Below are 111499 nucleotides of genomic sequence, written 5' to 3' on the forward strand. Positions count from 1 at the left end.
CCAAGGAAGAGGGCGGCCGTCATACGCCGTTCTTCACGAACTACCGTCCGCAGTTCTACTTCCGTACGACGGACGTGACGGGCGTGGTGACGCTTCCCGAGGGCACCGAGATGGTGATGCCGGGCGACAACATCGCCATGGAAGTTCAGCTGATCGTTCCGATCGCCATGGAAGAGAAGCTCCGCTTCGCTATCCGTGAAGGTGGCCGCACCGTCGGCGCCGGCGTCGTCGCAGCGGTTATGGATTAATTTTGAAGAGGGGCAGGGCCGGCTCCACCGGCCCGTCCTTCCTCGTTGAACGGGGCAACCCATGAACGGTCAGAATATTCGCATTCGCCTTAAGGCGTTCGACCATCGGATCCTCGACGCATCGACACGCGAAATCGTGTCGACCGCGAAGCGGACCGGCGCCCAGGTGCGCGGGCCCATCCCGCTGCCGACGCGCATTGAGCGCTTTACGGTTCTTCGCTCGCCTCACATCGACAAGAAGTCGCGTGAGCAGTTCGAGATGCGCACTCACAAGCGCGTTCTCGATATCGTGGACCCCACTCCCCAAACCGTGGACGCGCTGATGAAGCTCGACCTCGCCGCGGGCGTGGACGTGGAAATCAAGCTCTAAGCCCCGCGGTTTTGAGCAAACGGTAGACACGTCGAGAGGATAGGCACATGCGCTCAGGCGTCATTGCACAGAAACTCGGGATGACCCGCATCTTCACGGATGCCGGTGAACATGTCCCGGTCACGGTTCTTAAGGTCGACCAGTGCCAGGTGGTCGCCCATCGGACCAAGGAAAAGAATGGCTACACCGCGCTGCAGGTCGGCGTCGGCAAGGCCAAGGTCAAGAACGTTTCGAAGGCCGAGCGCGGGCGTTTCGCCGTCGCCAAGGTCGAGCCGAAGCAGAAGCTCGCGGAATTCCGCGTCTCCGAGGATGCTGTCATCCCCGTGGGCGCCGAGATTACCGCGGACCACTTCGTCGCCGGTCAGTTCGTCGATGTGACGGGCACCACGACGGGTAAGGGCTTCGCCGGCGGTATGAAGCGCTGGAACTTCGGCGGTCTGCGCGCCTCGCACGGCGTGTCGGTCTCACACCGCTCCATCGGTTCGACCGGTGGCCGCCAGGATCCGGGCAAGACCTTCAAGAACAAGAAGATGCCGGGTCACCTCGGTGTCGAGCGCGTCACCACGCAGAACCTGCGTGTTGTCTCGACCGACGTCGAGCGCGGTCTGATCCTCGTCGAAGGCGCCGTCCCCGGCGTTGCCGGCGGCTGGATCTACGTCCGTGACGCGGTGAAGCGGAAGCTGCCGAAGGATGTGCCGATGCCCGGCAAGTTCCGCTCGGCCGCCAACGATGCTGCGCCGGCTGCTGCCGCCCAAGCTTCTGAGGAGAATGCGTGATGAAGCTCGATGTCACCACGCTCGAGGGCAAGAAGTCCGGTTCGGTTGAGCTCGACGAGGCCATTTTCGGTCTCGAGCCCCGCGCCGACCTGCTCGCCCGTTGCGTCCGTTGGCAGCTCGCCAAGCGTCAGGCTGGCACGCATGCCGTGAAGAACCGTTCGGCGATCGATCGCACGACCAAAAAGGTCTACAAGCAGAAGGGCACCGGCGGCGCTCGCCACGGCGCTGCGAGCGCTCCCCAGTTCCGGGGCGGTGGTCGCGCGTTCGGCCCGGTTGTTCGCAGCCACGCTCACGATCTTCCCAAGAAGGTCCGTGCGCTCGCTCTGAAGCACGCGCTTTCGACCAAGGCCAAGGGCGCTTCGCTCATCGTCGTCGACGATGTGAAGCTCTCCGAGCCAAAGACGAAGGCTCTCGTCGAGCATTTCGGCAAGCTGGGTCTGGGCAACGCCCTGATCATCGGCGGCGCCGAGATCGAGACGAATTTCGAGCGCGCCGCTCGCAACATTCCGAACATCGACGTCCTGCCGGTGCAGGGCATCAACGTCTATGACATTCTCCGTCGCGAGAAGCTCGTTCTCACGAAGGCGGCTGTCGATGCGCTGGAGGCGCGCTTCAAATGAGCCTGGACCCGCGCCATTACGATGTGATCGTAAGCCCGGTCATCACCGAGAAGGCTACGACCCTGTCCGAACACAACAAGGTCGTCTTCAAGGTGTCGCCGGATGCGACGAAGCCGCAGATCAAGGAAGCGGTGGAGAAGCTGTTCGATGTCAAGGTGAAGAGCGTCAACACGCTCGTCACCAAAGGCAAAGTGAAGATGTTCCGCGGCACCCGTGGCCAGCGGTCGGACGTGAAGAAGGCGGTCGTGACCCTCGAAGAGGGCCAGACCATCGACGTCACGACGGGCCTCTGATCGATTGAGAGAGTGATCCGATGGCATTGAAGACATTCAAACCGATCACCCCCGGCCTGCGCCAGCTGGTGATCGTCGACCGCAGCGAGCTCTACAAGGGCAAGCCGGTCAAGTCGCTGACCGAGGGCAAGAAGTCCTCGGGCGGCCGTAACAACCTGGGTCGCGTCACCGTCCGCTTCCGTGGCGGTGGTCATAAGCGCACCCTGCGCCTGGTCGACTTCAAGCGTCGTGGCCGTATGGGCGATGTGGCGACCGTGGAGCGGATCGAGTACGATCCGAACCGCACCGCCTTCATCGCGCTGATCCGCTACGCCGATGGCGCGCTCTCCTACATCCTGGCCCCGCAGCGTCTGGCTGTCGGCGATCAGGTGTCGGCCGGCGAGCAGGTCGACATCAAGCCCGGCAACGCGATGCCCATCGGCAACATGCCGGTCGGCACCATCATCCACAATGTGGAGCTGAAGATCGGCCGTGGCGGCGCTATCGCCCGCTCCGCCGGTACCTACGCCCAGATCGTGGGCCGCGACCAGGGTTACGTGACGGTTCGTCTGAACTCCGGCGAGCAGCGTCTGGTCCATGGCCAGTGCTTCGCCACAGTCGGCGCCGTGTCGAACCCGGACCACATGAACATTTCGATCGGTAAGGCCGGTCGTAATCGCTGGCTCGGCAAGCGTCCGCATAACCGCGGCGTCACCATGAACCCGATCGACCACCCGCACGGTGGTGGTGAGGGTCGTACTTCGGGCGGCCGCCATCCGGTGACCCCGTGGGGTATTCCGACCAAGGGCAAGAAAACCCGTTCGAACAAGCGGACCGACAAGTTCATCGTGTCGAGCCGCCACGCACGGAAGAAGAAGGGCTAAGAGGCACGTCATGGCACGTTCGCTTTGGAAGGGTCCGTTCGTCGACGGCTACCTCCTCAAGAAGGCCGAGGCTGCCCGTGGGTCGGGCCGCGCAGAGGTCATCAAGATCTGGAGCCGCCGCTCCACGATCCTCCCGCAGTTCGTGGGCCTCACGTTTGGGGTCTACAACGGTCAGAAGCACATTCCCGTCTACGTGAGCGAGGAAATGGTGGGTCACAAGTTCGGCGAGTTCTCGCCGACCCGCACCTTCCACGGCCACGCGGCGGACAAGAAGGCGAAGAGGAAGTAAGATGGGTAAGGCCGCTACTCCTCGCGCGCTGGGTGACAACGAGGCGAAAGCCGTTGCCCGCATGCTGCGCGTCAGTCCCCAGAAGCTCAATCTCGTCGCGGGCTTGATCCGCGGCAAGAAGGTTTCGACCGCTCTGGCCGATCTGGAATTCTCGCGCAAGCGCATTGCGGTCGATGTCCGCAAGTGCCTGCAGAGCGCCATCGCCAACGCCGAGAACAACCACAATCTCGATGTGGACGATCTCGTCGTCAGCCAGGCTTTCGTCGGCAAGGCGCTGGTTATGAAGCGCTTCCACGCCCGCGCTCGCGGCCGTGGCGCCCGCATCATGAAGCCCTTCTCGAACCTCACGATCGTGGTTCGCGAAGTCGCCGCCGAACAGGCATAAAGGAGAACCAGATGGGTCAGAAAATTAACCCGATCGGTCTTCGGCTCGGCATCAACCGGACCTGGGACTCGCGCTGGTTCGCCGGCAAGGGCGAGTACGCCAAGCTGATGCATGAGGACATGGCGATCCGCGAAGCTCTTATGAAGATGCTGAAGCAGGCCGCCGTTTCGAAGATCGTGATCGAGCGTCCGCACAAGAAGTGCCGCGTCACCATTCACTCGGGTCGTCCGGGCGTGGTCATCGGCAAGAAGGGCGCGGACATCGAGAAGCTGCGTAAGCTCGTCTCGAAGATGACCGACGCGGATGTCGCGATCAACATCGTCGAAGTCCGCAAGCCGGAAGTCGACGCGACGCTGGTGGCCGACTCGATCGCCCAGCAGCTCGAGCGCCGTGTCGCTTTCCGCCGCGCCATGAAGCGCGCCGTTCAGTCGGCGATGCGTCTGGGCGCCGAAGGCATCCGCATCAACTGCTCCGGCCGTCTCGGCGGGGCTGAGATCGCGCGCCTGGAATGGTATCGTGAAGGTCGCGTTCCGCTGCACACGCTGCGTGCGGATGTCGATTACGGCACAGCGACCGCTTTCACCACCTATGGCACTTGCGGCATCAAGGTCTGGATCTTCAAGGGCGAAATCCTTGAGCACGACCCGATGGCGCAGGACAAGCGCATGAACGACGAGGGAGGCCGCTCGGGTGGCCGCCGCGAGCAAGCGGCGTAACCGAGGGGTCAGGAGAGGTTTGCCATGTTGCAACCGAAGAAAACAAAGTTCCGTAAGCAGTTCAAAGGCCGGATTTCCGGTACTGCGAAGGGCGGCACGGACCTCAACTTCGGCCAGTTCGGCCTGAAGGCGATGGAACCCGAGCGTGTCAATGCTCGTCAGATCGAGGCGGCTCGTCGTGCGATCACCCGCGCCATGAAGCGCGCTGGTCGTGTGTGGATCCGTATTTTCCCGGACGTGCCGGTGTCGTCGAAGCCGACCGAAGTGCGTATGGGTAAGGGTAAAGGCGCTCCCGAATTCTGGGCAGCCCGCGTCAAGCCGGGCCGCATCATGTTCGAGATCGACGGCGTGCCGGAGGATATCGCTCGCGAGGCTCTCCGCCTCGGCGCCGCGAAGCTTCCGATCAAGACGCGCTTCATCCAGCGCATTGCCGAGTGAGGAGGGGATTATGAAGTCTAAACAGAGATTCTCCGACCTCAAGGCGATGTCGAACGATCAGCTGCAGGACGAGTTGCTGAAGCTCAAGAAGGAGCAGTTCAACCTTCGCTTCCAGCGCGCGACCAACCAGCTCGAGAACACCGGACGTGTCCGTGAGGTCCGCAAGGATGTCGCCCGCGTCAAGACGCTGCAGCGCCAGAAGTCGGCGACGGCGAAGGCTTAAAGGGGATCAAAATGCCGAAGCGCGTTTTGCAAGGCGTCGTTATCAGCGATAAGCAGGATAAGACGGTCGTTGTGAAGGTGGAGCGCCGTTTCACGCACCCGGTCATGAAGAAGACCGTGCGTCGGACGAAGCACTACCACGCTCATGACGAGAATAACACGGCGAAGGTCGGCGATACGGTCTCCATCGAGGAGTCCAAGCCGATCTCCAAACTCAAGACCTGGGTGCTCGTCAACCAAGCGAAGGCCTAAAAGGTTTCCGCTAGGGCTTGTCTCTCGAGGGTGGCTCGTGTATACGGCCGCCCTCTCGACAATTATGAAGGGCAGGGGACATCAGATCCCCGTCAGGCGTAGTCCGGGAAGGCAATCCTGCCTTGGTCCGGAAACCTGTCTGAAACAAAGGAAAGGATCAAAGCCATGATCCAGATGCAGACGAATCTAGACGTTGCCGACAATTCCGGCGCGCGTCGCGTGATGTGCATCAAGGTTCTCGGTGGTTCGAAGCGCAAGTACGCTTCTGTCGGCGATATCATCGTCGTTTCCGTCAAAGAAGCCATTCCGCGTGGCCGCGTGAAGAAGGGCGACGTCATGAAGGCGGTCGTCGTTCGCACCGCCAAGGACATCCGTCGCGTCGACGGCTCCGTGATTCGCTTCGACCGCAACGCTGCCGTTCTGATCAACAATCAGAAGGAGCCGGTGGGCACCCGTATTTTCGGGCCCGTTCCGCGCGAGCTGCGTGCCAAGAACCACATGAAGATTATTTCCCTGGCGCCGGAGGTGCTCTAATGGCCGCTAAGATCAAGAAGGGCGACAAGGTCGTCGTTCTGACCGGTCGCGATAAGGGCAAGACCGGCGAAGTCGTTCAGGTTCTGCCGAAGGAAGAGCGTGCGCTCGTCCGTGGCGTGAACCTCGTCAAGCGTCACCAGCGGCAGACTGCCGCCCAGGAAGGCGGGATCATCTCGAAAGAGGCTCCGATCCACCTGTCGAACCTGGCTTATTCGGACCCCAAGGACGGCAAGCCGACCCGGGTTGGTTTCAAGGTTCTCGACGACGGCCGCAAGGTCCGCGTCGCCAAGCGTTCTGGGGAGCTGATCGATGGCTAAGGTGGACGTTTACACCCCGCGCCTGAAGAAGCACTACGAGGAAGTGGTGCGTCCGGCGCTCATCAAGGAATTCGGCTACAAGAACCCCATGGAAGTTCCGACGATCACCAAGATCGTCCTGAACATGGGCGTTGGCGAGTCGACTGCGGATTCGAAGAAGGCGAACGTCGCCGCTTCGGAGCTCGCGCTCATCGCCGGCCAAAAGCCGGTGATCACGAAGGCCCGTAAGGCTATTTCGCAGTTCAAGGTTCGCGAAGGCATGCCGATCGGCGCCAAGGTCACGCTGCGCAAGGCTCGCATGTACGAGTTCATCGACCGCCTCGTGACCATCGCTCTGCCCCGCGTCCGCGACTTCCGCGGCCTGAACCCCAAGTCGTTCGACGGCCGTGGCAACTATGCCCTCGGTATCAAGGAGCACCTGGTGTTCCCTGAGATCAGCTACGACAAGGTCGAGCAGGTGTGGGGCATGGACGTGGTTGTCGCCACTACGGCGAAAACCGACGACGAAGCCCGTGCGCTCCTGCGTCACTTCAACTTCCCGTTCCGGCAGTGAGGACAGACGTCCTCATACGCGGACACTGGAGAAAATCGAATGGCTAAGAAAAGCTCTATTGAGAAGAACAATCGCCGTCGCAAGCTCGTGAAGAAGTTCTCGGGCAAGCGTGAGCGGCTTCTGGCTGTCGCCAACGACGAGTCGAAGTCCATGGAGGAGCGCTTCGCTGCGCGCCTCAAGCTGGCTGAACTGCCGCGCAATGCGAATCCGACCCGGATCCGCAACCGTTGCGAGGTCACGGGCCGTCCGCGCGCTTACTACCGTAAGCTCGGCATGTCCCGCATCGCGCTCCGTGAATTGGGCTCCAAGGGCCTGATCCCCGGCCTCGTGAAGTCCAGCTGGTAAGGGAGGGCTCCGTATGATCAACGATCCGTTGGGCGATATGCTCACCCGTATCCGTAACGCGCAGATGCGCCGTCGCGGAACTGTCACGACCCCTGGTTCGAAGCTTCGTGCTCGTGTCCTCGACGTTCTGAAGTCCGAGGGTTACATCCGCGATTACTCGCAGACCGAGTTCGGCAATGGCCGCACCGAGTTCTCGATCGAACTCAAGTACTACGACAACCAGCCTGTGATCCGCACCATCGAGCGCGTGTCCAAGCCCGGCCGTCGTGTGTACACGTCCGTTGACACCATGCCGCGCGTGGCCGACGGCCTTGGCATCACCATCATCTCGACCCCTCAGGGCGTGATGGCCGATCACGAGGCCCGTGAGAAGAACGTCGGCGGCGAAGTGCTCTGCAAGGTCTTCTAAGACCGGTAGCAGCACAGAACCACGGGAGATTGAGAATGTCTCGAGTAGGCAAAAAGCCGGTTCCGGTTCCGTCGGGTGTGACGGCGACTGTCGACGGCCAGACGGTGAAGGTTAAGGGTACGAAGGGCGAGCTCTCGTTCGTCGTTCCCGAGGAAGTGAAGGTTGTTCTTGAGAATGGCGCCGTGTCGGTGAATCCGCGCGACACCTCCAAGACGGCCCGTGCGAAGTGGGGCATGTCCCGCGCTCAGGTGGCGAACCTGGTCGAGGGCGTCTCCAAGGGCTTCGAGAAGCGTCTTGAGATCAACGGCGTCGGCTACAAGGCCGCTGTCGCTGGCAAGGTGCTGAAGCTCTCGCTGGGCTACAGCCACGATATCGACTACGAAATCCCGGCGGGTGTCACGATTGCGACGCCGAAGCCGACGGAAGTCGTGGTTTCCGGTATCGACAAGCAAAAGGTCGGACAGACCGCCGCCGAGATCCGCGAGTATCGCGGTCCGGAGCCCTACAAGGGCAAGGGCGTCAAGTATTCCGACGAATTCATCTTCCGCAAGGAAGGCAAGAAGAAGTAAGGACGACGCATCATGGCTGATAAGAAAGGCGCTGAAGATCGCCGCAAGGCTCGTGTGCGCCGTGCGATCAAGCAAGCAGCGAACGGACGCCCGCGGTTGTCGGTTTTCCGTTCTTCCAAGCAGATCTACGCCCAGGTCATCGACGACGTGCGCGGTCATACCGTCGCTTCGGCATCGACCCTCGAAAAGGATCTCAAAGGCAAGCTCAAGACCGGCGCGACCGTTGACGCGGCCAAGGCGGTTGGAAAGCTCGTCGCCGAGCGCGCGGCGAAGGCCGGCGTGAAGCAGGTCGTTTTCGATCGTTCCGGTTACCTGTTCCACGGTCGCGTGAAGGCTCTGGCCGACGCGGCTCGTGAGGGCGGTCTCGATTTCTAAACGGCGGGTATAGAAAACCCCTGAAGCGAGCGGGCCCGCCGCCCGCGCAAGTGAGAGGTCTCATGGCAAGAGAACCAAGAGAACGCGCTGATCGCGAAGAACGCGACAGCGAATTCGTCGATCGGTTGGTCCACATCAACCGCGTCGCGAAGGTCGTGAAGGGTGGTCGTCGCTTCGGCTTCGCCGCTCTCGTCGTCGTCGGCGACCAGAAGGGTCGCGTCGGCTTCGGTCACGGCAAGGCCCGCGAAGTTCCGGAAGCGATCCGCAAGGCGACCGATGCCGCCAAGCGCTCGATGATCCGCGTCGCGCTCCGCGAAGGCCGCACCCTGCACCATGACGTCCACGGTCGTCACGGCGCCGGCAAGGTCATCCTTCGCGCTGCCCCGCAGGGTACCGGCATCATCGCCGGCGGCCCGATGCGCGCCGTCTTCGAAACGGTCGGCATGCAGGACGTCGTCGCCAAGTCGCTCGGCTCGTCGAACCCGTACAACCTCGTCCGCGCGACTTTCGACGCGCTCAAGAACGAGGATAGCCCGCGTTCGGTCGCCGCTCGTCGCGGCCTGAAGGTTTCGGCCCTGCAGTCCCGTCGTCGTGACGCGGGCGAAGGCGAAGCCGCTGGCTCTGAAGCGTAAGGGAGGCTGTCATCATGGCAAAGAAGCCTGCCGCCGCTTCGGCGCAAACAGTCACCGTTGAGCAGATCGGCTCGCCGATCCGCCGCGAGGGTAAGCAGCGCCAGACGCTGATCGGCCTCAAGCTCAACAAGCTCCATCGGACCTCGACCCTTGTCGATACGCCCTCCGTGCGTGGGATGATCGAGAAGGTCAAGCACCTCGTGCGCGTTGTCGACGGGCAGTGAGGAGAGCGTCATGAAACTGAATGAAATTCGTGACAACGAAGGCGCCTCGAAGAACCGCATGCGTGTCGGCCGTGGTATCGGCTCCGGCAAGGGCAAGACCGGTGGTCGTGGCGTGAAGGGTCAGACGTCCCGTACGGGCGTCGCCATCAAGGGCTTCGAAGGCGGTCAGATGCCGTTGCATCGTCGCCTGCCGAAGCGCGGCTTCAACAAGCCGAACGCGATCGATCTGAATGAGGTCAATGTCGGCCGCATTCAGCAGGCCATCGAGGCCGGCAAGCTCGACAAGGCTGCTCCCGTGACCATCGAGTCACTGGTGGCTGCCGGTGTCGTGTCCAAGCCGCGCGACGGAGTGAAGATCCTGGGCGTCGGCGAGCTCAAGGCGAAGCTTGCTTTCCAGGTTGCCGGTGCGTCCAAGTCGGCCGTCCAGGCGATCGAGAAGGCTGGTGGTTCGGTGACCCTTCTGGGCGCCGTTGCGCAGGCGTGATCCAGCGCCCACATTAAGCAAGATCCAAGCGGCGGCCCGCGTATGATCGCGCGGCCGCCGTTTGCGTGTGCATCACGCAGAAATGACATTTTCCGCAGGAACCTTCGGGTTCGTGCTGGGGACATGCGGTAAAAGATTTTTTGGGCTCCGGTCGATTCTGCGATCGAACCGCGCTCCAAGAGATATCGGGGACGAGACGATGGCTTCAGCAGCCGAGCAACTGGCGGCAAACATCAACTTCGGCGCTCTCGCCAAAGCCGAGGAGTTGAAGAAGCGCATTTGGTTTACCCTTGGCGCTCTCCTCGTTTACCGGCTGGGCACCTATATCCCGCTGCCGGGCATCAATCCCGAAGCGCTGCGCCAGAGCTTCCAGAACGCCAGCGGCGGCGTGCTCGGCCTGTTCAACATGTTCTCGGGCGGCGCGGTTGAGCGCATGGCGATCTTCGCCCTCAACATCATGCCCTACATCTCGGCATCGATCATCGTGCAGCTGCTGACTTCGGTACTGCCGACCCTCGAAGCCTTGAAGAAGGAAGGCGAGGCGGGCCGCAAGATCCTCAACCAGTACACCCGCTATCTCACCGTTCTCCTCGCGCTGTTCCAATCCTGGGGCATTGCGGTCGGTCTGCAGAGTTCCGGCGGCATCGTCGCCAATCCCGGGCCGTTCTTCCTGATTTCGACGGTCATCACCCTGACCGGCGGCACCATGTTCCTGATGTGGCTCGGCGAGCAGATCACCTCGCGCGGCATTGGTAACGGCACGTCGCTCATCATCTTCGCCGGCATTGTCGCGAACCTCCCCCATGCGATTGCGGGCACGCTGGAGCTTGGCCGCCAGGGGGCGATCTCCACCGGCCTGATCCTCGGCGTCATCGTGATGGCGGTGGCCATCATCTATTTCGTGGTGTTCATGGAGCGCGCCCAGCGCCGCCTGCTCATCAACTATCCGAAGCGCCAGGTCGGCAACCGCATGTACGAGGGGCAGACCTCGTTCCTGCCGCTCAAGCTCAATACCTCGGGCGTCATTCCGCCGATCTTCGCATCCTCGTTGCTGCTTCTGCCTGCGACCATCGCGAGCTTCCAGACAGCCTCGGACGGCACGGGCATCATCTCGATGCTGACGACCTATCTCGGTCATGGACGTCCGGCCTATATGGTCTTCTACGCGGCCCTGATCATCTTCTTCGCGTTCTTCTACACGGCCATCGTGTTCAATCCGCAGGAGACCGCCGACAATCTCAAGAAGCAGGGCGGCTTCATTCCGGGCATTCGCCCAGGTGAGCGCACGGCGGATTACATCGATACGGTCCTGACCCGCATCACTGTGCTCGGCGCGGCCTATCTCGTCATCATCTGCCTCATTCCGGAACTTCTCGTTTCGTATGCGGCGCTGCCCTTCTACTTTGGCGGCACTTCTCTTCTGATTGTGGTTTCCGTTACGATGGACACCGTGGCGCAAGTTCACGGACATCTGCTGGCCCACCAGTATGAGGGGCTCGTGAAGAAGGCGAAGCTCAAGGGAAGCCGCCGCCGCTAATCTTTCCCCCGCGGTTCTCTCCGCGGGTGGCTATTCTCGACGAAGCAGGGGGGCTCGATGAGAATCATACTGTTGGGACCGCCGGGCGCCGGAAAAGGCACCCAGGCCGCGCGGCTGGTTGAGCGTCTGGGCATTCCCCAGCTCTCGACCGGCGACATGCTTCGCGCTGCTGTCGCTGCCGGCACGCCGGTCGGTCTCAAGGCCAAGGCGATCATGGACCGGGGCGACCTGGTTTCGGATGAAGTCGTGCTTGGCATCGTCGCGGATCGCATCGAGGAAGCCGACGCCCAGAAGGGCTTCATCCTCGACGGGTTCCCGCGCACGGTCGCGCAGGCCGAAGGGCTCGACAAGATGCTCGCCGGCAAGGGCCTGAAGCTCGACGCCGTGATCGAGTTCAAGGTCGATCACGAGGCTCTCGTGGACCGCATCGTCAAGCGCGCGAAGGAAACCGAGGCCCGTGGCGAGGCCGTCCGCAAGGACGACAACCCGGACGTCTTCAAGACCCGCCTCGAGGCCTACAAGGCCCAGACCGCGCCGCTCTCGAGCTATTACGCGTCCAAGGGCGACCTGAAGACCGTTGACGGCATGAAGGCCATCGACGAGGTGACGGAAGCGATCAAGGGCATCCTGGGGCGCTGATCTGCGAATTGGTTTGGCGGAAACGTTATCCGTCAAACTGTCTGTCGTGTTCCGTGGGTATGTCCAGGGCTTCGTGTAAGGTGACTGGAAGCGGTCCGTTCGGGTCTAGCTCTGACACTAAGCGCTTGACGCCCCGGTGTTCATCCGTTAAGGAACCCGCTCTCGCACAGGAACACGCGACGGGAGGGCTCCGTGAGGGGCCGCTCCCGATTGTTGTGTTTTCAATAATCCCGCGCAAGGGCCGGCCTCCACCGGACGCGCGATAACCCTCATCGGGGCTTTAAATCCCGATCACATGGAGACGGCAATGGCCCGTATTGCAGGCGTTAATATTCCGACCAACAAGCGCGTCGTCATCGCGCTTCAGTACATCCACGGCATTGGCCCCAAGAAGGCCCAGGAAATCATCGAGAAGGTGAACATTCCGGCCGAGCGTCGTGTGAATCAGCTCACCGACGCGGAAGTGCTGCAGATCCGTGAGACCATCGACCGCGACTATATGGTGGAAGGTGATCTGCGCCGCGACGTTTCCATGAACATCAAGCGTCTCATGGACCTCGCTGCTTACCGTGGTCTTCGCCATCGCCGCAGCCTGCCGGTTCGCGGTCAGCGCACGCACACCAATGCGCGCACCCGCAAGGGCAAGTCAAAGCCGATCGCCGGCAAGAAGAAGTGACCGTAGGGCGGGTTTCCCGCCCAAGGTCATCCCCGGCCTGACCCGGGGATCTCACGCCGCGTATGGCGCAGTTTGAATACGATGGCCGGGACGAGCCCGGCCATGACGACTAAGTGAAACTCCCGAGCGCCTGGCATGACGGGCGCGTTTGAAGGACTAGAAGAATGGCTAAAGAAGCTACTCGCGTCCGCCGCCGCGAACGCAAGAACATCGTGTCGGGCGTCGCTCACGTGAACGCCTCGTTCAACAACACGATGATCACCATCACCGACGCCCAGGGCAACACGATCTCTTGGTCGTCCGCCGGCGCGATGGGCTTCAAGGGTTCGCGCAAGTCGACCCCGTATGCGGCTCAGGTCGCGGCTGAAGACGCCGCCCGCAAGGCTGCCGAGCACGGCATGCGCACCCTCGAGGTCGAGGTGTCCGGTCCGGGTTCGGGCCGTGAGTCGGCTCTCCGCGCGCTTCAGGCGGCCGGTTTCACCGTCACCTCGATCCGTGACGTGACGCCGATCCCGCACAACGGCTGTCGCCCGCGCAAGCGCCGCCGCGTCTAAGATCGTCCGGCGCGCGGGTTCGCCCCGCGTGCTTTCCGGTTTGCAGGGTGGGGCGCACCCACCTTCATTCCGTACCTCAAGAGGTGTGGCTGTGATCCAAAAGAACTGGCAAGAGCTGATTAAGCCGAACAAGCTCGAAGTGTCTCCGGGAGACGATCCGAAGCGCGTCGCGACGGTCGTTGCCGAGCCGCTTGAGCGCGGTTTCGGTACGACGCTCGGCAATGCGCTGCGCCGCGTCCTCCTGTCTTCGCTGCAGGGCGCTGCCGTGACGTCGATCCATATCGACGGCGTGCTGCATGAATTCTCGTCGATCCCGGGCGTCCGCGAGGACGTGACGGACATCGTCCTCAACGTGAAGACTATCGCCATCAAGATGCAGGGCGAGGGCCCGAAGCGCATGACGCTTCGCAAGACCGGCCCCGGCGCTGTCACCGCTGGCGACATCAACACCATTGGCGACGTTCAGATCCTGAACCCCGATCTCGTGCTCTGCACCCTCGACGAGGGCGCGGAAATCCGCATGGAGTTCACGGTCAACACCGGCAAGGGCTACGTGCCGTCCGAGCGCAACCGCGCTGAGGATGCGCCCATCGGCCTCATCCCGGTCGACTCGCTCTACAGCCCGGTCAAGAAGGTGTCTTACCGCATCGAGAACACCCGCGAGGGCCAGATTCTCGATTACGACAAGCTCACCATGACCGTGGAGACCAACGGTTCCGTGACCCCGGAAGATGCAGTGGCCTATGCCGCCCGCATCCTTCAGGATCAGCTCCAGGTCTTCGTGAACTTCGAAGAGCCCCGCAAGGAAGAGACCGCTGCCGCTGCTCCGCAGCTGCCGTTCAACCCCGCGCTGCTCAAGAAGGTGGACGAGCTCGAGCTGTCGGTCCGCTCGGCGAACTGCCTCAAGAACGACAACATCGTCTATATCGGCGACCTCATCCAGAAGTCCGAGGCGGAAATGCTCCGCACCCCGAACTTCGGCCGCAAGTCGCTGAACGAGATCAAGGAAGTGCTCGCTTCCATGGGCCTGCACCTCGGCATGGAAGTGCCGGGCTGGCCGCCGGAGAACATCGAAGAGCTCGCAAAGCGCTTCGAGGAGCACTACTAAGACCCATTCCCGCCGCAGCCTTCCGGGCGCGGCGGGAGTTTCATTCGACCGGTTCGCCGCCTTTCGGCGAGCTTGAGTAAGAAGGACGGCCGTCCCTTGGCACGGCGGCCGCAAAATCAAGGAGAGAGCCATGCGTCACGGTTTTCGTGGTCGTCGTTTCAACCGTTCGTCCGAGCATCGCAAGGCGATGTTCGCCAACATGTCCGCCGCGCTGATCAAGCACGAGCAGATCGTCACCACGCTCCCGAAGGCGAAGGATCTTCGCCCGGTCGTCGAGAAGCTGGTCACGCTCGCCAAGCGCGGTGACCTCAACTCCCGCCGTCTGGCCATGGCGCAGCTCCGCGACGCCGCGATGGTCAAGAAGCTCTTCGACGTGCTCGGCCCGCGCTACAAGGAGCGTTCCGGTGGCTACACCCGCGTCCTGAAGGCCGGCTTCCGCTTCGGCGACAACGCCGCGATGGCCGTGATCGAGTTCGTGGACCGCGACGTCGATGCGCGCGGCCAGGATTCGGGCCCGACCCAGAAGGAAGAGATCATCGAAGCTGCTGAGTAAGCGGTTTTCGAGACGAAGCTTCATCAAGGGCGGCCTTCAGGCCGCCCTTTTTGTTTGCCTCGATAGTGAAATGCAGGCTGCCACAAGCCGCCTTTGCCTTTGAATACGGCCCGTTTTATCCAAGACCGCAAAATGGATATGGATTCGTGATGTTCGGTAAGTTCTCTCGCGCGCCCTTGACCGCTCTTGTCATTGCCGTTGCAACCATCACCTCGGTCGACGCGCAAACCCGCGCCGTCCCGGAAACCAAGGCCCAGGTTCAGCTTTCCTTCGCGCCCATCGTGAAGGAGAGCGCGCCTGCGGTGGTGAACGTTTATGCGACGCGTAACGAGCGGCGGCAGCAGAACGCCTACATGGAAGAGTTCTTCCGGCGCTACTTCGGCGACGGGGGCGGGCAGGGCGTGCCGCCGGGGCGTCAGCAAAGCTCCCTCGGTTCCGGCGTCATCGTCGATCAGGGTGGCCTTGTGGTGACGAACAACCACGTCATCGAGAACATGACGGACGTGAAGGTCGCGTTGGCCGACAAGCGGGAATTCGAGGCCGAAATCGTGCTGCGCGACTCGCGCACGGATCTCGCCGTGCTCAAGCTCAAGAACGCCTCGAACCTGCAGGTGTTGCCACTCGGCGATTCCGATGCGCTGGAGGTCGGCGACCTCGTGCTCGCCATTGGCAATCCCTTCGGCGTGGGGCAGACGGTGACGCAAGGCATCGTCTCCGCGCTCGCGCGCACGCAGGTCGGCGTGTCCGACTACCAGTTCTTTATCCAGACCGATGCCGCCATCAATCCGGGCAATTCCGGCGGTGCGCTGGTGGACATGAAGGGCCGCCTGATCGGCATCAACACGGCGATCTTCTCCCGCTCCGGCGGCAGCATCGGCATCGGTTTCGCCATCCCCTCGCGCATGGTGAAGGCGGTGGTGGATTCAGCGCGCGGCGGCTCGCGGGTCGTGAAGCGTCCGTGGCTCGGGGCGCAGCTTCAGGCCGTGGACGGAGAAATCGGCACGAGCCTCGGGCTCGACCGGCCGACCGGCGTTCTGGTGTCTTCCGTCTATGAGAAGAGCCCTGCCTCCGAGGCCGGGATCAAGCGGGGCGATGTCATCACCGCCGTCGACGGGCAGCCCGTCGATAGCCCGGACGCCTTCGGCTATCGCTTCACGTTGAAGGGTCTCGACGGCCAGACGCCGATCACGCTGCTGCGCGGCGGCAAGGAGACGATTGTTCATGTCAAGCTGATCCCGCCGCCGGAGACGCGCCCGCGCAATCCGCTGCAAGTCCGCACGCGCTCTCCCTTTACCGGCGCGACGCTGGTGAACTTGTCCCCCGCCGTTGCCGACGAGTTGCAGATTGACGTTTCGCAGGAGGGCGTCGTCGTGGCAGATTTGGAGGAGACGGGCGTGGCGGCTCGCGTCGGGTTCCAGAAGGGGGACCTCATCCTCGCGATCAACGATCAGAAGATCGTCGAGACCAAGGATATCGAGCGGCTGCTGCAGCGAGGAGAACGCTATTGGGAGATCACGATCAACCGGCGCGGGCGGGTCTTCACGACCATGCTCGGGGGCTAAACGGCTGGGCGATCTCGCACAGCCTTTCCCCGGGGGAGGTTGAGATCGTCTATGGCTGGCTGTCCGAGGAGAGCTACTGGGCGAAGGGCCTGCCGCGCGCGGTCTTCGACAAGGCCATCGCCAATTCGTGGCTCTTCGCCATGCGTGATGAAGAGGGGCGCCTTTGCGGCTTTGCCCGCCTCATCACCGACAAGGCGACCTTCGCGTACCTTTGCGATGTCTTCGTCAGCGCCGATGTGCGCGGGCAAGGGGCGGGTCAGTTCCTGATCCGCTTCATCATCGATCATCCGGACTTGCAGAACCTTCGGCGGACGGTGTTGGCGACCCGCGATGCGCATGAATTTTACGCGCGCTTCGGCTTCACGTCTTTGACGAACCCGCAGATTTTCATGCAGCGTCACGATCCGGACGTTTATGCACGGTTGAACGCGGTATCATGAGCGATCTTTTCTCTTCCGCCGGTCTCGACAAGGGAGCGCCGCGTCCGCTGGCGGACCGCATGCGTCCGCAGAAACTGTCGGACGTCGTGGGGCAGGATCATCTTGTCGGGACGGATGGAATCCTGACCCGTCTAATCGCCTCAGGCTCTCTCGGCTCGTTGGTTTTCTGGGGGCCGCCCGGAACCGGCAAGACGACGGTCGCGCGCCTGCTCGCCCATGAGACGGATCTCTATTTCGAGCAGATCTCCGCGATTTTTTCCGGTGTCGCTGACCTCAAGAAAGTCTTCGAGGCCGCGCGCTTTCGCCGCTCAACAGGGCAGGGCACGCTGCTCTTCGTGGACGAGATCCATCGCTTCAACCGCGCGCAGCTCGATGCGTTCCTGCCCGTTATGGAAGACGGCACCATCACGCTGGTCGGCGCGACGACGGAAAATCCGTCCTTCGAATTGAATGCGGCGCTGCTTTCCCGCGCGCGCGTTCTGATCTTCAAGTCGCTCGACGAGGACGCCATCGGCAAGATCCTTCGCCATGCGGAGGATATCACCGGTCAGTCGCTACCGCTTGACGATGAAGCGCGCGAGTCGCTGGTCCGCATGGCCGATGGGGATGGGCGCGCCGCGCTCACGCTCGCGGAAGAGCTCTGGCGCTCCGCCAAGCCCGGCGAAGTCTTCGATGCCGCGCAGTTGCAGGAGATCATCCAGCGCCGCGCGCCGATCTACGACAAGGGGCAGGAGGGGCACTACAACCTCATCTCCGCCCTGCACAAGACCGTGCGCGGGTCCGACCCGAATGCGGCGCTCTATTACCTCGCGCGGATGCTCGATGCGGGCGAGGACCGGTTGTTCATTGCACGCCGCCTCGTGCGCATGGCGGTGGAGGATATTGGTCTTGCCGATCCGCAGGCGCTCGTCGTTGCCAACGCAGCGAAGGATGCTTTCGAGTTTCTCGGCTCGCCCGAGGGCGAACTCGCGCTCGCGCAGGCGGCGGTCTATCTCGCGACGGCGCCGAAGTCGAACGCGGTTTACACTGCCTATAAAGCCGCCATGCAGACGGCCAAGGAGCATGGCTCCCTCATGCCGCCGATGACCATTCTCAACGCACCGACGAAGCTGATGAAGAACATCGGCTACGGCGCGACCTATCGTTACGACCACGACGAACCGGATGCGTTTTCGGGGCAGGATTACTGGCCGGAGAAGCTCGGACGCCAGACCTTCTACGAGCCGGTGGACCGGGGCTTCGAGCGCGACGTGAAGAAGCGCCTGGAATGGTGGGAGAAGCTTCGCCGCGAACGGCGCGGTTGAGCTCGGGCCGAAGCTCATTGTTGGAGCTATAAAGTTTCACTATAGCTTCCCTGCAGAGGGAGCATGCCAATGAGGTTGTTGTCGAAAAGCTGCGCGGTCATTGCCGCCATCGGTCTGTTCATCGCCGCGAGCAGCGAAGGGCAGGCTCAGGGAGCGCAACCCAAAGCCGCAGGGGCGGAGCCGTGGGCGAAGCTCGTCGATGGGCTGGAGAGCCAGCACCCGGCTGAATATTACATCCGCGCCAAGAGCCTGTTTCAGGCCGGGCGGAAGGACGATGCCGTGTTCCTGTTCTATCTCGGGCAGTTGAGATACCGGCTCTATCTCATCGCCAATCCCAATTTGCCGAAAGATCGCGACTCCGCGTTGTTTTCGTCTTTGTCCGAGACAGTCGGGCGTCCGATCAACGAATACGCCTTCGGCGACATCCCGGCTCTCGCGCGCACCATCCAGGCGGTCCTCGCATTCGATGAGGCCCGGCCCGACCCGTTCACGGCGCAGTCCGCCACACCCAAGCAGAGGCAGGATACTCGTACGGGGCTCTCGGAGATGCGCAGCACCCTCCTGGCCCAGGCTGATGCGATCCGCGCCCAGCGTACGAAGAACGGGCTTCCAAACCGCGACTGAACCATTATGGCTGGGACAAGTCCGGTCCGGCCGGCTGGTAAAAGGCAGGGTGCCGTCAGGATGCAGAACTTTCTCATCGTCTTCATCGGGGCCGGAATCGGCGGCGCGTTGCGCCATGCGGTCAATGTCGGCTGCGCGCGCTATTGCGGCATCGCGTTTCCGTGGGGGACGCTGGCCGTCAACGTCGTCGGCTCCTTCGTCATGGGCACTATCGTCGGGTGGCTGGCCTTCAAGGCCGGAGAGGGATGGAGCCAGCACTTAAGGCTTTTCCTGACTACCGGTATCCTCGGCGGCTTCACCACCTTTTCGGCCTTTTCGCTGGATGCGGTGCTCATCTGGGAACGCGGGGAGGCGGGGCTTGCGGCGGTCTATGTGCTCGGCTCCGTCGTGCTTTCCCTCGCCGGATTGGTGACCGGGCTCGGCCTCGTTCGCACACTCGCCGCATAGAGCTTCATTGCCGCCCGCGCGGCTCTCTGTTACCGACATTTCCATGAGACAGAACGGTTCAGGAAAAAACGGATCTCGGGGCGGACGCGCCTCCGCGCGGCAGGGGTTCCGGTCGAAGGAAGACAGGCCCGAGCGGAAGAAGGCGCCTGCAAAGCCGCGCGCCGCCAAGGAAAGCTTTGCCAAGGGCTCCCCTACCAAGGGTTCCCCGGCCCCGGGGGCTCCCAAGGGCTCCCTCCCCAAGAGTTCCGCCCCTGCGCGGCCCGCGACCTTGCGCGACAGGCCGCGCACGGAGGTCGCGCCGAAGCCGACGCGTGCCCAGGTCAAGGCTGAGGCGCAGGAGACGCTGGCGACCGGCGTACAGACCCTCGTGGTCGTGTCGGACGAGGCGGATATGCGGGTCGACCGCTTCCTCGTCGCGCGCTTTCCGCAGCTTGCCTTCACTCATATCCAGCGCATCGTCCGCAAGGGTGAATTGCGGATCGACGGCAAACGCGCCAAGCCCAACGATCGGCTTCAGCCTGGCCAGAAGGTTCGCGTTCCGCCGTTGAAACTGGAACCGGCGAAGCTCGTCGCGCGCTCGACGGTCAAGGACCAGAGCGACCGGGAGTTTCTCAAGTCCATCACGCTCTATGAGGACAAGGACGTTCTCGTCATCAACAAGCCGATGGGGCTTGCGGTGCAGGGCGGCTCGGGCACCACGCGCCATGTGGACGGACTGCTTGAGTGCATGCGCGATGCGGAAGGGCAGAAGCCGCGCCTCGTGCACCGGCTCGACAAGGACACGGCGGGCTGCCTCGTCATCGCCAAGACGCGCTTTGCCGCGTCTACGCTCGCCAAGTCCTTCCGCTCGCGCACGACGCGCAAGATCTATTGGGCGCTCGTCGCCGGCGTGCCGCGCGTGCGGCAGGGGCGCATCTCGACCTATCTCGCCAAGGAAGAAGGCGGGGAGGGCGATTCCCGCATGAAGGTGGCGCGCCACGGGGATGAGGGGGCAAGCCACGCGCTGACCTACTACGCCATCGTCGACACGGCGGCGCACAAGCTCGCCTGGCTGTCGCTGAAGCCGGTGACCGGGCGCACGCACCAACTGCGCGCCCACACAGCGCATATCGGCCACCCTATCGTCGGCGATCCGAAATATTTCGACATCGAGAATTGGGAACTGCCCGGCGGCATCCAGAACAAGCTGCACCTTCTGGCGCGCCGCATCGTGATCGCACATCCGCGCACGGGCAAGCCCATCGACATCACCGCACCGCTGCCGCCGCACATGCAGCAGAGCTTCAATCTGCTCGGCTTCGACGCCTCGCAATACGACCCGATCATCGACTCGCCCGAAGATTGACCCATGCTCAAGATCGAACCCGTCACGCTCGCCAATGATCGCCTGATCCTGAAACCCATGACGCTGGCGGACGTCCCCGCCCTCGCAGAGGCGGTGCAGGACGGGTCGTTGTGGGAGAAGAAGACCACCATCACGCCGCCGCCGGGAGGCATGGAGGCGTTCGTGATGAAGGCGCTCGACCTGCAGACGGCAGGTAGCGCACTTCCCTTCGTGATCGTGGCGCGTGAGGCGGACAAGGTCGTCGGCTCCACGCGCTACATGAATATCGACGCGGTGAACCATCGCGTTGAAATCGGCACGACCTGGGTCTCGAAATCCTGGCAGCGCAGCTTCGTCAACACGAACGCGAAGTACCTGCTGCTGCGCCACGCCTTCGAAGTTCTCGGCTGCAATGTGGTGGAACTGCGCACGCACCGCCTCAACGATCAATCACGCGCCGCCATAGAACGCCTTGGCGCGAAGCTCGATGGCATCCTGCGCTCCCACATGATCATGCCCGACGGGCACATTCGCGACACGGCGGTCTACAGCATTCTCAAAGAGGAGTGGCCCGAGGTGAAGGCGGGGCTTGAGGCGCGGTTGGCGGCCTATGCTGCGGCTGCTCGATGAAGCTCGTTCTCTTCGATCTCGACGGCACGCTGGTCGATAGCCAGAACATCATCGTCGCGTCGCAGCACGCCGCTTTCACGGCTTTCGGCATCGCGCCTCCGAGCCGCGACCGAGCCTTGTCCGTCGTCGGCCTGTCCCTGCCGAAGCTTTTTGAGACTCTGGCAGGCCCCGATGCGCCGATTGACGGATTGGTCGCGGCCTACAAGGACGCTTTCGGAGTCTTGCGGGCGGATCCCACCAACAGCGAACCGTTGTTCCCCGGCGTTGAGGAGACCCTTGAAGCCTTGCAGGTGCGGGATGACGTGCTCCTCGGCATCGCCACCGGCAAGAGTCGCCGCGGCGTGGCGTATTTCCTCGAGCGGCATGGCTGGGAGCGCACGTTCTCGACCATCCAGACCGCCGATGACGCGCCTTCGAAGCCACATCCGGCGATGATCCATCAGGCAATGGCGGAGGTCGGCATCGAGGCGGCGGATACGACGATGATCGGGGATTCCAGCTTCGACATGGCGATGGCCTGCGCGGCGGGCGTCCATTCCATTGGCGTCTCCTGGGGCTTCCAGCCCGTCTCGGCTTTGCAGGAGGCCGGCGCGGGCATGATCGTCGATTCTTATGCGGAGCTGAGGCCCGCCCTGAACAAAATTCTCGGGTTCCCCTCGCATCTCGCGACAGAGCGCCTATCTGCGACCCCATGAACGATACACAAGACTGGTTTCCCTCGGCGCAGGAGCCGAACCCCATGCGCGCCGCCCAGACGGGTATGAAGCCGAGCTTGCCCAAGCGCTTCTACAAGCAGGCGGACGTGACGGAGAAGGACGGCGCTTTTCTCCTGACGCTGGATGGCCGCACCGCCCGCACGCCCGGCCGGCAGCCGCTCGCCGTGCCCGCGCGACCGCTGGCCGAGGCCCTGGCCCGGGAATGGGCCGGGCAGGGGGATGAGATCGATCCCGGCACGATGCCGCTCACGCGGATCGTCAATTCCGCCATCGACGGTGTCGCCGCACGGCAGGCCGAGGTTGTGGACGACCTCGTTCGCTATGCCGGTTCAGATCTCATCTGCTACAGGGCGGGCGATCCGGAGCGCCTCGCGGAGGCGCAGGCCGAAGCCTGGGACCCCATTCTGGCCTGGGTCCAGAGCACCCACGGTGCCCGGTTCGCCCTCTCGCAAGGCGTGACGCACGTCACACAATCTGACGAAACGCTTCAGGCGATCCGCGCCGCTGTGGAAGAGATCACATCACCCTTCGCCATCGCGGCCCTGCACGTCATGACGACGCTGTCAGGCTCTGTTCTGATTACGCTGGCCCACGCCGCGGGCGAGATCGATGCCGGGAAGGCCTGGGAGGCCGCCCATGTGGACGAGCGCTTTCAGGAGCGCATCTGGGGTGAGGATTACGAGGCGATGGAACGGCGCAAGCTGCGCGAGGCGGATTTCAGGGCTGCCTCGCAGGTCTATCACCTGGCGCGATAGAGAGCCGTCTGCGCGGAAAGGCGGGCTGCCCTGCTATAGTGGGATTTCTGAGGGCGATTGTGTGTGTTAAGCCGGGGCACATTCGTCCCGTGGTGCTGGAAAATCCTCATGAAAGATATTCTCGAACGTCTTGAAGAGCGTCGGGCTCAGGCCCGGCTTGGCGGAGGCGAGAAGCGCATCGCGGCGCAGCACGGGCGCGGCAAGCTCACGGCCCGCGAGCGGCTGGAGTTGCTGCTCGACCAGAATTCGTTCGAGGAATTCGACATGTTCGTCGAGCACCGCTCGACGGATTTCGGCATGGAGAAGTCCAAGATCCCCGGCGACGGCGTGGTCACCGGCTGGGGCACCATCAACGGCCGCACGGTGTTTGTCTTCGCCAAGGACTTCACGGTCTTCGGCGGCTCGCTCTCCGAGGCTCACGCGCAGAAAATCATCAAGATCCAGGACATGGCGCTGAAGATGCGCGCTCCCATCATCGGTCTGTTCGATGCGGGTGGCGCGCGCATTCAGGAAGGCGTGGCCGCGCTCGGCGGCTATGGCGAAGTGTTCAAGCGCAATGTCATCGCCTCCGGCGTCATTCCGCAGATCTCGGTCATCATGGGACCGTGCGCGGGCGGCGACGTTTATTCGCCCGCGATGACCGATTTCATCTTCATGGTGCGCGACCGTTCCTACATGTTCGTCACCGGTCCCGAGGTGGTGAAGACAGTCACCAACGAGACCGTGACCTCGGAAGAGCTCGGCGGCGCGAAGGTCCACACCACCAAGTCCTCCGTAGCGGACGGCGCGTATGACAACGATGTCGAGGCGCTGCTCCAGATCCGCCGCCTCATGGACTTCCTCCCGTCGAACAATCTCGACGGCGTGCCGGAAATCCCGAGCTTCGACGATCCGAACCGGGTCGACGAGAGCCTCGACACGTTGGTCCCGGACAATCCCAACAAGCCCTACGACATGAAGGAGCTGATCCTGAAGGTCGTGGACGAGGGGGATTTCTTCGAGATCCAGGAAGCCTTCGCCAGGAACATCATCACCGGCTTTGCCCGCATCGAGGGCCGCAGCGTCGGCATCGTGGCGAACCAGCCGATGGTGCTGGCGGGCGTGCTCGACTCGGACGCCTCCCGCAAGGCGGCGCGCTTCATCCGCTTCTGCGACGCCTTCAACATTCCCGTCGTCACCTTCGAGGACGTGCCGGGCTTCCTGCCGGGAACGTCGCAGGAATATGGCGGCCTCATCAAGCATGGCGCGAAGCTGCTCTTCGCCTATTCGGAAGCCACCGTGCCGCTGGTGACCGTCATCACCCGCAAGGCCTTCGGCGGCGCTTACGACGTGATGGCCTCAAAGCATGTCGGCGGCGATGTGAACTACGCCTGGCCCACCGCGCAGATCGCGGTGATGGGCGCGAAGGGCGCGGTGGAGATCATCTTCCGGCAGGACATGGACGATCCGGACAAGATCGCCGCCCGCACCAAGGAATACGAAGACCGCTTCATGTCGCCGTTCGTGGCGGCCGAGCGCGGCTATATTGACGAAGTCATCATGCCGCATTCGACCCGGAGGCGCATCGCGCGGGCCTTGGCGATGCTGCGCGCCAAGGACGTCGAGCGGCCGTGGAAGAAGCACGACAATATTCCGTTGTAGGAGGGAGCTTGAACCTAGGGTCTTTAATGCGCTCGGGCTTGCCCTGCTCAGTGGCAGGCGCCCTTCTCATTGCCCTGGGCTCCTTAGGCGCTGTCGACGCTGAAACGATCTCGATTGATGGAGGGGACTATAATTTTGAGAGACTCTCTATAGAAGAGGTCGCTCATAGGATCCCCTCCTTCAATCGAGACATGGAGACCCGGAAGATTCCGGGCCGGATCGTGCAGTGCATTTCCGGACTGGATCTCCCGGTCGGCACGGGCAATCACAGCGTCGGTTCCTATTGCCTCCTGCAGACAGAAAAAGGACTGTTTCCCGTTCAGGTCTGTAGTGACGACTTAGTAGGGCATTTCGCGCTTGAGGCCGTCGATTTGATTGCGGCGAGCACGACAAACCTGGCCAGTTTCATCCGTAAAAACTGCTACGGAGGATGAGTTACGTTCTGGCGATCCACGTAGCTGCGAGCGTGACATCCTGCTGTGAAAGTCCATGGCCTGTAGGCAGGCTTATATGCTCAACCTCAGCCTTGGACGTCGATAGGGATGTAGCCAGCCGCGCCGCATTCTCCGCCGGAATGATCGGGTCCATTGAGCCAGACAGGATCAGTATGCGCTTGCCTGTCAGGTCGAAGGCCGGAGCCTCCTTCAGCGGCACCATCGCGCGCAGCAGCACCGCGCCTGCCAGTGCCTCCGGGCGCAGCATCAGCATGGCGGCGGCGATGTTCGCGCCGTTGGAGAAGCCGAGGGCGATAGGCGCTTCGATGCCGTAGGCCTCCCGGGCCTCAGTGACGAAGTCCGCGAGTTCATGCGCGCGCTGCTTCACGTCCGCTTCGTCGAAAACGCCTTCCGCCAGCCTGCGGAAGAAGCGCGGCATGCCGTTCTCCAGCACCTTGCCGCGCGGCGAGAGCAGGGCGGCTCCTGGCGCGACGGTCTGGCCGAGGGGAATGAGGTCGTTCTCATCCCCGCCCGTGCCGTGCAGCAGCAGAAGCGGCGCGCGGCCCGGCGCTGAGGCGGGGATGAAACGGTGCGTGTAGGACAAGGTTGCCATAGCGGATAACTCTCAAGCCAATGCGGGCAGAACAGGTTCGATCTCGCGCCGACGCGGTTCGAGGAACGAGGGAAGTTTGAGGGCGGTGCCGAGCGCCTCTTCGCTTTCGTCAATCGCGAAGCCCGGAATGTCGGTGGCGATCTCGAACAGAACGCCGCCGGGTTCGCGGAAATAGACGGAGCGGAAGTAGTTACGGTCCCGCTGCTCGGTGGTAGCGATGCCGTGCCTCTCGGCAAGCTTCTTCACCATCGCCGCCTCCGCCGCGTCATCGGCTGCGCGGAAGGCGATGTGATGGATCGAGCCGCCGCCGAGCCGTCCCGGCAGGAAGCCGCCCGCTTCGCGCAGGTCCACCGTTCCGCCCGTCGACGCATCGGTCTGGTAGCGGACGAGGGAGCCTTCGCGGGCGATCTCCCTGAAGCCTAAGACGTCCGTGAGGATCGCACCCGTCGGGCCCGCCTCAGGCACGAGAAGGGTGACGCCAAAGAAGCCGCGGATCGCGTGCTCAGCCGGAACTTCGCCCGCCTCCCAGGAGGCCGGCTCGCCCTCGATGCCCGGAATGCCGACAAGGGCGAGGCTCGTGCCGTCCGGATCCTTGAAGGTCAGGACGCTCTGGCCGAAACGCTTTTCGGGCGTGCCATGCTCGATACCCTTTTCGAGGAGACGATGCGCCCAGTAGCCGATGGAGGCTTCCGGCACGCGGAAGGCGGTTTCCTGTGTCGAGCCGATGCCCGCGCGTCCCGGCGCCACATGCTCCCAAGGGAAGAAGGTCAGGATGGTGCCCGGCGCGCCGGAACGGTCGCCGTAATAGAAATGATAGGTCGTCGGATCGTCGAAGTTGACGGTCTTCTTGACGAGCCGCAGGCCGAGCGTCTGCGTGTAGAACGCGATGTTGCGGCGCGCGGGGCCGGCGATGCCCGTGATGTGGTGGATTCCGTTGGTCGCCATGACCTGTTCTCCCTTTGTGTAAGCCATTGTCTGGCAGATAAGCGCAGGGCGGGCGAGACGTAGGCTGGAAAGGGTGTGTTTGCGCGAACGCAAGGTGTCTCGCGATGGTCGCCGCTAAAGCTTGCCGATATGCGGAAAGGTTTCGGCAACCAAAGACACTCAACATTGCTTAACCTGAACGGCGATTCAGAATTTGCCATTAACTTTTTGGGCTCCTCCCGCGTGTGAAGGTTTCTCCCACGCAAGAGAAAGACCGGGCTTTTGAAAAAGGCCGGGGAGGGCTGGGTTAAATGATCAGGCAAGAGCTTCGGGACTTCGTTGAAGACGTGACCGGACAGGGCTTCATCTCGCCGGATCATGTGCAGTCTCTGCGGACCTGCGTGCTCGGAAGCGGCGTTGCGAGCCGCCGCGAGATCGAGGCTCTTCTTCTGCTGCACCGCACCATCGAAGCCCATGAAAGCTGGTGCGAGACGCTGAGCGCGCTCGTCGTCGATTTCGTGGTCTGGCGCTCCGGCGCCAAGGGCGTGGTGACGAATGAGGATGCCATGTGGCTGACCACCACCCTCGAAGTCAGCGGCCATTCCCCCGTGGCCATGATCATCGCCTACGGCATTCTCGACCAGGCGAGCCATGTGGACGCGGCCCTGCTCGACTTCATCATGCGGGGGCGTCAGCAGGCGCGGGCGCAGAGCCTTGCCGCATGAGCGGGCCTGTTAAGCGAATTGCCTAGGGGGTTTTGCTTCCCGAACGTGCCGAGGTGAAGTAACGAAGAGGGACTTCATTTCGACCTGTCGCGTTCGAGGGCTCATGTTCGAGAAGATTTTGATCGCCAATCGAGGCGAGATCGCGTGCCGCGTCATCAAGACCGCGCGGCTGATGGGTATCAAGACGGTCGCCGTTTATTCCGATGCGGACCGCGATGCGCTCCATGTGGCGATGGCGGACGAGGCCGTGCATATCGGCCCGGCACCCGCCGCCGAGTCCTATCTGATCATCGACAAGATCATCGACGCCTGCAAGAAAACCGGCGCTCAGGCGGTGCATCCGGGTTACGGCTTCCTCTCCGAGCGTGAGGCTTTTCCGAAGGCGCTGGCCGCGGCGGGGATCGTCTTCATCGGTCCCAATCCCGGCGCGATTGCCGCGATGGGCGACAAGATCGAGTCCAAGAAGGCGGCAGCCGCCGCCAAGGTCTCGACGGTGCCGGGGTATCTCGGCGTGATCGAAGGGCCGGAGCAGGCCGTCATCATCGCCAACGAGATCGGCTATCCGGTGATGATCAAGGCTTCCGCCGGAGGTGGCGGCAAGGGCATGCGCATCGCTTATTCCGCCGATGAGGTCGCGGAAGGTTTCGCCCGCGCAAAGTCGGAGGCGGCGTCCTCCTTCGGAGACGACCGCGTCTTCATCGAGAAGTTCATCACCGATCCGCGCCACATCGAGATTCAGGTGCTCGGCGACAAGCACGGCAACGTGATCTATCTCGGCGAGCGCGAATGCTCGATCCAGCGCCGCAACCAAAAGGTCATCGAGGAAGCGCCGTCACCGCTGCTCGACGAGGCGACCCGCAAGCTCATGGGCGAGCAGGCCGTCGCGCTGGCGAAGGCTGTGGGCTACGACAGCGCCGGCACGGTGGAGTTCGTGGCGGGACAGGACAAGTCCTTCTACTTCCTCGAAATGAATACCCGCTTGCAGGTGGAGCATCCGGTGACGGAGATGATCACCGGCATCGACCTCGTGGAGCAGATGATCCGCGTCGCGGCGGGCGAGAAGCTCAAGCTCACTCAGGCCGACGTGAAGCTCAACGGCTGGGCGGTGGAAAGCCGCATCTACGCCGAAGACCCGGTGCGCAACTTCCTGCCCTCGACCGGCCGCCTCGTCACCTACCGCCCGCCGGAGGAGGACGAGAGCGACGGCGTCACCGTGCGCAATGACACGGGTGTCTATGAAGGCGGCGAGATCTCGATCTACTACGATCCGATGATCGCCAAGCTCGTGACCCATGCGCCGACCCGCCAGGAGGCCATCGAGGCGCAGGCGACGGCGCTCGATGCCTTCGCCATCGACGGCATCCGCCACAACATTCCCTTCCTCTCCGCGCTGATGCAGCACCGCCGCTGGCAGGGCGGCAAGCTCTCCACCGGCTTCATCGCCGAGGAATTTCCGGAGGGCTTCAAGATCCCCGCACCGACGGGCGAGATCGCGCGCCGCATGGTCGCCGTCGCGGCGGCCATCGACCACCTGCAGAACGAGCGCAAGCGCCACATCTCGGGCCAGATGCGCCCGATTTCCTCCGTGCAGTTCGACCGCAACCGCGTCGTGATGCTCGGCAAGGAGCGCTACGAGGTGCTGGTGGAGGACGTGGAAGGCGGCATCGCCATCGTGATCGATGGGGAGGCCTGGCCGATCATCTCCGGCTGGCATCCGGGCGAACCGGTCTGGACCGGGGCCGTGGGTGGGCAGGACGTCGCGATGCAGGTGCGTCCGCTTCTCAACGGCTTCACGCTGGCCCATGCGGGCACGTCCGCCGAGGTGCGGGTCTATACCCGCCGCGAGGCGGATCTCGCCGCCCTGATGCCGGAGAAGGTCGTCGCCGATACCGGCAAGGTGCTGCTCTGCCCGATGCCCGGCCTCGTGAAGGCGATCAATGTCAAGCAGGGGCAGGAGATCAAGGCGGGCGAGCCGCTCTGCATGGTCGAGGCCATGAAGATGGAGAACGTGCTGCGCGCCGAGCGCGACGGTGTCGTTTCCAAGATCCTCGCCAAGGAGGGCGACAGCCTCGCCGTCGATGCGGTGATCATGGAATTCGCTTAAAAGTCCGATGCCGCTCTACTTCGCCTACGGCTCCAACATGGATGTTGCCGCGATGGCCCAGCGCTGCCCGGCCTCGAAGGTCATCGGCACCGCGCGGCTGATGCGGCATCGATTCTTCATCTCCACTGACGGCTACGCATCCGTCATGCGCGATCCGAGCCGAACGGTGTGGGGGCTCCGGTGGGATCTCGCACTCGCCGATGTGCGCGCGCTCGACCGCTACGAGGATCTCGCCAGCGGGCTCTACAGCAAGATCGAGCAGCCGGTGGTGAGCGAACGCGGCGCGCGGCGGGCGATCATCTATATCGGCCGAAGCGTGAAACCGGGGACGCCGAAGCCTGGTTACATGGAAGGCGTCATGGCGGCGGCGCGGGAGGTGGGACTGCCGGAGGATTACCTGCGCAGCCTCGAACCGTGGCTCCCCAAAACGCCCTCCAGCGCGCCTGCCAAGCAGGAGCAGCCTCGGATTCGCCCGCTTTGGAGCGCTCCCTCAAGCTCGGTTGGAAAGCCGAAGGGATCCTGAGCATGACCCGCACTGTCCGTGCTGTCGTTCATGGCCGCGTTCAGGGTGTGGGATACCGCGCCTGGACGCACCATCAGGCCGAATTGAGAGGTCTCAAGGGCTGGGTACGCAACCGCCGCGACGGAACGGTGGAGGCAGTCTTCTCCGGCCCTGACGATGTGGTGGGCGCGATGCTCGAAGTCTGCCGCGAGGGGCCGCGCAGCTCGGCGGTCGAGCATGTCGAAACTGGCCCTGCTGAGACTGACGGCTTGTCTGACGCGTTCGAGGTGCGCGCAACCGTCTGACGCGATTGAGGGCCTTCCCAAAACCCGGCATGATGCACGGCGACTCAACTGGAGGCGCTTGTGCTGGGTTTCTCGCTCGTCGATTGGGCGGCAGTTATCTTCTTTCTTCTGGCGTGGTTCGGCTATTACGTCGCCGTGGAGATGACGCACGCGGGCAGGCGCAGCCTGAACCGCACCATGGACCGCTATCGCTATGAGTGGATGGAGCAGCTGGTTGTTCGCGAGAACCGCATCGTGGACACCACGATCATGGCGTCGCTCATGAACGGCACGGCGTTCTTTGCCTCGACCTCGCTCATCGCGGTGGGTGGCGCGCTGACGTTGCTGCGTTCCGCCGATTCCGTTCTGCCGATCTTTTCCGATCTGCCCTTCGGCGAGCCGCCGACGCGATTGATGTGGGAGATCAAGGTGATCGGGCTCACCATCATCTTCGTCTATGCGTTCTTCAAGTTCGCCTGGGCCTATCGCCTGTTCAACTACATGGCGATCATCGTCGGCGCGGTGCCGGTGCTGAAACAGGACAACAAGGAGAAGGCGCTTGTCGTCGCACGGCAGGCGGCAGCCATGAATGCGGTCGCGGGCAAGCATTTCAACCGTGGACAGCGTGCTTTCTTCTTCTCACTCGCCTATCTCGGCTGGTTCCTGAGCGTCTATGTGTTCGTGGTGGGGACGGCGGCGGTTCTCTTTGTCATGTGGCGGCGGCAATTCGCCTCCGAGGCGCGCGCCGCCGCTTTGGGAGCGGACTGATGGCGAGCGTCGAGGAACTGGAAGAAACCATGCTGGCGCTGGTGACAAAGCGCGGCGCAGGCAAAAACGTCGATCCGACCGAAGTGGCGCGCGCCCTCGGCGGCGATCATCCCGATGGCTGGGGCCCGTTGATGCAGCCCCTGCGGCAGGCGGCGATCCGCCTGATGAAGCAGGGCAAGATCGTCATTTTGCGAAAAGGCCGCCCCGTCGATCCGGACAATTTCAAGGGGATCTACCGGCTTGCCCTGCCGGATGCCTCTCACGGTGCAGGAAATAGCTCCGAGGAGTGACCGGCGAGGCGATAGGCGATGAGCCCCGCCCATTCTTTCGCCGTCACATCAAGGCGGCGCAGACCGTCCGACACGAAAGCGAAGGGCTTGTTCACGCCGGAATCCGCGCTGGTGCGGTAATCGACGGAGTAGGGTGTTACTACAAAGCCAGTTTGACGGAACACGCCGACCGCGCGCGGCATGTGCCACGCGGAGGTCACGAGCAGCCAACGCTCTCCGGGCTTCTGCTCGACGAGCCGGCGCGAGAACACGGCGTTCTCCACTGTCGTCCGTGACTGGTCTTCCACGATGAGACGCCTGCCGTCGATGCCGACACGCTTGAAGAATTCGGCGATGATCGGAGCCTCCGCCGCGCCGTCTCCAAACACGGTGCCGCCGCCGCCAGAGATGAGAATGCGCGTATTCGGATAGCGCTTCGCGAGTTCGATCGTCTCGAGCACGCGCTCAGCGGATTCATTCGCGACGATCTGCCCGCGCGAGGACGATTCACGCGCTTCGACAGCGCCGCCAAGGAGAATGATGCCATCAACCGGCTTGCCGTCATCCTTGAAAGGAGGAAAGCGTTCTTCCAGCGGGAGAATGATGTAGTTGGCGACAGGCAAAAGCCCGAGTGCCAGCGTCGCGACGGTCGCGGCGAGAGCAAGAGCCAGTCCCGTTCTCCGCAGGCGCGTTGCCACAGTGAGAACGAGCCCCAGCAGAATAAGGCTGACGAGCAGGTTTGAGGGCGTGGTGAAGAACCACGCGATCTTGGAGGCGTAGTAGAACATCGGCCGATTATCCCTTCGGGCTTTTTATTACCTCATCCTTCGAGACGCCGCTTCAGCGGCTCCTCAGAATGAGGGTGGAGGCTTGGTTTCAGCCTTTTGATTCAGCCTCGTAGCGCGCCTTGGTTTCCGCGTTCGGCGGATAAAGGCCGGGGAGGGGGACGCCCTTTTCGATCTCGCGCATGATCCACAATTCGAGCCTCTCCTGCTCGACGCCCGCCTTTGCGACTTCTTCGACAAGAGCCGACGGGATCAACACCGCGCCGTCGCCATCCGCCACGATCACGTCATTAGGATAAACCGCGACACCGCCGCAGCCGATTGGCTCCTGCCAGCCGACGAAAGTGAGGCCCGCGACGGAAGCCGGAGCGGCGACCCCGGAGCACCAGACCGGCAGGCCAGTGCCCTCGACGCCTGCGCCGTCGCGCATCACGCCGTCGGTGACGAGGGCCGCTACGCCGCGCTTTTGCATGCGCGCGGCGAGAATGTCTCCGAAGATGCCGGCATCTGTCACACCCATCGAGTCGACCACCGCGATGCAGCCTTCCGGCATGTCCTCGATGGCCGCCCGCGTGGAGCGGGGAGACGACCACGATTCAGGCGTCGCCAGATCCTCGCGCGCGGGCACGAAGCGCAGTGTGAAAGCCCGCCCGACGATGCGCTCATTCGCATTGAAGCGGGGTATCGGCCCCTTCATCCAGCAACGCCGGATGCCTTTCTTCAAAAGGACGGTGGTGAGCGTCGCGGTCGAAATCGCCCGCAGGGCATCGGCGAGGGCTTTGTCGAGGGTCATTGGCATACTCCTGATGAGCGGAGGGCGCGCGACCTATCGTAGGCGCACTTCCCATCCGCGATCAATGATAGAGGCGGACACCCTCATGCCGTCTTCTCGAACAGCTCCCGCCCGATCAGCATGCGCCGGATCTCGCTCGTTCCCGCGCCGATCTCGTAGAGCTTCGCATCGCGCAGGAGACGCCCGGTCGGGTAGTCGTTGATGTAGCCGTTGCCCCCGAGAAGCTGGATCGCGTCGAGCGCGCATTGCGTCGCCTTCTCGGCGGCGTAGAGGATCGCGCCCGCCGCATCCTCGCGGGTCGTCTCGTGGCGGTCGCAGGATCTTGCAACGGCGTAGACATAGGCTCTGCACGCATTCATCGTCACGTACATGTCCGCGACCTTGCCCTGTACGAGCTGGAACTGGCCGATGGGCTGGCCGAACTGCTTGCGCTCGTGGACGTAAGGCAGAACGATGTCCATGCAGGCCTGCATGATGCCGAGCGGGCCGGCTGCGAGCACCGCGCGCTCGTAGTCGAGGCCGGACATCAGCACGTTCACGCCCTTGCCGACATGGCCGAGCACGTTGTCCTCCGGCACCTCGCAATCCTCAAACACGAGTTCGCACGTATCGGAGCCGCGCATGCCGAGCTTGTCGAGCTTCTGGTGTGTCGAGAATCCCTTGAAGCCTTTCTCGATGATGAAGGCTGTCATGCCGCGCGCGCCTGCCTCGGGGTCGGTCTTGGCGTAGACGACCAGCGTTTCGGCGATGGGGCCGTTGGTGATCCACATCTTGTTGCCGTTCAGCACATAGCGGTCGCCGCGCTTTTCGGCGCGGGTGCGCATGGAAACCACGTCGGAGCCCGAGCCCGGTTCGGACATGGCAAGCGCGCCGACATGCTCGCCGGAAATGAGCTTCGGCAAGTAGCGGCGCTTCTGCGCCTCATTACCGTTGCGACGGATCTGGTTGACGCACAGGTTGGAGTGCGCGCCGTAGGACAGGCCCACGGAAGCCGAGGCGCGGGAGATTTCCTCCATCGCGATGACGTGTTCGAGATAACCGAGCCCCGCGCCGCCGAACTCTTCCTCGACGGTGATGCCGTGAAGCCCGATCTCGCCCATTTGCGGCCACAGATCGCGCGGGAACTGATTGGTGCGGTCGATCTCTTCCGCGCGGGGCGCGATCTTCTCTTTCGCGAAATCACTCACGACCTCACGAATGGCGTCGGCGGTTTCGCCAAGGTCGAAATTCAGCTGGTGAGCACTGTTCCGGGTCATCGTTCCTCCAACCCCGCTCGTCGATCCCCAAGGCGGACAACCGCGGCGGGCGCTTGTTCTTTGCGAGAAAACATTTTGGTCAGCAGAACTGCCATTTTCAAGCAGGGAAAGGACGAAAAGGCGGACGACCTCTTGGTGCAGGCAACAAAAAAGCTCCCTCCTTGCGGGGAGGGAGCTTCGGAAAGCGTTTCAGTTCAGGCGCTTGCCGGATTATTCGTCCTCGGACGAGGCCGTCATCGTGCCGGTGTCGATGGGGCGGCAGATGCCGAGGGGATTGAGGCGGCGATGGTCGCGCGGGTCGCAGGCGCTGGCGACGAACATGTTCCACTGGTTCTCGGTGCCGTAGAACGTGTTGCGGTCCACATTACCCGCGACGCCGGGCACGCGGCCCGTGGTCGTGAACTGCCAGAAGGTCCAGCGGCGGTTGGCATAGCGCTCGTGCGGCTCGGCGGCCGTGCTGCGGATCCAGAACGGATAGTCGTTGAGCTCGCCTTCCAGAATTTCCTTATGGAAGGTGATGTCCGTGTAGATGATCGGACGCTTGCCTGTGTGGGCTTCCATCTCGCGCAGGAGCACGTTGATCATGGACAGCGCCTGCTCGCGCGGAACCTTCTTCGGGCAATTGACGGACTCGCCGTTCCATTCCACGTCGAGAACCGGGGGCAGGGCCTCCGGATCCTGCGGAACGTTGCGCTTGAACCAGGCGGCCTGCTCCTGGGCGGGGCGGCACCAGTAGACGAAGTGATACGCGCCGCGCTGTACGCCGGCACGCTTGGCGCCCCACCAGTTCTCAAGGAACTTTTCGTCCAGATGGTCGCCGCCTTCGGTGGCCTTGATGAAGGCGAATTTCGTGCCTGCGCTACGGAGCGCGGCCCAATCGACCTTGCCTTGCCATTTGGAAATATCGACGCCGTGGATCGGCAGCGCATGGGCGGTCGCCACGCCCGCATGGGGACGCGCATCGCCCTTGGTGGGGTAGCGGCTCGAAGGGCTCACCGCGCAGGAGGCCAGCCCGAAAGCAAGGGTGGCGACGGCCCCGAAGCGGGCCCAGTTCAGGAAGCGCGGAAGCGGAGTGGGCTTCGAGCGGCGGGTGGTGCGGCGGCGAGTTGTCATCGTCGGAACCGTAATACGCAGAACTACTATTGCACCACCGATGCCCTAATGTCGTTAACAGAGTGTTGAGACCTTCGTTGCAGCCGGAAGATTCGGGAAAACGAGGTTAAAGCCGGAACCAGAAGGTCGCGATGCCGAGGAAGGCGAAGAAGCCGACAATGTCGGTGATGCTGGTGACGAACGGGCCAGAGGACACCGCCGGATCAACACCGAGCTTGTTGAGGGCGAGCGGCACCAGAATCCCGCCAAGCGCCGCGAACAATAATACGGTCACCAGCGCCATGCCGATGACGAGGCCGAGTTGCGCCATCTGGAACCACGCGGCGGCGATGACCCCCATGATGACGGCGAAAGCGAGCCCGTTGAGAATGCCCACCATCGCCTCGCGCCGGATGATGCGCCAGGCGTTGGCCCGCCCGAGTTCGCGGGTGGCGAGGGCGCGCACGGCGACCGTCATCGTCTGCGTGCCCGCATTGCCGCCCATCGAGGCAACGATCGGCATCAGGATCGCGAGCGCCACCATGTGCTCGAGCGAGGTTTCGAAAAGGCGGATCACGTTGGCCGCGATGAGAGCCGTGCACATGTTGGCGAAGAGCCAGGGAAACCGGCTTCTTTGCGTGTAGAGAACGGTATCCGACAGTTCTTCTTCGGAGTTCACGCCGCCGAGCGCCTTGATATCGGCATCGGCTTCCTCTTCGAGGACGTCGACGATGTCATCGACCATGATGGCGCCGACGAGGCGATTCTCTTCATCGACGACGGCGGCTGAGACGAGGTTGTAGCGCTCGAACATGCGCGCCACTTCCTCCTGATGCTCGGTCGCCTCCACGCGATCCGGCTCATCGTCCATGATTTCCTGGATCGTCACTGGCCGCTTGCTGCGCAGCAGGCGGTCGAGCGCGACCGCACCGAGAAGGTGACCGGACGGGTCGATGACGAAGATCTCGTAGAACGTGTCCGGAAGGTCGGTCGTCTCTCGCATGAAGTCGATGGTCTGGCCGACGGTCCAGAACGGCGGCACGGCGATGAACTCCGTCTGCATGCGCCTGCCGGCGCTGTCCTCCGGATAATCGAGGGTGCGCTGAAGGGCGACGCGCTCCATCGCCGGGAGCTGTTCGAGGACCTCCGCTTTGTCCTCTTCGTCAAGACTTTCGAGAATGACGACCGCGTCGTCGGAGTCGAGGGCACGCATGCCCTCCACGACGGTCTGCGTTTCCAGTTCTTCGAGAATTTCCTCGCGGACCGAGTCGTCGACCTCGGTCAGGGCCGTGAAGTCGAAGGCCGATCCCAGAAGCTCGATGACGCGGGGGCGATCTTCCGGCTCCAGCGCTTCGATGAGGTCGCCGAGGTCCGATTCGTGAAAATCCTCGACGAGCTTGCGCAGGCCCTCGGAATCGCTGGCCTCGATGGCCTGCGTGACGGCGGCGACGAAGGCCGGATTGAGCTCGCCTTCCTCGTCCCTGAAGATCGGGGCCTCAGCCTCCGCGCCGTGAGGCGGCGTGGCGAGCGGCGTCTGATCTTCGACGTCCTGCATGGGCCAAATCCTCTAGAGCATGATCCGGAGCGCGGCATCCGGCTTTCCGGAACGATCATGCGGCGTCAGAAGGCGAGGGCGCGACCATGCTTCCACGAGACATGATCCGCCCCTCAAGGTGAGTCTCTTTTAGGCGCGCCCGGCGGCAGGGACAATGCGATAAATGAGGAGTGTTGCGGCATGGTTTCTGACGGATCAGCCGAGAAACCAGAGCAACAAAAAAGGCCCCCGAAGGGGCCTTCTTGTAACGCCTGAAGGCGTTGCTGACGTTTGGTGCGGTCGAGAGGACTCGAACCTCCACGGGTCTCCCCGCTACCACCTCAAGGTAGTGCGTCTACCAATTCCGCCACGACCGCGAAACGTCTGCTCGTCAGGTGTTTCTCCTGAGGAGGCGGAGGCTTTAGCAGATGGTTTGTGGCATCACAAGCCTCTCTGTTCCCGATATTGAAAATTATCGGCCACTCTCGCGGGATAAAAAATAATTCCCATATATCGCAACGGTTTATTGAATCGCTTGAGAACGGGAAACGCAATAAGATGACTTTCGACAGAAGGCGCGTGCGGCTGATAAATGCCGTATTTCCTGCCGACGGGACCATGTTTGAGTCCCGTTTCTTCCTCCAGCCCTATGGTGAAGCCCGGTGATCGAGCGCGATACATTGGAGAGCATCTTCTTTCCCCAGACCGGCGCTGCGCCGGTGGAGTGGATGGTCACGGAAGGACTGACCAATTACGACAAGGCCGTCGCCTTCATGGAGAGCCGAGCCGCCGCCATCGCCGATGGGACCGCGCCGGAATTGGTCTGGCTGGTCGAGCATCCGCCGCTCTACACGGCCGGCACCTCGGCCCAGCCCGCCGACCTGATCGAGCCGGAGCGTTTCCCGGTCCACGAGACGGGCCGGGGAGGGCAATATACCTATCACGGTCCCGGCCAGCGGGTGGCTTATGTCATGCTTGATCTCAAGCGCAGGCAGCCGGACCTGCGCCGTTATGTGGCCGCCCTCGAGGCCTGGCTGATCGGAACGCTCGATTCGTTCAACATTCGCGGCGAGCGCCGGGAGGACCGCGTGGGCGTGTGGGTCCGCAGGCCCGACAAGGGAGAGCGTGCGGAGGACAAGATCGCCGCCATCGGCATTCGCGTCCGCCGCTGGGTGACCTTCCACGGAATCAGTCTCAACGTGGAGCCCGACCTCTCTCACTTCTCGGGCATCGTTCCCTGTGGAGTCACTCAACACGGCGTCACGAGCCTCGTCGATCTCGGCATTCCGGTGACCATGCCTGAAGTCGATGCGGTGATGCGGGGCCGCTTCGAGGCGATTTTCGGCGCGACGATTCAGGTCGATGGGGAAAAGCAGGCGTCGGTGGACGCCTTGGCAGGGCACAACTGAGGGGCGAGACTTCTCCTGAAGGTGAGTTCGTGCTCTATGCTCACCTAGAGACTGCGCATGATCCGGGCGAACAACCGGTTTCCACTTGTTCTGATCATGCTCTAGACAACTGAACAACGCAGGTCCTGAAATGCAACGCGCTCTTCTCGCTTCCCTTATCGCCTTGTCCGTTTCGGCTTGCGGTTCCTATCCGTCGATCGAGGAACAGATCCAGATCGTCGATTCGCCCGCAGACGTTCGCGTCTGCAAAAACCTCGGCGAAGTGAGCCCTGTCGTGCCGACGGGGCCGGATTTCGATGAAGCGCTCTGGCAGATGAAGCACAACACCATCGGCCTCGGCGGAACGCACGTTTACGTGCAGCAGGTTTCGCAGGACTGGTCGGCGGTGCGCGGCATCGCTTACTATTGCAGCCCCGGCCCGGCTGCCGACCAAAGGCTCGTCCGCGCCAAGGGCTGACCCTGCCAAGGGCAGCAACGGAGCCGCCAAGAGCTCGTATCGTCTCGATAACAAGAGGAACGCCCGAGTGCCCGTGATTGCCACATCCGTCGATCTGAAATCGGAGGCGGGGGAGGTCAACCGGGCCTCCTGGGCCGCCCTGGCGCAGGAGCTTCGCGAGAAGCGTGCGGAAGTCGCCGCGGGCGGACCAGCAAAGGCGCGGGAGCGGCATCTGGCGCGCGGCAAGCTTCTGCCGCGTGAGCGCGTGATGCGATTGCTCGATCCCGGTGCGCCTTTCCTGGAACTGGGGTCACTCGCCGCGCACGGCATGTATGACGATGCGATTCACGGGGCCGGGTTGATTACCGGCATCGGACGTGTCGAAGGCCGCGAAGTGATGATCGTCTGCAACGATTCGACGATCAAGGGCGGCACCTATTATCCGATGACGGTGAAGAAGCATCTTCGCGCGCAGGAAGTGGCGCGCGAAAATCGCCTGCCGTGCATCTATCTCGTCGATTCAGGCGGCGCAAACCTGCCGCATCAGACGGAGGTGTTCCCGGACAAGGAGCACTTCGGGCGCATCTTCTACAATCAGGCGACCCTGTCCTCCCTCGGCATTCCGCAGATCGCCTGCGTCATGGGTTCCTGCACCGCTGGCGGCGCGTATGTTCCGGCCATGTCGGACGAGACTATCATCGTGCGCCGGCAGGGCACCATCTTCCTCGGTGGCCCGCCGCTGGTGAAGGCCGCGACCGGCGAGGTCGTTTCGGCGGAGGATCTCGGCGGCGCCGATGTCCATGCGCGCCAGTCGGGCGTGGCGGACCATTACGCGACGGACGATCATCACGCCTTGTCCATCGTCCGCCGCATCGTCGGCACGCTGAACACGCGCAAGACGGTCGATCTCGACATCGCGGAACCGGTCGAGCCGAAATACGCCATCGAGGAACTCGATGCCATCGTGCCCACCGATCTCAAGAAGCAGTACGACATTCGCGAAGTGATCGCGCGGCTTGTCGATGGCTCCGAGTTCGACGAGTTCAAGCGCCTCTATGGCACGACTCTCGTTACCGGCTTCGCGCGCATCTGGGGCATGCCGGTCGGCATCATCGCCAATAACGGCATCCTGTTTTCGGAGAGCGCGCAGAAGGGTGCGCACTTCATCGAGTTGTGCTGCCAGCGGCGCATTCCGCTGCTCTTTCTGCAGAACATCTCGGGCTTCATGGTCGGCCGCCAATACGAGGCGGGCGGCATCGCGAAAGATGGCGCGAAGCTCGTGACCGCCGTCGCCTGCGCGCAGGTGCCGAAGATCACGCTGCTCGTCGGCGGTTCTTTTGGGGCGGGCAATTACGGCATGTGCGGCCGCGCCTATTCCCCGCGTTTCCTCTTCACCTGGCCGAACTCGCGCATCTCCGTCATGGGCGGCGAGCAGGCGGCGAGCGTGCTCGCCACCGTGCGGCGCGACAACATCGAGGCCGAGGGCAAGAGCTGGAGCGCGGAAGAGGAGGAGGCCTTCAAGGCCCCCATCCGCGCGAACTACGAGGAAGAGGGCAGCCCTTACTACGCCACTGCGCGGCTATGGGACGATGGCATCATCCTCCCCTCCGAAACCCGCCGCGTTCTGGCGCTCGCCTTCTCGGCGGCTCTGAACGCTCCGGTGCCCGAGACGAAGTTCGGCGTGTTCAGGATGTAAGCCTAGGGCGTAGGCTTCTTGCGTGCGGTCTTGTCGGTACGAGCCGCCTTCTGCGGTTCCGTGTTTTCCTTCTGCGCCTTTGCCTGCAATGCCATGCCTTCGGCGATGGCTTTTTCAACTTCCGCGTCGATTCGTTGCTGTTGCTCTTCCTCGATGTGATCCTGCACTTGCTCGACGAGGCCAACCGCATGTCCGGACAGGCCGGTGGGATCGAAGCTCGAAGCCGTGTTGAGGATGAACGACGTTGCCCGGTGCCTCACCCGCGTGTTTTGCGCGTCGGTGATGGCCGAGAGCACGCCCGAGCCTATGCCGTTCGGATTGGAGGGCGTAGCGATGCCCTCAGGCGCGCCGGCAAGAATGGCGTCCGGGCTGGGAGACGACGTTGCTGCAAGGGCCGCAATAGCGCCCGCGCTGGCGGGCATGACGACGGGCGTGAGCGCGCCTGAACCGCCTGCGCCGGAAAGGGCGCCCATCTGATTGCAGGCCCCCAGGAGTGGGAGTGTCGCGAGAGCGAAGCCAAAGGCAAACGGGCGCTGAAAGAGCATGGACTGTTCCCCGGAAAAGGGATTCTTACCGCCAGTCCTGCATGCTTGAGTTCCTGCGAACACAGGGGGCTATGGAATTTTTGGCATCCGGTTGGCTCTCGAAAATGTTGCTGGCCCGCAACACCTCGAAAGCTTCCTCACTTTGGCGATTTTGCTCCCAAGGCCCGCCCCGATCCCGCCATAAACCGGGAGCACCTCATTACGAGGCTTAAAGTGCTTCAAGTCCAACGCTTTACGGCGATGTTCGGTAAGTGGCGCATGGGTTTCGCGCCTTTTTAACCGTACCGACAGGCCGTTGCGTCAGGGGCTTGGCACTGGCAGATCACGATGGTTCCGTAACCTTTGTCTGCAACAAGGGCCGGAAGGGGAAGAGACGTTCATGGGTGCGCGCCGCATCGATATGCCGAGGCAGCAAAGCCGTCATATGACGGCTGCGCCTGCGCGCGCGCCGCAATGCTCTTTTCCGTGCGCTATGAAGGCAGATGACGGAGCCGGCATCCATGCGCGCGGCTAGTCTCGTCGTCTTTGCCCTTGGCCTGTCGCTGCCGGCCCTGAATGCCGCCCTCGCGCTCGATGCCGCGCCGCGTCCGCAACCGCTTGCACCCACCACGAAATACAGCTCGGCGGGGCAGGCCCTGCGCGATGGCGTTCGTGACTATTACGCCGGCAACAAGCGCGTTGCCGCGCAGGCGCTGGAATATGCGGCAGGGCAGGGTCACACGCTGGCGCTCTGGAAGCTCGGACGCATGTATGCGGATGGCGACGGCGTTCAGCATGACGACCTGAAGGCCTTCGAGTATTTCTCCAAGCTCGCCGACCAGAACGCCGACGAGAGCCCGGATTCGCCGAACGCATCCGTTGTCGCCAGCGCCTTCGTCGCCATCGGCACCTACTTCCTCGACGGCATCAAGGACACCTACGTGACGCCCAACCCCGGGCGCGCGCTGGAGATGTTCCATTACGCGGCGTCGTATTTCAGCGATCCGAACGCGCAGTACAATCTCGCCCGCCTCTATCTCGACGGCACGGGCGTGGAGAAGGATGAGCGCCTTGCCGCCCGGTGGTTCAACCTCGCGGCGGAAAAGGGGCACCACGCTTCGCAGGCTCTGCTCGGGCACCTTCTCATCAACGGCCAGGGCGTTCCGCGCCAGCGTGCGCGCGGCCTGATGTGGCTGACGCTGGCACGTGAATCCTCCGACCCGGTCAAGGAAGCCTGGATTTCGGAGCTTTACGAGAAAGCCTTCGCGGCGACCGGCGAGAGCGACCGCAAGTTCGCGCTGGCGCTGCTCGAGCAATATTTGCAGAGCAGGCGCTGAGCCTCCGGCTGGTCGGTTTAGTCGAGATCGAGATCCACCATCACCGGCACATGGTCCGACGGCTTGTCCCAGCCGCGCGTTTCCTTGAGGATCGCGGTGCTGCGCAGGCGGTCCGTCGCCTGGCTTGAAAGCAGCAGATGGTCGATGCGGATGCCGTTGTTTTTCTGAAACGCCCCGGCCTGATAATCCCAGAACGTGTAGAGGCCCGCCTGATCGCTACAGGCGCGCAGCGCATCGGTGAAGCCGAGGTTGAGAAGCGCGCGGAACTTCGCGCGGCTCTCGGGCTGGAACAAAGCGTCGCCGGTCCAGGCCGCCGGGTCCGCCGCATCCTTCGGTTCGGGAATCACATTGTAGTCGCCGCACAGGACGAGCGGCTCTTCCAACGGCAAAAGATTGTGGGCGTGCCGGATCAAGCGGTCCATCCATCCAAGCTTGTAGTCGAACTTGGGTGAGGCGGTGGGATTGCCGTTCGGCAGGTAGATCGAGGCGACACGCACGACACCGGCCTTGGTGGAGACGATCCCTTCCAGATACCGCGCCTGCTCGTCCGTGTCGTCGCCGGGCAGGCCGCGCCGCACGTCCTCCAGTGGGCGCTTGGAGAGAATGGCGACGCCGTTGTAGGCCTTTTGCCCCAGCGTCGTCACGTTGTAGCCAAGTGCCTCGATCTCAAGGCGCGGAAACGCCTCGTCCATGCACTTCAACTCCTGCAGGCACAGAACGTCGGGATCGGCGCTTTTGACGAATTGGGCCAAGTGATCGAGGCGCTGCTTGATCGAGTTGACGTTCCAGGTGGCGATCCGCATCGCTCGGCTCCCGCTTGATATCTGCTCCGTTCATCGGATGTCTCTCGGCGGCTGGCAAGAGGTTAGGACTTGGACGCGGGGCTGGGTCCCGGATTGGCTTTCGGCGCAGCGCCGGTTAACCGGGGATCATCGCGATAGGAACTCCGGTATGGCCTGTCGCTTTCTTCGTTGAGAAGGGCCTGTCAGATGAAGGGCATCGAGATCCACGGCTACGCCATCGTGTCGGATGACGACCGCATTGCGGATGAATCCGGAGCCATGCCGGATTTGCTGCGCAACGATGCGGACTGGGCCTATTTCCAGGCCGAACTCGACCTCGCCGCGCTGGTCGTGCTCGGGCGTCTCGGGCATGAGGCGAACGCCAATCCAAAGAAACGGGCACGGCTTGTACTGTCCTCGTCCGTACCGCGTCTTGAGCGCCGCGAGGATGGCTGGTGGTGGAACCCGGCGACTGTCTCTTGGGAGGATGCCGTCCGCACGGTGCTTCCCGAAGGCGGGCGGATCGCCGTGCCCGGCGGGCGGCGCGTGTTCGATCTCTTTCTCGGCATAGGCTACGACGCATTCCACCTCACCCGCGCGGAAGGCGTGCACATTCCGCGCGGCGTGGCGCTGTTCTCGGCCTGCGACGAGGGCGAGACCGCCGAGGAGGTTCTGACGAAAAGCGGCCTCACAATTGGGCCGCGTCAGGTCATCGACAGAAATGGGCCCGTGAGCCTGACCATCTGGCGACGTAGCGCGGCGGCTCCTTAAGAGCCGTCGCACCAACTCGGAGCGGCTCAGGCGGGGACGCGCTTGAGGAACGGGTAATCCGTGTAGCCCTCCGCACCGCCGCCATAGAAAGTGGCCCGGTTGGGCTCGTTCAGCGGAGCATCGAGCCAGAGGCGCTCGGCGAGGTCGGGGTTTGAGATATAAAGACGCCCGAACGCCACGAGATCGGCGTGGCCGCTCGCCACGGCGTCGATAGCCGTTTGGCGGTCGTAGCCGTTATTCGCGATGTAGGCGCCCCGGAATGTCTTGCGCAAACTGGCATAATCCACGGCCACCGCATCGCGTGCGCCGCCTGTCGCGCCTTCGATCAAATGGATGAAGCCGATGCCGAGGGCGTCGAGCTTTTTGACGACGTGACTGAACAGGGCCTGCGGATCTGAATCGCTCGCATCGTTCACAGCGGCAGGAGAGAGGCGGATGCCGACGCGGCTCTTGTCCCAGACCTTGAGGACCGCTTCCACGGCCTCGACCGTCAAACGGGTCCTGTTGTCGATAGAGCCGCCATAGGCGTCCGTGCGCTTGTTCGAGCCGTCCTTCATGAACTGGTCGAGAAGGTAGCCGTTCGCGCCGTGGATCTCGACGCCGTCGAAGCCGGCATCCTTGGCATTGCGCGCGGCGGTTTCGTAATCGCGCAGGATCTGCTTGATGTCGTCGAGTTCGAGGGCGCGGGGTTCGGAGACGTCCGCGAAGCCGCTCTCCAGAAATGTCTTGGTGTTGGCGCGAATGGCGGAAGGGGCGACCGGAGCCGCGCCGTTCTCCTGCAGCGAGACATGGGAAACACGACCCACATGCCAGAGCTGGATGAAGATGCGTCCGCCGGCCTTATGCACGGCCTCCGTCACCTTGCGCCAGCCTTCCACCTGTGCCGGTGAATAGATGCCGGGCGTATGAATGTACCCCTGGCCCTGGCGCGAGATCTGCGAGCCTTCGGAAATCAGGAGACCGGCGCTGGCACGCTGCGCGTAATATTCGGCGTGCAGCTCATAGGGCGCATCGGTGCCGGGCTTGGCCCTGTTGCGGGTCAGCGGGGCCATGACAAGCCGGTTCGGCAGGGTAAGGTCGCCAAGCTGGTAGGGCTGGAAGAGGGGGGCTGCATTCTCGCTCATGGGATTTCCCGGGTCTTGAAGTGAATTAAGAATTATCACCTACGCCATCAGTAGATAAGGGCTCCTCCGCTTCGCGCAACCGAATGCCTGCCATGCAAATTTAGCGCCACGCTCGAACCGTCCTGGACGGGAGGGGTTGTCCTCCCCGGGTGGGAAAAGCCCATAACCTCTGAAGGGAAGTACAATGGCTCAGCAGAAAGACGATCCACGCAACCCGAAGAAACCCGAGCAGCGCCAGGATATGCCGCAACGCCAAGGCGAATCTCGCCCGGGCGAGCAGCGTGAGCCCGGCAAGCCCATGCAGGAGCCACGGCATAAAGGGTAAGCACAATAATGGCGGGGCCTCATGGCCCCGTCGTTCTGTCGTCGCCTGCCTAGGCAGGCCTGAGGCTTGACGTTATACAGGTGCTTCATAATGAGGGCCGAAAAGGCCATCGGGGGCGTCTGTGACGATTTTTGTTTCGAAGAAGCCGTTGGCGCTTCTCCTTTCCGCAAGCTTTCTTCTCGCTGGTTGCGGCGGTCGTGAGGCGAGGCCGGTCCAGTCCACGAACGTTGGCGACGTGTCTCTCGATTGCCCCGCAATCGCGCGTGAATTTCAGGCCAATGAACGCCAGATCGTAGCGACCATTCAGGAGAAGGATAACGCAAACGCCAAGAATGCTATCCTTGGTGTTGCAGGGGCTGTGGTCTTCTTTCCCGCGTTGTTCTTCATAGATCCGAAGTCGCCGGAGCGTGTGGAGATTGAAGCTCTGCGCAACAGAAACGGTGTTCTTGAGGACATCGCGCGCGCGAAGCGCTGCCCGCGCCCGCAAACACAAATCGCTGAGGTTTATCGCCGGCTCGACAACATGCCGGCCAAGCCAGAACAGTAGCGATGATGCGTGACATGCGGCCCGCTATAGGCCGCATGTCTTTCTGCCTGCTTCAGGAGGCCGACACCCGGTCGAGTTGCTCGATGTCGCCAGCGGCGAGATTCAGGCGTGTCGCGGCGATCAAGTCTTCGATCTGCGTCAGGCTTGTCGCGCTGGCGATGGGTGCGGTGATGCTGGGGCGAGCCATGAGCCAGGCCAGCGCGATGCGAGCCGGGTTTGCATTGTGGCGAGCGGCAACATCATCGAGCGCCGCAAGAATGCTGAGGCCACGTTCGTTGAGATACTTCGTCATCCGGTCGCCACGCGCGGCGCTTTTGCCGAAGTCCTTTTCGGAGCGATACTTGCCGGTGAGAAAGCCGCTCGCGAGCCCATAATACGGGATCACGCCCACGTTGTTGTCCAGGCAGAGCCGTTCAAGGTCGCTCTCGAACTCGGCACGGTCGTAGAGGTTGTAGAGCGGCTGCAGGCTCTCGTAGCGGGGCAGCCCCGCTTTGGCGCTGATGTCCAGAGCTTCCTTGAGGCGGGCCCCCGTGAAGTTCGACGCGCCGATCGCGCGCACCTTGCCCTCGCGGATCAGCTCCGCATAAGCACTCAGGGTCTCTTCCTGCGGCGTGTCCGGATCGTCCCGGTGCGACTGGTAGAGGTCGATATAATCCGTTTGCAGGCGCTTGAGGGAATCCTCGACCGCAGCGCGGATATAGGCCTTCGACAGGCCCTTCTTGCCGGGGCCCATCTCCGAGCCGACCTTGGTTGCAACGATGACCTTATCCCGGTTGCCGCGCGCCTTCATCCATTTGCCGATGATCGTCTCCGACTCGCCCCCTTTGTTGCCGGGAACCCAGGTCGAATAGACATCGGCGGTATCGACGAAATTCAGGTCTGCACTGAGAAGCGCATCGAGCAGCTTGAAGGACGTTGCTTCATCCGCGCTCCATCCAAAAACGTTGGCTCCCAGGCAGAAGGGCGGGACAGAAAGGCTCGAGCGGCCGAGTTGGCGACGTTGAGGCATGAGAATCTCCGTAGCGGTCAAGGGTATCTGTAGCAGATCCGGCATTCTGCGAGAGAGGTGTCATTCCCGCAGATGGGTCCCTATCTTCTCAGTTGCCGTTTTCGTCATGCTGTGAGTCTCGCAATGCTGCCGCTATCCGTTCTCGACTTGTCTTTCGTCACTTCCGGTTCGACGCCTGCGGCGGCCCTTGCCAATACACTCGATCTCTCCCGTCACGCGGATGCGCTGGGCTTCACCCGCTACTGGGTCGCCGAGCATCACAACCTGCCATCCATCGCCAGCAGCGCGCCCGAGATCATGATCGGGCAGATCGCAGCGGTGACGAAGGATATTCGCGTGGGCTCTGGCGGCGTCATGCTGCCGAACCATGCTCCGCTGATGGTGGCCGAGCGCTTCAAGACATTGGAGGCGCTTTTTCCCGGTCGTATCGACCTCGGCCTCGGACGCGCGCCGGGAACGGACCCGGTCACCACTTATGCCTTGCGCCAGCGGCAGGAGGAGCAGGGACACGACGATTTTCTGGAGCGCTTGCAGGAGCTGCTGCTGTGGGAGACGCGCGAATTTCCCGAGACGCATCCGTTCCGCCGCGTGGAGGTGATGCCCTCGGGCGTGCCGCTGCCGCCGATCTGGCTTCTGGGGTCGAGCGATTACAGCGCGCATCTCTCCGCCCGCCTCGGCATGGGCTTTGCTTTCGCTCACCACTTCGCGAACCATGACGCGGCCGATGCCATGCTGAGCTACCGCAGCGGCTTCACACCCTCGCGCTGGCGCGAGAAGCCTCATGCGATTCTCGGTGTCGCCGCGATCTGCGCCGACACCGACGAGGAGGCGGAGCGCATCGCTTCCGGGGCCGACCTGAATTTCGTGCGCCGGATGCGCGGCGAGTTCGGGCCGTTGCCGAGCCCGGAGGAGGCGCTCACCTATCCCTATACGCCCGCCGAGCGGGAGACGATCCGCCGTAACCGCGCGCGGCTCTTCGTCGGCGCGCCCGACACCGTGATGCCACGATTGCTGGCGCTTGCCGAGGCCACGAAAGCGGATGAGCTGATGGTTACATCAGCGATTCACGATCACGAGGCGCGCAAGCGCTCCTATGAATTGCTGGCGAAGGCGTTTGGCATTCCCGCGCGGTCGTAATATGCGCTTGTCACAACCCCAGCGCATTGTTCCAACAAGGTGACGAGACATGGCCAAAGCGATCCATTCCATGATCCGCGTGCTCAACGAAGCGCGCTCCGTCGAATTCTACGAGAAGGCTTTTGGGCTGAAGGTCGCGGACCGCTTTGCCTTCGAGGGCTTCACGCTGGTTTATCTGCGCAACGCCGAGGCCGATTTCGAGCTTGAACTCACCATCAATCATGATCGCACCGAGCCTTATGCTCTCGGCGACGGCTATGGCCACCTTGCCTTTGCCGTCGGCGATCTCGATGCTGAACATGCGCGTTTTACGACGCTCGGATTGGCGCCGACGCCCCTGAAGGATTTCGCCCATAACGGGCAGCCCCTCGCGCGGTTCTTCTTCGTGCAGGACCCGGATGGCTACAAGATCGAGGTTCTGCAAAGCCGCGGACGCTACAAGTAGCCGGAGGAAGCCGATGGCTGTGCGCCAGATCGTTCGCTATCCCGATCCACGCTTGCGCCAGAAGGCAGAGGCGGTGGGGGCGATTGATGACGAGATACACGCACTTGCACGCGATCTCGCGGATACGATGGCCGCAGCGCCCGGCATCGGCATCACCGGGCCGCATGTGGGCGTGTTGAAGCGCCTCGTAGCGATCAAGCTTGAGCACAACCATCCCTTGCTCGTCTATGTGGACCCGGTGGTGGTGTGGTCTTCGCCTGAGGTCGCGAAGCACGCGGAAGGCAGCGTTTCCATGCCTGGCGTGACGGACGAGATCGAGCGCCCGGCGCGCGTGCGCGTCCGCTATCGCGGGCTCGATGGGGCTGAGCGGGAAGAGGAGGCCGAAGGGCTTCTCGCCGTCTGCCTCCAGCACGAGATCGACCAACTCGACGGCATCTTCTGGATCGACCGCCTTTCGCGCCTGAAGCGCGAGCGCGTCATCAAGAAATTCGAGAAGCTTCAGCGCGCCCGATGAAAATCAGCGCTGTTGTGCCGAGGCGCGCCAGAGATCGATGCCGCCCTCGGTGGCGTGATGTTCGATCTCGGCCAGTTCCTCGGCGGTGAAATCGGGGCGCTCGAGCGCGGCAAGGGAATCGTCGAGCTGTTCAACCGTCCGCGCGCCGATCAGGGCAGAGGTCACCTTCGGATCCCGCAACACCCACGCAATCGCCATCTGCGCCAGCGATTGGCCGCGCCGCCCGGCGATGTGGTGCAGCGCCTTGATGCGCTCGATGTTCTGAGGGGTGAGGAACCGCTCGGAGAGCGAGCCGCCCTTCGAGGCGCGCGAGCCTTCCGGAATGCCCTCGATGTACTTCATCGTCAGCATGCCCTGCGCCAGAGGTGAGAAGGCGATGCAGCCGATGCCGAGATCGTCGAGCGTGTCGAGCAAACCGTCCTCGATCCAGCGGTTGAGCATGGAGTAGGAGGGCTGGTGGATCAGGCAGGGCGTGCCGAGATCCTTCAGAATCTTCGCAGCCTTGCGCGTCATCTCCGGCGAGTAGGAGGAGATGCCGACATAAAGCGCCTTGCCCTGCCGCACGGCGGTGTCGAGCGCGCCCATCGTCTCTTCAAGGGGCGTATCGGGGTCGGGACGGTGCGAATAGAAAATGTCGACATAATCGAGCCCCATCCGCGTGAGGCTCTGGTCGAGGCTTGCGAGCAGGGACTTGCGGGAACCCCATTCGCCATAAGGGCCGGGCCACATGTGATAGCCCGCCTTGGTCGAGATAATCATTTCATCGCGATAGCGCTTGAAGTCGCTCGCGAGCACGCGGCCGAAATTCTCTTCCGCCGAGCCGGGCACGGGGCCGTAATTGTTGGCGAGATCGAAATGGGTGACGCCCCGGTCGAAGGCGCGCTTCAGGATGGCGCGGCCTGTCTCGAACACGTCGACGCTGCCGAAGTTCTGCCAGAGGCCGAGGGAAATCACCGGCAGCTTGAGGCCGCTGCGGCCAGAGCGGCGATAGGTCATGCCCGCATAGCGGTCGTCGGCGGCGATATAGGACATCTCGTGGCGTCTCCGGATGGGATCGGTATCAGGTACGCAGGAGATATGGGGCAGGACAAGCCCTCCAGAATTGAGGGTGTCCCCCTCAAATACGCATCACCCCTTTTGTCTCTGCTGGAGAAAATCATGCAGGGATTTGCCGACATGCTCGATATGGGTTTTCAAGAGGGCACAGGCGGCGGTGATCTTGCCCTCGGCACAGAGCTTCACGAGCTCGGCATGCTCCTCCTCCGCCCGTTCCATGCCGCCGGTCAGTGAAAGCTGGATACGCGTATGCCGGTCGCATTCCTGCAGGAGATTGGCGACGATGGTGAGCGAGCGGGGCTGCCCCGCGTGGCGGTAGAGCAGCATGTGGAATTCGGTGTTCAGCTCGCCCCAGCGGCCCACATGGTCGGCGCGCAGCTCCGCGCTGTATTCCTCCAGAATGCCGTTGAGCCGCGCATAATCCTCGCTCGTGAGGTGCGGGGCCGATTTCCTGAGGAGGCGTGGTTCGAGAAGAGCGCGCAGCTCAAACAGTTCCTCGACCTCGGCCGTGGAGAGCTCGGAGACGATGGCCCCCTTGTGCGGCTCGATCTTTACGAGCCCTTCGGCCTCCAACTGCATCAGTGCCTCGCGGACGGGAATGCGGCTGACGCCGAATTCTTCGGCCAGCGCATCCTGGCGAAGCTGGAAACCCGCCGCGAATGCCCCGTTGAGGATCTGCTGCCGCAAGGCATCGGCTACCGCCGCCGAGATGGTGCGGTGCTTGATGGTCTTCATGGCGGGGCGGGCGGGCAAAGTCTTGGTCAGGTCCATTTTTCCGTCAGGTTCAAGGCACGGCTGAGGCCAGGGTTGCCCGGCCGCCGGGCTTTATGTGGCCGGTTGTCCCTCCATAACACGCTTCTTTGTTCATGGATTGACATTGCAGATTTTATACAATCTACAATAACCGAGAGACAACGGCAAACCGGCACTCAAATCGGCACGAAGGAGAAGCTTTCATGGCACCGGCAATCGGATGGGAAGGGGTCTTCCCGGCGGTCACCACGCAGTTCAAACCCAATTTCGACCTCGATATCGACGCGACCCGCGTCGTGATCGAAGGGCTGATCCGGGATGGCGTTTCCGGCCTCGTGATCTGCGGCACGGTGGGTGAGAACTGCTCGCTTACCCGCGCCGAAAAGGTGGCGATCATGGAAGCGGCGAAGGACGTGGCGCGGGGCCGGGTGCCGGTGGTCGCGGGCATCGCGGAGTTCACCACGGCTTTTGCCTGCGACGTCGCCAAGGACGCCGCGCGGGTCGGGATCGATGGCATCATGGTCATGCCGGCACTCGTCTATTCCTCGAAGCCCCATGAGACCGCAGCGCACTTCCGGGGCGTCGCGAAGGCGACCGATCTGCCGGTCATGGTCTACAACAATCCGCCCGTCTACAAGAACGACGTGACCCCGGAGATCCTGGCTTCGCTCGCGGATTGCGATACGGTGGTCTGCTTCAAGGATTCTTCCGGAGACACCCGCCGCTTCACCGATGTGAAGAACATGGTGGGCGACCGTTTCGTGCTGTTCGCCGGTCTCGACGACGTGGTCGTGGAGAGCGTGATGCTCGGGGCCGCCGGCTGGATCTCCGGCATGTCCAACGCCTTCCCCCGCGAGGGCGAGACGCTGTTCCGCCTCGCGAAGGCGGGTCGGTTCGCCGAGGCGCGCAAGCTCTATGAATGGTTCATGCCGCTTCTGCACCTCGATGCCCGCCCCGATCTCGTCCAGTGCATCAAGCTCTGCGAGAAGATCATGGGTCGTGGAACTGACCTGACACGCCCGCCGCGTCTGGCGCTTGAGGCGCATGAGCGCGCCTATGTGGAAAAGATCATGGCGGAAGCGCTGAAGAGCCGTCCGGTTCTTCCCGATGTCGGCCTCAAGAGCGCGGCCTGATTTCTCTGACGAAGGCGGTGCTTGCACAAAGCGCCGCCTTCCTTTCTTCTGAACCTCATCGACAACGAGAATCCCGGGCGAAGACATGGCGCGCCATACGTTTTTCTGCATCGACGGCCACACCTGCGGCAATCCCGTGCGGGTTGTCGGCGGCGGCAGCATTCCGCAGCTCAAGGGCGAGACGATGTTCGAGCGCCGCCAGCACTTCCTGGCGGAATACGACTGGATCCGCACCGGCCTGATGTTCGAGCCGCGCGGGCACGACATGATGTCCGGCTCCATTCTCTACCCGCCGACGCGGCCTGATTGCGATGTGGGCATTCTCTTCATCGAAACCTCCGGCTGCCTGCCCATGTGCGGGCACGGCACCATCGGCACGGTGACCATCGCGCTCGAAAACGGCCTCATCCATCCCAAGACCCCGGGCGTGCTCAAACTGGATACACCTGCAGGTCTCGTCGAGGCTCGCTACGAGCAGAACGGGCCGTTCATCGAAAGAGTGCGCATCACCAACATTCCCTCGTTCCTCTATGGCACCGGATACGATGTCGACGTGGAGGGGCTTGGTGCGTTGAAGGTGGATGTCGCCTATGGCGGCAATTTCTACGCCATCGTGGAGCCGCAGGAGCTCTATTCCGATCTCGCGGACGTGAACCCGTCCGACATCCTGCGCTGGAGCCCCAAGCTTCGCGAGGCTTTCAACGCGCGCCACAAAATCGCGCATCCTGAAAACCCGGCCATCAACAAGCTCACCCATGTGCTGTGGACCGGCAAAGCGCAGACCGAGGGTGGCACCGCGCGCAATGCGGTGTTCTATGGCGACAAGGCTATCGACCGTTCGCCCTGCGGCACCGGCACGTCCGCGCGCATGGCGCATCTCGCGGCCAAGGGCAAGCTCAAGGAGGGCGACGAGTTCGTCCACGAGAGCATCATCGGCTCGAAATTCGTCGGACGCATCGAAGGGCGAGCCAAGGTGGGGGATCGCGATGCGATCATCCCCTCCATCGAGGGCTGGGCGCGGGTAACCGGATTCAACACCATCTTCATCGACGACCGCGATCCTTTCGCGCTCGGATTCCAGGTGGTCGACAAGGCTTCCTGAGCCGAAGGGAAAGCGTGCCATGCGGATTGCGATTGTCGGAGCGGGCATCGTCGGCGTGAACGTGGCTCACGCCCTTCTCGACGAGGGTCATCACGTCATTCTCGTGGATGCGCTGGGGCGCGATACGAGCCCTTCCAACGGCAATGCGGGATGGATCGCCCACACGGACATCATGCCGCTTGCCTCGCCGAAGGTGTGGCGCAATCTGCCGCGCTGGCTCATGGATCCGCTCGGGCCGCTCACTGTCAGGCCCGCCTACATTCCACAGCTTACGCCGTGGCTCATCCGCTTCTTCCTCTCCGCGACGCCGGGACGGATCGAGGCCAGCATCGGGGCGATCCGCGCCATCAACGCGGAGGCCTTGCCCGCATGGCAGCGGCGGCTCGAGGCGCTGAATCTCAAGCATCACCTGCATGAGCGCGGCATTCTCTCGGTCTGGAAAAGCCGCAGCGCCTTCGAGGCGGCGAAAGGCATGCTCGCGCGACAACGTGCTTTCGGCATCGCGGTGGAAACGCTCGATCCATCCGACGTGAAGAAGCTCGAACCCGCTTTGCAGAACGTCGCCGCCGCCGTTCTCTTTCCCGAGGCGTGCCACGTCTCAGATCCGGCAACCGTCGCGTCCGATCTGTTGCAGATCGCGATCCGGCGCGGCGCGGAGCATGTGGCGGAAGAGGCCATTGCGATTGAGACGAGCGGAGAGGCTGTCCGCGTGAGGACCGGCAATCCGTCGCGGCTGATCGAGGCGGATCGCGTGGTTCTCGCGGCGGGAGCCTGGTCACGGACGCTTGTCAAGCAACTGGGCGACACGATCCCGCTCGATACCGAGCGCGGTTACAATTCCACTTTCGCGCCGGGAACGCTCGGCCTTAACCGGCCTGTCGCCTATGAAGGCGAAGGGTTTGTTACGACGCCGCTCGATAGCGGGGACCGGGTCGGCGGCGCTGTCGAGTTCGCCGGGCTTGAAGCCGCGCCCAACCATCGGCGCACGGAGGCGATGGTGGAGCGGTTGAAGCGCTACCTGCCGCATCTCGATTCAACCCTGCCGGCCAAGCGCTGGATGGGATTCCGTCCGTCAATCCCGGATTCGCTGCCGGTCATCGGCACGGCGACGCGGGACAAGCGGATCGTCTATGCCTTCGGCCACGGCCATTACGGGCTGACACAATCGGCCATAACGGGAGATCTCGTCGCGGCCATCGTCGTCGGTCGGGATGGCGCTATCGACGCCAGGCCCTATTCGCCGCAACGTTTCGCGTGATCCAGAAGGGCTTTCGGCCGGCCTTCAACTGAAGGAACTCTTTGAGATTCTGACCGGTACGCCCTGCGAAATGGAATTGCTCACCGTTGATGATGCTTGCGCCCTCTGAAGGAGACCATCAAGGTCGGCGCTTTCGTCTATGGATTCAATGGCGACCTGAACAGCGGCGGAGGTTGCAAGAAGTGGATTGCCATCGAATGTCACCGTCACATCGACAGCGACTGACGCAAGCCGAATGCCCATTTCATAGGCCACATAGTAGAGGTCGTTGCAGAAACATCCGCCTATAGCCAATCCAAGCAGCTGTCCGCCGTTGAAGCCGAGCCCTCGACCGCCAGCCTTGCCCTCTGGACGGTCAACGGTAATGGAGTGGGAGCCTGCCCAACCGATGGAGGCTTCCGTCTCTGGAATGCCACGCAACTTAACTGTCATCGTCGTCATGCGGCACCTCTCAAAGCGGTGGCTTGTCCCTCATATTTTCTGAACTGCGGTTTCCATGCAACCGCCTTCCTGGACCAAGGCGATCACGCGAAAGCCTGCGCCGCGAGCGCGCCGACGAGGGCGGCGCTCAGCAGGGTGGCGTCGTGTATTCCCAGTAACCAGCGTGAGGGGCGTCCGTCCTTGTGAACCCACAAGGTCGTGCCCAGGGTTGCCAGCGACCAGCCGATGCCGAGAAGGATCGCGGAGGCGGAAAAGCCCGCGACCTTGCTCGACAGGGCGAAAATCACCACGGCGACGGCGAGAAGCAGCATGCCGACAGTGACAATGGCGACCGGCTTCACCACGCTGCGCAAGGCGAACAGCACGAGGGATGGCGCATACATCGCCATGACATGCCACGCGATGGTGCCGGAAACCGCGTCGGAGAGGCCGCAGCCGACCATCGCGATGGGCGTCGCGCCCATGAGGCCGGTCATCAGGAACCACGCCACCGCGCCGATGATGGTGGGAAGGACGATGGCGCGCCAGCCTTCCACGCCCTTCGCCTCTTCCGTTGCCTCGCGGATGCGCCGATAGGGCAGGGCGGCGGTGGCGATGAGCGACCCCACATGAGCAAGGGCGGCGGCGGCGGCAAGGCCGACGAATTCACGCGGAGCGGCAAGCGTCTCCGCTGTGGCTCCGAGCGTCGGCGCGATGAGCCCCGCAACGGACGCCGCGCCGAACACGATGAGGATCGCGCTCGTTCCCTTGCCGCCGACCGGCACCGCTGCGTGACGATAGAACAGGCTGAAGCCGCTCGCGATGCCGAGCCAGAACGCGCCCAGCACCAGCGCGCCGAAATGGAAGGTCACGAGGGCAAAGACCAGCACCATGCCGCCGGCCGCCCCAAGGCTCGCGCCGAGTGAAAAGGCCGCGCGCCTGCCGAAGGAATCGAGAAGCAGCGAGGCGGGCAGGCTCGCCAAAGCCGCGCCCGCGTAGAACGCCGCATAGGGCAGCGTCGCGAGGCTGTTCGTGGGCGCAAGCGCTAGCCCGGCGAGGGGCAAAATCCCGAGGGTGAAGATCTGGGAGAGGATTGAGAGCGCAAAGGCGGTGGCGAGAAGGGGGACGCCGCCCTGAATGTCGGCGTTTTCTCCAAGCGCACCCGGCTCGCAGACGCATTCGATCTGCCCGGCGCGGGGGATGGAGGTGGAACTGCTCATTGTCTGGGATCGTTCGGTTTGATGTCGTCGTCCGAGAGCACGCGCAGGGCCGCGCCCTCTACGTCGTCATACTGGCCGCTCTTCAACGACCACATGAAGGCCGCAAGCCCCGTGAGACCGAGAAGAAGCGCCATCGGGACGAGATAGAGCAACACATCCATGAGATCATGCTCCTTGCAGAACGAGCTCGGGCGCGGCTTCTGCGCGCGCGGGCAGGGTGCTCTTGTTGCTGCGCGCGCGCAAGGCGTTGAGGGTCACGATGGTCGAGGAGCCCGACATGGCGAGCGCGGCGACGAGGGGCGTGACATAGCCTAGAAAGGCGAGCGGCACGGCGATGAGGTTGTAGACGAGCGCGATCATCAGGTTCTGCCGCATGAGGCGATGCGCCTTTTGCGCGATGTCCACGGTGGCGAGAACCGGCGCGAGATGGTCGCCGAGGAACACCGCGTCGGCCTGGGCCTGGGTGAGGTCGGCGGCGGAAATCGGGGAAAGCGAAACGTGAGCTGCCGCAAGCGCGGGTGCATCGTTGAGCCCGTCGCCGACCATCAGAACCTTGCGGCCCTCACTCTTCAACTCTTCAAGCGCGGCGATCTTGTCGGCTGGCTTCGCGCCGCCGCGCCAAACGGAGATGCCGAGGGCCTCAGCAATCGGAGCGACCGCTTCCGGCCTGTCGCCGGAGAGGATGCGGCAATCGAGGCCCTTCGCGCACAGGTCCGCGATGACGGATGCCGCATCCGGCCGCAGCGCCTGACGGACAAGCAGGATGGCCCGCTTCTCACCCCAGGCGAAGGCGATGAGAGAGCAATCGGGATGGCGGGCCGCGCTCTCCCGTGCCTCGTTTTCGAGGCCGCAGAAGGCGGGCGAGCCGAGCCGCATCTCGACACCGTCCACGACGGCGCGGACGCCCTGTCCCGGCTCTTCGACCACGCCTTCATAGGCGCGGCGATCGCCATCAGCCCGCGCCACCGCCGCCGCGAGGGGGTGGTGGCTCGAAAGTGCGATCCGTGCCGCTGCTTCGAGAATGTAGGGCGCGATGCCGGCGCCGTTGACCACCTGCATGTCGGGCAAGGTCAGGGTGCCGGTCTTGTCGAAGACGACGGTGTCGACGGCGGCGAGCCGCTCCAAAGCATCGCCCGCGTTGAGGAACACGCCCGCGCGAAACAGCGCGCCGGAGGCCACGACCTGAACCACTGGCACGGCGAGCGCCAGCGCGCAGGGGCAGGTGATGATGAGAACGGCGACGGCGGTGAGAATGGCGTCATGCACGCTTGCGCCGGTGGCGATCCATGTCAGCGCCGTGAGCGCCGCCGCCGTGTGCACCACGGGAGCATAGGCACGGGCCACGCGGTCAGCGAGCTGCACGTAGCGCGACTTTGCGGCGGCGGCGTTTTCGAGAAGCCGCTCCACCTCATCGAGCAGGGTGCCCTTACCCGCTGCGGTCACGCGCAAGGTCAGCGTGCCGTTGTAATTCAGGCTGCCCGCGTAGACCTGATCGCCCGCCCGCGTGGGGCGGTGGGCGGTTTCGCCCGTCACGAGGCTCTCGTCGATCTCGGAGGAGCCGGAGATGACGATGCCATCCACGGCGACGCGTTCGCCAGGGCGCACGAGCACCCGGTCGTCAGGTCGCAGGGCGGCGGTGGGAATGAGGACGATCTCGCCGGTGGAATCGATGCGGTGCGCGACTTCGGCTCTGAGCGAAGCGAGATTGCCTGCCACCGCGCGGGTCTTGCGGCGCATGGCCTGATCGAGATAGCGCCCGCACAAAAGGAAGAAGAGCAGCATCACCACCGAGTCGAAATAGGTGTGCTCGGCGTGGTTCAGGGTCTCGACGACCGACATGGTGAGCGCGAGCAGAATGCCGATGACGATCGGCACGTCCATGTTGGTGCGCTTGTTGCGCAGGGCCTTCATGGCGCTCTGGAAGAAAGGCTGGCCCGCATAGGCCACGGCGGGCAGGGCGATGAGGGCGGCGAGCCAGTGGAAGAAGTCGCGGGTTTCCGGCGTGATGTCCGTCACGTTGCCGGACCAGACGGAGACCGCGAGCAGCATGATGTTCATGGAGGCAAAGCCTGCCACCGCAAGGCATTTCAGAAGCCATTGCGCGCGGCGCGCCTCTTCCTCCTCCACCAGGCGGGATTGGAAAGGGTGGGCCCGGTAGCCGAGCCGCCGCAATTCCTCCACCACGGCGCTGGGCGCGACTTCGCCCTCCTTCCATTCCACCGCGAGACGATGGTTGGTGTAGTTCAGCCGCGCATCCACGATGCCGGGCAGGCGCAGGACGCCGCTTTCGATCTCGTCGATGCAGGCGGCGCAGTCGATCCCCTCGACGGCAAGGTCGAGATGGGCCGTGCCGTTGTCTTCGTGCTTGACGAAAATGGAGAGATCGAGGGTCTCGGCCATCGAAAGGGGCTCCTAGATCGTGACGCGGCTCTTGGAGCGGAAGACAGTTTCGTCCTTGCGCTTGAGATCGAGCACGATGTCCCATTGGCCGTGGGGAACGGGCATCGTGGCCTCGAACACGCCGGGGGCTGTTTCCGTGGGTTTGAGGATGACGTCCCGCCGCTGGTCGGTGGGATGGGACAGCCGCACCTGGACATCGAGCCCGGTCAATGCGCGGCTCTCGGCATCACGCGCATTCACGGTGACACGGGTAGCCTCGCCCTCGGGGCGGAGATTAGCCTCGACCTTCCAATGCAGGGCGTCCTGCGCCTCGGCGATCGCCACGTCTTTCTTGAAGGTCAGGCCCGCCTTGTAGGAGCTTTCCGTCTCCACGCCGCCGAAGGTGGAGGTCGCGACACGCACCATCACCGCATTCATGGCGAAGACCGTGCCGAAGAACGCGAACAGGCAGGCAAGGACCATGCGGCCGGTGAGGGGGCGCGGTGCGCGTTTGGGGGCGAGGGTTGTCGGCATCGCAGTGTCCTCAATCATGGCGCCTTGAAATGGTCGCTCGCGTGAGCGGTTTCGCCGCTCGAGAGATCCGTCAGAGTGAACGTCAGTGTGGTCGAAGGTTCAAGGGTGTTGTCGCTCGCGGTGACGAGGACGCGCGCTTCGAGCGTCTGGTCGGGCTTCACGGTCAGGACCGCGCGGCCCTGCGAGTCGATTTCCCCGCCGACGATGTCGATTTTGGGCGCGTTCAACCCGGTGACGGTGAGGGCGAAACGGCGGTCGTCGAGGTGCTTGTTGCCGACGCGGACCGTGTAGGCATTGCGGATCGAGCCGTCGGACAGGCGCACGAACATCGGGTTGCGGTCGTGCAGCACGCTCAGATCCGCGTTGTTGCGGAAGGCGAGCGCCGAGATCATCACCGCGCCAACAAGCGCGATCAGTCCGGCATAAAGCACGGTGCGCGGACGCAGGATGCGCCGGACCTCCGGGCGGCCCTCGATGCGGGCCTGTACGTTCATGTCCGTATCGTAGGCGATGAGGCGGGTGGGGCGGCCGATCTTCGCCATCACGGTGTCGCAGGCATCGATGCACAGGCCGCACTGGATGCAATCGAGCTGCAACCCTTTGCGGATATCGACGCCCGTGGGGCACACGGCGACGCACTGGCCGCAATCCACGCAATCGCCAGCCGGAACGCCCGCTTTGCGCAGGGCGTCGTTCTTCTTCGCCGAGCCGCGCGGCTCGCCGCGATCATAGCGATAAGTGACGTTGAGCGCGTATTCGTCTGTGAGCGCCGCCTGAATGCGCGGCCAGGGGCACATGTAGGTGCAGACCTGCTCGCGCATGAAACCGGCGAGGGTGTAGGTCGTAAAGGTGAGGATGCCGATCCAGATATAGGCGATCATCGGCGCCTGGAAGGTGGCGAGCTCTTTGACCAGAGTCGGCGCATCCGCGAAATAGAGCACCCACGCACCGCCGGTCCACCAGGCGATCATGAGCCAGATGGAGTGCTTGAGCAGACGAAGCGAGAAGATCTCCAGCTTGCGGCCTTCCTTCTCGCGGCGGATGCGGTCGCGCTTCTCGCCTTCGATCAGGCGTTCGATGGAATAGAACAGGTCCGTCCAGACCGTCTGCGGGCAGAGATAACCGCACCACAGACGCCCCGCCACCGCGTTCATCAGGAACAGGGCGAGGGAGGCCAGAATGAGCAGGCCAGTGATGTAATAGACTTCCTGCGGCCAGATCTCGATGAAGAAGAAGTAGAAACGGTTGTTGGCGAGATCGACCAGGATCGCCTGGTCGGGGGCGTTCGGGCCGCGGTCCCAGCGGATGAAGGGCAGGAAGTAGTAGATGCCCAGCGTGATCGCGAGCACGATCCACTTGATCCTGCGGAACTGGCCTTTCACCGCCTGCGGATAGATGGCCTTGCGCGCGACGTAGAGGGGCGCATCGTCTTCGCCAGCCGGTTCCGGCGTGGCGAGATTGGAGGCAAGGGGAGCGTCAGCCATTGATTCCGCCGAAATCATCTCGATTGGTTCGACTTTCGAATAGGCCCATGCCTGCTGCCACGCCTTGATCTGAGTCAATGAAAAGCGGCCGGTGGGGGCGCCACCGGCCGCTCAAATCGTCAGATTGTTCGTCGACAGTGCTAGCGTGCGCCGCCGAGCGAGTGAACGTAGAGGGTCAGGGCCTTGATGGTCGTGTCGTCGAGGCGCTCGTGCCAGGTCGGCATCACGCCGCCGCGACCATTCGTGAGACCTTCCATGATGGCCGCCTTGTCTGCCCCGAAGAGCCAGATCTTGTCGGTCAGGTTCGGCGCGCCAAGCTCTTGATTGCCTTGGCCTTTGGGGCCGTGGCAGGCGGCGCAGTTATCCGCGAAGACCTTGGCCCCGGCGGTGAGGTCCGCGCCCTTCTCGACCGGCAGGCCGGAGAGGCTGCGCACGTAATCCGCAACGTTGGAGATCTCAGGGCGCTTCAGCATGCCGTCGCGACCGAAGGCGGGCATGGAGCCCTGATGGCCCTTGTCGTTCGTGGAGCGGGCGCCGTAGCGGATGGTGTGTTCGATCTGCGCCAAAGTGCCACCCCAGAGCCAGTCGTCGTCGTTGAGGTTCGGGTAGCCCTTGGCGCCGCCGCCGCCCGCGCCGTGGCAGGGCGCGCAGTTGTCGCCGAAGGCGGCCTTTCCTTGAGCCCGCGCGAAGGCGAACAACTCGGGATTCTTCGTGACGTCTTCAAGCGAGGTCTGCGCGAGTTTCGCGGTCATCCCTGCGCGCTGGGCCTTCAGGGCGTCGAGATCTTCGACGATGGCCTCACGCGATTGCCAGTTGAAGAAACCGCGCGTGTAGGAAGCCGCGAGCGGCCAGGCCGGATAGACGATCCAGTAGCCGATGGACCAGATGATGGTGAGATAGAAGGACCACAACCACCAGCGCGGAAGCGGATTGTTGAGTTCGGAAATCCCGTCCCAGCTGTGCCCGGTCGTGGTGACGCCGGTGACGGCATCGACCTGTTCGTGCGTGTCGTGGGCCATCGATCAATCCTCCTTGAGAGGGATGCGCGCCGCGTCTTCGAAACGCTTCTTGCGCGAGGGGGCGAGGGCATAGACCAGCACCGCGAGGAAAGCCGCGACGAAGTAGAGGAGCCCCCAGGTCTGGGCGAATTCTGCGAGGGTTTTGTACGTGTCGGACATCTCTTCCACTCCTCAGCGAACGTTCGCCTTGTTGTCGTAGAGCTTGAAGTCGACCTGCGTTCCCAGCATCTGCAGGTAGGCGATCAGGGCGTCGGCCTCCGTGAGACGCTGGGGATTGCCGTCGAAGTCGCGCGCCTGCACCTTGGGATAGCGCGAGGCGAGCGCCGCTGCGTCCGGATCGTCGGTGGTCGCCTGCGTGCGCAGGTCGGTTGCCGCCTTGGCGATCATCTCGGGCGAGTAGGGCACGCCCAGCGCCGCCTGGACCTTCATGTCATCCGCGACGAGAGACGGCTCGAGTTCGCGCTGCGTGAGCCAGGGATAGCTCGGCATGATGGAGCCGGGCACCACCGCGCGCGGGTCGTTGAGGTGGTCGCGGTGCCACTCGTCCGAATACTTGTTGCCGACGCGGGCAAGATCCGGACCCGTGCGCTTGGAACCCCACTGGAACGGCCGGTCATACATGCTCTCGGCGGCCAGCGAGTAATGGCCATAGCGCTCCACCTCGTCGCGTAGCGGGCGGATCATCTGGCTGTGGCAGTTGTAGCAGCCCTCGCGGACGTAGACGTTACGTCCGGCGAGTTCGAGCGGGGTGTAAGGCCGCACGCCCTCCACCTTCTCAATGGTGCTCTTGAGATAGAAGAGCGGTACGATTTCCACGAGACCGCCGATGGAGATCACGATCAAAACGCCGATGAGCAGGATGATCGAGTTGGTCTCGAAGATTTTGTGACGGGACCAGAGGGACATGATCGTTTCCTTTATTCAGCGGCGGCAAGAGCCGGCGTTACCTCGACGGCGACATCCTGAGCGGCCGTGATCGTCTTCCAGACGTTCCAGGCCATGATCAGACTGCCGCCGACGAAGAGCGCGCCGCCGAGAGCACGGATGACGTAGAAGGGGTGCATGGCTTCCACGGTTTCGATGAAGGAGTATTCAAGGAAGCCGAGGCTCGTGTAGGCGCGCCACATGAGGCCCTGCAGGATGCCCGCCACCCACATCGACGAGATGTAGAGAACGATGCCGAGCGTCGAGATCCAGAAGTGCCAGTTCACGGCCTTCATGGAGTACAGGCGCTCCTTGTTCCACAGCCACGGGACGAGGCAGTAGATCGCGCCGAAGGACACGTAGGCCACCCAGCCGAGCGCGCCGGAATGAACGTGGCCGATGGTCCAGTCGGTATAGTGCGAGAGCGAGTTCACCGCCTTCACCGACATGAGCGGACCTTCGAAGGTGGCCATGCCGTAGAAGGCCACCGACACCACCATCATGCGAAGCACCGGATCGGTACGCAGCTTGTCCCACGCGCCTGAGAGGGTCATGAGGCCGTTGATCATGCCGCCCCAGGAGGGCATCCACAGCATGATCGAGAAGGTCATGCCCAGCGTCTGCGCCCAATCGGGCAGGGCGGTGTAGTGCAGGTGATGCGGGCCGGCCCAGATGTAGAGGAAGATCAGCGCCCAGAAGTGGATGATCGACAGCCGGTACGAGTAGACCGGACGCTCAGCCCGCTTCGGGATGAAGTAGTACATGATGGCGAGGAAGCCGGCGGTGAGGAAGAAGCCCACCGCGTTATGGCCGTACCACCACTGCACCATCGCATCCTGCACGCCCGCCCAGACGATGTAGCTCTTGGGCGAGAAGATCGAGACCGGGATCGTGGCGTTGTTGCCCAGATGCAGGACGGCGATGGTCAGGATGAAGGCGAGGTAGAACCAGTTCGCCACATAGATGTGAGGCTCCTTGCGGCGCATGACCGTGCCGAGGAACACGAGGAGATACGCGACCCAGACGACGGTGAGCCACAGATCCGCATACCACTCGGGCTCGGCGTATTCCTTGCCCTGCGTGATGCCGAGCAGGTAGCCCGTGCCCGCGATGACGATGAAGAAATTGTAGCCGAGCACCACGAACCACGGGGCGATGTCGCCAACGAGACGCGCGCGCGAGGTGCGCTGCACCACGTAGAGGGAGGTCGCGATCAGCACGTTGCCGCCGAACGCGAAGATGACCGCCGAGGTGTGCAGCGGCCGCATGCGCCCGAAGGAGAGCCACGCCGTGTCGAAGTTCAGCGCGGGGAAGGCGAGCTGCGATGCGATGAGAAGGCCGATCACGAAGCCGGCCACGCCCCAGAATACGCCAGCGATGGTGGCGAACTTCACCGGCCCCATGTTGTAGTTGGGTTTGCCGTTGATCGTCAGCGGCGGCAACAGGGCCGGGCGGTCGTAATAACGGTCCACGATCTTGAAGGCCGCCCAGCCGCTGGCGGCGGCGAACAGGTAAGCGTGGAATGCGTATTCCGGCGTATGGGCCTTCGCTGCGATGATGATGCACAGAAGTGCCAGCGCCGCGAAGGCAAGGGCGGAGCCCGCCTCGCCGAAGGTCATGCTTTTTTGGGATGTTGCCGCTTGCGTCATGGGCCTCGAACCTTCTTTCAAGGGCGAGGCACTAAGCTTCACCCTTAGAACGAGGCTCTAAGGGGATAACAGGGGCGCGGCATTGATGTAAGTCAAAACGGCCCTGCTTCGGGCAGGGGCGGCCAGGTCGCTACCGGGTCGCCAATGCCTTGATTTGCGGGAGGTTTGTGAGGCGCACGCCTTCCGGCACGACGACAATGGCGCCGCTCTTGGCGAGCTTCGAGAAGGTCCGGCTCACGGTTTCGATGGTCAGGCCGAGGAAATCGGCGATGTCCTGCCGGCTCATGGGCAGCGGCAGGGTGATTGAGGTGTGCCCGATTCGGGCAAAGCGCTCCACAAGGCTCATCAGGAAGGCGGCGACGCGCTCGTCCGCCGTGCGCCGGCCGAGCAGGACCATCTGGTCTTGCGCGAGGCTGAGCTCATGGCTGGCGAATTCGTGCAGGCGGCGCAGGAGATGGGGCTTTTTGTCGAGGAAGGCCGTGAAGGTGCTGCGGGAGAATCGGCAGACCTTGGTGTCGACGATGGCATCAGCCGAGACGCCGTAACGGTCGAGGAGGGCAAGCCCGAGGAAGTCGCCGGAAAGGGCGAAGCCCACGATCTGACGGCGACCGTCCGGCAGGAGCCTGTAGAGCCGCACCATGCCTTCGGTGATGTTGAACACGGCGCTTGCCGGGTCGTCCTGGGAGAAGAGAGTGGCCTTGGCGGCAAAGGCGGTCGGGTGGCTTAAGGCGTCGATCTCGGTCAGTTCGTGATCGTCCAGGGCGGAACAGATGCTGATCTGCCGCACCCGGCAATCCGCGCAGGCGCTGGCGCCGAGGCTGTGCAGGCAACCTGAACCGCGTGCAGGCGCATCGGCCCGCTGCTGTGCCGTTTCTGTTCGCTCCAAGGCCGGGCCCCGCTGATGTCCGAATTCCTATTAGCACAGATTATCGGGGAAGGTTCAACCGAGGCGCACGGTTGACCTGCATCAATGTCGCAGGTCCTGCCCTGTGGGATGGTGCGGCTCCTTTGGACATTCCTTTTTCGCATGCAGGATCTGTTTCACGTCGCCCCCTTGTCTCCGAAAGAAGCGCATCTGGCCTATCCGCTGGTCCGGATGTTCGATCCTGCGGTGACATTGCAGAACTGGCTGGCCTTTGTCCGGCGCCTCGCCCGGCGCAAACCCGGGCAGGGCGGGCTGATGGCCGTGCGAGACCGGCGCGGCGTCATGCATGCCTTGTTCGCCTATGCCGTCTGCCAGGATCGACGCTCGAATGCGTGCCTGCGCATCACGGACCTCATCGTCAGTCGCCTTCCGGGCGAGGAAGTGAACGCCAGGGTGCTCTCCGGAGTGCAGGAGCTGGCTGATGAATTCGGCTGCAGGGAGGTTCTGATCGACGTCCCCGTGATGCCGGGGAACGCCCAGGCCCTCTCGAGCATGGAGGGCATGGCCGCGCCGAGCTTTTCGCCGGTGACGATCACCTTCTCGAACCGCAGCTTGCGCGGCGACAGGCTGGAGACCAAGAGCGCATGAGAACAGCGTTCGTCACACGGCGGCGGTGATCTGGATTTCCAGCGCGTATTGCGGGTTCGCCAGCCTCGATTCCACACAGGCCCGTGCAGGCGTATGGCCGGGGACGACCCAGCGGTCCCAGACCGCATTCATCTCATCGTAGGAGCCCATGTCGGTCAGCCAGATCGTGGCGCGCAGGATCTTCGTCTTGTCGCTGCCGATCTCGGCCAGAGACTGCGCGATCTGGTCGAGCACGTCCGTGGTTTGCGCCGTCACGGATTGGCCAAGGGTGGTCTCCGGAACGTAGCCGGAGAAATAGGCGACGCCGTTGTGAATCACGAGATCGCTGTAGCGGGCAGCGACGCCGACGCGGGTGATGTCCGTCATGATGTCTGGTCCTGAGGCAATGAGGTGCCGTCTGAAAGTATTGTCCCCTAGAGCTACGAGCCCAAATATCTCCTATCTGAATTGCACGCTCATCGAAGCAATCTGACAACGACATGGAGGGACGCTATGGGACGCAAGTACATCGACTGCAGGCAAATCTCCAGCGACAAGAAATGCAGCCTCGCCATGGTGGCCGATACTGAGAACGAGCTCGTCGAGGCCGCCGTTCAACACGCGATCTCCTTTCACAAGCATCAGGATACGCCTGAGCTTCGCCAGCAGATCAGAAGCGTTATCAAGGACGGCAATCCGCCCGCCTGACGAAAATGCGGGGATGAAAAAAGCCGGGAGGCTTTCGCGCTCCCGGCTTTCGTTTTCGCTATCCGACGAAGCGTCTCAGTTGAGGCGCGTGATGCGATCCAGTGCCACCGGCGCGATCGGGCTGTTGCCGGCGAAGTAGGCGGAGAAGGCATCGATGTCGAAGAGGCCGTAGAGCGGGTTCTTGCCCTGCTTGAGGACAGAGAAACCGTCGCCGCCATCGGACAGGAAGTTGTTGATGGTCACGCGGTAGCTTTCTTCCGCACCGATCGGCTTGCCGTTCAGCTTCAGGCTATCCGGGAGCACGCGGTCGCCGACGGGGCGGGCATTGTCCCACGTATAGGTGAAGCCCTTCGAGACGTGCAGGATGCGGGGCTTGGGCTGGTTGATCCACTGCTGTTCCAGCATGGTCTTGAGCTGCGCGCCGGTGAGATCCACCGTCACCAGGGAGTTGGCGAAGGGCTGAACCGCAAACAGATTGGCGTAGGTGACCTTGCCTTCGTCCTTTTTGGGAAGGTCCGTGCGGACGCCGCCCGGGTTCATGAAGGCAATGACGGCGCGGCCGTCACGTTCGGTTGCGGTGGCAGCAAGCTGCGAGTCGGCAATGAGGTTGCCGAGGGTGGTCTCGCCCGACGGGCTTTCGTCCTTCGTCAGCGAGGCGCTCAGGATTCCCACGACGCGGTTGGCGAGGGGGGCCGCAAGCTTCTGGTATTCCTCGATCAGCTTGGTCTGCTCGGGATCCTTGGCATAGGTCTCCGTCGCCACGATCACGTTGTCGGCCTTGGCCTGCACGAGATCGCGGGTCTTGCGGTCGATCTTGATGTCGATGTTGGTGACGACCGAGCCGAACTTGTCGCCGCTGGTGACGAGGCGTCCGTCGATCTGGCAGTTATATGCCTTGTGCGTATGGCCGCTGATGACGAGATCGACAGCCTTGTCGAGCTTCTTGACGATATCGACGATAGGGCCGGAAATGCCGGGGCACTCGTTGTAGTCGCCGGTCGGGAAGCCGCCTTCGTGGATCAGGACCGCGATGGTCTCGATGCCCTTGGCGCGGATTTCCGGAACGAGGGCGTTCACGGTCGCCGCTTCGTCCTCGAACTTCAGGCCGGCCACGCCCGAGGGCATGACGATGCTGGGGGTGTCCTTCAGGGTCAGGCCGATGAAGGCCACCGGAACGCCCTCGAACTCCTTAACGTGGTAGGGCGGCAGGACCGGCTTGTTGGTCGCCGTGTCGATGGTGCTGGCCGCGAGGTACTTGTACTTGGCTCCGGTGAACGGACGCGGGCCCGCGCAGCCGTCCTTCTGGTGGCAGCCGCCGTTCTGCATGCGCAGAAGCTCGACCTTGCCTTCGTCGAATTCATGGTTGCCGACGGCGGAGGCCTCGAGGCCCATGAGCGACAACGATTCGACGGTCGGCTCGTCATGGAAGAGGGCGGAGAGCAGCGGGCTCGCGCCGATCAGGTCGCCTGCCGCCACGAAGATGGAGTTCTTATTGGCGCCCTTGAGCTGCTTGACCAGGGTCGCCATGGCCTCGGAGCCGCCCGCGGGCACGGTGATCTGCTTGGAGGGGTCCTTCGGATCTCGGATCTTGATGCCGCCGGGAGGCAGCAGGTTGCCGTGAAAATCATTGATCGCAAGAATTCGGACGTCGATAGCGCTCGCGTCCTGCGCCAGGGCGGCGCCCGTCGCGCCGAGCAATGCGAGCTGGGCCGTCATGGCCAGCAGAGATAAACGTTTCATGGAAGTGGTGCCCCTTGGAAGGTCTGTTCTCATCACGAATGCTGCAACAGCAAGAACACTGTAGCCTGCCACTTTCCACCTGAGAAGAGACCGGGTCCTGGCTTGCCGTTAAGGAATGGTAAAAACACCCCGTTTCATTGTGGATCGTGGTCAGGCCGCTTTGACATTGTCGAGGAAGCGCGGCGACGTAAGAGAGATCTTCCTGTCTGCATGGATGAGAAGGCGCGCCTGCGCTCTCGCGGCTGTTTCCCTCTCGGCCGGTTGAGGGCGGGGTGATTTGCGGACTCCGATCTCCGTTCAATCGGGTGAGTGCCGCGTGAGACGGCACCACATTTTTGCGACATGGTGGGCCGACTGGTTCAGGAGGTTGAAAGGGGAGTGTGAGGGCGCCTAGAAGTTTTATCTAGAGTCTTGCAATTTTGCAAATTTTGATGATGCGGAATGATTTCTTAGATCTTCAATAGATTGAAAAATAGAGATTTTCTTGGCTGGTTGCTTGCTTATGTGCAATCTTTCCTGGGGCGAGGTTTGTTATATCGTTTTAAAATGTTGCGCTCTTCAGGAGGGCAATTAGTCTTTGTTGGAGATGTTATATCGTAAGGAAAAATATCCTCATTTTTCCTGGTCGCAGTTGAGGGATTCAGCATGGCGGGCTCGCATTTAAAGGGCAAGAAACCCGGATTTCAGGCGATCTCAGAACTGAAGAGCCCAGACCTTGCCGTGATAGGTCTGGAGAGTGGTGTTTCCGATCACACGATCCAGTTCGATGAGACAGCTTTGGCTGTTTCGGAGCCGAGCTTTGGAAACTTGAGCAAATCGGCGACGTATTCCGTCGTCGGCATGCCGCACGGTTATGTGCCGGCAGCCTCAGTGACAGGTGAAATCTGGACGGGAACTGACGCCGACGAGTCCCACACCGGCACCAACCTCGATGACGTACTCAATGGCGGGGGCGGCAACGACACGCTCAACGGGGGAGATGGGGATGACACTCTCGACGGCGGTGATTTCGCAGGCACCAGGAACAGGCTCGTTGGCGGAGCCGGCAACGACACGTACTATGTCTACAATACGGGCGATGTCGTCGTAGAAGCAGATGGGGCTTTTGGTGTCGACCGGATCATCACCACTGTCGATTACGCCCTGCCCACCGGTGTTGAGATCCTAGAGGTCGGCGCTACTACCAAGGGGCTGAATCTGACAGGTCGGGCCGATGGTAACGACACCATCATCGGCGGCAGCGGCAACGATACCATTAATGGCGCAGGCGGATGGGACGAGCTCTATGGCGGAGCGGGCAACGACGTCTATTTCGCAATTCCGACAACCAGAGTGATCGAGGCGGTCGGTGGAGGTTGGGACGAAGTCTACTTCTCCGGTTCCGGTATTGATCAATGGCGACTCGAGGCAGGTAGCGAAATCGAGGTCGTTAGAACCTTATCGAACAGCTATATCGTCGGCAATGAGTTCGCCACCCACTTCATTGGCGGTAATGGCACTGACGTATTCGACGGCGGCCTGGATACTGCGGTTGACACTCTGGCAGGCGGCAAGGGGAGCGACACCTACATCCTCCGTTCGGCCGGCGATATCATCATAGAAAATCCCGGTGAGGGAAGGGATACGATCCGTACGCAGGTCGACTGCCTCCTCGACCCCGAGGTGTCCGTCGAAGAGATATACGGCGATCCGACGGGAGGCGCAAAATCCTTTCATATCAGGGGCAGTAAGTACACCGAGGTCATAGTGATAGACGGCGGTGTCACCAACGACACTTTGGAGAGCGCTGCCGAGGGCTCCGGTGTCCTGGTCATGTCCGGCTCGGGGGGCGATGACGTCTACTATGTTCACCGCCCCAGAGTGATCGTCATGGAAGATGCCGGGGGCGGCTCCGACATCGTTTATACGGACTATAGCTTCACGCTCTTCTCGGATATCGAGACGCTTCAGGCGAGCGAGGGTTTCGAGGGCATCACGCTCACAGGAAACTCCAACGCCAACACGATCATCGGTAACAAGCTCGCCAATACTCTTGTCGGCGGGGGTGGTCTCGATACCCTGAAGGGCGGCGCGGGCGACGACGTTTATGTGGTGACCGATGCCCTGGCCAAAATCGTAGAGCTTGAAGGTGAAGGCAAGGATACGATCCTCACAAGCGTCAGCTACACTCTTGCTCCCGATGTGGAGATCGAGGTTCTGCAGGCGACTGGAACGGCTGCGATAAACCTGACCGGCAATCGTGGCAGCAACGAGATCATCGGCAATAGCGCCAACAATGTTCTGGACGGCGGCGATGATGCCGTGGCCGATACGCTCGCCGGTGGTTTGGGCAACGACACATATTATGTGCGGGCTGGCGACATCGTCAAAGAGAATGCCGACGAAGGGACGGATACGGTCATCGTCTATGAGAGCTATACTCTCGACGGCGGTGCCTCCATTGAGGTGTTGCAGGCCGATACCAGCAAGGGAACGACGGAGTTCTCGCTGAAGGGCAACGAGGTCGCCAACACCATCATCGGCGCGCTTGGCAATGACTCACTGGATGGTGGCGGTTCTGCAAGCGATCCGGCCGATCTTCTCATCGGTGGCGATGGTGATGATACCTACTACGTCCATCGCGCCAGCGACAGAGTCGTGGAAGGCTCGGATGCTGCGTCGGGCTCCGACCGCATCATCACGGATGTCAGCTATACCATCGCGACAAATGTCGAGAGTCTGCAGGCTGCTGCCGGCATCGATGGCATCGTTCTCACCGGCAATGGTGTTGCCAACACCCTGATCGGCAACGAACGGGCCAACACGCTGATCGGCGCGGGCGGCGAGGATACGCTGAAAGGCGGATCTGGTGACGACGTCTATGTGGTGACTGACACCCTTGCCACCATCGTGGAGCTGGAAGGCGAAGGCAAAGACACGATCCTGACAAGCGTCAGCTACACTCTCGCCCCCGATGCGGAGATCGAAGTTCTGCGGGCGAACGGTGCCGGCGCCATTGATCTGACCGGTAACCGCTACAAGAACGAGATCATCGGCAACGATGCGGCCAACGTTTTGGACGGTGGCCGGGACAGTGAGGCCGATACGCTCACCGGTGGCAAGGGTGATGATGTCTATCACCTGCGGACGGGTGATATCGTCAATGAAATCGTCGGCGAAGGCCACGATACGGCCGTCGTCTACAGCAGCTACACCCTGAATGGCGGCGCTTCGCTCGAAGTGCTCCAGGCGGATCAGAGCGAAGGGACGTCCGATTTCTCCCTGAAGGGCAATGAACTGGCCAACACCATCATCGGGGCGTCCGGCAACGATACGCTCGACGGCGGTGGAACGACTGACGGTCCGGGCGACAGCCTCGTCGGTGGCGATGGTGACGATACCTACTACGTTCGCCGGGCCAATGACGTGGTGGTCGAAGGTGCCGGCGGGGGCAATGATATCATCATCACGTCGGTGGACCTTACTATCGCCGCCAATGTGGAGACGTTGCAGGCGGCCGCCGGCGCGGGCGATCTCGTTCTCACCGGCAATGCGGCTGCGAATACCCTCATCGGTAACGAGGGAGACAACGTGCTTCGGGGCGGCGGTGGTGCAGATACCATGCGCGGCGGCCTTGGCGACGACTTCTATTATGTCGATAGCTCAGACGATGTCGTCGAAGACGAGGGTGAAGGCTACGATACGGTCATCGTGACGTTCGCAGGGGATTATACCCTGACCGAAAACTCCCATGTGGAGGAGTTGCGGGCCCGAACGGGTGTCGCTGTCGGTAAGCTGACGGGTAACAGCCAGCGCAACATCATCATCGCGGATGCGGGTGACAACACTCTCGACGGCGGTGGCGGTGGTGACGTGCTCCAGGGCGGCGTCGGCAACGACGTTTATGTGGTGCGCGCGGGCGACAAGATTGTCGAGAAGGATGGCGAGGGCACAGATACCGCTATCGTCGATGCGAGCTACAAGCTCGAAGAAGGCCTGTCCATCGAGGTGCTTCAGGCTGGCGTCGATACCGGCATTGCGCTCACCGGCAACTCCTTCGCCAACACACTGATCGGCGCTCGGGGCAACGATACGCTCGACGGCGGCAAGGGCGACGATGTGCTGCGCGGCGGCAAGGGCGACGACACCTATTTGGTCAACGATACCGGCACCGTTGTAGAGGAAGCTTTCGGCGAAGGCTTCGACACGGTGGTCACCTCCGTGTCTTTCAGCCTGAAGGGCATAGAGAACGTCGAGGCACTCACGGCCAAGGCTGGCGCCGGCTCCATTCGCCTCACAGGAAATTCACTCGCTAATCTGATTAAAGGGAATGAGGGCAATAACATGATCGATGGAGGGCTCGGCGCGGACACCGCGGAAGGTGGCAAGGGCGATGACGTCTACCTGGTCGACAACGAAGGCGATGTCGTCAATGAGGCTGCGGACGAAGGCTTCGACACGATCATCGTCACGACGGCGATCGACTACGCCCTGAAGGAAGGCTCCTCCATCGAGGAACTGCGGGCGCAATCCGGCGTGGCGGTCGGTCGACTGACCGGCAACAGCCTGAGCAACATCATCATCGCCGATGTGGGCGACAACACCCTCGACGGCGGAGCTGGTGCCGATATCCTCAAGGGTGGGGCCGGCAACGACACCTACATCGTTGACAACATCAACGACCAGGTCGTCGAAACCAGCAGCAATGGCGGCGATGCGGGCGGCATAGACACGGTCATCACCTCGGTCGACTTTACCCTGGGGGCCTATGTCGAAAACCTCAAAGCGACCGGCAGCGGTAATCTTGTGCTTACCGGCAATGCCCTCAGCAACATCATCGAGGGCAACGGCGGAAACGATACCATCGACGGCGGCGGCACGGGCGCCCCGGGCGAGGGTAACGACATCCTCCGCGGTGGCGGTGGCAATGACGTCTACATCCTGCGTCATGCCGGCGATACGGTGGAAGAGCTTGCTGGAGGCGGCACGGACACGGTCAGGGTCAGCTTCGATTACACCCTCGGGGCCGAGATCGAGGTTCTGGAAGCGAATGGCGATGCCGGTTACCGCTTGTCGGGCAACGCGCTGAACAACACGATCACGGGCAGCACAGGGGCCGATACCCTGCAGGGCGGGGGCGGCAACGATGTCCTCGACGGCAAGGGCGGCGTGAACACAGCCGTTTTCTCCGGCCTCAGCGCGGATTACGTAATCTCGAAAAACGCCGATGGCAGCTACACCGTTGTCGACACGCAGGCGGATCGTGATGGCTCGGACATCCTCAAGAACATCCGCTTCATCCAGTTCGGCGATGGAACGGTCCTCGACCTGGGTCAGCCGCTGAACACGTCCCCGACAGCTCCGGCGACCGTGGGTGCGGTGGCAAGCGTCAACGAGCACACGGCAAGCGACACGGTTGTTGCCCAGGTGCTGTCGACCGATGACTACAGCGCTGTCTCTTATTCCCTGGTTGACGATCTTGACGGGCGCTTCAGCATCGATCCGACGACGGGTGTCATTACAGTGCACGGCGCCGTGGACTTCGAGACGGAGGGGCGTCTTACTCTCGAGACAGGCACGGGCAAGAAATACTTCACCGTCCAGGTTGTGGCTTCCGACGGCTCGCTGACCTCCTCAACGACCTCCATCAAGATCTACATCAATGACGTGAACGAAAGGCCGACCACGCCTGTCGTCACGGGCGTGGTGGCGACTGTCGACGAGAACAAGAGCGGCAGCACTGATGTCGCCCAGGTGCAGGCAACCGACCAGGACTACGGCCAGACCCTGACTTATTCGCTCGTCGATACCCTTGGCGGCCGCTTCAGCATCGATGCTGCGACCGGTGTCATCACCCTGAACGGCGCCGTGGACTTCGAGACGGCTACCGGCCTCACCCTTGAGACAGGCACGGGCAAGAAGTACTTCACCGTCCAGGTCGTGGCCTCCGACGGCTCGCTGACCTCCACAACGACCTCCATCAAGATCTACATCAACGACGTGAACGAGAGGCCGACCACGCCTGTCGTCATGGGCGTGGTGGCGACTGTTGACGAGAACAAGAGCGGCAGCACGAATGTCGCCCAGGTGCAGGCAACCGACCAGGATTATGGCCAGACCCTGACTTATTCGCTCGTCGATACTCTTGGCGGCCGCTTCAGCATCGATGCTGCGACCGGTGTCATCACCCTGAACGGCGCCGTCGACTTTGAGACGGCTACCGGCCTCACCCTTGAGGCAGGCACGGGCAAGAAGTACTTCACCGTCCAGGTCGTGGCCTCCGATGGTACGCTGACCTCCGCCGTGACGCCGGTGAAGATCTACATCAACGACGTGGACGAAAAACCGAGCGCCCCGTCCTATACGGGCATGCCGTCTGTCGATGAGAACACGAATACCGGCGACGTGCTGGTGCAGGTTGGCGGTGCGGTGGACCCGGAAGGCACGGGCGTCACTTACGATTTCGCTGCGGGCGGCAATCCGGGCGGCCGCTTCGTCATAAGCGCCGACGGCAAGATCACGCTGGCCGGCAGTGTGACGCTGGACTATGAGGCGACCGATCTTCAGGTCGACAAGTTCGGCAAGTTCTACACGGTCCAGGTGGTCGCCAAAGATCCGGCGAGTCAGGCCTCCAGTGCAACCGACGTCAAGATCTATGTCGGTAACGTGAACGAGGCTCCGACAGCGGCGGTCTATACGGCAGGCGCGGCGATCAATGAGACGGCGGGCCGGAATACCCTGGTGGGCACGCTGAGCGGCGCTACAGATCCGGACGGCACGACACCGGGTTACGTGTTCGCCGATACCGGCACCACGATCAGCGCCGACGAGGCATTCAAGATCGTGCTGGTGGGCGGCGTCTACCAGGTGCAGGTCAATGATCCGAGCAAGATCCAGGTCACGACAGGTTCGAGCCAGACTTTCAGCTATGCTGTGAGAGCCACGGATGGCAGCGCGCAGTCGGCGACTGCAACGACGGTCTCCGTCGTCGTCAACGATGTGTCCGGGTTGACCAATACGGCGCCGACGCTGTCCGTGACAGGACCGACTTCGTTCACGGCTAAGGATACGGGCGAACAGGCCACTCCGTTTGCCGGCGTGACGGTGGTGGACGGCATCGAGGACGACACGCTCACCCTGACCATCTCGTTCGCCAATGCTCATGGCGATCTGGTATTGCCGGCCACGCTGCCTGATGATCTCACCGTCAGCTGGGGCGTGCTGGGTGGTGGCATGGGCGACCCGCTCAAGGTCTACACCTTCACCGGCAAGGCGGGCACTCTCACCACCTTCCTAGGCAACCTGAAGTTCGACCCGGCGAACCGTCCGGATGCGACGTCCGGCTCGACGGAGACCACCGGCTTCACGCTCACCGTGAAGGATGGCGCTCATACGACGCCTGTGTCCGGCGGCATCGACACGAGCCTTCAGGTCGTGACTGACATCACCGACAAGAGCCCGCCGAACGGGGCTCCGACGGGCCCGACCCTGGAGGCCGCGCCGTTGAGCGAATATGCCAAGGCGGGCACGGTCGTGGGTACGCTCAGCGCGACGGATCCGGATGGGCCGATCACCTACAGCCTGACCGGTGGCGCTATCGATCTGTTCGCGATTGACGGCAACAAGATCGTGCTCAAGGCCGGCGTGAATTACGAGGTGGCCAAGTCTCACACGATCACGGTCGTGGCGACCGACAGCAAGGATGCGGTGAGCACGGCATCGACCTTCAATATCGATATCCGCGACGAGACCAACTACCTGTTTGGCACCAATAAAAACAACAAGAACCTGATCGGCACGGATCTGGACGACGCCATCTATGGCCGCAAGGGTAACGACACCATCAAGGGCGGTGCCGGCGACGACAAGCTCTACGGCGAAGACGGCAAGGACAAGCTGTATGGCGGTGCCGGCATCGACGCTTTCGTGTTCACGAAGAAACTGAACAAGGAGACGAATGTCGACACGATCGCCGACTTCACGGTCGGCGAAGATCAGATCTGGCTCGACAACGCCATCTTCAAGAAGCTGGGCGCGCTTGGATCAGAGGCCGCACCGCTGCAACTGAACGCGCAGAACTTCTCTCTGAACAAGGCCAGGGATAAGAACGACTACATCATCTACAAGAAGGGCGTCCTCTATTACGATGCCGACGGCTCGGGGAAGGGCGAGATGGTGGAGATCGCCAAGCTTTCCAAGAAGGTTCTGCTTACCGCCAAGGACATCTTTATCGTCTAAGAGAAACGCTCCTGGACACCATCAGCCCCGGCAGGCACCTGCCGGGGCTTTTCTTTTGTGGGCCTGCGAAGGGAAGGGGGCGTTTAGCAAGCTCGATGAGACGCCGCATTGGCCTCGATAGAAGTTGGCGGGCGCGAAACATCGGCGCTGGCCGGCAGTGAAATCTCCGATCTCCACAACACAGGCGCCGCACGTCTTTGCTCCGCGACGACGTGGGAAGACGTGGATGGCCGGGACAGGCCCGGCCATGACACGAGGGCCAACCCATTGTTCATGGGCTGCTCGGACGGAACGTCCCAGAAGGTGAAAAGCAGACTCAGCGGTGCCGACAGCGTGCCCAGACGGACTATACGGGAGGCAGATCGAGGCCGTTCGGTAGTGAGATCCAGATGACAGTTTGCGCCTCTGGAGAATGGCGTGACAGATGGCCCTTGCCGTGTGTGTCCTCCACTAAGACGAAGCTCCCCGCCTGAACGTGGCGCACCTCTCCGTCGCTCGTCTCGTATTCAACGGAGCCATCCAACCTGACCGTAAGCACCGGCTCTGGGACCGTATGCCAAGCAACCTCGCGCATGCCCGCTGGGATGCGGGTGAGGCGGACGCGGGACGCTGGGTAACTGGCCGAAACCTCGAACGGCACGGCATCGGGATGCACCGACCTCTTCGTCGTTGGCAAATCGACTTCGTCGAAATGCGACTCGCCATCCGGGGTGGCATAGATGCGCAGGCACTTCATTGCGGCCGGCTCCTTCTGATTTGGCATGCCGAAACGAAGCACGCCTACCATGAAGGAAGCGGGGTAACACCACGGGTGTGGTGCGAGAGTCCGGTGTGGGCCGACAGTCGTTATCATCGTGTCCAGAACGAAGACGTGGACACCTCCTTCCCAGGCGACACTAATGAATCCGATCAGGTTCGTTGATTGGCGCAAGCAGACCCAGCCCAAGCTGAAGCGGTTGATCTGGGTCCGCCAATCGTCCTCGGATAACCTATGCTAGAAGCACTCTGCGTGCAGTAAGTTGACTTTGCTGTTCTTAAGGGCCCCGCCACTCAGATGGAGTTGGATTCATAGCTCTCTTATCAGGATGATGCGGCAAGCTCAGTCTGCGGGAACGAAGGCAGGGTTCCACACAACCTCCCAAACATGCTGGTCGGGATCCTGGAAGTAGCCCGCATAGCCGCCCCAAAACGTGTCCTGGGCGGGCTTGAGAATCTTGGCTCCAGCCTTGCGGGCCTGCTCCATGACCTCGTCCACCTCGGCCTTGCGAGTCACGTTGTGCCCGATCGTGAAACCCGTCGGGCACGGAGCCGTCTTCGGCAGTCCCGTGTCATGGGCAAGATCGCCACGAGCCCACACGGCCAGCTTCACCTGAGACTGAAGGTCGAAGAAGGCGACTGCTCCGTGCTCGAACTCCTTGCCGACAATGCCATCGGTAGGCAGCCCAAGACCATCGCGGTAGAATGCGACGGCCCGTTCCAGATCGTCGACCCCAAGCGTCAACACCGAAATGCGTGGTCTCATTTGTACTCCGTTCCATGTACCGGCCGCCATCGAGGCGGCCCCACCGGACCACATCATGACCGTAGCGGAGGGAGCCGTCTTGAACGAAACGGCCACTCAGGTCGTCAACTGGCGCACGAACTCGCCTGCCGTCATCCCGCAGAGAGACTGGATTTCGCGCGTGAGGTGGGCCTGATCAGCATACCCGGCGCGGAACGCGAGGGGGGCAAGACCCTTCTCCGCATGCGTTCGCGCGAGAGCCTGGAATCTCTGGAAGCGCAGGATCCGGTCGAGGGTCTTCGGGCCGTAGCCGAAAAGCTCATCGCATTGGCGGCGCAGGGTTCTCTCGCTGACCCCAAGGCGTTCGCGCAACGCCTTGATCTTGCGCTCTTCGGCACTCGCGTCGGCCCTGAGAAACTCGAAGATCATCGTTGCCTCTTGGCGAGGGTGCTCCACTCTCGGCGCCTCGGCGGCCAGAAGCTCCTGCAAGACGCGGAGCTTATCCCTCGCCGATGACGTCGCTGAGATCCTGTCCGCGATGCGGTCGGCCGCGCTGCCCCAGAACTCTGCCATCGGAACTTCCCGCCCGATGATCTCCGTCAGAGGCTGTCCCAACCACTTGGCTGCGGCCCCAGGCATGAAGCGAATGCCGAGAACGATGGAGCCCGGGACTAATTCCGGGGTGGCAGCAGTGACGTCGGGCCCCACTACCGTGAACCGTCCGTCCCGCCAGAGGAGATCGACACAGCCGTCGGGAACGACGGCAACAGGTCCTGAATGGTCCAAAGGGACTAAACTTATCCACACGCACTGGAAATGCGAGAGCAGCCGGCGGATCGGAGGAGCCTCGACATATCGCCCGACCCGGCTGGCCAGGATCGGTGCATGGTCACGCGGCATGACAGATCAACCCTCCTGAACGGTTTCGGGCCCATCGGGAAAATGCCATTCGGACGGATCATCTTCAATGGGCCGAGCCTCCGGGCTGAGCGCGGGCGGTGGGATATCAGTGCCCACAAAGAAAAGGCCGCCCGGCGGGCAGCCTCGTCTTAGGATGTTGCGGCAATTTTTGGACAATTACGGCAGAACTTCGTGTGACTGGAACCATAGTTTGCCTCAGATTTTCTGCAAGTGCTTGAAATCATTGGATCTACTTAGAGGCTTTGCCACAAGGTGTGCTGTTGTTTGACACAACAGGCTGCCGCAGTTTCAACTCCGGTATCTGGCGTCAGATCGCAGACATGGAAAAGCCCTCGGGCCGAAACCCGAGGGCCAATGCGATCTGACCGGTACGAGGTGTCGCTAAGTGAGCAAGTCAGACCGTCGAAAGAAGTAGGACCGCTTCACTTCTCCAAAGATAAGCGCAGGAACGACCCCCGCCTCGCGAAGATCACGCAGCAATCCTCTCCGACTGGTAGCTTTTTCCTTCGACAGTTCACTTAGGCTGACGAACGTCGCCCGGAACGCAGCAAGGTCCTCCTGATCAACGACTGTCTGCGACAAGAGAGAACCTCAGATACCCGACATAGCTTCCATCAACTCTATAATCTTCCGTCGTATTTGGGTTTTGTCGATAGCCGAGAATGCTCTTGCCAGACGTTGGCCATCAGATGTCGCCAAAATCATTGAGGCAATCGTTTCTTCGGGACCGGGCGAGGTTTTATATTCGGATAAACCTTCGTAAAAATACGCAATCGGTACCTGCAAGAACGCCCCTATCTCCAGGAGGCGCCCAGCTCCGACACGATTGATGCCCTTCTCGTATTTCTGGATCTGCTGAAATGTTAAGCCAAGCAGCTCTCCGAGCCTTTCCTGGCTCATTCCGATAGCAATCCGCCGTGCCCGGATTTGTCTGCCGATATGACGATCGGCATCGTTAGGCGATTTCTTCATCAGTTCTTCAGCCCAGAACACACCTCAGTGCAGGACGCTTGGACGAGCTGGGGCACAAAAGTTCAAGATGCGATACGCATCCTCTGCCAGTCGCTTTTGATCACCTTCCGGCATCGAGGCAATTCGATTAGCCACATAGGCCAGAATACGACTCCAGTCGTCGCCGCAACGTTGCACAGCCTCCTCGCATAATGCAGCTAGGGTTGCAGGCCCATGACTATTGCTTTCGGTCATAGGAGTTCTCCGTTCAACGCTGGTGTAGAACCGCCCTACATCTTAGCGTCTTCAACGCGCTTAGCCACCCATGCTCATTGATCCCAACACGTTTCAAAAAGTGCAGGGGGGCCTTCAGCATGCATCAGACACCGTCAAGCGCCGCTCGGCATGATAACCTAATTCGAGTTGAGGTTGTAACAACAGCCGAGCAGCTTCTTCATGCTCACGCCATCCGTGCGATTTGCTTTATGGAGGAGCATGGGGTTGCGGCCCGCCAGACTTATGACGGAAATGACTATCAGGCGACCCATATCATTGTTTACGCGGGCAATGAGCCTGTCGGCACCGCGCGGATCCGCTGGTTCAAGGACTTCGCAAAAATGGAGCGCACTAGCTTTCGCAAGGCTTGGCGCGATCCTCGAGTTATCAAACGCTGCGCGGAGTTCATTTTCGAGCACATTAGTCGCAAGGGGTATGACCGTGTGATCACCCATGCGCAGCCCGTCTATGCTCGCCTGTGGCAGAGAATGCTTGGTTTCAAGCCGACGCCGGGAAAGGAGGTCGTTTTCTTCGATGGGCACCACGAGCCTTACATTGAGCTTGTGAAGGACCTTTCCCTCCCACAGAACGCCATCACGTCTGAGACGGACCCCTCCGTTTTGTTTCGAGTTGAGGGATACTGGGACGCAAAGTCCGAGTTCGAGGCTGTCGAAGTATGAGTAACGCTCTCATTCCGAGCCTCCCCGAATTGAAACAAGCGAATGCAGGCGCCATCACGGAGTATTTCCGCTCCTACCTTCAGCAGGTAGTGACCCTGCACACGGCGATGTTCGAGAAATTGTTGTTCGAGGGCGAAGGCGTGCCCCTTGAGCTGGCTGAACTCTTTGAGGATGCAGGAAACACCTACATCACCCTCTCGGAGCGCATCAGCAAACACCATCTTCGGCGAGGGGCCTCAAAGTTTGAAGAGCAACTTGATGCCAACATCGAACCGACTTTGAGGCGGGTCTAGACGCAGCTTGGGGTTAAACCACGGGTTCGTCGATCCAAACATCTCGCTCAACCAGTCAAAGGCTAAGCGAACAGGACGTGCATTCAGTCGCTCCGTGAGAGCAAGTGCATAGAGTGGGACAGAGATTTTAACATCCAGCTCTAAAGGGACTGCATTCGGCTCCAGGACTGTGTAGCTTCCAAGAAGCCCAACGCCGAGACCGGCTTTAACAAGCATGCCATAGGCCATGGAGTTATCGCAGAAATGGGCGATTTGGCCTTGCGCGACGACGCGGTTCCAGGAATCCCACAAGCCTGTCTTGGCCGTATAGAACTCTGACTGCAAGAAGAGATGTTGGGACAGATTCGACCGGGTCGGAATGCCGTTTTGTTGAATGTACGACTTCGCGACGACGGGGATGAAGTGCAAGTATCCCAACTTGCGAGTCGAGATGTCAGCTGCGTCGAGGGGGCTGAACCCAATCATCATATCGGTTTGGTTGTCCCGTAAACTGACGACATTTGCCGGGCTTTTCAAATGCAGCTGAATCTTGGGTTGCTCGGCGGCAAATGCTGAAACCGCAGGTGCCACGAAAAACGTATTTAAACCGTCTGTGATGCTGATCCGGACAATCCCCTCAGCTTCCTTGTTCTCGGCCCTCAGGTCATTGGTCAGCGCAAAGAGCGAATGATCGAGAGCTGTTAACGCTTGCGCCAGAGCCTGCCCTTTGGGCGTCAGTTTCACGCCGTTTTGTGTCGGCACAAAAAGCTGTGACCCCATCAAATCCTGGAGCCGCTTAACCTGACGGCTGACGGTCGGCTGGCTGGTGTTGAGGATTTCCGCCGCGCGATTGAAGGACTTGGCCTTGGCGACAGCCAGAAAGACGCGCAGCTCTCCCCAGAACTGACCGCTTAGAATATTCTCATTATCGAGTGGAGAGCGGACAAGGTTCCGCTGGTCAGGATCGAATGGCTGCATTCAGTTTTGGCCGGGGTGATTGTTGCGCGAATGGTTCGATGTAGCATAATCGCAAACAATTCGACCAGCAGTAGCAGGCCATCGGGAAACTATGCCAAGGCTCTTCCCAAGAGCGTTATGCTCGCGGTCATGGGGAGGGGCCATATCCGCATCCATGTTTAGTGCGGGTCGATGGTCACGCCTGCAGCTGATGCTTGCTAAGATCGAAGCTTTACAACAAAGCGCGAGTGGCTAGAGACCGCGCCTTCGAACCCTAACGGCTAAAAACCCTTTTGGCTGTTGACCTTGCGTCATGTTTGGTGCGAGAATCTAAGTCATTGCCATTTAAGGGATAATTTTTGACAACTAACCAGATCCACAATGACTCGTTGACTATGCGTTACTCTGTGTTCCTTCCATTTGAGGAGTGGGAGGGATGACGATGACGACACGTGCAAGCGGATCCTTATATAGGCTAGGAACGTCCATCCTATATAACTGCCACGGTTTTGGGAGTTTGGATGCGAGACTCAGTCACCGCATACAACGTCCACGAGCAGCCCCCTCCAAATGAATAGTTTCCTGGCACTGGCGATTGCAATAACACGTTGCAATGTCCCCAATATCTACACGTTCAAGTGCATTACCTCTGTTCCGTGCATTCTTCATTACGCCGCCGCTGGAAGTGCGTGCTGAGGATCTTGTGAACGCAACGCTTGAGGGCGGGGCAGGAGATGATGTGCTCCTTCTCGTCGGTGGCGGCACGTTCGATCTGACCGCTCCGGCGATCTTCAGCAGCATCGAGACCATCCGAGGCTCTGACCAGCACGACGAAATCATCCTCAACGAGGAACGGTTCGCGGGCGTGAAAGCCTTCGAAGGCGGTGATAAGTCAGGCTCCACCTGGAACGAGCTTGTCCTACGTGGCTCAGCATTTGATTTCACGGGGAAGACCGTCTCCGGCCTTAGTCGAATTTCCCTTACGACAGATAATGCCGTTCTCACGATTGCGGGGACTGATGATGTCGCGAGGGCGACCGCACTTCTTGCTGGAGGTATTGAAAGCCAGAACGACACGCTGGTGGCCCGAGGGCTCACGTTCACCTCGGGCGAACGGAAGGCGCTGCATCGGCAAGGCGTCGACACAATCATCGATGCTTCAGGGACATACCAGAATCTGGCGCCGAAGGCGCTCCAGCTTGATGGCGACCGCATAACGGCTGTTGCGAGCCAGGTTGTTTTCGTCGACGTCGGTCACAATGCGACACTCAGTGATGACGACAGCGCTTTAAGCCTGTTGACAGTGATCGCGCCGCGTGGAGCGAGCACCACGGGACGATTGGGGGTTGAGGTTTCTGGGGCGGTCGAGCTCGTGTCTGGCTATATCGCCGGCAGCGTTGTCAAAGTCGCCGGGGTTGAAGTCGGCATGCTCTGGGATGCGGGCGACATCAGCCTCAGCATCGCATTTGGTCCCAACGGAACGCCGGAGCGGGTGCAGGAGATTGTGCGGGCCTTGACCTACACGATGGCCGATACGCCTCCTGAGACGAGCATACAGCAGCCAATCTTGATCACACTGGTGGATGAGGGGGGACGTAAGGCCACCTCGACAGTCACGATCGAACAAACCATCAAAGCAGAGCCTCCCAAACTGAGTTTAAGTCACGCTAGCGTTCCCGAACTCGCGCAGGACGGTACGGTGATCGGCTTGCTAACGGCCAACATCGCGGGGGCCGGCGATGCTTTCTCCTATTCCCTCATCGATGATGCAGGGCATCGCTTTGCTATCGACGGCGACAGGCTTGTCGTCACCAGCGGGATCAGGCTCGACTATGAGCAACAGCGCTCCCACGCCATCACCGTGCGGGCAAAGGCAGCGGACGGCAGCTATTTCGATCAAGTGTTCACGATCAAAGTCGAGGACGTGATCGACGAAGTCGTGATGGGCGGCGTCGGAACTGACGGTACGGGGACAGGCACTGGTTCGGGCGGGCGAAACACCCTGATCGGTGGCCCTGGCCGAGACAAGCTTTCAGGCGGCCCCGGGCGCGACAAGCTCTATGGCAAAGCCGGCAAAGATACGCTGATTGGCGGCGAGGGCGAGGACACCTTCATCTTCGACACGAGGCCCAATGCCAAAAAGAACGTCGATAGCCTGCCCGATTTCAAACCGAAGGACGACAGCATCTATCTCGACCACAAGATCTTCAAGGGGTTGGGGAAAGGCGGCTCGCCCGACATGCCTATCCAGCTCAAGAAGGCAATGTTCTGGAGGGGAACGGCTGCGCACGACAGAAACGACCGCCTCATCTACGACGCAAAAAAAGGCGCTCTTCTTTATGACGCGAACGGCTCTGATCCCGGCGGTGCAGTAAAGATAGCAGTCCTTCCGAAGAAGCTCAAAACCTTGAGCCACGTCGATTTCTTCGTGATCTGAAAAGGTGCTCCGATGTATCCGAAATTTGTCAACGCTTTGCGCAAGAACTATACATCTGAGGCCACTCGCTGGTTCGCGAACGCGAGGGACGGTGAAGCGGTCGTCATTACCTACAGTTTTATGTCCCGTGATCCTGAGCAGCCGCGAGTCTATCCTCTTGTGTCAATCGGAGATACATTCGCGCGGTATAACGCAGCTGAAAAAAAAGTTATCAAGAATTCGCTCAAAGCCTGGTCGTCGGTTGCTAACATTCGCTTTGTCGAGGTTCCCGCCCAGAATGCAGACATCATGTTCGGCAAGTACAACATGCCGTATAAGGTCAACGGACATGCGGGCCGATTGAATTACACTTATGAAAACGGAACGCTCAACCCAACCGATATTTGGCTGGATCGGGATGGCTTTCTCAAGACGCGTTACGGACAGGAGGTGGCGACCCACGAGATCGGACACACTCTCGGTCTGGAACACCCGTTATGGGGCAGGGGAGGTCTGAAGGCAGAGGAATTCGGCACTTCGGTGATGGCGTTCGATCTTTGGGGCGAGCCGCCTTACACAGGATATCCGACGAAGCTCGGTGTTATCGATGCTGCCGCCGTTCAGTCGATTTATGGTCCTGCACAACGCAAACTCGGAGCGAATGTCTACAAGGTCGGCAAGACGAAGCTGATCTGGGATGGCGGTGGAAGCGATACGATATCGGCAGCGTGGGCGAAGGCGAAAGCCCATATCGACCTTAATGACGGGTCGTGGAACTGGGTCGGCAAGAAAGCTTCATCCATTTTGGCCAAAGATCAGTCTTGGGTGGGGCATTTCACGCAGATTGAGAACGCTGTCGGATCGAAGTACGCCGACACGATTATTGGCAATGAGCTTGACAACGTCATCGATGGCGGTCGTGGGAACGATACGATCACGGGTGGGGAAGGCGCGGATATTTTGACCGGCGGCCCGGGTAATGACACTTTCGTGTTCAGAAGTTTCGAGGAGATGGGCACTATGGATCGCCATGACAGGGTTGAGGATTTTGAATTAGGGGATAAGATCGATCTTCGTAAGCTTAGTTCTGTGTTCTTGGGTAATGGAGATAGCAATTCTCTGCTGAAAAGCGGTCAAGCGGTGCAATTTTATTTTAATACCAAGTCTCAAAAATTGTGCTTTGACGTTAACGGAGACGGGATTCCTGAATTTTTTATTGGCGTTAAAATTGAAAATATGAAGTCTGAATTCTTTCAATTGTGATTTTGAAATTGATAAAGTGTAAAAAATGACATTCTCTAGCAAAATAAAATTTTTGATTTTTGGTCTGATTGCAACGATTTTTGCATCGAATGCTTATGCAACGAATGCAACTAGCTTAATCTGTGGTTCCGATCCGACAATCTTGACCCCTCTATATCCTATACGAGCTGGCTCATCCGGTCCCGAGCTAATGACCAGGCCAGATATCACCTTCACGTTCGATGGACAAAGGCCATGTTTGAATAATCGTTGTAATATTTCCATCCGCTCCGGCGATAGCATGGAGCAGATCGCCAACATAGAACTCCCCTCCGAAAGCATAACCTATTGTCGTCAACGCGACCCCTTCTTTCAATGGCCGATTGTAATGGGTGACAAGGAGATTACCCAATGCAAGGGCGGGTTATACGCAAACACCCGAATTATTGCCTTGGGAGAGAGCGTTGATGACATCGACGTCTTCTCGAAGCCGTATATTTTGATTCAATGGTTCCAAAAGAAAGTAAAAAGTGGGCCGCCAATCTCGGCTTGTTTGCGTAAAGTTTTTGACGACGAATCTACCTTAAAAGAAAAAACGCTGATCGATAATTATAAGCTTGTAAAATTCTACGAACATAATGATGCCGGCGACATAGAGCAGCGGAAATTTCGATTGTTTTTCTTTCCAGGGCGCCGGTAAGTAAATAGAGAGCAGTAGAGGGCCTATCGTGTCGGGAATAAACGCAAATTTCGATTCTAGCATAGATAACCGAACAGAAGGTATGATTAGGGACATGGTTGATAAAATCAACCAAAGTGGAATTGCGAGGAATGTCGATCTAAACGTAACTTCAAATTTAAATCAAGTTAATGGTCAGGAAAATAAAATAAATGCCTCCTTGGCGGCCAATCATACATCAACAACTAAAGTAAAAAATGATACTCTTTACGTCAATAAGGCGTACAATTATTCGGCCGTTCAAACGACGGATGTGCAGTCTCTCATGCACGAACTGGCGCATGTGGCTTTTCCTGGGGCTGGTGGGTTAAAGCAGGGCAAGGAAGAGAAGCATCTTGAAGGATTTTATGAAAAACTCGCTATTATTTCGAACATCGTCGGGCATCCAATTTCTGCATCCGATCTCGGTAAGTGGGGAGAATTATTAAAGAACAGAGGCGTGGCCCCTGAGTTGATAGAAGAAAAGCTATTTCAATATAGTAAGGAAAATCCTCGCTACAAAGACCATCCAGGATTGCAAAATATGGAGTGCTTTCTTGCGGGCACTCCTATTCTGATGGCGGATGGTTCACAGAAGCCTATAGAACAAATTTCAGTCGGAGATTGGATCTTAGCTTTCGACGCTCAGGTAAATTTAGGACGAGGAGAACTTGTTCCGGCACGAGTATTAAGATTATTCAAAAATATTACTGAATCTATAATAGATCTCCATGGCGTTTATGTAACTCCAAGCCATCTTTTTTTGGCGGAAAACGGCTCTTTTGAAAAGATAAGTTCTATTATTGAGCGGAACGGTTGTTATGTTTTGGGTAATGGTGACATTGTCAATGCGATAAAAGGGCACAACGATAAGCAAAATTTAGATTCACCAATATTCCATCTTTATTCTGAGGGGACACGTGATTATTTTGAGGAGGCGGAAGATGTTGTATGCGTAATTGAAGGTGCGCACACTTTAAAACCCGAGATTCGCAGAGGTTGGCGAACCTACAATTTTGAGGTCGAGACGTATCACACCTACGTCGCAGGCGACGTTCGCGTGCATAACGACTCGCTGCAGGATTACTTGAACCTCTCTGTCATGATGAAGAACGACGCCTACACGGCGGTTGCTATCAATGACATGGTCGATCATTTTGGCTGGGGTGCAGTGGGAGCTGCAGCTTGGTCGGATGCAAGTTTCGCGCAGGGAAATTTTGAAGCTTACAAAGATCACCTTGCCTCTATGGAGGCGGCTTATGAAGCTGCCATTGCTGCTGGCGATTTCAAGACGGCCGAGGCGATACTGGGCGGACTACAAGAGTCCGCTCGAGGGGCCGGTTGGGCCGAGGCTAATGCTAGAATGGCTGCCGAGCAGAATCGTCACTCCTCGTCGTATGGAAAGCATAAGGCGGACGAAAATTTCTACGCAGGCAGGCGAGTGGCGACTGAAGAGTCCATTCGCAAGATGGGTGGCACTCCTCTCCCTGTCGGCAATGTCGACGTTCCGGGTGGCGGCCTCGAACAGGGAGGCGGTACTCCAGGTCGGAGTCTCGGAGATCTTCCGGAACACGACGATCCCAATGATGGCGATGGTGTTCCCGGTACTGCGCCTCCCAGTGGTGGCGAAAACTACTCTGCCGGAGACCGTCCGGATGAGACCGCCGATAAGAAAACTGTGGGGCCTGTTACCTATAGCATCGGCCCAGCGGCGATCACGACTTATCCCGACGGGACAACCCATTCTCAGGTCAATTCTGACAAAAAAAAGAGTTTCGCGACCATTCGAGATAAGGACGTATTGGCGCTTGGAGAAGCTACCGTTCTGGACGACGGTCGGATCAAAGAGGTTGCAACCACTGCCCTATTAGGTGGAGGAATGCAAGAGACGGAAACGGTCTATGCGTCGAGTGGAGAAATATTGACGCAGACGATTCACACTAACAAGATTCCTCGACTCAGATTCCAGACCCATCATGATGGCACAAAGACACTCGATAAATATTCGAGCACTGGCATTCTCGAGCATCAGATGGTTGTGGGAAAAGACGGGTCGGGTTGGCTCTGGGAAATCAATCTGAAGCCGAAGGCCGGTGAGTTCAGCACCAAAAAAACCTTCTTTGATAAAACTGGCGTTTCGACTTACGCGCTGCTAACGCATCCTAAGGAGCCCCTACATCCCAAAGGATTCCTAGAGGTCGAGAGCTATGAGAAGAAACACAAGATCGGGTCCAAGATCGAATGGCTGACACTTGTCGGTGAAGCGATCCGAGGGACAGGAAACCAACTTGCCAATCTGATCAAGGGCAATAACCGGGAAAACGTGCTTTCTGGTGCGGAGGGCAACGATACTATTCGGGGCGGAAGCGGTAACGACACTCTCCGGGGCGGGGAGGGCAATGACACGCTGAACGGAGAAGCCGATCACGACAAGCTCTCGGGCGGAAACGGCGACGACACTCTTTTGGGTGGAGCGGGTCACGATAGCCTTTACGGCGAGGACGGCATCGATAACCTGGACGGTGGGACGGGAGACGATACGCTTTCCGGTGGCGCGGGAGCCGACTATCTCAACGGAGGAGGTTGGGACGACAAGCTGAGTGGCGATGACGGCGACGACACGCTCATCGGCGGCGAAGGTTACGACACGCTTTACGGCGGCGTCGGCAATGATCTCTTGCAAGGCGAGGGCGACGCAGACTTCCTCTATGGCAACGACGGCGTCGACGCGCTTTACGGCGGTGGCGGCATCGACAACCTTTTCGGCGGCAGCGGAAACGACCTTCTCGATGGCGGCACCGATGATGACATCCTCTGGGGTGAGGATGGCGATGATCTGCTGCTCGGCGGCGCTGGGCGCGACGAGGCTCACGGCGGCAATGGCAACGACACGCTTTTCGGTGGCGCGGATATGGATTGGCTCTTCGGCGATGCCGGGAACGATATCCTGAGGGGCGAGAGCGGCAATGACATGCTGTTCGGCGGCGGGGGCCTCGACAGCCTCTTCGCCGGTGAGGGCGATGATACCGTTGAGGGCGGGGCTGACAGCGACACGATCGAAGGCGGAGTTGGAGACGATCGCCTGCGCGGGGACGCCGGCGATGACCTCATTCACGGCAATGAAGGCCGCGATGATATCGATGGCGGTGTCGGTGATGATCTCATCTACGGCGACGAGGGGAACGATGCGCTTCTCGGCTCTGCCGGGAACGACACGATTTGGGGTGGTACCGGAAACGATGTCGCGACAGGCGACGAGGGCGATGACCAACTCCACGGCGACGACGGGAATGACATCCTCAAAGGCGGGAACGGCACAGACCAACTATGGGGTGATGCCGGCAACGACACACTTTTCGGTGGAGCTGGAGCCGACACACTTTTCGGCGGGGAGAACGACGATCAGCTTTATGGTGACGCCGGCAACGACAGTCTCGACGGCGGTGTGGGATCTGACAAGCTCTGGGGCGGCGACGGCGCGGACACGCTCCTCGGCGGGGATGGAAACGATGTCCTGACGGGCGATGCAGGCGACGACAGCCTCGTCGGTGGCCTCGGGGACGATGCACTCTCTGGGAGTGACGGTAACGATATCCTCGACGGCGGTGGGGGGCGCGATCAGCTTTTCGGTGGCAACGGTAACGACACCCTCATCGGCGGCGCCGACGTTGATTTCATCGACGGGGGCAGCGGCACCGATGTGATTGTTCTGACTGGCAAGCGGACAGATTATGAGATCCGCTTCAACACGGCGACAGGTCGTTATTCCATTGTCGATAAGCGGGCCGACTCGCCGGATGGAACCGACTTTGCCGATATCGAGATATTCCGCTTCAGCGACGGCCAGTTCACGAAGGCCGATCTCGATTACATGACGAACGCTGATGCCGAGACGGCTTGGGATATCGACAATAGCGATGGTTCCAAGAATAGACTCGGCTGGGAAGTCGACCCCGATAATCCGTCGCAGCTTCACGCCTTCATCGAACACCGCAATCTTGACGACGTTCGTGTGAGCCGAACCGAATTCAAATACGACGGCTCGCGTCTCGCCTACGCCTGGGATGTCAGCCTCGGCGGCAAGGAGCAGGAGTGGGAGTCCTACATTCAGACGTTTGACAAGAACGCTAATCTCGTCAAGCAGGTCTATGAGATGGATGGTGGGGCCTACAAGGTCCAGGAATGGGATCCTTATAAGCTTGAGGCTTGGCGCATCCGAGAGACCGAGTACGCGAATAAGACAGCTTATGACAGCGGCAAGTTCTTTTGGCAGGAAGATACCCTGCGCAACAAGATCGATGGCATCGTCGCGTATATTCAACGCGAGCGCGATTATGTCGCCGGCGGCTGGGACAACATCGAGCGGCACCTCGATGATCTGAAGCGCGCACTTTGGACGAGAACCAACAACGACGATGGATCCTATGTCATCGAAGGGGCTGACCATGCCCAGGACACGTTCAACTACGTCAACGGTCGCCTGGAGAGCATAAGGCCGGAGGAATGGGAGAGCTTCAGGGAGGAGTATGACGCGAGCGATAACAAGCTGCGGGAATTCTATACCTATTACGGCTATTTCGTTGGTGCGACCTATGTGAAGCCGCACAGCGTCGAGAAAGCATGGGATTATGCTGGGCTCGACTGGAGCAGTTGGGAGATGCACCGTGAAGGCACAGGCCCCGATGCTCGGGATACCAAATATGTCGTCTACTACGATACGCATCCGACGTTCTCAAAGCTGGTGAAGCTCTGGGATTATTCGGGAACAACCTGGTCGTCCCAGGAGACGTACTACGACAAGGCCGTTCCAACCAATGAGCTTTGGCAGGAAGAGCAGTGGCGTTCCGACGGAAAACTTACGAAGGGCATTGTGCGTCAAAAGGACTACACGACCGCGGTCAATTGGCAGAAATACGAGACGTACTACAAGGGTGAAACCAAGATCACGACGAAGGAAGTGATCTGGTACGACAATGGGAATTATGCCGAGATCGATCACGATGCAGATAATGCAGTGTCATGGTCCAAGCATGGTGTGACCTATCTCGATAGCAGGAAAGCGCCGGGTACCGAGCTTCGCGAGGAGTATGTCAACGACGATACTACCGCCGACCTGCACGAATGGGATCGTTTAAACAACGAGGCCTGGGAAGAGCGTTGGACCAACAAAGTTTCGGAGTACGGTCGGACATACCATCAGACGACGCTCTATGACAAAGATGGGAAATACAAAAAAGTCGTGATCTACGACTGGGATCGCTTGGGAAAAGAGGATTGGGACGAGCGCTATCAAACGAAGGCGAACGGAACGGATCTGAGCACCGAGAAGCTCATCTACTCTGAAACGTACTATACGATTAAGCATCTGGATTACGATGACTCCAATGGCAAGCTTGCTTCCTGGCTTGAGACCTTCAAGAGCGGCAAGAAGACCATGGTGGAGTACGTTCTTGACGATGGGGGATCTGGCAAAGCCACTCTCGGTTCCGGTACATTGGACTGGACATACGTGGAGTATGAAAAGAAGGGCTATGTCCATAAGAGGACTGAGTACAAGGCTTACGATAATAAAACCGCTGAGATTTGGTACTCAGATCCTCTGAATAAAACTAAATGGGCTGACGGCTATGGCCAAATTGGCGTTGACGGCCATCGCACTTACGCGAAGACTTACTCCGACGACGGTTGGTACAAGATAGATACTTGGACGAAGGAAGGGGGCCGTTGGAGGCACACATATCAGGAGTTCTTGGCAAGTGGAGTTGCGAGGAGCGATATGTGGGTAAACTATGACGACGATGAATGGGGTGGCCTCCCTATCACAAATCCTTTTGGCACGACCTTGAGATCCTTCTCAGGGGCAACAACGAGCGTTCAAGACGCTATCACGCAAATGCGCGACGAAATGTTCGCTAGCAAATTCCTCGGCACCGATGCTGACGAAGTGTTCTCGGCCACGGCAAAAGACGATACGTTCATGTTCTTTGCCAACTTTGGTCACGACGTGATCAAGGATTTCGATGCTGGGCCGGGGGAAGGGGATGTCATCGCCTTCAGAAAGGAAACGTTTGCCGATTTCAAATCGGTTCTCGCTCACGTCGTGCAGAAGGGCGCGGATGTCCTCATTACGGCGGATGATCGCAGCACGCTCCTGCTGAAGAACCTAGCTCTATCAAGCCTGAGTGCTGATGATTTTCGGTTCGCAGGCTAGAACTCTCAAGAAATAAGCCGATCGCCGTCAGCATGAGCCCTCGTCATGCTGGCGGTGAAGCGCTGTTTAGGATCGGCATCGGGGCGTTATCCGTATCGCCAGCGCGTCGGTCCGATCTATCGTCTATTGAGTTGGTCGCTCGGCCTCCGGTGCTTTCAGTACCGAAGGCCATAATTTGCTAAGCCGCGTCCCACACCTTGTTCAGGATCTGCGCAGCTAATGCCGCCTTATCTTGTGGTAGGAAGCGGCCATAATGCTTGGCGACCATATCAGGTGTATCCTGGATCGCGTAGCTGGCCTGCTCGTACGAGCCCGTCTTCTTCAGAATGTGGGTCGCCAGGACGTCTCGCACATTGTGGGGACCATGTGGCAATAGGCCCTTGATGACACCACGTCCTGTGTACGGGTTGTAGATTCCGTATCGCTGAATGACCAACCTCCAGGCTTCGTAGAAGGTGTTCTGGTCATAGGACGCATCCTTGCTCGTGATCTTCACGGTCTTGACGAAGAGTGTGCCAGGATCGTCTGCCCCGGCGAGCAGGATACGCCGATGGCGGTCGATATAGGCTTCGAGATACCCATAAAGCCCTCCAAGGTCCGGCAGGATGAGGCGGAAGGGCTTGCTGCCGAAATACGATGAGTTCGCGTTCTTGAACGCGACCGAGGGAATGAAGACCTCCCAGCCACTGTCGCGATCGCTCCAACGCAGCTCGCCTCGCTTCAAATCGTTGAGCTGGCGCTCCGAGCGGGGGAGGCATTGGAAAAGCAGTTCCAACAGGAAACTGTGCCGTCTCATCTATTCCGAGTCTGTAAGCTGAAATTTCGCTGATTTATCAATGGTCAGCGTTTTCCTGGCTTCGAGTCTATCTCACGAAACTCGAGTCCGCGGCCGTGATTAGCACTCGCATTTCGAGTCCCGAGTCGGAAGTGAATTAGAGAGAAACTAAGCCTTTGCCATTTAAGGGATAATTTCCGGGAGCTAAACCAGTTATCCACAATGGACCCTCGGCTCTGAAATGCTCCGGTACAAGAGCAAGAGCCGTATGGACCTTGGAAGGCGTTCGGAGGAGGCGGTCGACAGGCTCATCGCTTGGATTAGCCGAAATGAGGGAAGGGCAGATCTTCCCCTCATTGATGGCTTCCTTGATGAGGCTGTTCGGCCATCCTTTGCATGTGACTTGATAGGATTGAGTAACACGGCGACGGGAATGGCGGGAGACAATGTGGTGCTCACAAATGTCCCGATGATCCCGCACGCTTCGTCACGAACGCCATGAGACCTGCGGCAGCCAGCATGGCTGCGCTCGCACCGAAGGTGCTGTGATAACCGCTCATGTCGAACAGCAGGCCGCCAACGGTCGCGCCCAGGGTGATCGCCAGTTGGATGGCGGCCACCATCAGCCCGCCGCCGGCTTCTGCATCATTCGGCAAGGTCCGGGTCAGCCAGGTGTTCCACGCCACGGGCGCCGGAGTGCCGAGCAGGCCCCACGCTCCAAGCAGAACGGCCGTGCCAGTAAGCCAGTTTCCGAAGGTGATCAGGGCAACGGCAATCGCCGCCATCCCGAGCGGAATGGCGATCATCACGCCGTACATGCCATTCGTCAGGAAGGATCCGATGAGGGTGGTCCCGACAAGGCCGGTGATCCCTAAGAGCAGCAGGAGCAGCGACAGAGTCGGAACGTCGACATGGGTCACCATCTCGAGAAATGGCCGCAGGTAGGTGAACAGCGCGAACTGCCCCATGAAAAAGAGCGTGATCGCCACCATTCCGGAGGCCACCACAGGCCGACGGAGCAGCTTGAACACGTTTCCCGAGCCAGTCGGCCGCCCAGCATGCATGGAAGGGAGCTTTGCCAGCAGCCAGACTAGCGCGATGGCTGCCAGGGGCACCACGCAGAAGAAGGCTCCGCGCCACCCGATGTGCTCGCCGAGGAAGCTCCCAAGTGGTGCCGCGACGATGGAGGCTAAGGCGGTTCCACCTTGCAGGAGCGCCAGGGCACGAGGCACGCTGTCCGTCGGCACCAAGCGCATGACTGCGGCGGTTGACATCGACCAGAAGCCGCCGATGGCGACGCCAAGGACCGCCCGGCCTGCCATGAGGATCGTGTAGTTCGACGCCAGGGCCACGATCGAGCCGGACACGATCAGCGAAAGGGCCAACGCGAGCAGGACGGTGCGCCGATCCCATCGCGCCGTCAGGCCTGAGATGAAGAGACTCGTGAGGACGGCGAAGATGCCGGAAACGGAGATTGCCTGCCCGGCTTGGCCTTCCGTCATGTGAAGGTCGGCGGCAATCGGCGTCAGCAGGCTGACCGGCATGAACTCTGAGGCGACGAGCACCATGCAGCACAGAGACATGGCAAGGACCGCGCCCCATGCCGGAGAACGGTCGGGAATTGCATCGCAGGTAAAAGCGGTTCCGACTGTCATCAATGTCTCATGATAGCGATTGGAGGCCGGAAGATAGGCCGTGCTCATTGGGCCGATTAGGTGCTAAGACCTGCATGAACCTATGAGTGGAGCTCATGAATGGCGCGCGAGAACATCAACGACCTGATCGCCTTCCTGGCTGTCGCGCGGGAGCGGAGCTTCACGAAGGCCGCCGCACAGCTTGGCGTCTCCCAATCAGCCCTGAGCCATACAGTGCGCGGCCTTGAGGAGCGATTGGGCGTGCGGCTTCTGACCCGCACTACCCGGAGTGTGGCGCCCACTCAAGCAGGTGAGCGGCTCCTCCGAACAGCGGGCCCCAGACTGGCCGAGATCGAGGCCGAGCTGGACGGATTGAGCGAGTTCCGTGAGAAACCTGCCGGCACGATCAGGATCACGGCGGGCTACCATGTCACCGAGATGATCCTCTGGCCGAAGCTCCGGACATTTCTTGCCGACTACCCCGACATCAAGGTGGAGATCGCCCTAGACGAGGGCCTGACCAACATCGTCGAGCAAAGGTTCGATGCAGGGGTGCGCCTCGGCGAGCAGGTTGCCAAGGACATGATCGCGGTGCGCATCAGTCCCGATGTCCGTTTTGCGGTGATCGGAGCACCGTCATACTTCGCAAACAGACCGCGACCCATGACACCTCAGGACCTCATCGCTCACACCTGCATCAACCTGCGCTTGCCCACCTATGGTGGGCTTTATGCCTGGGAATTCGAGCGTGATGGACAAGAACTGGCCGTCCGAGTCGACGGCCAACTCGTGTTCAATAGCATCTTCCCTATCCTCAGTGCCGCAGTGGACGGCTTCGGACTCGCTCACGTCCCGGAGGACATCGCGTTGCCGCACATCACCTCCGGCCGCCTAGAACGAGTCCTTGAGGATTGGTGCCCATCGTGGACGGGGTACCACCTGTACTATCCGAGCCGCCGACAGTCCTCGCCAGCCTTCAACCTCGTTGTCGAGGCTCTGCGCCATCGAGGCTGAGACGAGGCCCGATCCTTCAAATTTCTGCGAGATTAATGAGCTGAGCTCATAGGGGCATGCGTCGCAGCTCCGCTAATCCTCTGCTTTCCCGCTTGCTATTGTTTAACCGGACCCAGGCATCGGCCTGAGCAGGAAAGACAGAGATACGAGCATGAACAAGCAGAACAGTCCTGAGAATAGCGAAGCCCCGACGCCTGGCCTTGGCCGGCGCGACCTCCTGAAGCTGACCGGTGTCGGCGTCGCCGCGCTTGGTGCCGGGTCGCTTTTCAATGCTTCCAACGCGAAGGCTCAGAGTGGGTCAAACGCATGGGACAAGGTTTTCCCCCGAAGCAAGAACGTCGATCACGAGAAGGTCTCCTTCAAGAATCGCTATGGCATCACCCTGGTGGCCGATCTCTACCAGCCGAAGAACCGCTCCGGCAGGAGGCTGGCGGCGCTCGCCATCAGCGGTCCGTTCGGTGCGGTGAAGGAGCAGTCGTCGGGTCTCTATGCCCAGACCATGGCGGAGCGCGGGTTCGTCACGCTGGCTTTCGATCCGTCTTATACCGGGGAAAGCGGTGGCGAGCCTCGCAATGTCGCCTCACCGGACATCAATACCGAGGATTTCAGCGCGGCGGTGGATTTTCTCGGCCTGCACCCATCCGTCGATCGCGAGCGGATCGGCATCATCGGGATCTGCGGCTTTGGCGGCATGGCCTTGAGTGCCGTCGCCGTGGACAAGCGCGTCAAGGCCGTTGCGGCCAGCACCATGTATGACATGACGCGCGTCATGTCCCGCGGCTACAACGATAGCGTGACCCTCGAACAGCGCACGAAAGCGCTTGAGCAAATGAGCCGGCAGCGTTGGAGCGATGCGGAAAAGGGAACTCCGGCTTACCAGCCTCCATTCAACGAGCTGAAAGGCGGCGAGGCGCAGTTCCTGGTCGACTATCACGACTATTACCGGACACCGCGCGGGTACCATGCGCGCGCCGTCAACTCAGGCAACTCCTGGACACAGACCACGCCGCTGTCGTTCATGAACATGCCGCTCCTGACCTACATTGCGGAAATCGCGCCACGCCCGGTCCTGTTGATCCATGGCGAAAAGGCCCACTCGCGCTACTTCAGCGAAACCGCCTTTGCTGCTGCGGCGGAGCCGAAGGAGCTTCTCATCATCCCGGGCGCCAACCACACCGATCTGTACGACCGTATGGACGTGATACCGTTCGACAAGCTCCAGTCGTTCTTCAATCAACACCTCTCCGCTTGAGCGGCGATATGGAGCCTGGGCCCTTTGGTTCAGGCTCCATCAAGGCGAGGAGACAACCGGATGCTGAAATCCCTGCGGGCGCCGCCCTCATCGCCGCCGCACGGGCTGTCATTCTGGAACTATCCGGGCATGCTCATGCTGCCATGACGCTCTACGTCAACAATGGTATCGCACTTTGGCCCGGCTTCACGCTGAAGCTCGGCGCCCGCCGATATTGACATGCATTACCCTCTAGGGTGCGTCACCGCAGGATAGTCATCCCGTCCTTTCGGCGAGTGTGTGGGACCGCGACAGTGTTCCGCGTTGCCCGCTCCATAGGGCAATCTTGCCGCGCAGACGGGACCTTTGATTGATGAGCCCCGCTCATAAGCCCATGCGGTCCCTGTGGGCTAATACCGCTCCGGTGTCTCATTTAAATACGCCGGGGGAGATGCCTCATAGAGGCCTCTTCGGCACCTGATTCAGAAAGGAAGTGCTCTCATGGTGACGAAAGCCTATGGAGCTTATGCCGGGGACAAGCCGCTGGAGCCGATCGATATCGAGCGCCGGCAGCCCGGACCGAACGATGTCCAGATCGAGATTGCCTATTGCGGCGTCTGCCATTCCGACCTGCACCAGGTCCGCTCGGAGTGGGGCGGCACCATTTACCCCTGCGTGCCCGGTCACGAGATCGTTGGTCATGTGAGCGCCGTCGGCAGCGAGGTCACGAAATTCAAGGTCGGCGACACGGTCGGCGTCGGCTGTATGGTGGATAGCTGCCAGCGCTGCATTTCCTGTGACGATGGCGAAGAGCAGTACTGCGAACACGGCTTCACGGGAACATACAACTTCCCGACCCAGGACGCTCCGGGTCATACCCTTGGCGGTTACTCGCAACGCATTGTGGTCAGGGACAGGTTCGTGCTGAAGGTCAGCCACCCGGCGGAACAGCTCGCCGCGGTCGCGCCGCTGCTGTGCGCCGGCATCACCACCTATTCGCCGCTGCGCCACTGGAATGTGGGCCCGGGCAAGAAGGTCGGCATCGTCGGCATCGGCGGCCTTGGCCACATGGGCATCAAGCTCGCCCATGCGATGGGCGCGCACACCGTCGCCTTCACGACCTCCGAGTCCAAGCGCGAGGATGCCAAGGCACTCGGTGCCGAGGGGGTGATCGTCACCCGCAATCCCGAGGAAATGGAAGCCCATGCGGGCAGCTTCGACTTCATCCTCAACACGGTCGCGGCTAGCCATGACCTTGATGCCTATACGCGTCTCCTGAAGCGGAACGGTACGATGACGCTCGTGGGCGTCCCGGAACATCCGCATCCTACGCCGGACTTTTCCTCGCTGATCTTCAAGCGTCGGTCGATCGCGGGCTCGCTGATCGGCGGCATCGCCGAGACGCAGGAGATGCTCGATTTCTGTGCCGAGAAGGGCATCGTGGCGGATATCGAAATGATCCCCGTCCAGAAGATCGATGAAGCTTACGAGCGCATGCAGAAGAGCGATGTTCGCTACCGCTTCGTGATCGACAGCGCTTCGCTGGCGGCCTGATGATCCCGCGTCGCGCGTTCCACGCGCGCGGCGCTGCAACCACGAACGGCCACACCGACCCCCATCGAAAGGATTCCGGATGAGATATCTGTCCGCCGTCATCGCATGTGCCGCCCTCGCGGGTCTCCCCGGGATTCCTCCAGCCCTCGCGCAGGCCGAAAGCGGCGGATGGTCGATGGAGGTCATCTCTGACGAGCTATCTTATCCCTGGGACATCAATCGCATCGGCGACATGATCGTCCTCACCGAGGCGGTCGGAGCCATCGTCACGATCGAGAACGGTCGTTTAAAGCGATACCCGGTCGAGACCTCTGACCCGGTCGTCCATGACGGAGGTAGCGGCCTCCTGGGCATGGCGATCCCCGACGATTTTCCGACGGGCGGTGTGGCGTATCTTTATCATTCCTACCGGACAGGATCGGGTCTGGCGAACAAGGTTATCCAGGTGCGGTTCGATGGCCAGTCTTGGCGGGAGACTGCCGTTCTGGTCGAAGGCATACCGGGCCATCGCCTCTACAACGGTGGACGCATCGCCATCGGACCTGATGGCCATCTCTATGTCACGACGGGCTGGACGGAGAATGGTGCTTTGCCCCAGGACACTGGCAGTCTGGCTGGCAAGATTTTGCGTATGACGCTCGGTGGCCGGGTTCCACAGGATAATCCCTTCCCGGGATCATACGTCTATTCGTACGGCCACCGAAATCCGCAGGGGCTCGCCTGGAGCGAGACAGGGGAGTTGTATGTCGCCGAGCACGGGCAGTCGGGCCGTGACGAAATCAACCTCGTGCGTGCGGGTGGCAATTACGGGTGGCCACTGGTCTCCGGCGGTGAGACGCGACCGGGCATGCAGCCCCCACTGATCCACTCGGGCAACGAAACCTGGGCGCCATCCGGCGCCGCCTTCCATGGAAGTGATTTGCTCGTGACAGCGCTTCGCGGGAACGGCTTGTATGCTCTCGACAGGGTAGCCGGCGCTCTCAAGCCCATATTCGCGTCCCAGGACCGCTTCAGGGATGTGTTGCCCGTCGGTGACGATCTTTATGTCATCACGACCAACAGGTCGCCCCGGGCGCAGGGTCCGTCGAAGGGTGATCGACTCATGAGGCTGTCACGCCGCGGTGCCTGATGGGTGGGAATAAGCGACCAGGCACCACTTCATAGGCGATGGCGCGACAAACAAAGTCGGCACCAGCCGCTTACCAACCGCTTATATGAGTAACCTTTAATTGGCTCTGTTGGATGCTGAAGGCTGAAGCACTGCTTGAAAACTCGGCCAGAAGAGAATGCATCCGGCGAACCATTTGATGAAGGTAATGCATCCTATGAGAAGAGCCGCAATTCCACCCAGTGCGAGGGTCTGATCGCGGCTCATGACCAAGACGACTCCAAGGGTAAAAGGTCCGAAGGTCCAAAACAGAGAAGTGAGCCACGCATTGAAGATGAGGTTATAGTCAGAAATGATCACCCCGTCGTGCTCCAGTGCGTAGATGAAAAGCCCGCCTTTGCAATGTAGCTTGATCCTGCGGTTCTCCTGATCGATCAGGTGATTCAGTTCCGCCGCGACATTGGTGAAGGCAATGATGTTGGCCACATTGGTGATCCGACCATTGTCGTGACTGATGCGGACATAGGAATACCGCATTCCGCCCAGGGCTTCGACGGATGGGCCATAGCTTTCCAGAGTTCCCTCGATTGTGCGCATGTCTTCTTACCTTAGCTTGGATGAGCTTGTTGGAGATCAATCGCCGATGAAGTTGGCAGAGCCCGAGGCGTGGATGCCTCCGCATAGCCCTAACCGGGCTTGTTCGATTGACAGGTCACCGCCGGTGCCGCGCCGGATGTAGAGGCTGTGCCCTGCTGGTTGGATGATGAAGAGAGTGCCGTCGTCGCGGATCTCGCCGGCTCCCGAGACGGCGCAAAGGACTGCCGCGGCGTTCATGCGATCGGCGACGGTGAAGACGACTCTGTACTGCCGTTTCGCCTTCGATATGGGGATGATCTCGTACCAGCACTGAACCCCTTTCCGATCGCAGGCGACCGAGTACTGTCCAGCGAAGGGATCACGCTTCGGTGCCGCGGTGGCAGGAAGCGAGGTGCCTAAGGCCATTACGCCGAGGACCAAGAGTGATCGGGCGGATGTGAACACTTTCGACCGTAGGGGATGCTTTGAGCGCTGGGTTGCGAGAGGTCGATGGCCGGGGAGGGTGGGGAGCGTCATGCCTATGGGAATCCTTGAACGATCATCCGTGGCAGGCGCATCCCAGAATTGAGCCGACGGCCTCCCGGGACTGCATCCTGAAGCACGCAGACGAGACAGTGGGGATCTCAGCCGTCGGCTGATGGCGACTCAATGTAACGTTGCATGTCGAATATGGATTATTATCCATATATATGGTTGGCAAGATCCGTTTCGAGTTGCTGGATGGATATCCAGCGAATCCTTGCCCGAAACGTGCGCCGCTACCGCCTTGCGGCGGGCCTGTCGCAATGGCAGCTTGTGGAGAGGCTGGAGGAATTGGACGCCGATCTGGGAGTGGATCAGGCGTATCTCTCTCATCTTGAGAATGGGCGGAAAAATCCGACGCTAACGATGCTGGCGCACATCGCCCGGGCGCTGGAGGTCACGGTGGCGCAGTTGGTTGAAGAGCAAAATACTCACTAGAGCTCTGATTCAGGTCAGTCCGACCGGAGGCATTTGGGAGACTGGCCCCATCCGCAGCACGAAAATTTGCATCGTGCCTTGCGCCGGTGGATTCCGACTCCGATGCTGGTGAGTCGCCTGATCGGATGCGGATCGACTTCGTGGTGCGACACTGTAAACGACATCGCCTCCAGGAGGTCACTTTGAGAACTCTCACCTCTAAGGATAAGAGGAACTATCTCAGTTCCACGCAGTGTGATGGTTATTGTATCGCCGGTGAGACCGACGGGCTTACAGGTACAATGGTCGGTGCGATGGAACTCGCGACTGAAATGGGAAATTTGCGCGCTCTTGGAAGAGCCTTTGAGAAACTAGATCCCTGGATCAAGCAAACGCGCGATCCTAGAATCCTGCGCCGCTTGAGGAATTTGACCGCTTTTTATAACCGCGCGCGAGCAGTCGAAGAAAAATGGGGTGAGGGTGCAATGCTCAACCTTTGCCATCCCGAGGTGGTCAGTTGGATCATACAAGGTTTAATAGAGCCGCACCGCATCAGGATGGCGAAAGATTTTGCTAAAAGTGGTCCTCACAAGGAAGCTTAGCCAAGTCTGAACGAGTCAGATGGATCTTCTGGCTCAAGATCGCTTACTTCCGATTCCGCACGATCAAGAGCTGCCAAAAGCGCGCTATCAGCAGATACGAATTTACCGACAACGCTGCCCGTTGGGTCCAAGAGACGGAAGCTGCCGTTTCTGCGATCTCGTTGAACTATGAAGCCTCTTGGTAGACCTGGGACTGAGATCGTCTCCCATTCTTCACCCTGGGTATCGTTCTCTTCATCCTGAGTATCGTTCGTAATTCGCGACATTTCGATCCTTTTTGAGTTGGAACAACGGTGTGCCTTCCTACCGCGTTGATGAATAACGGTGGGGCTTGGCAGTAAGGACTCAAGGCTTGCCGAGCCAGCTTTGCCAATAGGGTTTGATGCGGGCGGCGTGGGGGTCGGTGTCGATGACTTTGCTGAGATTGTCCCAGCCGCGGACCATCACGTAGAAGGCGCCAATGAGGGCCGTGTAGAGCGCGAACTGCTCGCTAAGCGCGAGAGATGGCGGGAGTTGGATATAAAGGTGGTTGGCGGCAACGCCAGCGGCGACGGCACCGAACCCGAGCTCGATGATTGCGTAAAGCGGGCGCATCTTCTGCCGCAGCATATAGAAAGCTAGACCGACGAGAATGGCGGCCCAGAAAACGCCATAAGCACCTAGAGCGGCATCAGACTTCGTGAAGAGGACGCGCAGCGCCAGGTTGAGGTGCCAAGGGAGTTGCAGAGGATTGCTCTCGAGCCAGTTGACAAAGCAATAAGAGGGCAGGCCGGACAGGACGATGCCGATCGCAATGGCTGCAACGGGGTGCTTGTCGAAGAAGGCGCGCCTCACGTCGCGGCTCAATATGGTTTGGGCTTTCTGGAGCATGGCAGAATTTCCACCAGTGATTGCTGTATGTCGTTGATTTACGAAGCGGGCGCTTCCCGCGCAACGAGTTCCCGGCCAGATGGTAAAAGGGGGAGATTTCAGGGGATGCTTTGCTTTGGGCTGGCGGCGTCCGCGCGCTAGTTTCGGACGGCTTGGGCAAGACGGCACTCATCTGTGGGTATGTGCGGCAGGACGCGGCTTGACTCTCTTAGGTGGTTATGTTCTCTATTTGTTCTAATGAAGACACAGCGATGATTCATACGCTCTGGGAGTGTCAGCTCGCCGCGCGCGTTGCGGACGAGGACGCGCTTTCTTTGGCCGTTTTGGAATGGGATGACGAGGGGAATCATCTGGAGCGGGTCCTGTGTCGCTCAGCCAATATGCTGATCGCACGCGCCGCTTTCTCGGAATCCTACCGCCTTTACCCGGGTCAATTTCTGACCCTTCAGCACGGAGTGAGGCTCATCGAAGCAAGAAGGGCAGACGCATGAGTGCCGCTCCCGATATCGCGGCGATTGCCGATGCCTATCTCGAGGCTGTTGGTGGCGATGCGGCTGCGGCGCTCAATCTCGCCTTATCGGACCTGATCGATGCCACTGTTGAAGTGGACCTACGGGCCCGCGCGCTCGATCAATGGGTCTCCCGCGGATACGTGCAGGGGAGGGCGACGGAGCGGTTGCACCGAATCCGGCAAGAGGATGCCGACCGATTTCTTAATCAGCAGCGGGCGTTGTCGGACGGACCAGTGCCCGTCCGAGCATCTCAAGCGTCTGCTCACGGGTCCTGAGACGGCAGCGATTCGCCACGCTGACGTCAAACGCCGGCAACCGCACGAACTGGCTCGCCCGCCAACACACGGCCAATCACTCGTTCGAGAAGATCAAGGGGATACGCCTTCGCCATCTGTGCTGGGCTCCCCCAGCATAGGGCTTGAATCAGGTTAAACCCGGCAAGGGAAACCCAAAGCCATTCAATGTGAAATGATCGCGCTCTAGGGTCTGGACCCAAGCATTGGTCTGGTCTATGGCAACCAAATATACCAAAGAACGTTACCTCAGGGCGGCATTTTGGTTGTCAGCGGAGGCCGATAATGGCAAATTCGACGCGGAACATGTTGCCTGGTAACAAGAAAAAGGTTTCCGGGCATTTGGCTTCGGGGGGCGAAATGAACCGAGATGTGCTTCAGCCTAGCTATGCTCCTGATCTGCCGGAGAATCCGCCTTCTCTCGGGAAGTGGTTTGCCGACCTGGTAGACGTTGCTCTCTCAGGTAATCAAGACGCAATCCGGCACATTGGAAGCCTATTCGCCCGTGAGTATCGTGGACCAGACAGACGTGAAGTCCAAGGTAGGATCAGTTCTGCGATGCAACGCAGATTGGTGTCCCTCAATGATGTGCGTTCTGTAAGTCAGCTCCCAGTCGATGGGAAATCAAGGGTTCCCCTCGTTGAAGAGCAGCCTTGGCCGCCTATACCGCTTCTGCTGGGCGAGCAGGCCGGGGCTGCTTTGTCTCGCTTTGTTGCAGAGGCGGCAAATTCTAAACAGCTTTCTGAGGCGGGCCTTGGCTCAAGATTAAACCTTTTGCTTTCTGGGCCGCCGGGCACGGGCAAGACATTCATAGCTGGGCATATTGCTGCGCGCTTAGGTCTCCCATTCCATATCGTCAGATTGGATACAGTTGTATCATCGCTTTTAGGAGATACGGCAAAGAATATACGTGCTTTATTTGAGTTTGCATCAAATGGCCCTGGATTTTTATTTCTTGATGAGGTCGACGCAATAGCTAAGCGTCGCGATGATCAAAGAGAGCTCGGAGAAATTAAGCGTGTCGTTAATACACTTATTCAGGGACTTGACTTAATCCATGACAGAACTGTTATTGTAGCCGCTACTAATCACGCTCATTTGCTTGATCCTGCAATATTTCGGCGCTTCCCTTATCAAATTGAGGTTGGTTTGCCTGAGCTTGATTTGAGGGAGGCGCTATGGCGTCTTTATTTGAACCATGCCGAGGATTGTGTTGAAACGGCTATTTTAAGTGTAATTTCTAAGGGGTTGTCTTGTTCTGATATTCGAGAGCTGGCTATAGCGGCGCGGCGCACAGCAGTACTTACAGGTGACGGCATAGACTTCGCAGGCTTGGCTTGGGCTGTGATCGGTAGCCGTGAGGGCAAGTTGCACATGCCGCCCGTTTCCAATCTAGAGCCGGAAGCCAAAGGTATCCTCCAAGAGCGCCTTCGTGACGACTACGAATTAACGTTTGAGAAAATCGGGCGGTTGACTGGCGTCAGCAAACAGGCTGTCATTGCAACTCTGAGGCGTAGGAAGAACGTCGACAAAGAGTAAGAGGGGCCCTGTAGGTGCGTGACGTCCTAGTAAACCCATTGCTTCGGCTACGAACTACCCCTATCCGCCAGGGGATTACTGGTCGTTCAAAGGATGCGAGTAAGATCAAACCTGACGTATACCAACGCCGACGGCAAGGCCTCTTAGAGAGTCTTGCTGCTATAAAAGACGCGCCTGAAACGGCGGCGGCAACACACGGTGACAGGGTTTTGCTTTGGGTAAAGATGGATAAGGCTTCCCAGGCGACCACGCACACACCTCACGACCTATTCGACCCAAAAGTCGGAACTCATCTGATTGCGGCCTGGCGAAATGGCTATATCGTTGAGTTTGCAACTTCTGCTTTCGATCGGGTCCAGAGGCGTCTCCAGAATCCATCGACCGATCCTCAGCGCTGCGATATCTTTCGGATTGAGTTCGCTGATTTGTTCGCAAATGTGCTGAAGGATGCCAGTCGCATCGAGACTGCATGGTCTTTAGCTTCGGCAGACGAAAGCGGTCGCCGCACATTCAATGTTCGATTGCCGGGTTTTCTATCTGGCGAAGCCCAGTCTTCCGTTATCGAAACTTTAGCTAGATTTGCTCGTGAAGATCGCGTTGCCTTGCCAGCGTTTGCCGTTCGTGGTGACCTATTGAGCTATGAGCAGGCTGCCGAGGCTCGTGCATGGCTTCCAGCATCTCGTTTTACTGAGGGTGCAAGAGCTCTCTCACAGACCAATCCTAGCTTGCCAGTCGGGATCAGAGACAATGATGTTCTCCACCAGTTGGTAGCTTCCGGAGCTATCGTTCGGTGGGAACCGGTTGCCCCCTTGCGTCCGACAAATCCTGGTGTTGGACCAGAGCCCGAACTTGAACTGCCCACACTTGATGAAGAGCCGATCGTTGGTGTCATCGACGGCGGGTACCATGCTACCCGCTACCGTGGTGCTATGGCTTGGGAAATGGAGCCATTGGTACCAGACGGGTTTGCCGCTCGTGCGCATGGCAATAAGGTCGCGTCCATTTTAGTAGATGCGCATCTATGGAGTAACCAGCTTCAGCTTCCTCAGCTTCATTGCCGGCTCGGGGTAGTTCAAGCGGTTCCTGATGTAGGTATCAATTTCAGCATTCCAGATCGCGTATTGCTTAACTACCTTGAGCAAGCCTTTATTGAACATCCAGAGACGCATGTGTGGAACTTATCCGCTAACTTTAATCGCGAGTGTGATGAGTACGATGTAAGCGATTTAGGGCACGGTCTCTCTGAGATCTCTCGCCGCCACAACAAACTCTTAGTCGTATCCGCTGGTAATCGTTCAGAGACAATCCGGCTCGCCCCACCTGCCGATTGTGAAGCTGCTATAATTGTCAGTGGCCGAACGCATGACGAGAATGGAAACCCTTCTGAACCATGTTCTTTGTCACGCGTAGGTCTTGGCCCTGAGGGCATGCTTAAACCAGAAGCAAGCTGGTTCTCTGAGCATAGAGTTTTAGGGGGCGGTACAGATCGCGGCACGAGCTTTGCGGCGCCGTTGGTCTCTCGGCTTGCCGCACACACTTGGAGCAATCTTGCAGATCCGTCGCCTGATTTAGTTAAAGCTCTGTTGATCAGCTCCTGTGATCTGGACGCGTATAGCCACGAGATGGGGTTTGGTTCGCCAGTCCGACCGGAAATGCCTTGGATTTGCCCGTCCAACGTAGCGGTAGTTGCTTGGACCGCTGATATAAGCGCCTTGCAGCGATACTACTGGACAGGAATAAGAGTGCCACAAAGCCTAATCCAGGACGGAAGGTTTGTCGGGCGTGCCAAAATGGTGGCGATCCTCAGCCCAGTCACTCAGCTGGACGGCCATCATTATATTTCTACGCGCCTAGGGGCAGGTCTCCAGTACAAGAAGCAAAGGCCAGAAGGTGGCTTCAGAAATATGCCAATGCTTGGATCTTTGAACCCAAATGAGAGAGCTAGATGCACGCGTTCTCGACCACAAATGGGATCCCGTACGGGTCTATTCAAAAGAATATACAGCAAACAATGGACCTAGATTGGCCGGCCCACAACCGGAGCTTCAAGTTTACGCCCGGATGTTCTGGCGCAATCAGTTCCAGTACAGCGACGACTTCATGCGGCAGCACGAGGCACAAGTAAGTTTCGTAGTGATGCTCGAGGCGTTAGACTCAGGTGCGGACACTTACAACGAGTTCAGGCGTATTATGGCGGAAAACGTCGAGAGCGCGCTTGTTGCTCAGGAAGTCGAAGTTGAGACGGATAGTGATGATGAAGGTTGAAGGCTCCTGCGTGACGATGCGTGGGAAGTTTTCGGGGAATACATCCTGATTGATGACTGAGCGTCTCAGGTCAGGGGGCGTGCTGTGGACCTTGCGTTGAACAATGAGGAGCTTAGCTCCTGCGGGCAATCTAAAGGTAGTTTCGACACGTTGCCGGATCCGGTAGCAGGCTGCTCCCGACCTGCGATCTGATGCTTGCGCGGCTTGTCGGTCACGGTCGTTCCTCAGGGAAGGAGATGGCACGGTTGGATTTCAGGCGTCATGATCGTCACCGTGTGCCGAGCGCGGGTGGCGGCGACGTGGAGGTGGAATCGGGCGGACCGTTCGCCATCGGCGCCGGGTCTTTGGATGTAACGCGAGAACAGGCCTTCGAAGACAATCACCTCGTCGAACTCCTTTCCCTTCGCTTTGTGAATGGTCATCACGATGACGCCCTGTTGCGGGCGGGTGGATCGCGCGGAGTAGGGGAGAGATCAGGCTCTCGAAGCCGATGATATGACCTGGATCATACGGTCCGGGCTCGACGCGCGATAACACCTGGGCATCACAACCCCAGTTTCCCGTGATCATGACCCGTATCGCCTTCCTCGCCCTGTGTCTTGTCGGCTCATCTGCTCCGGCCCTGGCCCAGCATCAGCATGCCCCCGCCGCCTCGTCCTATGCCGGCCTCGAGACGAGGGCGGTGAAGGCACTCTCGGACCAGCAGGTTGCGGACCTGAGGGCCGGACGCGGTATGGGCTACGCGCTTGCGGCTGAGCTCAATGGGTATCCCGGCCGACCCACGTGCCCGAATTGAGGGAGCAACTCGAACTGACGACGGAGCAGCGCAGCCGCATGCAGGAACTCTTCGAGACCATGAAGGTCGAGACGATCCCGATCGGTAAGCGGCTCATCGCGCAGGAAGCAGAACTGGATCGGCAGTTCTCCGAACGCACAGTGACGACCGCGATCCTCACTTCCGCCTCAGCGGCGATCGGAGCGACGCAGCGGCGCTTCGGAGCGCCCACAAGCTGCGTGGCTACTCTTAGGCGGAGTAGCGGGCTGATCGAGCTATATCGCCCGCAGTAAGGCCACACATTGGGCGGCCTTTCCTTTGTGTTGGCTGTTGAGGTTTCGAGGCTGCCTCTTGAGTGCGGCAGCCTTTGGCTTCATTTGAGCGCACTACGCGGTGAATCTGACCAACCTTTGTGAGCGTCCTCATCCCGTGGTCGTGATCTGGAACCTAAGCATGTTGTCCCCGCGCATAATATTGCGCTGACGCTAACGGAACAGATCCAAACCCACCAGTGCTTAGGGGTTGCCGAGCTTGAGGCGGGTCGCATCGGGCCAAGACATATCGGGCTACAGCGTAGAATCGGCGGTTTATGGCGGGCCGAGAACGATGAAACGGAGAATTACGTTTGCGCTTCCCGTCCATTGCCCTCGTTAATCTTCTCCGGGTAGATCGAGACCGAAGGCAACCAATGCCGACATTCATCAAGCGGACATTGGCTCCTGTCGAACGCGGCGCACGGGTTCGAAGCGATCAACTCGTCTTACGGAATGCTCTGGGATCGCTGACCCAAGTGGTCCATCGCTGAGATGCCGAACTGCTCTTGTTAATCCACATCTCGTTGGTTGTGTCCCCCTCAGCCGGAGCCTCGTCCAAATATGGATAGATACCGAGGTATTCTTGACCCTCATAGCTTGTCTGACGGTTTTGCGTAACGGGGAGTATCGCTACGGCGCCGTTGAAGCCGTCGAAATAGCCCAGTTCCCAAGGCATCCATTTGGAAGATCCGGAATTTGTAGTATGCACGTAGACGAGTGACTTGCACTGGCGCATTCGCATCCGAATGACTTCCGCGTTTGCGGCGGTGACATTGCTTCTGTTCAATTGCGGGTCTTCCAACCAGTCGACGTAGACCGTTTTGCCATAATCCTCCAGAACACCCTTCACACCCAAAATGATCTCAGCGTCAGAAGTTGAATGACTGAGAAAAATGTCGAAGCTGGTCTTGGTTTTCGCCGTAGCGACCTCCTCCTTAAGAACGGTTTTCGCCGTTCTCAATATTCCAACCTTCCGCTGCGCGCGCTGACGTATGCGGTTTTCCGTGAACGTGGACACCGGTTCCCCCTACATTGTCTGATCGCGATATTGTCGTCGGTCGCGCTGCTCAGCAGGATCATGCTGCTGCTGGCAGGAACTTCAAACTCTGCGCTCAAATGAGTGCTGGTGCGTTGTTTGAGCGCATCGGCCGTGAAAGGTCATACTCGCAGTGAGTTCGACCATCGTAGGCAGCATCAATCATCGTCACGAGATTGTTCAAATTTCCCGCGATGCGATCCCACGTGGTCACGGAAACCTTTGCCTTTGGGGCCAGTAAGTTATCGATGATGCGGGCAGGAAGGTATGGGTAGCGCCGTTCATATTCCGCCCGGTCGCTGATGGTGTTCCACGAGATGCAATCAGGATAGACGGTGGCCTTCTCAACTTCGTGCGCAGCCGTCCAATATGTCGGATTGGTGGACGGAAGTTGGACCACAAGGACACCGGATTGCTTATTGACCGCTCCATCGTACATGCTGGAGTATATTTCCCAATCGACATGCTTTCTTCCTCTGGTTTCCGTGCCGACCAGAACGATGGTAACGCTTGAACCTCTGAGATAATCATCTCGAATGATCCGACGGATGCTTTCGGTTGGAAGATTGTCGTTAACGTCGTTCGTATCAACAGATACGTCGATGAACAGGCCGTATTGGTCGGCCCATTGTTGTAATTGGTTCTTGGCCCACTGGTCATTGGCGTGATGGTAACTGATGAAGACTTTGTGCATCGGGTTACCTGATTTTCCGGGCAGCGGCCGCGAGTTTTAAGATTGGGTCGATCAGTTCATTGAGATTCGCACGTGGCTCGCGCAACTCCTTCAGCGCACCGAGCAGAGCTGCATCTCCGTTAGCACCGTCTCCAATCCAACGGTCGGCTAATTCAGCGGCGGCATAACCGGTGGCACCTACAGGAATACAGGTCACACCATGTTGTCGGGCGATTTCAAACTCGCGGATCATGCCGTCGGCGACGACGGTTTCATCGCCGACCTTCTTGTTGCCAAACAGGAACAATGCGATGCCCGCTGACGAAATTATGTCTTGGCGGTAGGCTTCCCAAACTTCGGTCCGCTTCGCCTCATCGGCGATGTATTGCGGAAAGGGTCGCATCAGCATTCGATCTTCGATATGCCCCTGGTGGTCTGCGTAAATCGCTTCAAGTGCGCCCGTGAACAGGGCATTGCCGACGCCGAGGCCCATGCCTGTCGCGACGCGAAGTTTGGCCGAGATCAAGGCCGAACCCAAAGTCCGCATAAAGCCTGTAACCGACGGTTCACCCCATGGCGCGAAGTCACTCGCGCTCGACGAGACGAAGATCGTCCGGCTACGGTATTGCCGTTCAATCTCGGCCAGGATGTCGGTAATCTCGCTATATTCGTCGACCAGCAATGGGCGAATGTTGAATCGCTTCAGGTCTTCGAGCACGAGCGCTTGTCGAATTTTTCCATATTCAAACTCAGCGTCGCTTTCATCGATGCGGCGGGTGCGGTTCCGAAAGATGGCGTAGTGACGGCGTTGGTTGGTTTTGTACGTGATCCGCACCCGAGCCAGCACCTGTTCAAGGTTCGGGTCCGTAAAACTGAATCCGGCGAATAAGAAGGATTTCGACACAAGATCGCCTGCCAGCGCGTTGATGAACGCTCCACGGTCACTCGCGTAACGCTCGTAATCATCGCGCGTAGCGACTGCTTCATCTGGCCGGTCAACATCCCCATGCATCTTGTAAACGATGGCATCGCGGCGGGGCTGCGTGTTCGCCAACTGCGGTACGGCCCATTTGACATCAACAATCTTGCCTGCGTCTCTTAACGCAGTCTCGATCAGCTTGTCGTAGTTGGTTGTCCAGTAGGTCGTGATGGGAAGCCGCGCTAACAGTCTGTGATTGGTGGTGGGCGGGTTATTTGCCGAGAACGCGTTGACGATAGCCGTGTGAAGAGCGTGCCGGTTCTGGTGGTTCGCGTTCACATGAAATTGCGCCACCGCAACGAGATCGGACTCTTTGTCAACGTCGAGATGGAGTTCTTCGGCTAGCGGTCGGACCAGGTTCGCCCAATCCACGAATCCGGCAGGAGCCGACAGTCCTGCCCCGGCAAAGATCGCTGCGTTACCTGCCTCGATTTCCGCAAGAAAACTGGCAACAAATCCCTTTATGTCATCCCGCATCAATCGACTCTTCTCTGGTCGTTGGTCTTACGGTCTGGCAAATAGGAAATATCGCCCCCGTCCCCTCGCAAAACATGGCTGTGCTGGCCCAGATATTCAACCTCAATCGCTACAGTAAGCATAAAGTAGAAGCTCATCTCCGGACTTCCGACCAAGCCAATTGCTTAGTCCGTATGTCCTTTGGGCCCGATCCTTCAGAATCGAGTTGCCGCGCGGAAGTCGCGCGGCCTCGAAGTCTGGAGGGTTCATGGAGAAGAACGTTCCTGCCAGCCGTCCATAAGAAAGGCCGCCCGAGAGGCGGCCTTTCGTTTGCGTCGTTTGCGGAAGTTTTCAAGCTCTTCAGCACGTACGCGCGCTTGATAAGTGGGATCTTGGCTGGCTTTCAGAATTTTGTTCACGTGAACAGAACGCTGGCATCGAACGGCAAGCAAGCCTGGCACATGACCTGCATCCCAGTAAGCGTATTCCTCTCGAGGCCCCCAATTTGGCGAGAGCTGCCATCCGGCAAAACGAAGC

Annotated in this window: 118 protein-coding genes, 1 tRNA gene and 2 pseudogenes; 80 read left to right on the plus strand and 41 right to left on the minus strand. The window is 60.6% G+C overall.

Annotated elements, in window-relative coordinates; genetic code table 11:
* From DQW91_RS12245 to DQW91_RS16630, 39 genes are all read left to right on the plus strand, one after another.
* Nucleotides 1-248: EF-Tu C-terminal domain-related protein (locus DQW91_RS12245; protein WP_483466624.1), on the plus strand; the 248-nt coding region annotated here is incomplete at its 5' end.
* 61 nt (nt 249-309) lie between these two features.
* Entirely contained in the window at nt 310-618 is a 309-nt protein-coding gene (rpsJ, locus tag DQW91_RS12250) for a 30S ribosomal protein S10 (protein ID WP_009764298.1), read from the plus strand.
* A 47-nt stretch (nt 619-665) separates the two neighbouring features.
* On the plus strand, nt 666-1394 hold the full coding sequence (gene rplC / locus DQW91_RS12255; RefSeq protein WP_112663942.1) for a 50S ribosomal protein L3: 729 nt from the start codon (nt 666-668) through the stop codon (nt 1392-1394).
* Entirely contained in the window at nt 1394-2014 is a 621-nt protein-coding gene (rplD, locus tag DQW91_RS12260; protein ID WP_112663943.1) for a 50S ribosomal protein L4, read from the plus strand. Before rplC ends, rplD begins: the two co-directional genes overlap by 1 nt.
* Nucleotides 2011-2307, plus strand: coding sequence for a 50S ribosomal protein L23 (locus DQW91_RS12265; protein ID WP_112663944.1), 297 nt, complete (start codon nt 2011-2013; stop codon nt 2305-2307). The genes rplD and DQW91_RS12265 overlap by 4 nt, the downstream gene beginning before the upstream one ends.
* A 20-nt stretch (nt 2308-2327) precedes the next feature.
* Nucleotides 2328-3170, plus strand: coding sequence for a 50S ribosomal protein L2 (gene rplB / locus DQW91_RS12270; protein ID WP_112663945.1), 843 nt, complete (start codon nt 2328-2330; stop codon nt 3168-3170).
* 10 nt (nt 3171-3180) lie between these two features.
* A complete protein-coding gene (gene rpsS, locus DQW91_RS12275) occupies nt 3181-3459 on the plus strand; it encodes a 30S ribosomal protein S19 (RefSeq protein WP_112663946.1) in 279 nt (92 codons plus the stop codon).
* A gap of 1 nt (nt 3460) precedes the next feature.
* Nucleotides 3461-3844: a 50S ribosomal protein L22 gene (gene rplV, locus DQW91_RS12280; RefSeq protein WP_112663947.1), complete on the plus strand. Its 384-nt coding sequence runs from the start codon at nt 3461-3463 to the stop codon at nt 3842-3844.
* 11 nt (nt 3845-3855) lie between these two features.
* The gene (rpsC, locus tag DQW91_RS12285; RefSeq protein WP_112663948.1) at nt 3856-4560 is read left to right on the plus strand and encodes a 30S ribosomal protein S3; all 705 of its coding nucleotides are present in this window, start codon (nt 3856-3858) and stop codon (nt 4558-4560) included.
* Nucleotides 4561-4584: 24 nt separating this feature from the next.
* Nucleotides 4585-4998, plus strand: a complete 414-nt coding sequence (gene rplP, locus DQW91_RS12290) for a 50S ribosomal protein L16 (protein ID WP_112663949.1) — start codon at nt 4585-4587, stop codon at nt 4996-4998.
* 10 nt (nt 4999-5008) lie between these two features.
* Nucleotides 5009-5221: a 50S ribosomal protein L29 gene (gene rpmC, locus DQW91_RS12295; RefSeq protein ID WP_112663950.1), complete on the plus strand. Its 213-nt coding sequence runs from the start codon at nt 5009-5011 to the stop codon at nt 5219-5221.
* Between the two features lie 11 nt (nt 5222-5232).
* Nucleotides 5233-5472, plus strand: coding sequence for a 30S ribosomal protein S17 (gene rpsQ, locus DQW91_RS12300; protein WP_112663951.1), 240 nt, complete (start codon nt 5233-5235; stop codon nt 5470-5472).
* Between the two features lie 165 nt (nt 5473-5637).
* Nucleotides 5638-6006 (plus strand): 50S ribosomal protein L14, encoded by a 369-nt coding sequence (gene rplN, locus DQW91_RS12305; protein WP_099511397.1) that lies wholly within the window; start codon nt 5638-5640, stop codon nt 6004-6006.
* Entirely contained in the window at nt 6006-6323 is a 318-nt protein-coding gene (rplX, locus tag DQW91_RS12310; RefSeq protein WP_112663952.1) for a 50S ribosomal protein L24, read from the plus strand. The genes rplN and rplX overlap by 1 nt, the downstream gene beginning before the upstream one ends.
* Entirely contained in the window at nt 6316-6876 is a 561-nt protein-coding gene (rplE, locus tag DQW91_RS12315) for a 50S ribosomal protein L5 (protein ID WP_112663953.1), read from the plus strand. The genes rplX and rplE overlap by 8 nt, the downstream gene beginning before the upstream one ends.
* Nucleotides 6877-6915: 39 nt before the next feature.
* Nucleotides 6916-7221, plus strand: a complete 306-nt coding sequence (gene rpsN / locus DQW91_RS12320; protein ID WP_112663954.1) for a 30S ribosomal protein S14 — start codon at nt 6916-6918, stop codon at nt 7219-7221.
* 13 nt (nt 7222-7234) lie between these two features.
* Complete coding sequence (rpsH, locus tag DQW91_RS12325; RefSeq protein ID WP_112663955.1) at nt 7235-7630, plus strand: 30S ribosomal protein S8; 396 nt, start codon at nt 7235-7237, stop codon at nt 7628-7630.
* Between the two features lie 35 nt (nt 7631-7665).
* Entirely contained in the window at nt 7666-8199 is a 534-nt protein-coding gene (rplF, locus tag DQW91_RS12330; RefSeq protein WP_112663956.1) for a 50S ribosomal protein L6, read from the plus strand.
* Between the two features lie 12 nt (nt 8200-8211).
* Nucleotides 8212-8574: a 50S ribosomal protein L18 gene (gene rplR, locus DQW91_RS12335; RefSeq protein WP_112663957.1), complete on the plus strand. Its 363-nt coding sequence runs from the start codon at nt 8212-8214 to the stop codon at nt 8572-8574.
* A gap of 62 nt (nt 8575-8636) precedes the next feature.
* Complete coding sequence (gene rpsE / locus DQW91_RS12340) at nt 8637-9206, plus strand: 30S ribosomal protein S5 (RefSeq protein ID WP_112663958.1); 570 nt, start codon at nt 8637-8639, stop codon at nt 9204-9206.
* Between the two features lie 14 nt (nt 9207-9220).
* On the plus strand, nt 9221-9430 hold the full coding sequence (rpmD, locus tag DQW91_RS12345) for a 50S ribosomal protein L30 (protein WP_112663959.1): 210 nt from the start codon (nt 9221-9223) through the stop codon (nt 9428-9430).
* A 10-nt stretch (nt 9431-9440) separates the two neighbouring features.
* Nucleotides 9441-9914: a 50S ribosomal protein L15 gene (rplO, locus tag DQW91_RS12350; RefSeq protein WP_112663960.1), complete on the plus strand. Its 474-nt coding sequence runs from the start codon at nt 9441-9443 to the stop codon at nt 9912-9914.
* Between the two features lie 199 nt (nt 9915-10113).
* A complete protein-coding gene (gene secY, locus DQW91_RS12355; protein WP_112663961.1) occupies nt 10114-11451 on the plus strand; it encodes a preprotein translocase subunit SecY in 1338 nt (445 codons plus the stop codon).
* Between the two features lie 57 nt (nt 11452-11508).
* The gene (locus tag DQW91_RS12360; RefSeq protein ID WP_112663962.1) at nt 11509-12090 is read left to right on the plus strand and encodes an adenylate kinase; all 582 of its coding nucleotides are present in this window, start codon (nt 11509-11511) and stop codon (nt 12088-12090) included.
* A gap of 307 nt (nt 12091-12397) precedes the next feature.
* Nucleotides 12398-12766: a 30S ribosomal protein S13 gene (gene rpsM, locus DQW91_RS12365; RefSeq protein WP_112663963.1), complete on the plus strand. Its 369-nt coding sequence runs from the start codon at nt 12398-12400 to the stop codon at nt 12764-12766.
* Nucleotides 12767-12930: 164 nt separating this feature from the next.
* A complete protein-coding gene (gene rpsK / locus DQW91_RS12370; RefSeq protein ID WP_112663964.1) occupies nt 12931-13320 on the plus strand; it encodes a 30S ribosomal protein S11 in 390 nt (129 codons plus the stop codon).
* Nucleotides 13321-13411: 91 nt separating this feature from the next.
* Nucleotides 13412-14428: a DNA-directed RNA polymerase subunit alpha gene (locus tag DQW91_RS12375; RefSeq protein ID WP_112663965.1), complete on the plus strand. Its 1017-nt coding sequence runs from the start codon at nt 13412-13414 to the stop codon at nt 14426-14428.
* A gap of 130 nt (nt 14429-14558) precedes the next feature.
* The gene (rplQ, locus tag DQW91_RS12380; RefSeq protein ID WP_112663966.1) at nt 14559-14981 is read left to right on the plus strand and encodes a 50S ribosomal protein L17; all 423 of its coding nucleotides are present in this window, start codon (nt 14559-14561) and stop codon (nt 14979-14981) included.
* Nucleotides 14982-15130: 149 nt separating this feature from the next.
* Nucleotides 15131-16543, plus strand: coding sequence for a DegQ family serine endoprotease (locus tag DQW91_RS12385; RefSeq protein WP_112663967.1), 1413 nt, complete (start codon nt 15131-15133; stop codon nt 16541-16543).
* A complete protein-coding gene (locus DQW91_RS12390; RefSeq protein WP_198411859.1) occupies nt 16486-16983 on the plus strand; it encodes a GNAT family N-acetyltransferase in 498 nt (165 codons plus the stop codon). The genes DQW91_RS12385 and DQW91_RS12390 overlap by 58 nt, the downstream gene beginning before the upstream one ends.
* Nucleotides 16980-18287 carry a replication-associated recombination protein A gene (locus DQW91_RS12395; protein WP_112663968.1) on the plus strand — a complete coding sequence of 436 codons (1308 nt, stop codon included), beginning with the start codon at nt 16980-16982 and terminating at the stop codon, nt 18285-18287. The genes DQW91_RS12390 and DQW91_RS12395 overlap by 4 nt, the downstream gene beginning before the upstream one ends.
* A gap of 69 nt (nt 18288-18356) precedes the next feature.
* Entirely contained in the window at nt 18357-18911 is a 555-nt protein-coding gene (locus DQW91_RS12400; protein WP_112663969.1) for a hypothetical protein, read from the plus strand.
* 60 nt (nt 18912-18971) lie between these two features.
* Nucleotides 18972-19358: a fluoride efflux transporter CrcB gene (gene crcB, locus DQW91_RS12405; protein ID WP_112663970.1), complete on the plus strand. Its 387-nt coding sequence runs from the start codon at nt 18972-18974 to the stop codon at nt 19356-19358.
* A 43-nt stretch (nt 19359-19401) separates the two neighbouring features.
* The gene (locus tag DQW91_RS12410; RefSeq protein ID WP_112664137.1) at nt 19402-20703 is read left to right on the plus strand and encodes an RluA family pseudouridine synthase; all 1302 of its coding nucleotides are present in this window, start codon (nt 19402-19404) and stop codon (nt 20701-20703) included.
* Nucleotides 20704-20706: 3 nt separating this feature from the next.
* A complete protein-coding gene (locus tag DQW91_RS12415) occupies nt 20707-21312 on the plus strand; it encodes a GNAT family N-acetyltransferase (RefSeq protein ID WP_112663971.1) in 606 nt (201 codons plus the stop codon).
* Nucleotides 21309-22007, plus strand: a complete 699-nt coding sequence (locus DQW91_RS12420) for an HAD-IA family hydrolase (RefSeq protein WP_112663972.1) — start codon at nt 21309-21311, stop codon at nt 22005-22007. Before DQW91_RS12415 ends, DQW91_RS12420 begins: the two co-directional genes overlap by 4 nt.
* Nucleotides 22004-22783, plus strand: a complete 780-nt coding sequence (locus DQW91_RS12425; RefSeq protein ID WP_112663973.1) for an ATP12 family chaperone protein — start codon at nt 22004-22006, stop codon at nt 22781-22783. The genes DQW91_RS12420 and DQW91_RS12425 overlap by 4 nt, the downstream gene beginning before the upstream one ends.
* A gap of 108 nt (nt 22784-22891) precedes the next feature.
* Nucleotides 22892-24424: an acyl-CoA carboxylase subunit beta gene (locus DQW91_RS12430; RefSeq protein WP_112663974.1), complete on the plus strand. Its 1533-nt coding sequence runs from the start codon at nt 22892-22894 to the stop codon at nt 24422-24424.
* 191 nt (nt 24425-24615) lie between these two features.
* Nucleotides 24616-24858, plus strand: coding sequence for a hypothetical protein (locus DQW91_RS16630; RefSeq protein ID WP_157961433.1), 243 nt, complete (start codon nt 24616-24618; stop codon nt 24856-24858).
* 1 nt (nt 24859) lies between these two features.
* Here the strand turns inward: DQW91_RS16630 and DQW91_RS12440 are convergent, their stop codons facing one another.
* Together DQW91_RS12440 and DQW91_RS12445 are read right to left on the minus strand one after the other, a co-directional pair.
* Nucleotides 24860-25471 carry an alpha/beta hydrolase gene (locus DQW91_RS12440; RefSeq protein WP_112663976.1) on the minus strand — a complete coding sequence of 204 codons (612 nt, stop codon included), beginning with the start codon at nt 25469-25471 and terminating at the stop codon, nt 24860-24862.
* Between the two features lie 12 nt (nt 25472-25483).
* Complete coding sequence (locus DQW91_RS12445) at nt 25484-26416, minus strand: ring-cleaving dioxygenase (RefSeq protein ID WP_112663977.1); 933 nt, start codon at nt 26414-26416, stop codon at nt 25484-25486.
* A 290-nt stretch (nt 26417-26706) separates the two neighbouring features.
* On the opposite strand from DQW91_RS12445, the gene DQW91_RS12450 reads away from it, so the two are divergent.
* The 6 genes from DQW91_RS12450 (at nt 26707) to DQW91_RS12475 (ending at nt 31068) form a co-directional block, all read left to right on the plus strand.
* Nucleotides 26707-27120, plus strand: a complete 414-nt coding sequence (locus DQW91_RS12450) for a hypothetical protein (protein WP_112663978.1) — start codon at nt 26707-26709, stop codon at nt 27118-27120.
* A 103-nt stretch (nt 27121-27223) separates the two neighbouring features.
* A complete protein-coding gene (locus DQW91_RS12455; RefSeq protein ID WP_112663979.1) occupies nt 27224-29224 on the plus strand; it encodes an acetyl-CoA carboxylase biotin carboxylase subunit in 2001 nt (666 codons plus the stop codon).
* A gap of 7 nt (nt 29225-29231) precedes the next feature.
* Nucleotides 29232-29747 carry a gamma-glutamylcyclotransferase family protein gene (locus DQW91_RS12460; protein WP_112663980.1) on the plus strand — a complete coding sequence of 172 codons (516 nt, stop codon included), beginning with the start codon at nt 29232-29234 and terminating at the stop codon, nt 29745-29747.
* Between the two features lie 2 nt (nt 29748-29749).
* A complete protein-coding gene (locus tag DQW91_RS12465; protein ID WP_112663981.1) occupies nt 29750-30031 on the plus strand; it encodes an acylphosphatase in 282 nt (93 codons plus the stop codon).
* A gap of 60 nt (nt 30032-30091) precedes the next feature.
* The gene (locus tag DQW91_RS12470; protein ID WP_425373398.1) at nt 30092-30778 is read left to right on the plus strand and encodes a DUF599 domain-containing protein; all 687 of its coding nucleotides are present in this window, start codon (nt 30092-30094) and stop codon (nt 30776-30778) included.
* Nucleotides 30778-31068, plus strand: a complete 291-nt coding sequence (locus DQW91_RS12475; RefSeq protein WP_112663982.1) for a DUF3253 domain-containing protein — start codon at nt 30778-30780, stop codon at nt 31066-31068. Before DQW91_RS12470 ends, DQW91_RS12475 begins: the two co-directional genes overlap by 1 nt.
* Here the strand turns inward: DQW91_RS12475 and DQW91_RS12480 are convergent.
* The 6 genes from DQW91_RS12480 to DQW91_RS12505 form a co-directional block, all read right to left on the minus strand.
* The gene (locus DQW91_RS12480; protein WP_112663983.1) at nt 31038-31835 is read right to left on the minus strand and encodes a YdcF family protein; all 798 of its coding nucleotides are present in this window, start codon (nt 31833-31835) and stop codon (nt 31038-31040) included. The genes DQW91_RS12475 and DQW91_RS12480 overlap by 31 nt on opposite strands.
* Nucleotides 31836-31923: 88 nt before the next feature.
* Complete coding sequence (locus DQW91_RS12485) at nt 31924-32625, minus strand: ribonuclease activity regulator RraA (RefSeq protein ID WP_112663984.1); 702 nt, start codon at nt 32623-32625, stop codon at nt 31924-31926.
* 83 nt (nt 32626-32708) lie between these two features.
* Nucleotides 32709-33881 (minus strand): isovaleryl-CoA dehydrogenase, encoded by a 1173-nt coding sequence (locus tag DQW91_RS12490; RefSeq protein ID WP_112663985.1) that lies wholly within the window; start codon nt 33879-33881, stop codon nt 32709-32711.
* A 210-nt stretch (nt 33882-34091) separates the two neighbouring features.
* A complete protein-coding gene (locus DQW91_RS12495) occupies nt 34092-34994 on the minus strand; it encodes a glycoside hydrolase family 25 protein (protein ID WP_112663986.1) in 903 nt (300 codons plus the stop codon).
* A gap of 106 nt (nt 34995-35100) precedes the next feature.
* Nucleotides 35101-36528, minus strand: coding sequence for a magnesium transporter (gene mgtE, locus DQW91_RS12500; RefSeq protein WP_112663987.1), 1428 nt, complete (start codon nt 36526-36528; stop codon nt 35101-35103).
* 271 nt (nt 36529-36799) lie between these two features.
* A tRNA-Leu gene (locus DQW91_RS12505) sits at nt 36800-36884 on the minus strand.
* A 285-nt stretch (nt 36885-37169) separates the two neighbouring features.
* Here DQW91_RS12505 and lipB point away from each other — a divergent pair.
* The 3 genes from lipB to DQW91_RS12520 all read left to right on the plus strand — a co-directional run bounded on the left by lipB (nt 37170) and on the right by DQW91_RS12520 (nt 40048).
* On the plus strand, nt 37170-37916 hold the full coding sequence (lipB, locus tag DQW91_RS12510; protein ID WP_112663988.1) for a lipoyl(octanoyl) transferase LipB: 747 nt from the start codon (nt 37170-37172) through the stop codon (nt 37914-37916).
* 130 nt (nt 37917-38046) lie between these two features.
* Entirely contained in the window at nt 38047-38373 is a 327-nt protein-coding gene (locus DQW91_RS12515) for a hypothetical protein (protein ID WP_112663989.1), read from the plus strand.
* A gap of 67 nt (nt 38374-38440) precedes the next feature.
* Nucleotides 38441-40048, plus strand: coding sequence for a carboxyl transferase domain-containing protein (locus tag DQW91_RS12520; RefSeq protein ID WP_112663990.1), 1608 nt, complete (start codon nt 38441-38443; stop codon nt 40046-40048).
* A 2-nt stretch (nt 40049-40050) separates the two neighbouring features.
* Here the strand turns inward: DQW91_RS12520 and DQW91_RS12525 are convergent, their stop codons facing one another.
* Nucleotides 40051-40593, minus strand: coding sequence for a hypothetical protein (locus DQW91_RS12525; protein WP_112663991.1), 543 nt, complete (start codon nt 40591-40593; stop codon nt 40051-40053).
* Nucleotides 40594-41093: 500 nt separating this feature from the next.
* Between DQW91_RS12525 and DQW91_RS12530 the strand changes: the two genes are divergently transcribed.
* Nucleotides 41094-41909 (plus strand): tetratricopeptide repeat protein, encoded by an 816-nt coding sequence (locus tag DQW91_RS12530; protein WP_245411018.1) that lies wholly within the window; start codon nt 41094-41096, stop codon nt 41907-41909.
* 17 nt (nt 41910-41926) lie between these two features.
* On the opposite strand, the gene DQW91_RS12535 is transcribed toward DQW91_RS12530, so the two are convergent.
* On the minus strand, nt 41927-42712 hold the full coding sequence (locus DQW91_RS12535; protein WP_112663993.1) for an exodeoxyribonuclease III: 786 nt from the start codon (nt 42710-42712) through the stop codon (nt 41927-41929).
* 186 nt (nt 42713-42898) lie between these two features.
* Between DQW91_RS12535 and DQW91_RS12540 the strand changes: the two genes are divergently transcribed.
* Complete coding sequence (locus DQW91_RS12540; protein WP_112663994.1) at nt 42899-43462, plus strand: dihydrofolate reductase family protein; 564 nt, start codon at nt 42899-42901, stop codon at nt 43460-43462.
* 26 nt (nt 43463-43488) lie between these two features.
* On the opposite strand, the gene DQW91_RS12545 is transcribed toward DQW91_RS12540, so the two are convergent.
* Entirely contained in the window at nt 43489-44586 is a 1098-nt protein-coding gene (locus tag DQW91_RS12545; protein ID WP_112663995.1) for an alkene reductase, read from the minus strand.
* Between the two features lie 184 nt (nt 44587-44770).
* Here DQW91_RS12545 and DQW91_RS16635 point away from each other — a divergent pair, with 184 nt between their 5' ends.
* Nucleotides 44771-44911 (plus strand): hypothetical protein, encoded by a 141-nt coding sequence (locus DQW91_RS16635; RefSeq protein ID WP_157961434.1) that lies wholly within the window; start codon nt 44771-44773, stop codon nt 44909-44911.
* 121 nt (nt 44912-45032) lie between these two features.
* Nucleotides 45033-45458 carry a hypothetical protein gene (locus tag DQW91_RS12550; protein ID WP_112663996.1) on the plus strand — a complete coding sequence of 142 codons (426 nt, stop codon included), beginning with the start codon at nt 45033-45035 and terminating at the stop codon, nt 45456-45458.
* Between the two features lie 52 nt (nt 45459-45510).
* Here the strand turns inward: DQW91_RS12550 and DQW91_RS12555 are convergent, their stop codons facing one another.
* Nucleotides 45511-46467, minus strand: coding sequence for an aldo/keto reductase (locus tag DQW91_RS12555; protein ID WP_112664139.1), 957 nt, complete (start codon nt 46465-46467; stop codon nt 45511-45513).
* 123 nt (nt 46468-46590) lie between these two features.
* Here DQW91_RS12555 and DQW91_RS12560 point away from each other — a divergent pair, with 123 nt between their 5' ends.
* The 3 genes from DQW91_RS12560 to DQW91_RS12570 are packed head-to-tail and all read left to right on the plus strand — an operon-like array spanning nt 46591 to nt 48563.
* Nucleotides 46591-47604 carry an LLM class flavin-dependent oxidoreductase gene (locus DQW91_RS12560; protein WP_112664140.1) on the plus strand — a complete coding sequence of 338 codons (1014 nt, stop codon included), beginning with the start codon at nt 46591-46593 and terminating at the stop codon, nt 47602-47604.
* Nucleotides 47605-47653: 49 nt separating this feature from the next.
* Nucleotides 47654-48049, plus strand: coding sequence for a VOC family protein (locus DQW91_RS12565; RefSeq protein ID WP_112663997.1), 396 nt, complete (start codon nt 47654-47656; stop codon nt 48047-48049).
* Nucleotides 48050-48062: 13 nt separating this feature from the next.
* Nucleotides 48063-48563, plus strand: a complete 501-nt coding sequence (locus tag DQW91_RS12570; protein ID WP_112663998.1) for a peptide deformylase — start codon at nt 48063-48065, stop codon at nt 48561-48563.
* Nucleotides 48564-48566: 3 nt separating this feature from the next.
* Here DQW91_RS12570 and mgrA read toward each other — a convergent pair whose 3' ends face one another.
* Both mgrA and DQW91_RS12580 read right to left on the minus strand, forming a co-directional pair.
* On the minus strand, nt 48567-49595 hold the full coding sequence (gene mgrA, locus DQW91_RS12575; protein ID WP_112663999.1) for an L-glyceraldehyde 3-phosphate reductase: 1029 nt from the start codon (nt 49593-49595) through the stop codon (nt 48567-48569).
* A 96-nt stretch (nt 49596-49691) separates the two neighbouring features.
* The gene (locus tag DQW91_RS12580) at nt 49692-50390 is read right to left on the minus strand and encodes a GntR family transcriptional regulator (protein ID WP_198411860.1); all 699 of its coding nucleotides are present in this window, start codon (nt 50388-50390) and stop codon (nt 49692-49694) included.
* A 185-nt stretch (nt 50391-50575) separates the two neighbouring features.
* On the opposite strand from DQW91_RS12580, the gene DQW91_RS12585 reads away from it, so the two are divergent.
* The 3 genes from DQW91_RS12585 to DQW91_RS12595 all read left to right on the plus strand — a co-directional run bounded on the left by DQW91_RS12585 (nt 50576) and on the right by DQW91_RS12595 (nt 53865).
* Nucleotides 50576-51505 carry a dihydrodipicolinate synthase family protein gene (locus tag DQW91_RS12585; RefSeq protein ID WP_112664000.1) on the plus strand — a complete coding sequence of 310 codons (930 nt, stop codon included), beginning with the start codon at nt 50576-50578 and terminating at the stop codon, nt 51503-51505.
* An 85-nt stretch (nt 51506-51590) separates the two neighbouring features.
* Entirely contained in the window at nt 51591-52607 is a 1017-nt protein-coding gene (locus DQW91_RS12590; RefSeq protein WP_112664001.1) for a 4-hydroxyproline epimerase, read from the plus strand.
* 19 nt (nt 52608-52626) lie between these two features.
* Complete coding sequence (locus DQW91_RS12595; RefSeq protein ID WP_112664002.1) at nt 52627-53865, plus strand: NAD(P)/FAD-dependent oxidoreductase; 1239 nt, start codon at nt 52627-52629, stop codon at nt 53863-53865.
* Nucleotides 53866-53889: 24 nt separating this feature from the next.
* Here the strand turns inward: DQW91_RS12595 and DQW91_RS12600 are convergent, their stop codons facing one another.
* The 11 genes from DQW91_RS12600 to DQW91_RS12650 all read right to left on the minus strand — a co-directional run bounded on the left by DQW91_RS12600 (nt 53890) and on the right by DQW91_RS12650 (nt 64380).
* Nucleotides 53890-54306, minus strand: coding sequence for an OsmC family protein (locus tag DQW91_RS12600; protein ID WP_112664003.1), 417 nt, complete (start codon nt 54304-54306; stop codon nt 53890-53892).
* 83 nt (nt 54307-54389) lie between these two features.
* Nucleotides 54390-55505, minus strand: coding sequence for a hypothetical protein (locus DQW91_RS12605; RefSeq protein ID WP_112664004.1), 1116 nt, complete (start codon nt 55503-55505; stop codon nt 54390-54392).
* Nucleotides 55502-55666 (minus strand): cbb3-type cytochrome oxidase assembly protein CcoS, encoded by a 165-nt coding sequence (ccoS, locus tag DQW91_RS12610; protein ID WP_112664005.1) that lies wholly within the window; start codon nt 55664-55666, stop codon nt 55502-55504. Before ccoS ends, DQW91_RS12605 begins: the two co-directional genes overlap by 4 nt.
* Before the next feature lie 4 nt (nt 55667-55670).
* The gene (locus DQW91_RS12615) at nt 55671-57905 is read right to left on the minus strand and encodes a heavy metal translocating P-type ATPase (RefSeq protein ID WP_112664006.1); all 2235 of its coding nucleotides are present in this window, start codon (nt 57903-57905) and stop codon (nt 55671-55673) included.
* Nucleotides 57906-57917: 12 nt separating this feature from the next.
* The gene (locus tag DQW91_RS12620; RefSeq protein ID WP_112664142.1) at nt 57918-58418 is read right to left on the minus strand and encodes a FixH family protein; all 501 of its coding nucleotides are present in this window, start codon (nt 58416-58418) and stop codon (nt 57918-57920) included.
* Nucleotides 58419-58432: 14 nt separating this feature from the next.
* The gene (gene ccoG, locus DQW91_RS12625) at nt 58433-59902 is read right to left on the minus strand and encodes a cytochrome c oxidase accessory protein CcoG (RefSeq protein ID WP_112664143.1); all 1470 of its coding nucleotides are present in this window, start codon (nt 59900-59902) and stop codon (nt 58433-58435) included.
* Nucleotides 59903-60042: 140 nt separating this feature from the next.
* A complete protein-coding gene (gene ccoP / locus DQW91_RS12630; protein ID WP_112664007.1) occupies nt 60043-60921 on the minus strand; it encodes a cytochrome-c oxidase, cbb3-type subunit III in 879 nt (292 codons plus the stop codon).
* Between the two features lie 3 nt (nt 60922-60924).
* Nucleotides 60925-61080, minus strand: coding sequence for a cbb3-type cytochrome c oxidase subunit 3 (locus tag DQW91_RS12635; protein WP_112664008.1), 156 nt, complete (start codon nt 61078-61080; stop codon nt 60925-60927).
* A gap of 12 nt (nt 61081-61092) precedes the next feature.
* A complete protein-coding gene (gene ccoO, locus DQW91_RS12640) occupies nt 61093-61827 on the minus strand; it encodes a cytochrome-c oxidase, cbb3-type subunit II (protein ID WP_112664009.1) in 735 nt (244 codons plus the stop codon).
* A gap of 11 nt (nt 61828-61838) precedes the next feature.
* On the minus strand, nt 61839-63494 hold the full coding sequence (gene ccoN, locus DQW91_RS12645; RefSeq protein ID WP_112664010.1) for a cytochrome-c oxidase, cbb3-type subunit I: 1656 nt from the start codon (nt 63492-63494) through the stop codon (nt 61839-61841).
* 130 nt (nt 63495-63624) lie between these two features.
* Nucleotides 63625-64380: a Crp/Fnr family transcriptional regulator gene (locus DQW91_RS12650; protein ID WP_112664011.1), complete on the minus strand. Its 756-nt coding sequence runs from the start codon at nt 64378-64380 to the stop codon at nt 63625-63627.
* A 141-nt stretch (nt 64381-64521) separates the two neighbouring features.
* Between DQW91_RS12650 and DQW91_RS12655 the strand changes: the two genes are divergently transcribed.
* Complete coding sequence (locus tag DQW91_RS12655; protein ID WP_198411861.1) at nt 64522-65007, plus strand: hypothetical protein; 486 nt, start codon at nt 64522-64524, stop codon at nt 65005-65007.
* Nucleotides 65008-65019: 12 nt separating this feature from the next.
* Here the strand turns inward: DQW91_RS12655 and DQW91_RS12660 are convergent, their stop codons facing one another.
* Complete coding sequence (locus DQW91_RS12660) at nt 65020-65373, minus strand: RidA family protein (RefSeq protein ID WP_112664013.1); 354 nt, start codon at nt 65371-65373, stop codon at nt 65020-65022.
* A gap of 126 nt (nt 65374-65499) precedes the next feature.
* Between DQW91_RS12660 and DQW91_RS12665 the strand changes: the two genes are divergently transcribed.
* Nucleotides 65500-65694 (plus strand): DUF1059 domain-containing protein, encoded by a 195-nt coding sequence (locus DQW91_RS12665; RefSeq protein WP_112664014.1) that lies wholly within the window; start codon nt 65500-65502, stop codon nt 65692-65694.
* 75 nt (nt 65695-65769) lie between these two features.
* On the opposite strand, the gene DQW91_RS12670 is transcribed toward DQW91_RS12665, so the two are convergent.
* Nucleotides 65770-67434 (minus strand): bifunctional metallophosphatase/5'-nucleotidase, encoded by a 1665-nt coding sequence (locus DQW91_RS12670; protein ID WP_112664015.1) that lies wholly within the window; start codon nt 67432-67434, stop codon nt 65770-65772.
* A 645-nt stretch (nt 67435-68079) separates the two neighbouring features.
* Between DQW91_RS12670 and DQW91_RS12675 the strand changes: the two genes are divergently transcribed.
* Nucleotides 68080-75651 (plus strand): cadherin domain-containing protein, encoded by a 7572-nt coding sequence (locus tag DQW91_RS12675; protein WP_112664016.1) that lies wholly within the window; start codon nt 68080-68082, stop codon nt 75649-75651.
* 346 nt (nt 75652-75997) lie between these two features.
* On the opposite strand, the gene DQW91_RS12680 is transcribed toward DQW91_RS12675, so the two are convergent.
* The 4 genes from DQW91_RS12680 to DQW91_RS12695 form a co-directional block, all read right to left on the minus strand.
* Entirely contained in the window at nt 75998-76387 is a 390-nt protein-coding gene (locus tag DQW91_RS12680) for a cupin domain-containing protein (RefSeq protein WP_112664144.1), read from the minus strand.
* Nucleotides 76388-76750: 363 nt separating this feature from the next.
* A complete protein-coding gene (locus DQW91_RS12685) occupies nt 76751-77173 on the minus strand; it encodes a VOC family protein (protein WP_112664017.1) in 423 nt (140 codons plus the stop codon).
* Nucleotides 77174-77269: 96 nt separating this feature from the next.
* Complete coding sequence (locus tag DQW91_RS12690) at nt 77270-78052, minus strand: helix-turn-helix domain-containing protein (protein ID WP_112664018.1); 783 nt, start codon at nt 78050-78052, stop codon at nt 77270-77272.
* 612 nt (nt 78053-78664) lie between these two features.
* On the minus strand, nt 78665-79045 hold the full coding sequence (locus DQW91_RS12695; protein ID WP_342633216.1) for a helix-turn-helix domain-containing protein: 381 nt from the start codon (nt 79043-79045) through the stop codon (nt 78665-78667).
* A gap of 353 nt (nt 79046-79398) precedes the next feature.
* On the opposite strand from DQW91_RS12695, the gene DQW91_RS12700 reads away from it, so the two are divergent.
* Both DQW91_RS12700 and DQW91_RS12705 read left to right on the plus strand, forming a co-directional pair.
* Nucleotides 79399-79980 carry a GNAT family N-acetyltransferase gene (locus DQW91_RS12700; RefSeq protein ID WP_112664019.1) on the plus strand — a complete coding sequence of 194 codons (582 nt, stop codon included), beginning with the start codon at nt 79399-79401 and terminating at the stop codon, nt 79978-79980.
* A complete protein-coding gene (locus DQW91_RS12705) occupies nt 79977-80273 on the plus strand; it encodes a hypothetical protein (RefSeq protein WP_112664020.1) in 297 nt (98 codons plus the stop codon). Before DQW91_RS12700 ends, DQW91_RS12705 begins: the two co-directional genes overlap by 4 nt.
* Here the strand turns inward: DQW91_RS12705 and DQW91_RS12710 are convergent.
* A complete protein-coding gene (locus tag DQW91_RS12710) occupies nt 80217-81230 on the minus strand; it encodes a LysR family transcriptional regulator (RefSeq protein ID WP_112664021.1) in 1014 nt (337 codons plus the stop codon). The genes DQW91_RS12705 and DQW91_RS12710 overlap by 57 nt on opposite strands.
* A gap of 844 nt (nt 81231-82074) precedes the next feature.
* On the opposite strand from DQW91_RS12710, the gene DQW91_RS17235 reads away from it, so the two are divergent.
* From DQW91_RS17235 to DQW91_RS12730, 4 genes are all read left to right on the plus strand, one after another.
* The gene (locus DQW91_RS17235; protein WP_198411862.1) at nt 82075-83646 is read left to right on the plus strand and encodes a cadherin domain-containing protein; all 1572 of its coding nucleotides are present in this window, start codon (nt 82075-82077) and stop codon (nt 83644-83646) included.
* 12 nt (nt 83647-83658) lie between these two features.
* A complete protein-coding gene (locus tag DQW91_RS12720) occupies nt 83659-84888 on the plus strand; it encodes a M10 family metallopeptidase C-terminal domain-containing protein (RefSeq protein WP_112664023.1) in 1230 nt (409 codons plus the stop codon).
* Nucleotides 84889-84913: 25 nt separating this feature from the next.
* Nucleotides 84914-85567 carry a hypothetical protein gene (locus DQW91_RS16645; RefSeq protein ID WP_157961437.1) on the plus strand — a complete coding sequence of 218 codons (654 nt, stop codon included), beginning with the start codon at nt 84914-84916 and terminating at the stop codon, nt 85565-85567.
* Nucleotides 85568-85661: 94 nt separating this feature from the next.
* Nucleotides 85662-91796, plus strand: a complete 6135-nt coding sequence (locus DQW91_RS12730; protein ID WP_157961438.1) for a hypothetical protein — start codon at nt 85662-85664, stop codon at nt 91794-91796.
* Between the two features lie 178 nt (nt 91797-91974).
* Here DQW91_RS12730 and DQW91_RS12735 read toward each other — a convergent pair.
* Together DQW91_RS12735 and DQW91_RS12740 are read right to left on the minus strand one after the other, a co-directional pair.
* A pseudogene (locus tag DQW91_RS12735) lies at nt 91975-92550 on the minus strand (hypothetical protein); the annotation flags it as partial.
* 476 nt (nt 92551-93026) lie between these two features.
* Nucleotides 93027-94226 carry an MFS transporter gene (locus tag DQW91_RS12740; protein ID WP_112664146.1) on the minus strand — a complete coding sequence of 400 codons (1200 nt, stop codon included), beginning with the start codon at nt 94224-94226 and terminating at the stop codon, nt 93027-93029.
* Nucleotides 94227-94325: 99 nt separating this feature from the next.
* Here DQW91_RS12740 and DQW91_RS12745 point away from each other — a divergent pair, with 99 nt between their 5' ends.
* The 4 genes from DQW91_RS12745 to DQW91_RS12765 all read left to right on the plus strand — a co-directional run bounded on the left by DQW91_RS12745 (nt 94326) and on the right by DQW91_RS12765 (nt 99133).
* Complete coding sequence (locus DQW91_RS12745; RefSeq protein ID WP_112664026.1) at nt 94326-95219, plus strand: LysR family transcriptional regulator; 894 nt, start codon at nt 94326-94328, stop codon at nt 95217-95219.
* 151 nt (nt 95220-95370) lie between these two features.
* Nucleotides 95371-96471 (plus strand): alpha/beta hydrolase, encoded by a 1101-nt coding sequence (locus tag DQW91_RS12750; RefSeq protein ID WP_112664027.1) that lies wholly within the window; start codon nt 95371-95373, stop codon nt 96469-96471.
* A 480-nt stretch (nt 96472-96951) separates the two neighbouring features.
* Nucleotides 96952-98004, plus strand: coding sequence for an NAD(P)-dependent alcohol dehydrogenase (locus DQW91_RS12760; protein ID WP_112664028.1), 1053 nt, complete (start codon nt 96952-96954; stop codon nt 98002-98004).
* Between the two features lie 79 nt (nt 98005-98083).
* Nucleotides 98084-99133, plus strand: coding sequence for a PQQ-dependent sugar dehydrogenase (locus tag DQW91_RS12765; RefSeq protein ID WP_112664029.1), 1050 nt, complete (start codon nt 98084-98086; stop codon nt 99131-99133).
* Between the two features lie 96 nt (nt 99134-99229).
* Here DQW91_RS12765 and DQW91_RS12770 read toward each other — a convergent pair whose 3' ends face one another.
* Together DQW91_RS12770 and DQW91_RS12775 are read right to left on the minus strand one after the other, a co-directional pair.
* Nucleotides 99230-99709 carry a hypothetical protein gene (locus DQW91_RS12770; protein ID WP_112664030.1) on the minus strand — a complete coding sequence of 160 codons (480 nt, stop codon included), beginning with the start codon at nt 99707-99709 and terminating at the stop codon, nt 99230-99232.
* A 36-nt stretch (nt 99710-99745) separates the two neighbouring features.
* Nucleotides 99746-100129, minus strand: a complete 384-nt coding sequence (locus DQW91_RS12775; RefSeq protein ID WP_198411863.1) for a hypothetical protein — start codon at nt 100127-100129, stop codon at nt 99746-99748.
* Nucleotides 100130-100429: 300 nt separating this feature from the next.
* Between DQW91_RS12775 and DQW91_RS12780 the strand changes: the two genes are divergently transcribed.
* Both DQW91_RS12780 and DQW91_RS12785 read left to right on the plus strand, forming a co-directional pair.
* Complete coding sequence (locus DQW91_RS12780; protein ID WP_112664032.1) at nt 100430-100669, plus strand: helix-turn-helix domain-containing protein; 240 nt, start codon at nt 100430-100432, stop codon at nt 100667-100669.
* Nucleotides 100670-100851: 182 nt separating this feature from the next.
* The gene (locus DQW91_RS12785) at nt 100852-101250 is read left to right on the plus strand and encodes a hypothetical protein (RefSeq protein WP_157961440.1); all 399 of its coding nucleotides are present in this window, start codon (nt 100852-100854) and stop codon (nt 101248-101250) included.
* Nucleotides 101251-101595: 345 nt separating this feature from the next.
* Here the strand turns inward: DQW91_RS12785 and DQW91_RS12790 are convergent, their stop codons facing one another.
* Nucleotides 101596-102120: a hypothetical protein gene (locus DQW91_RS12790; protein ID WP_112664034.1), complete on the minus strand. Its 525-nt coding sequence runs from the start codon at nt 102118-102120 to the stop codon at nt 101596-101598.
* Nucleotides 102121-102371: 251 nt separating this feature from the next.
* Between DQW91_RS12790 and DQW91_RS12795 the strand changes: the two genes are divergently transcribed.
* The 5 genes from DQW91_RS12795 (at nt 102372) to DQW91_RS12815 (ending at nt 106729) form a co-directional block, all read left to right on the plus strand.
* Nucleotides 102372-102611 (plus strand): hypothetical protein, encoded by a 240-nt coding sequence (locus DQW91_RS12795; protein WP_112664035.1) that lies wholly within the window; start codon nt 102372-102374, stop codon nt 102609-102611.
* Nucleotides 102608-102907, plus strand: a complete 300-nt coding sequence (locus tag DQW91_RS12800; RefSeq protein WP_112664036.1) for a hypothetical protein — start codon at nt 102608-102610, stop codon at nt 102905-102907. The genes DQW91_RS12795 and DQW91_RS12800 overlap by 4 nt, the downstream gene beginning before the upstream one ends.
* A 303-nt stretch (nt 102908-103210) precedes the next feature.
* Complete coding sequence (locus DQW91_RS12805; RefSeq protein ID WP_112664037.1) at nt 103211-104464, plus strand: AAA family ATPase; 1254 nt, start codon at nt 103211-103213, stop codon at nt 104462-104464.
* 224 nt (nt 104465-104688) lie between these two features.
* A complete protein-coding gene (locus DQW91_RS12810; protein ID WP_157961441.1) occupies nt 104689-106485 on the plus strand; it encodes a S8 family peptidase in 1797 nt (598 codons plus the stop codon).
* Between the two features lies 1 nt (nt 106486).
* Nucleotides 106487-106729, plus strand: a complete 243-nt coding sequence (locus DQW91_RS12815) for a hypothetical protein (RefSeq protein ID WP_112664039.1) — start codon at nt 106487-106489, stop codon at nt 106727-106729.
* Nucleotides 106730-106953: 224 nt separating this feature from the next.
* On the opposite strand, the pseudogene DQW91_RS12820 reads toward DQW91_RS12815, so the two are convergent.
* Nucleotides 106954-107163, minus strand: a pseudogene (locus DQW91_RS12820) (ATP-binding domain-containing protein); the annotation flags it as partial.
* A gap of 134 nt (nt 107164-107297) precedes the next feature.
* On the opposite strand from DQW91_RS12820, the gene DQW91_RS12825 reads away from it, so the two are divergent.
* Both DQW91_RS12825 and DQW91_RS12830 read left to right on the plus strand, forming a co-directional pair.
* Nucleotides 107298-107525 carry a hypothetical protein gene (locus tag DQW91_RS12825; protein ID WP_112664040.1) on the plus strand — a complete coding sequence of 76 codons (228 nt, stop codon included), beginning with the start codon at nt 107298-107300 and terminating at the stop codon, nt 107523-107525.
* Complete coding sequence (locus DQW91_RS12830) at nt 107513-107797, plus strand: hypothetical protein (RefSeq protein ID WP_157961442.1); 285 nt, start codon at nt 107513-107515, stop codon at nt 107795-107797. The genes DQW91_RS12825 and DQW91_RS12830 overlap by 13 nt, the downstream gene beginning before the upstream one ends.
* Nucleotides 107798-108254: 457 nt before the next feature.
* Here the strand turns inward: DQW91_RS12830 and DQW91_RS12835 are convergent, their stop codons facing one another.
* The 3 genes from DQW91_RS12835 to DQW91_RS12845 form a co-directional block, all read right to left on the minus strand.
* Nucleotides 108255-108836 (minus strand): toll/interleukin-1 receptor domain-containing protein, encoded by a 582-nt coding sequence (locus DQW91_RS12835; protein ID WP_198411864.1) that lies wholly within the window; start codon nt 108834-108836, stop codon nt 108255-108257.
* 94 nt (nt 108837-108930) lie between these two features.
* Nucleotides 108931-109548: a TIR domain-containing protein gene (locus tag DQW91_RS12840; protein WP_112664043.1), complete on the minus strand. Its 618-nt coding sequence runs from the start codon at nt 109546-109548 to the stop codon at nt 108931-108933.
* A gap of 4 nt (nt 109549-109552) precedes the next feature.
* Nucleotides 109553-110983 carry an SIR2 family protein gene (locus DQW91_RS12845; RefSeq protein ID WP_112664044.1) on the minus strand — a complete coding sequence of 477 codons (1431 nt, stop codon included), beginning with the start codon at nt 110981-110983 and terminating at the stop codon, nt 109553-109555.
* Nucleotides 110984-111499 lie beyond the last annotated feature (516 nt).

The organism is Microvirga flavescens (assembly GCF_003290125.1).
Taxonomy (GTDB): domain Bacteria; phylum Pseudomonadota; class Alphaproteobacteria; order Rhizobiales; family Beijerinckiaceae; genus Microvirga; species Microvirga flavescens.

Excerpts from the sequence above, each read along its gene's own strand:
- rpsJ (WP_009764298.1), top strand. The coding sequence starts at position 310 with ATGAACGGTCAGAATATTCGCATTCGCCTTAAGGCGTTCGACCATCGG.
- rplC (WP_112663942.1), top strand. The coding sequence starts at position 666 with ATGCGCTCAGGCGTCATTGCACAGAAACTCGGGATGACCCGCATCTTC.
- rplD (WP_112663943.1), top strand. The coding sequence starts at position 1,394 with ATGAAGCTCGATGTCACCACGCTCGAGGGCAAGAAGTCCGGTTCGGTT.
- DQW91_RS12265 (WP_112663944.1), top strand. The coding sequence starts at position 2,011 with ATGAGCCTGGACCCGCGCCATTACGATGTGATCGTAAGCCCGGTCATC.
- rplB (WP_112663945.1), top strand. The coding sequence starts at position 2,328 with ATGGCATTGAAGACATTCAAACCGATCACCCCCGGCCTGCGCCAGCTG.
- rpsS (WP_112663946.1), top strand. The coding sequence starts at position 3,181 with ATGGCACGTTCGCTTTGGAAGGGTCCGTTCGTCGACGGCTACCTCCTC.
- rplV (WP_112663947.1), top strand. The coding sequence starts at position 3,461 with ATGGGTAAGGCCGCTACTCCTCGCGCGCTGGGTGACAACGAGGCGAAA.
- rpsC (WP_112663948.1), top strand. The coding sequence starts at position 3,856 with ATGGGTCAGAAAATTAACCCGATCGGTCTTCGGCTCGGCATCAACCGG.
- rplP (WP_112663949.1), top strand. The coding sequence starts at position 4,585 with ATGTTGCAACCGAAGAAAACAAAGTTCCGTAAGCAGTTCAAAGGCCGG.
- rpmC (WP_112663950.1), top strand. The coding sequence starts at position 5,009 with ATGAAGTCTAAACAGAGATTCTCCGACCTCAAGGCGATGTCGAACGAT.
- rpsQ (WP_112663951.1), top strand. The coding sequence starts at position 5,233 with ATGCCGAAGCGCGTTTTGCAAGGCGTCGTTATCAGCGATAAGCAGGAT.
- rplN (WP_099511397.1), top strand. The coding sequence starts at position 5,638 with ATGATCCAGATGCAGACGAATCTAGACGTTGCCGACAATTCCGGCGCG.
- rplX (WP_112663952.1), top strand. The coding sequence starts at position 6,006 with ATGGCCGCTAAGATCAAGAAGGGCGACAAGGTCGTCGTTCTGACCGGT.
- rplE (WP_112663953.1), top strand. The coding sequence starts at position 6,316 with ATGGCTAAGGTGGACGTTTACACCCCGCGCCTGAAGAAGCACTACGAG.
- rpsN (WP_112663954.1), top strand. The coding sequence starts at position 6,916 with ATGGCTAAGAAAAGCTCTATTGAGAAGAACAATCGCCGTCGCAAGCTC.
- rpsH (WP_112663955.1), top strand. The coding sequence starts at position 7,235 with ATGATCAACGATCCGTTGGGCGATATGCTCACCCGTATCCGTAACGCG.
- rplF (WP_112663956.1), top strand. The coding sequence starts at position 7,666 with ATGTCTCGAGTAGGCAAAAAGCCGGTTCCGGTTCCGTCGGGTGTGACG.
- rplR (WP_112663957.1), top strand. The coding sequence starts at position 8,212 with ATGGCTGATAAGAAAGGCGCTGAAGATCGCCGCAAGGCTCGTGTGCGC.
- rpsE (WP_112663958.1), top strand. The coding sequence starts at position 8,637 with ATGGCAAGAGAACCAAGAGAACGCGCTGATCGCGAAGAACGCGACAGC.
- rpmD (WP_112663959.1), top strand. The coding sequence starts at position 9,221 with ATGGCAAAGAAGCCTGCCGCCGCTTCGGCGCAAACAGTCACCGTTGAG.
- rplO (WP_112663960.1), top strand. The coding sequence starts at position 9,441 with ATGAAACTGAATGAAATTCGTGACAACGAAGGCGCCTCGAAGAACCGC.
- secY (WP_112663961.1), top strand. The coding sequence starts at position 10,114 with ATGGCTTCAGCAGCCGAGCAACTGGCGGCAAACATCAACTTCGGCGCT.
- DQW91_RS12360 (WP_112663962.1), top strand. The coding sequence starts at position 11,509 with ATGAGAATCATACTGTTGGGACCGCCGGGCGCCGGAAAAGGCACCCAG.
- rpsM (WP_112663963.1), top strand. The coding sequence starts at position 12,398 with ATGGCCCGTATTGCAGGCGTTAATATTCCGACCAACAAGCGCGTCGTC.
- rpsK (WP_112663964.1), top strand. The coding sequence starts at position 12,931 with ATGGCTAAAGAAGCTACTCGCGTCCGCCGCCGCGAACGCAAGAACATC.
- rplQ (WP_112663966.1), top strand. The coding sequence starts at position 14,559 with ATGCGTCACGGTTTTCGTGGTCGTCGTTTCAACCGTTCGTCCGAGCAT.
- DQW91_RS12385 (WP_112663967.1), top strand. The coding sequence starts at position 15,131 with ATGTTCGGTAAGTTCTCTCGCGCGCCCTTGACCGCTCTTGTCATTGCC.
- DQW91_RS12395 (WP_112663968.1), top strand. The coding sequence starts at position 16,980 with ATGAGCGATCTTTTCTCTTCCGCCGGTCTCGACAAGGGAGCGCCGCGT.
- DQW91_RS12400 (WP_112663969.1), top strand. The coding sequence starts at position 18,357 with ATGAGGTTGTTGTCGAAAAGCTGCGCGGTCATTGCCGCCATCGGTCTG.
- crcB (WP_112663970.1), top strand. The coding sequence starts at position 18,972 with ATGCAGAACTTTCTCATCGTCTTCATCGGGGCCGGAATCGGCGGCGCG.
- DQW91_RS12410 (WP_112664137.1), top strand. The coding sequence starts at position 19,402 with ATGAGACAGAACGGTTCAGGAAAAAACGGATCTCGGGGCGGACGCGCC.
- DQW91_RS12415 (WP_112663971.1), top strand. The coding sequence starts at position 20,707 with ATGCTCAAGATCGAACCCGTCACGCTCGCCAATGATCGCCTGATCCTG.
- DQW91_RS12420 (WP_112663972.1), top strand. The coding sequence starts at position 21,309 with ATGAAGCTCGTTCTCTTCGATCTCGACGGCACGCTGGTCGATAGCCAG.
- DQW91_RS12425 (WP_112663973.1), top strand. The coding sequence starts at position 22,004 with ATGAACGATACACAAGACTGGTTTCCCTCGGCGCAGGAGCCGAACCCC.
- DQW91_RS12430 (WP_112663974.1), top strand. The coding sequence starts at position 22,892 with ATGAAAGATATTCTCGAACGTCTTGAAGAGCGTCGGGCTCAGGCCCGG.
- DQW91_RS16630 (WP_157961433.1), top strand. The coding sequence starts at position 24,616 with ATGGAGACCCGGAAGATTCCGGGCCGGATCGTGCAGTGCATTTCCGGA.
- DQW91_RS12440 (WP_112663976.1), bottom strand. The coding sequence starts at position 25,471 with ATGGCAACCTTGTCCTACACGCACCGTTTCATCCCCGCCTCAGCGCCG.
- DQW91_RS12445 (WP_112663977.1), bottom strand. The coding sequence starts at position 26,416 with ATGGCGACCAACGGAATCCACCACATCACGGGCATCGCCGGCCCCGCG.
- DQW91_RS12450 (WP_112663978.1), top strand. The coding sequence starts at position 26,707 with ATGATCAGGCAAGAGCTTCGGGACTTCGTTGAAGACGTGACCGGACAG.
- DQW91_RS12455 (WP_112663979.1), top strand. The coding sequence starts at position 27,224 with ATGTTCGAGAAGATTTTGATCGCCAATCGAGGCGAGATCGCGTGCCGC.
- DQW91_RS12460 (WP_112663980.1), top strand. The coding sequence starts at position 29,232 with ATGCCGCTCTACTTCGCCTACGGCTCCAACATGGATGTTGCCGCGATG.
- DQW91_RS12465 (WP_112663981.1), top strand. The coding sequence starts at position 29,750 with ATGACCCGCACTGTCCGTGCTGTCGTTCATGGCCGCGTTCAGGGTGTG.
- DQW91_RS12475 (WP_112663982.1), top strand. The coding sequence starts at position 30,778 with ATGGCGAGCGTCGAGGAACTGGAAGAAACCATGCTGGCGCTGGTGACA.
- DQW91_RS12480 (WP_112663983.1), bottom strand. The coding sequence starts at position 31,835 with ATGTTCTACTACGCCTCCAAGATCGCGTGGTTCTTCACCACGCCCTCA.
- DQW91_RS12485 (WP_112663984.1), bottom strand. The coding sequence starts at position 32,625 with ATGACCCTCGACAAAGCCCTCGCCGATGCCCTGCGGGCGATTTCGACC.
- DQW91_RS12490 (WP_112663985.1), bottom strand. The coding sequence starts at position 33,881 with ATGACCCGGAACAGTGCTCACCAGCTGAATTTCGACCTTGGCGAAACC.
- DQW91_RS12495 (WP_112663986.1), bottom strand. The coding sequence starts at position 34,994 with ATGACAACTCGCCGCCGCACCACCCGCCGCTCGAAGCCCACTCCGCTT.
- mgtE (WP_112663987.1), bottom strand. The coding sequence starts at position 36,528 with ATGCAGGACGTCGAAGATCAGACGCCGCTCGCCACGCCGCCTCACGGC.
- DQW91_RS12515 (WP_112663989.1), top strand. The coding sequence starts at position 38,047 with ATGCAACGCGCTCTTCTCGCTTCCCTTATCGCCTTGTCCGTTTCGGCT.
- DQW91_RS12525 (WP_112663991.1), bottom strand. The coding sequence starts at position 40,593 with ATGCTCTTTCAGCGCCCGTTTGCCTTTGGCTTCGCTCTCGCGACACTC.
- DQW91_RS12530 (WP_245411018.1), top strand. The coding sequence starts at position 41,094 with ATGCGCGCGGCTAGTCTCGTCGTCTTTGCCCTTGGCCTGTCGCTGCCG.
- DQW91_RS12535 (WP_112663993.1), bottom strand. The coding sequence starts at position 42,712 with ATGCGGATCGCCACCTGGAACGTCAACTCGATCAAGCAGCGCCTCGAT.
- DQW91_RS12540 (WP_112663994.1), top strand. The coding sequence starts at position 42,899 with ATGAAGGGCATCGAGATCCACGGCTACGCCATCGTGTCGGATGACGAC.
- DQW91_RS12545 (WP_112663995.1), bottom strand. The coding sequence starts at position 44,586 with ATGAGCGAGAATGCAGCCCCCCTCTTCCAGCCCTACCAGCTTGGCGAC.
- DQW91_RS16635 (WP_157961434.1), top strand. The coding sequence starts at position 44,771 with ATGGCTCAGCAGAAAGACGATCCACGCAACCCGAAGAAACCCGAGCAG.
- DQW91_RS12555 (WP_112664139.1), bottom strand. The coding sequence starts at position 46,467 with ATGCCTCAACGTCGCCAACTCGGCCGCTCGAGCCTTTCTGTCCCGCCC.
- DQW91_RS12560 (WP_112664140.1), top strand. The coding sequence starts at position 46,591 with ATGCTGCCGCTATCCGTTCTCGACTTGTCTTTCGTCACTTCCGGTTCG.
- DQW91_RS12565 (WP_112663997.1), top strand. The coding sequence starts at position 47,654 with ATGGCCAAAGCGATCCATTCCATGATCCGCGTGCTCAACGAAGCGCGC.
- DQW91_RS12570 (WP_112663998.1), top strand. The coding sequence starts at position 48,063 with ATGGCTGTGCGCCAGATCGTTCGCTATCCCGATCCACGCTTGCGCCAG.
- mgrA (WP_112663999.1), bottom strand. The coding sequence starts at position 49,595 with ATGTCCTATATCGCCGCCGACGACCGCTATGCGGGCATGACCTATCGC.
- DQW91_RS12580 (WP_198411860.1), bottom strand. The coding sequence starts at position 50,390 with ATGGACCTGACCAAGACTTTGCCCGCCCGCCCCGCCATGAAGACCATC.
- DQW91_RS12585 (WP_112664000.1), top strand. The coding sequence starts at position 50,576 with ATGGCACCGGCAATCGGATGGGAAGGGGTCTTCCCGGCGGTCACCACG.
- DQW91_RS12590 (WP_112664001.1), top strand. The coding sequence starts at position 51,591 with ATGGCGCGCCATACGTTTTTCTGCATCGACGGCCACACCTGCGGCAAT.
- DQW91_RS12595 (WP_112664002.1), top strand. The coding sequence starts at position 52,627 with ATGCGGATTGCGATTGTCGGAGCGGGCATCGTCGGCGTGAACGTGGCT.
- DQW91_RS12600 (WP_112664003.1), bottom strand. The coding sequence starts at position 54,306 with ATGACGACGATGACAGTTAAGTTGCGTGGCATTCCAGAGACGGAAGCC.
- DQW91_RS12605 (WP_112664004.1), bottom strand. The coding sequence starts at position 55,505 with ATGAGCAGTTCCACCTCCATCCCCCGCGCCGGGCAGATCGAATGCGTC.
- ccoS (WP_112664005.1), bottom strand. The coding sequence starts at position 55,666 with ATGGATGTGTTGCTCTATCTCGTCCCGATGGCGCTTCTTCTCGGTCTC.
- DQW91_RS12615 (WP_112664006.1), bottom strand. The coding sequence starts at position 57,905 with ATGGCCGAGACCCTCGATCTCTCCATTTTCGTCAAGCACGAAGACAAC.
- DQW91_RS12620 (WP_112664142.1), bottom strand. The coding sequence starts at position 58,418 with ATGCCGACAACCCTCGCCCCCAAACGCGCACCGCGCCCCCTCACCGGC.
- ccoG (WP_112664143.1), bottom strand. The coding sequence starts at position 59,902 with ATGGCTGACGCTCCCCTTGCCTCCAATCTCGCCACGCCGGAACCGGCT.
- ccoP (WP_112664007.1), bottom strand. The coding sequence starts at position 60,921 with ATGGCCCACGACACGCACGAACAGGTCGATGCCGTCACCGGCGTCACC.
- DQW91_RS12635 (WP_112664008.1), bottom strand. The coding sequence starts at position 61,080 with ATGTCCGACACGTACAAAACCCTCGCAGAATTCGCCCAGACCTGGGGG.
- ccoO (WP_112664009.1), bottom strand. The coding sequence starts at position 61,827 with ATGTCCCTCTGGTCCCGTCACAAAATCTTCGAGACCAACTCGATCATC.
- ccoN (WP_112664010.1), bottom strand. The coding sequence starts at position 63,494 with ATGACGCAAGCGGCAACATCCCAAAAAAGCATGACCTTCGGCGAGGCG.
- DQW91_RS12655 (WP_198411861.1), top strand. The coding sequence starts at position 64,522 with ATGCAGGATCTGTTTCACGTCGCCCCCTTGTCTCCGAAAGAAGCGCAT.
- DQW91_RS12660 (WP_112664013.1), bottom strand. The coding sequence starts at position 65,373 with ATGACGGACATCACCCGCGTCGGCGTCGCTGCCCGCTACAGCGATCTC.
- DQW91_RS12665 (WP_112664014.1), top strand. The coding sequence starts at position 65,500 with ATGGGACGCAAGTACATCGACTGCAGGCAAATCTCCAGCGACAAGAAA.
- DQW91_RS12670 (WP_112664015.1), bottom strand. The coding sequence starts at position 67,434 with ATGAAACGTTTATCTCTGCTGGCCATGACGGCCCAGCTCGCATTGCTC.
- DQW91_RS12675 (WP_112664016.1), top strand. The coding sequence starts at position 68,080 with ATGGCGGGCTCGCATTTAAAGGGCAAGAAACCCGGATTTCAGGCGATC.
- DQW91_RS12680 (WP_112664144.1), bottom strand. The coding sequence starts at position 76,387 with ATGAAGTGCCTGCGCATCTATGCCACCCCGGATGGCGAGTCGCATTTC.
- DQW91_RS12685 (WP_112664017.1), bottom strand. The coding sequence starts at position 77,173 with ATGAGACCACGCATTTCGGTGTTGACGCTTGGGGTCGACGATCTGGAA.
- DQW91_RS12690 (WP_112664018.1), bottom strand. The coding sequence starts at position 78,052 with ATGCCGCGTGACCATGCACCGATCCTGGCCAGCCGGGTCGGGCGATAT.
- DQW91_RS12695 (WP_342633216.1), bottom strand. The coding sequence starts at position 79,045 with ATGAAGAAATCGCCTAACGATGCCGATCGTCATATCGGCAGACAAATC.
- DQW91_RS12700 (WP_112664019.1), top strand. The coding sequence starts at position 79,399 with ATGCATCAGACACCGTCAAGCGCCGCTCGGCATGATAACCTAATTCGA.
- DQW91_RS12705 (WP_112664020.1), top strand. The coding sequence starts at position 79,977 with ATGAGTAACGCTCTCATTCCGAGCCTCCCCGAATTGAAACAAGCGAAT.
- DQW91_RS12710 (WP_112664021.1), bottom strand. The coding sequence starts at position 81,230 with ATGCAGCCATTCGATCCTGACCAGCGGAACCTTGTCCGCTCTCCACTC.
- DQW91_RS12720 (WP_112664023.1), top strand. The coding sequence starts at position 83,659 with ATGTATCCGAAATTTGTCAACGCTTTGCGCAAGAACTATACATCTGAG.
- DQW91_RS16645 (WP_157961437.1), top strand. The coding sequence starts at position 84,914 with ATGACATTCTCTAGCAAAATAAAATTTTTGATTTTTGGTCTGATTGCA.
- DQW91_RS12730 (WP_157961438.1), top strand. The coding sequence starts at position 85,662 with ATGGTTGATAAAATCAACCAAAGTGGAATTGCGAGGAATGTCGATCTA.
- DQW91_RS12740 (WP_112664146.1), bottom strand. The coding sequence starts at position 94,226 with ATGACAGTCGGAACCGCTTTTACCTGCGATGCAATTCCCGACCGTTCT.
- DQW91_RS12745 (WP_112664026.1), top strand. The coding sequence starts at position 94,326 with ATGGCGCGCGAGAACATCAACGACCTGATCGCCTTCCTGGCTGTCGCG.
- DQW91_RS12750 (WP_112664027.1), top strand. The coding sequence starts at position 95,371 with ATGAACAAGCAGAACAGTCCTGAGAATAGCGAAGCCCCGACGCCTGGC.
- DQW91_RS12760 (WP_112664028.1), top strand. The coding sequence starts at position 96,952 with ATGGTGACGAAAGCCTATGGAGCTTATGCCGGGGACAAGCCGCTGGAG.
- DQW91_RS12765 (WP_112664029.1), top strand. The coding sequence starts at position 98,084 with ATGAGATATCTGTCCGCCGTCATCGCATGTGCCGCCCTCGCGGGTCTC.
- DQW91_RS12770 (WP_112664030.1), bottom strand. The coding sequence starts at position 99,709 with ATGCGCACAATCGAGGGAACTCTGGAAAGCTATGGCCCATCCGTCGAA.
- DQW91_RS12780 (WP_112664032.1), top strand. The coding sequence starts at position 100,430 with ATGGATATCCAGCGAATCCTTGCCCGAAACGTGCGCCGCTACCGCCTT.
- DQW91_RS12790 (WP_112664034.1), bottom strand. The coding sequence starts at position 102,120 with ATGCTCCAGAAAGCCCAAACCATATTGAGCCGCGACGTGAGGCGCGCC.
- DQW91_RS12795 (WP_112664035.1), top strand. The coding sequence starts at position 102,372 with ATGATTCATACGCTCTGGGAGTGTCAGCTCGCCGCGCGCGTTGCGGAC.
- DQW91_RS12800 (WP_112664036.1), top strand. The coding sequence starts at position 102,608 with ATGAGTGCCGCTCCCGATATCGCGGCGATTGCCGATGCCTATCTCGAG.
- DQW91_RS12805 (WP_112664037.1), top strand. The coding sequence starts at position 103,211 with ATGGCAAATTCGACGCGGAACATGTTGCCTGGTAACAAGAAAAAGGTT.
- DQW91_RS12810 (WP_157961441.1), top strand. The coding sequence starts at position 104,689 with ATGGATAAGGCTTCCCAGGCGACCACGCACACACCTCACGACCTATTC.
- DQW91_RS12825 (WP_112664040.1), top strand. The coding sequence starts at position 107,298 with ATGACCCGTATCGCCTTCCTCGCCCTGTGTCTTGTCGGCTCATCTGCT.
- DQW91_RS12840 (WP_112664043.1), bottom strand. The coding sequence starts at position 109,548 with ATGCACAAAGTCTTCATCAGTTACCATCACGCCAATGACCAGTGGGCC.
- DQW91_RS12845 (WP_112664044.1), bottom strand. The coding sequence starts at position 110,983 with ATGCGGGATGACATAAAGGGATTTGTTGCCAGTTTTCTTGCGGAAATC.